The organism is Bradyrhizobium diazoefficiens, from assembly GCF_016616235.1.
GTDB lineage: Bacteria > Pseudomonadota > Alphaproteobacteria > Rhizobiales > Xanthobacteraceae > Bradyrhizobium > Bradyrhizobium diazoefficiens_H.
The window spans coordinates 5,352,603-5,465,885 of sequence record NZ_CP067100.1 but is presented as its reverse complement, the minus strand read 5'-3'; the positions used below and the strand labels follow the sequence as shown (position 1 = coordinate 5,465,885).

Below are 113,283 nucleotides of genomic sequence, written 5' to 3'. Positions count from 1 at the left end.
CCGTAGCTTCGGCGTGTTCCGCATAGACCTTGTCGCTGGAACAAAGGCAGGCAAGCTCCGCGCCTGAGGCCCGGAACGCGGCAGCCAGCTCGGCCGGATCGCTAAAGCCCTCGCTGTCCACCGCCTGGATCCCGCCGGCTTCGAAAAAGCTCCTCGCAAAGGTCGCGCGCGGCGTGAAATCGGCGGGCGTGCCGAGATTGGCCAAAAACACTTTTGGCCGCGCGCCGCGCGCCTTCAGTGCTGCATCGGATTTGTCGCGAAGCGCCTCGAATGGTTGCGCAAGCCGCATCGGGGGGAGCGGATCGAACTTGTATTTTTGCTCGCCGTAAGGCGCGAGCGCGACCGGCGTTGCCTGGAGCACCGCGGTCTCGCTCTCATGCAGGTTCGGAAACTCGCTGGCGCCGGTCAACACGTCGCAGCGCTTGGCGATGTTGGCCTCGCGCGCCTTTCGCGTCGCCGCGACCTTGCTCTGGAACAGGCCCTGCTGAAGCGCGGCAAAGGCGCCGCCGGCTTTCTCGCTCTCCTGGAACAGCGCCCAGGCCGCCTCGCACAGCTGCGCGGTCAGCGTCTCGATGCCGCCGGCGCCCGCTGCGGGATCGCTGACTTTGGCGAGATTGCTTTCGTCCAGCAGCAGGAGCTGCGTATTGCGCGCCACGCGCCGCGCGAACGGATCAGGCAGGCCCAGCGCCGTCGTATGCGGCAGCACGGTGATCGCGTTGGCGCCGGCGAGCCCCGCTGCGAATGTCGCGACGGTCGCGCGCAGCATGTTCACATAGGGGTCGCGCTGCGTCAGCATGCGCCAGGCGGTGTCGGCGGCGATGAACAGCGGTTTTGGCGTCAGCCCGCAGGCCGTCTCGATGCGCGTCCACAGCAGCCGCAGTGCGCGGAATTTGGCCATGGTCAGGAACTGGTCAGCATCGGCGGCAAGCCGCGCATAGACCATATCCCGCGCCTGCTCGAGCGGAATGCCGCCACCTTCGATCGCGCGCAAGTAGGCAACGCCGCAGGCGAGCGCGAAGGCGAGCTCCTGCACCTCGGAGCCACCGGCGTCGTGGATAACGCGTCCGTCGGCGGAGGCAAACGGCCCGCTGAAGCCGAGTGCGGCGAGACCCTTGATGCCGCCCGTGATAGCGGGAACGATCTCGTCCCAGCTATAAGGGCTGTGGCCCCACACCGCACAGGCGGCGAGCGGATCGAGGCCGAAGCGGATGTTGCAAGCCGCGGGATCGAGGCCCTTGCTCTTCACATATTCCGCGACATGGATCGCGGCCATCCGCGATTGCGGACCGATCTCGAGCTCGAGGCCAATGCCGGCATCGAGATGAATGTCCTTCAACACTGTTGCGATGGCATCGGCCGAAGGTTCCAGGCCGAAGCCGCGAGCGCCATTGGCGCCGGCGAACACCAGCACAAGCCCCGTCGCGCCGTTCTCGAGGTCGGTGAGCGCCTGCGCGTTCGCGAGCGCCGGATCGGGATGGTCGATCCGCTGCATGATTTGCCACGGCGCAGAAGCGGCCCGTCCCACCACGGGCGTAACGCCGCTGGCGCGCGGATAGAGCGGGTCGATCTTGATGCCGTCATAGGTCTTGCCGACCAGCTTCTCGAACGGCGCGCCGTTCAGCACGCCGTCGACCAGCTTGCGCCAGTCTTCGACGGTCGCCTTGGGAAAATCGGCCGCCAGCGGCAGATCGTCAGTCACGGAGGTCATGCAGCCAAGGGCTCCCAAAGTCTTCTCATTCGCAGGCGAAATTGCCACGGCGGGCGGTCCCTGCAAACGGTTGTTTTTGGTTAACCGGTATCCGGAAGCCGCTCAATGCCTTGCGTCGAGACGCTGGCAAGCCCGTCACGCACACGAATGCCGGAGATCACTCGGTCGGGCGCGATTTCGGCGAGCGGCACCAGCACGAAAGCGCGCTCGAACAGGCGCGGATGCGGCAGGGTCAGGTCGGGCTTGTGCAAGGAGACGTCGTCATAGGCGATCATGTCGAGATCGAGCGTGCGCGGGCCCCAGCGCCGCTGCTTGTCCCTGATACGGCCGAATTTCTGCTCGACCTTCTGCATGACGAACAAGAGCGCGTGCGGATCGAGATCGGTCTCGATCTCGACGCAGGCATTGATGAAGGGCGCCTGGTCCTCGTCGCCCCAAGGCGGCGTCGCATAGTCCGAGGAGCGCGCCACAATTGCGGCTTGCGCCATGCCGCAAATATTGGTGATCGCCTTTTTGAATGTCGCTCGGACATCGCCGACATTGCCGCCGAGGGCGATCAGCACGCTTGCCATCAGGGATGCCGCGAGCGGGTCAGCATGATGCCGACGTCGTCGAAGATCGCCGCGATCGGCGCATGCGGCTTGTGCACGGTGATCTTCACGGCGCGGATCCGCGGGAAGTGCGACAGGATGGCGTCGGCGACTGCGCCGGCCGCGCGCTCCAAAAGCTTGTAGTTGGTGTTCTTGAACGCCGCCGTCGTGGTCGCCACGACGTCGGCGTAGGACACGGTGTCGGCGAGGCGGTCGCTGCGCGAGGGCTCCGACAGGTCGGTGTAGAGTTCGAGATCGATGACGAAACGCTGGCCGACCTCGGTCTCGTGATCCATCACGCCATGGCGGGCATGGATCGACAGGCCGGTGACGAAGATCGTATCGGTCATGACGTGCTCCCTGGCGTGCTCTCTGGCTTGCTCTCGATTGCGTGCGCCACCCGCAGGGCCTGCAAGGTCGCGGCGACGTCATGGGTCCGGATGATTTTTGCGCCCTTCTGGGCTGCGATCAGATGCGCGGCGATCGAGCCGCCGAGCCGCCCCGATGGCTCCGACGGCGACACCGAGGCGATGAAGCGTTTGCGCGAGGCACCGACCAGGATCGGCAAGCCGAACATGTCGAGCTCGCGCAAGCGCGCCAGCGCGATCATGCTCTGCTCCGCGGTCTTGCCGAAGCCGATGCCGGGATCGAGCACGATTTTCTCGCGCGCGATGCCGGCTTTCGCGGCGATATCGAGCGAGCGCAGGAAGAATGCCTTCATGTCCACCACGATGTCGATGGCGGGATCGACGCTGTCGCGGTTGTGCATGACGATGACGGGGACGCCTTTCGCGGCGACCAGCGGCGCCATGTCGGCATCGCGTTGCAGGCCCCAGACGTCGTTGGCGATCGTGGCGCCCTGGTCGAGGGCGAAGGCCACCACCTCCGCCTTCATGCTGTCGATCGACACGGGCACGCCGAGCGCGACGACATCAGCCAGCACCGGCTTCAGCCGGGCCAGCTCGTCCTCGGCCGTGACGGCCTTCGCGCCCTTGTAGGGCCGGGTGGATTCGGCGCCGATATCGATGATGTCGGCGCCGTCGGCGATCATCGCCCGCGCCCGCTCCAGCGCCAGCTCGGGCGCGATGAACTCGCCGCCGTCGGAGAAGGAATCCGGGGTCACGTTGAGCACGCCCATCACCGCCGGGATCGGGCGTCCCAGCGGCGCTCGCAGCACGTCAGGCCCGGCCGAGCCGGCCGGCTGGACGGATGGGGAGGACGAGGCGTTCATGCGCGTGGCTTTGCGCGGTCGGGAAGGGGGAGTCAAGACGGGAGGGCCCATCCTCTCGCCGTCATTGCCCGCGACGGCGGGCAATCCAGTATTCCAGAGGCCGCTAAGGCTAGAACCGAAAAGCCGCGGCGTACTGGATACCCCTTCGGTTCACGAAACAAGTGCAACACCTGCTAAGGTGTTGTTGCGATGGGACGATGTTATGGCCAGCTCAGCCTTGAGGAGCGCGTTGAGATATACCGCCTGCATGCAGGCGGTATATCTCAAAACCAAATTGCGGCGGCCCTGGGCCGGTCGCCTTCCACGATCAATCGGGAACTTAGGCGCAATTCCAAGCGGACGAAGGCTTGGGCCGGCGGGTATGAGCCGGTCCGCGCCCAGCAATTGGCCGAGCGACGGAGGCGATGGGATTGTCGCTTCAAGCTGGCGCGCCAGTCAGACCTGCGAAGATGCGTCGGCAAAAGCCTTGCGATGGGACATTCGCCGGAGCAGATCGCCGGCCGACTGGCGCTGAAGCATGGTCGCGTCATCATTAGCCATGAGTCAATCTATCGTTTCATCTATCATCGGACGGCCCAGAAGGATTACTGGTATCGTCTGCTGCCCCGTCACAAGAAAATGCGAGGGCGCCGGCGACGGGGCGGCAGCTCCGCCAGCCTCATAAAACAGCGGCGCTCGATCACAGAACGGCCCATTGAGGTCGAAGGCCGCCAGGTGCCGGGCCATTGGGAGGCCGACTTCATGATGTTCTCCCGATCCGGTCAGGGGCTGATGGTTCTCCATGAACGACACAGCCGCTTCAACCTGGTTCACCGCCCCGTTGACCGAAAAGCTATTCCCACCGCTCGAGCCATCGCCCGCCAGCTCGGCAAACTGCCACCAGCGATGCGCCAAACCATCAGCTTCGACAATGGCAACGAGTTTGCCGAGCACCATCGGCTTCACGATATCCTCGGCGTTCAGACTTTCTTCTGTGATCCTCACAGCCCTTGGCAAAAAGGCGGCGTTGAAAACTCGATCGGCCGCTTGCGACGCTCGCTGCCTCGCAAGACGGATCTCGATCTCCTCACGGCTGCCGATCTCAGACGATATGTTCAGCGCCTCAACAACACCCCACGCAAATGCCTGGACTTCAAGACACCCGCCGAGGCATTCTCCGACCTTAGATCAACCGTTGCACTTCAAACGTGAATCCATCCCCCGCTTTCGCGGGGTATGACACCGAGAGCTAACGCGGCAATCCGCGTGTTGAGAGACGCTCGCCCTAATACGTAATCTTCGGCGGCAGCTTCTTGGCCTTGGCGATGATGTCGCCGACCGACTTCTCGGAAGGAAGAATGCGGACCAGCTTCTTCTTCGCGTTGGCGTCCCGCATGCTCTGGGCGAGCCTTGCCGGATTGCGATAGGCGAGCTCGCGCACGGTGGTGACGCCGGCGGCGCGGACCAGGCCGACCTTGGCCCGACCCATGCCAGGGATGCGCATATAATCGGACACATTGGCCCATTCCAGCAGGAGCTGTTCGCTGATGCCGGTCTTGGCGGAGAGCGCCTTGCGACCCTTCACGGTGCCGGCTGCCTCAAGCAGTGCATCGGTGGTGCGGATACCCTGTGCCTTCAACTTGTTGGCGGCAAAGACCGACAGGCCCTCAATCTCGGAGATCGGATATGTCATGATGCTCGATATGAAATGCGACGGCTTCAGGCGAACTGGCTGAGGCCCGGCGTCCCCGCGATGATCTTGCCCATCTGATCCGCTCCGATTTTGTCTCGGCCGAAGCGGAAAAGTTCACGGGCGATATTTTGAATTTCGGACATGCCAAGTCCGAGGCCCATCAGGCGGGTGCCGACGGCCATCAGGCCGCCGCCCATCAGCCGCGACAGTCCGCTGCCGCTGCTGGACGCCTCGATTGCGGCTTCCGCACCGGGAATCTGATCGATCAGGGCCTGCACGCTGTCGGAAGGGCCCTCGTTACGGAGGAAGCCCAGGATAATGCCGACGGTCTTTTCAGCGACAGCACCATCTACGCTGGCGTTTGTCGCCAGCCGCCCGATCAGCTCATCCATAAGCCCCGCCCCTCAGCGTCCACGTTCGAAAAACGATCTTGAGCCGGTGTGATGTGAATTACAAGCGATGAACGCGTGCGACGTTCCGATTCATTCTCGAAGGCGCAAAGAGTGTTGCAGCGTTGCAAGAGCGGAGATGGAAACAGCGAAAAATTGCCGCGGTGCGAACGCAAGATTCGTACTTTCGGCTGATGCCGCCGGTATATTTCCGACAATGTCGCATGCGCAGGTGCGTCGAATGGTTTCAATCGGCGCGCGAGATGCGGTAAGCTGCGAAACAGGTTCGCTCGGTTTCAATAGGCGAAACCCGGCAAGAGATCAGAGAAAATAATGACGGCACAGGACAGCAAGCTCGGCGACACCGACAAGATCTTCGTCGGCAAGGGAGACGAGCAGGCATGGCTGACGCTGGCGCTCGCCAATCGCCACGGCCTCGTCACCGGCGCAACCGGAACCGGCAAGACCGTTTCGCTGCAAGTCATGGCGGAAGGATTTGCGCGCGCCGGTGTTCCTGTGTTCGCGGCCGACATCAAGGGCGACCTCTCCGGCATCTCCGAGGTCGGCGAGCCCAAGGATTTCATCGTCAAGCGCGCCGCCGAGATGGGACTGACCTTTCAGCCCGATCAGTTCTCGACGGTGTTTTGGGACGTGTTCGGCGAGCAGGGCCATCCGGTGCGGGCGACCGTCACGGAAATGGGGCCCCTTTTGCTGGCGCGCATGCTGGATCTCAACGATGTGCAGGAAGGCGTCCTCAACGTCGCCTTCCGCGTTGCCGACGATGCTGGCCTGACCCTCATCGACATGAAGGATCTGCGCGCACTGCTCGACGCCATCGTGCCGGATGCTGGCAGGAAAAGCGCGGATGCCGAGGAAAGCCCGCTCGCGGACATCAAGAAGGCGGCTCAGGGCTTCGGCAACGTCACCAAGGCTACGGTCGGCACCATTCAGCGCCAGCTGCTGGTGCTGGAGAACCAGGGCGGCACCAAATTCTTCGGCGAGCCGGCGTTGACGCTGAAGGATTTCATGAAGACCGACCGCGACGGTCGCGGCGTGGTCAACATCCTCGTTGCCGACAAGCTGATGCAGAGCCCGCGGCTTTACGCGACGTTCCTGCTGTGGATGCTGTCGGAGCTGTTCGAGGAGCTGCCCGAGGCCGGCGACCTGCCGAAGCCCAAGCTGGTGTTCTTCTTCGACGAGGCGCATCTGCTCTTCAACGACGCGCCGAAGGCGCTGCTGGACAAGATCGAGCAGGTGGTGCGCCTGATCCGCTCCAAGGGCGTCGGCGTCTACTTCGTGACGCAGAATCCGATCGACGTGCCTGATCGCGTGCTCGGGCAATTGGGCAACCGGGTGCAGCACGCGCTACGCGCCTTCACGCCGCGTGACCAGAAGGCGGTCGCCGCCGCGGCCCAGACCTTCCGGCCCAACCCGAAGCTCGACACCGCCAAGGTGATCATGGAACTCGGCAAGGGCGAGGCGCTGGTGTCCTTCCTCGAAGGCAACGGCACGCCGGCCATGGTCGAGCGGGTGATGATCCGCCCGCCCTCGGCCCGCATCGGGCCGATCACGCCGGACGAGCGCAAGGCGATCATGGATGCGAGCCCGGTAAAGGGCAAATACGACACTGCGGTCGATGCCGAGTCCGCCTACGAGATGATCCAGAAGCGCATCGCCGGCACCGCGGCGACAGTGGATGGTCCGGCCGACGGAGGCGGCGGCATCCTCGGCCAGATCGGCGCGATCGTCGGCACCGTCTTCGGCACCAACGTCAGGCATGGCCGCCTGTCGACCGGCCAGGTCATCGCGCGCGACGTGACGCGATCGGTGACCAACCAGGTGATCGGGGGGATGGCCGCCAATATCGGCAAGTCGGTCGCCGGCCAGCTCGGCGGCTCGATCGGCCGCACGCTGGTCCGCGGTGCGCTCGGCGGGCTGCTGCGCCGGTAAGCAGAAACACTGCGGTTTGGAGCCCTAGAGCTTCCAACAGCGTCATGGCCCGGCTTGTCCGGCCATTCACGCGTTGCTTGCAGCTCAAACAACGCGGATGCCCGGGACAAGCCGGGTATGATGATGAAATCTCGTGAGTGTTCAACGGGAGGTCTAACACCACAATTTCAGGTGAGGGGGTTCTCCAAGCCCGTCCCGGTCTGCTAGGTCCTATCCTTTTGCCGGACTGGACCGCACCGTGATCTCAACCGACCCCTTACTCAAGCCTGATGCGCCGAGGCGCCTGTCGCTGCGTGCGCCGCTGGACCTGCTGTTTCTGTTCTGCTGCTTCATCCTGACGGCCGACGTCCTCGGTCCCGAGATCTTCGGCCACGGCAAGACCAAGGATTATCCGCTCTGGTACTGGGCCGGGCAGCAGGTGCTGCACGGCGGCCCGCTCTATCCCAGCGACATCCATCACCAGTTCGAATTCATCTATCCGCCGCTGTCCGCGATCTTGCTGGCGATCCCGAGCTGGTTCGGCAAGATCGCGCTTTACACCGTGCTGTCCATCCTGAACGCGGTGGCGTGGTGGTACACCGGGACCCTCTCCAACGCCATGACCGGATCGGGCCGCAAGGCCAGCCCCTGGCTGGAGGCGCTTCCGGTCGTCGCCACCGTGACCTTCACGTTCGACATGTTCGACCTCGGCCAGCCGAACCTCGTCCTGCTGGCGATGATGCTATGGGGCTTCTGGAACTTGCAGCATCAGCGTCCCTGGCTCGCCGGCTTCATGTTCGCGCTCGCCACTGCCATCAAGGTGTTTCCGATCGCGGTCCTGCCCTATCTGGTCTGGCGGCGGAAGTGGGCGGCCGTCATCGGCACGATCGCATTCACCGGTATCCTGCTCTATATCGTGCCGGCGCCGATCCGTGGCTTCGAGCGCAACGCGGCCGAGATTACGACCTGGTATCAGGGCATGGTCGGCTCCAGCTCGGAAAAGGGCTTTGGCCAGCGCGACGAGCAGAACTGGTCGTGGGTCAACCAGTCCATCATTGCGGTGACGCATCGGCTGGTCCGGCCGATCAACTACAATCAGGAGGATCCCAACAAGCCGCCGCGCACGATGAATATCATCGACGTCGATTACAGGACGGCGAACTGGATGGTGCTGGCGGTGTCGGCTCTGCTCGGGCTCGGCTTCCTCGCGGTGATGCCGCGGCAGTCGCAACGGACGGCGCGCTCGGATGCCGAGGAGCTCGGCATCCTGTTCTGCCTGATGACGGTGGCTTCGCCGTTGGCGCGGCAATATTACTTCATGTGGCTGTTCTTCCCGATGACGGTGCTGATGCATCGCGCCGCCTTCGACGCGCGGGCGAATGTGCGGCTGGGAACCTGGCTTGCACTGGCTGCCGCCGGCATCCTCATGCTGCTGGCGCTGCCGTGGTTTCCCAACGTCATCCAGGCCTGGGGCAACAACCTTCTCGCCACCGCCGTTCTCGCCGCTGCGCTCGCATGGCACATTCGCCATCCGCCGGTTGCGGCTGGCTCCGAGACTGCGGCAGCGCTAAAAGCCCCAGACATCTGAGCCCCGATGCCTTGAGACTCGAAAGCAGGGAACACGACCATGGCCAATGCGCAGCTTCAATCCGTGCTCGACCACATCGACAAGGATTTTGACAACAGCCTGGAGCGTCTGTTCGCGCTGTTGCGGATCAAGTCGATCTCGGCGGATCCGGCCTTTGTCGGCGACTGCAAGGCCGCGGCCGAGCATCTCGCCAGGGACATCGCAAGCCTTGGTGCCGCCGCCGAAGTGAGGCCGACCGCGGGCCATCCCGCCGTCGTCGGCAAGACCGCAGCGGGCGGGCGGCCGCATGTGATCTTCTACGGCCATTACGACGTGCAGCCGGTCGATCCGATCGACCTATGGCACCGCCCGCCGTTCGAGCCCGTGGTCACCGATCATGCCGATGGCCGCAAGATCATCGTCGCGCGCGGCGCCGAGGACGACAAGGGCCAGGTGATGACCTTCGTCGAGGCCTGCCGCGCCTGGAAGACGGTGACGGGCTCGCTGCCCATCGACGTCACCTTCCTGATCGAGGGCGAGGAGGAGGTCGGCTCGAAGAATTTCGTGCCGTTCGTCGAGGCCAACAAGGAGGAGTTCAAGGCCGACTACGTTCTGGTCTGCGATACCAGCATGTGGGATCCGGAAACGCCGGCGATCACGACGGCGCTGCGCGGCCTCCTCTATGAAGAGGTGAAGATCACGGCGGCCAATCGCGATCTGCATTCCGGCGTGTTCGGCGGCACGGCGATGAACCCGATCCGCCTGCTGACCAAAATCCTCGGCGGCCTGTTCGACGACGACAACCGCATCACCATTCCCGGCTTCTATGACGGCGTGAAGGATACGCCGCCGGAGATTTTGGCGCAGTGGAAGAAGCTCGACTTCACGCCGGACTCGTTCCTTAAGCCGGTCGGCCTGTCGATCCCCGCCGGCGAGAAGGGGCGGCTGATGGTCGAGCAGGCCTCCACGCGCCCCACCTGCGACGTCAACGGCATCTGGGGCGGCTATATCGGCGAAGGCTCCAAGACCGTGATCCCGTCGCATGCCTCGGCCAAGGTCTCGTTTCGCCTGGTCCAGGGTCAGGATCCCCAGAAGATCCGCAAGGCTTTTCGCGATTACGTGTCGGCCCGCATCCCGGGCGACTGCAAGGTCGAGTTCGGCGACCATTCCGCGGCGCCCGCGGTCGCGCTCGACTGGAACATGAAGCCGCTTGCCGCGGCGAGGCAAGCCCTGACCGAGGAATGGGGCAAGGAGACCGTGTTGATGGGCTCGGGCGCCTCGATCCCGATCGTCGCCGACTTCAAGCGCACGCTTGGCCTCGACTCGCTGCTGGTCGGCTTCGGCCTCGACGACGACAACATCCACTCGCCGAATGAGAAGTACGACCTGCGCAGCTTCCAGAAGGGCATCCGCTCCTGGGCCCGCATCCTCGCCGCGCTGGCGGAGGTGAAGGGCTGATCGCCAGACTCAGCGGATGAGGTCCTGCACGAGGCGCCGGAGCGCAGTGGACTTGAAGGGCTTGTCGATCGTGCGATGTGGGAATCTGTCCAGAAAGGCGGACGCTTCGGCGGAGAAGGCGCCGCCGGTCATGAAGACGACCTTGTCGGCGAGCTCGGGGGCGATCCGCAGCAGGGCTTCGTGAAATTCGATGCCCGTCATCTGCGGCATCATCACGTCCGAGAGGATCAGGTCGAAGCGATCGCCTCCTTCGAGGAGCTGAAGGGCCTGCTTGGCGGATTGGAAGGTGGTGACGTCGTGTTCGATCGACAAGATGCGTTCGACCGTCGCGCACAGCATCGGTTCGTCGTCGACGACGAGAACCCGGCCCCTGCGTTTGGCGCTCTGCGCCGCCACGGGAGCTTCGGCCTTGGGCAGCGGCGTCCCGGCATGCGGCAGCGACACGCTGAATGCCGTGCCGTGTCCGGGGCGGCTCTCGACGGAGATGTCGCCGCCGAGACTCGAGACGATACGGTGGCAGATGGCCAGGCCGAGGCCGGTGCCGACGCCCTCGGCCTTGGTGGTGAAGAACGGATCGAAGACGCGGGAGGCAACCTCCGGCGGCATGCCCGTGCCGGTATCGCTGATCTCGACCACCGCCCGATTGTTCTCGCCGCCGCGTATCGACAGCGTGATCCTGTTCTCGCTGGCGCGGCCCTCGGGGATGGCCTGGGCCGCGTTGACGAGCAGATTGAGGAAGACCTGGCCGAGCCGCGCCTCGTTTCCATGGACCGGAGGGAGCTTGTCGTATTGTCTGACGACACTCGCGCGATGTCGGATCTCGTTGGAGGCCATTCGCAGGGCCGATTCCAGCACGCGCTCGATATCGACCGGTCCGCGCTGCTCCTCGTTGGATGAACGCGAGAAGATCTTGAGATCGCGGGCGATATGGCTGACCCGTTCGGCTGCCTCGTGCGCATCGCGCAACGGTCCGATCAGCACATCGAGGGGCGGGGCGGCCGGCGCTTCCAGGTGTTGCAGGACAATCTCGAGATTGGCCAGGACGACCGCCAGCGGGTTGTTGATTTCGTGCGCAACGCTCGCCGAGAGCATGCCGACCGAAGCCATGCGTTCGGAAATCAGCAGCTGCTCGCGCATCTTCTTGCGCTCGGCGCGCACAGCAGCCTCGCGCAATTCGCGATCGATCGCCGGCAACAGGCGCGCCATCGCGCCTTTGGGCATGAAATCATTGGCGCCGGCGCGCATGGCCTCGACTGCGGTCTCTTCGCCGACCGTTCCCGAAACGATGATGAAGGGAAGGTCGAAGCCGCGCTGGCGCACCAGCGCCAATGCGGCCGGCGCGCTGAACCGCGGCATTGAATAGTCGGAGAGCACAATGTCCCAGTCCTCGCGGTCGAGCGCGGCATTCAGGGCCTCCGCCGTCTCGACCCGCTCCGAATTGAGTTCATATCCGCCGCGATTGAGCTCGCGCAGCAACAATATGGCGTCGCGCTCATTGTCTTCGACGATCAATGCCTTGAGCAGCTTTGTCACCGGAAGTTCCCGCGCTCAGGATGTTCCGCGCAGCGGCGGCATGGTGTTGAGAAGAAGCCAGTACAGCCCGAGCTGCCGCACGGCTTCGGTGAACGCGACGAAATCGACGGGCTTGCGCACATAGCTGTTGGTGCCGAGCCGATATCCTTCCAGGATGTCCCGCTCTTCCGTGGAAGAGGTCAGGATCACGACGGGCAAGAGCCGCGTGGTCTCGTTGGCGCGTATGCGGCGCAGCACTTCCAGTCCGTCGATTTTGGGAAGCTTGAGGTCGAGCAGCACCAATTGCGGCAAAGCCCCTGCGGGGGTGCCGTCCGATCCGAGCAGATAGTCGAGCGCCTCGGCCCCGTCACGCGCCACCACGACGGCGGCCTGGAAGTTGTGCTTCTGGAGGGCACGCCGGGTCAGGGCCTCATCCTTGGGGTTGTCCTCGACCAGCAGGATGCGCTTGTCATGGAACATCGCTGCCTCAGCCGCCATCTCAGGTGCTCCAAAGTGTAAAGAAGAAAGTTGCGCCGCGTCCGACTTCGCTCTCGGCCCAGATTCGTCCGCCATGGCGCTTCACGATCCGCTGCACCGTCGCCAGACCGATGCCGGTCCCTTCGAATTCGGCTGCTGAATGCAGCCGCTGGAACGCGCGGAACAGCTTGTCGGCATAAGCCATATCGAAGCCGGCGCCGTTGTCGCGCACAAAGTAGATGTATTGGCCGTTGTGCGTCAGGCAGCCTACTTCGATCCTCGCGGCCGCGCGGTCGCGCGTGAACTTCCAGGCGTTTCCGAGCAGGTTCTCCAGCAGACTCTGCAGCAGCCGCGCATCGCCGTGCGCGGTCAGGTCGTCGGCGATCACCGTCTCCACGACGCGGCCGGGGGCCGTTCGCTGGAGTTGCGCAAGGACGCCGCGCGCGAGCCCCGCAAGGTCGATCGCCTCGCGGCGCAGTTCGCTCCGCGTCACGCGCGACAGGCTGAGCAAGCCGTCGATCAGGGCGGCCATGTCCTGCGCCGCTTCGCGCACGTAACCCAGATGGCGTTTCCCGGCCTCATCGAGCGCTTCGGCGCAATCCTCCAGCACCGCTTGGCTGAAGCCGTCGATGCTGCGCAACGGCGCACGCAGATCGTGCGCCACCGAATAGCTGAACGCTTCGAGCTCGCGATTGGCCGCGTCGGTTGCGGCCTTGGCCTGAAGCAGGTCCGCGTTCGCGACGGAAAGCAGCCGATTGGCCTCGCGATAGCCGCGCATGGACATTTCAAAGGGCGAAAGGCTCTCGGCCAGGAATTCCGCGGCCCGGTCGAGCCGCAGCGATCCGGAGCGCGCCAATACCGCAAGTGCCTCATGATGAAGCGCGACGATGTCGAGCACGCTGACACCGCCCGCAAGCGCCTTGCGTCCGAGTTCGTGGGCGTGCAATCGGGCGGCTTCGCCGGCCTCGACCAGATAGCCGCCGAGACTTCCGGCATATTCCCTGCGAATCTCCTCTCGCGTCGGGGTCATGGAACATCCCCGATCACGCGGGCGACAAGGACGAGAGCGTCATCGGTGTCCTTGCCGTAGCTTCGCAGGATGTGGTCGGCGGCCCCTTGCGGGCGCCAACCGATCGGAGACTCCATGCTGAAGGCGCTGTCGATGCCGTCTGTCGCGAAGACAAGCGTATCGCCGGCAGCGAGCGGAAGCGTCGCCTGACGAAGCGACGGAATTTGATAGCCGACGACGCCGCCCCGGTGCGGCAGCGACTCGCGCGGCGGGACTGCGTTGGCGCGATACAACGTGCCGTCGACATTTCCGACGCCCAGCCAGGTCAGCTCCCGACCCCGCGCCTCGATGATCGCGACGCTCAGCACGACGCCGCGACTCTTCTGCAGCGCGGCGTGGCATCGCTCCATCAAGGTCGTGACGGGTTCGCCGAGATGGTCATGCAGGGTCGCCGCGGCCATGCGCGATGCGAGCGCCGCCTCCGGGCCGTGCCCGAGGCCGTCGATCGCGGCGATCAGCACGCCTCCCGAAAATGCTTCGACGAAATGCAGGTCGCCCGATTCCGGTTGGCCGCGCAACGCGCGGGACGCCACGCCCCATTCGACGGGGCCCGCGCGTGCGTTGGGATCGTGTGCCCCGGTCATGCCTTCCATTTCCGCATGATCACGGTCGTTCCTCGTCCGACCGCCGAGTCGATCTCGAAATCGTCCATCAGCCGCCTGGAGCCCGGCAGACCGAGGCCGAGGCTGTTGCCGGTGGAGTAGCCGTCGCGCATGGCGCGTTCGATGTCGGGGATGCCCGGTCCCTCGTCCCGGGCAACGACGAGCAGGCCACGCTTGCCATTCTTCTCGGTGATGCTGAGATCGATGTTCCCATGGCCGGCATATACCACGATGTTTCGCGCAATTTCCGAGATCGCCGTCGCGATGAGCGTCAGGTCGCTGCCCGTAAATCCGATCTGCTGCGCCAGCTCACGCCCCTTCTGCCGCGCCTCCACGATGTCGCCGTCATGTCTGATGGCAACGCGGGTGGCGTCAGCGGTCACCGGATGCTCCTCCGTCCGGCTGCGCGCGCATCAGCGCCAGGCCTTCATCGAGATCGAGCGCGGTTTCGATGCCGTCAAGGGTGAGCCCGAGCTGGACCATCGCAAATGCGACGTCGGGCTGGATGCCTACGATCACCGTATTGGCGCCGCGCAGCTTGGTCGCGTGAGCGATGCTCCTCAACGTTCGTGTCGCGAAGGAATCCATCACGTCAAGCGCACTGACGTCGATCGCGACGATGCGCGAACGGAAGTGACCGATCCTCTCGGCCAGCTCGTCCTTGAGCTGGATCAGATCCTGATCGGTCGGAGCGGCCTGAAGGCTTGCGATCAGGACATCGCCTTGCTTCAGGATGGGGATCGCCATGGCGCGTCCTCTATGCCGAAAGGCGTGGCCCCGTCGTCTCGTTCGTCCGAACGACCCGGTAGCCGAGCATCCGCTCTGCTTCCTCCAGTCCACTCTGAAGATCTCCGGTCGTGCTGATCTTGCCGAGGTCGACGCCGAGCGCGACCAGCGCCTGCGCAACGTCGGCGGACAGGCCGGTAACGATCACGGTGCTGCCCATCAGCCGAGCCGCGGCGATCGTCTGAATCAGGTGATTGGCGACCTTGGAATCGACCGCAGCGACGCCGGTGATGTCCATCACCACCATTCTGGCCCGGTTCGCGCGAATGCTTCGCAAAAGTCCATCCGTCAGTTGTTTCGCGCGCTGGGAGTCGATCATGCCGATGATCGGGAGAATCAGCAGCCCTTCGCGGATCTGGAGAACGGGCGTGGATAGCTCGCGGATCGCGTCCTGCTGAAGGTTGATGGTGCGCTCGCGTTCACTGATCAGCACATCCGTCATGATGCCAATGTCGAAGAATGCCACCTTCTTCAGCGATATGAAGCGCTGGAAGGCGTCGTTCGGATCCTTCACGCTTTTCATGATGTCGTTTCCGAGCGCCCGCAGCAAGTGGTGGAACGCGCCGAGAAACACGGGTGTCGATACGCCGTGCCGGCTGTAAAGCAGGGCCAGCGCGACCCGCTGCTCGACATAGTTGCGATCATATTGAGCGGCGGTCATTGCCGCGAGATGCTCGCGTTTGCGGCGCTTGGCCTCTTCCAGGACTTCGCGCTTGCCGAACAGGGCTGGTGCCTCGCCGAGATCATCGAGATGGCGGAAGAAGGCGTCGACGTAGCGGCTGGTGTGTTCCGCGACCATGTTCCGCAGCGTGACGATACGTGAGATGTCCTCGCCCGACAGGTCGACGATTCTCTTGCGGCGATCGACCTCGGCCTCGTTGAGCGGGATGGAAGATGATTGCAGCCTGGATTGTTGGTCCGACATCCGTCCTCCTGCCACAAATATACTGTTCCGGCTCAGTCGAAGCTGGTCGGCTATGTTTTGATGGAATTGTAGCGAACGCCATACATGCCGGTCGCGTCGATCCGGCGGAACTGAAGCTCAACTCGTTGCTGGCCGGTACGATTCGTACTATCGCACCGGTGGCAAAACCGTGTCAATGTAGCTTCGCCCGTGCAGCTCGATCGCAGAGATGAGACTTAAGGCAAAGTAAAACGAGACATACTAAAACGCCGCCCGGAATTGGGCGGCGTTCATTCCAAACGTGCAGAGGATGTTGAGGTTTACTCTACACGAAATCGGCAAAATTTCAAGAGCGATACCCCGGAAGCTCGCGGTCGAGCTTGCGCAGCAGCGGCGGCCACACGAGGTTGGTCGCGCGCAATTCGGCGCGGTCGCGGTTGGCGAGCAGCTCGGTGTTCTTCTCGATCGCGATCTCCTCGACCGGATAAACCGGCGTGCCCAGCGCGCGGGTGCGCACCTGCATCGAGCAGGCGCGCTCGAGGTGGTACATGCGCTCGAAGGCCGAGGCGACCGAGCGGCCGACGGTCAAGGTGCCGTGGTTGCGCAGCAGCATGTGGTTGTGGTCGCCGAGGTCCTTCTGGAGCCGCGGCCGCTCGTCGTGATCGAGCGCGATGCCCTCATAGTCGTGATAGGCGAGGTCGTGGGTGACGAGCTGCGCGGTCTGGTTCAGCGGCAAGAGACCTTCGGCGCTGCTCGACACCGCGGTGCCGTCGAGGGTGTGGAGATGCAGCACGCAGATCGCGTCCTCGCGCACTTCGTGGATCGCCGAATGGATGGTGAAGCCCGCCGGGTTGATGCTGTACTCGCTCTCGGAGAGCTGGTTGCCGTGCAGGTCGACCTTGACGAGGCTCGAGGCCGTGATCTCGTCGAACATCAGCCCATAGGGATTGATCAGGAAGTGATGGTCGGGGCCGGGCACGCGGGCGGAGATGTGGGTGTCGACCAGATCGTCCCAGCCGTAGAGCGCGACGAGGCGATAGCAGGCGGCGAGATTGACTCGTTGCTGCCACTCCGCCTCCGTCATGTTCGACGGCAGTTCCTTCAGGCGCGCTTCCGCTGGCGACATGGCGATCTCTCCGAACCTCGTTGTTGCGGGGAGGAGGGTAGTCGCGGCAGAGATCGGCCGCAAGGCGGGCCAAGCGCGGCTGTTAAGCGTAGCCTGCATGGAGCGGAGCGGAATGCGGGGAGTCGTGTGGCCCCGGATTTCGCTCCGCTCCATCCGGGAGGGGGTGCGGAGAAACTACTACGGCGCCGGGATCGAGAGCAGGCTGGAAATGCTGCGGCCGCGGATGTCGTAGACGCGGGCGAACACGACGTCGTCGCGCTTGATCTCGACCATCACGGGCGCGGTGAGGCCCTTGCAATAGAACTCGCCGAGCGTCATGGCGAAATCGGCCGCGTTGGAGTCCCAGCCGATGGTGAAATCAGGGCCGAGCGCGACCTGCGCCGGGCGCTGCGGGCCGCACACCGCGACCTTCCATTTGCGGCCCGCCGGCGGCACTTCCTGGCGCTCGACCAGTTGCTCGCGCAGCCCGTCGGAGGCCTGCTTCAGCGCGAGGCCCCAATAGTCCAGCATGAAGCGGTCGTCGGCGCCGCGCACGGTGCCGGCGATGTGGTTGAAGTGGGTGTATTGATAGGGATGCAGCCGGATCATCTCGGCGAGCGAGAGCGCGAGGCCGAAGCAGAAGGTCGCGAGCACGACCGGCTGCCAGGTGCGATGAGCAGCGCGCAGGCGCTCCATGGTCCAGGCGAGGGCGATGCCGCCCAGCACGGCCATCGGCGGGATCACGAACACGAAATGGCGGATGCCGTTGTACAGCGCCGGCCGCTTCACCATCGCGATCGCGAGCGGCAGCGTCGCTGCGAGCGTGAGCATCAACAGGATGGTCTTGCGGCGTGCCGGAACCCCGCGGCGCGGCAGCAGCGCGAAGGTGCCGACCACGGCGCCGATCATCAGCACCAGCATCACCTCGGGCAGCTGGAGCGCGAACAGCGTCGGCAGATAGGACCAGGGCATGTCGGGCACGGAGACGATCGCGCCGTCGAACATCTCTTTCCAGGGCTTCTCGAAGAAATGCGAGAAATAGGTCAGCGCCTCGAAGGGATTGCCGGGCTCCATGATCGACCACGGCCAGATCAGGCCCATCACGAGATAGCCGAACACGAGGCCGGGCAGCAGCACATAGACGACATGAGCGAAGCGGCGGACCGCCTCGCGCAGGCCTTCAGTGCGCAGTTCCTCGAGCAGCAGCGGCAGGAAGCCCAGCAAGGCATAGAGTAGCGCAAGTCCGCCGAGGACGCGACAGCCGAGCGAGAGGCCTGCACCTAAGCCGACGATCAGGATCGTGCGCGGCGAGGGATTCGGATATTCCTCGGCGAGGCGGACGAGGCCGAGCATCAGGATGATCATGGCCACCGCGAAGGGCGCATCCTTCGGGTTCATGAACATGTGGCCGTAGAAGATCGGGCACAGCGCGAGCAGCAGCAGCGCGGCAAGACCGGCAAGGGGCCCGCCGACGCGGCGGCCGAGCCGCCACGTCACCGCAAGTCCGATCACGCCGACGACCGCGCCGACCAAGCGTCGCGTCTCGAACAGCTCGAGCGGAATGACCTTGTGCAGCAGGGCTGCGACCATGTCGAAGCCGCCGCCATACATGTAGAGGTTGGCAAAGGAGAGTGCCGCGGTGTCCCGGAAACCGGAACCGTACATGCGCAGCAGCAGATCGGCATATTCAGCGTGGGTGTAGTCGTCCCAGCCGAGCCCGTAGTCGCGGAAGGTCAAGCCTGCAATGACGGCGACCGCGGCCAGCACCAGCATGGCGAGATCGTCGCAAGTCCGTTCGACCGAGCGCCGCAGAGGCGTGTCGATCGCCGAAGTCGTGATGGATGTCATGGCTATAGGTGACCTGGAATCCCCTCTCGGCCCTGCCGGTGCGCACGGGCCTCATCCCCGGACTCCCTATAGCGCAGTTCCATTACCAAGTAATTGGGCATTATGGCTAAATTCCTGATGCGATGCAGCAAAACCGGGAACTTGGAAGCAGTCCAGCTGTAGCGAATGCTAGCTGAAGGGAATGTGAATAAGTCCCTGATTTCCTTCCCTTTAGGAACGTGGCCCACAATTCGCCGTTGGCGTGGAACATCGTATGACGGTATCGTGGCGTAGAGTTAGAGGATGCCGCGTGTGGATGCGCGGCTTGGGGTGGGTTCGATGACCTTGGCATTGTTGATCGCGGGCATCGTCGCCGTCGTGGCGGGCCTCCTAGCGGTCGCTTTTGGCTTCACCGTCAGGGAGTTCAGCCTCGGCAGCACCCTCATAATCTCCGGCACCATTGGCGTCTGCTCCGGACTGTTACTGGTCGGCCTGCATGTCGTGCTGCTCGAGCTGAAGGGCATCGCCCGCCGGCTGGCCGGATCCACTGTGCCGTCCGAAGTTCGGGTCAGGCCGGTGCTGCCGGGTCTTGCGATGCCGGGCGCGCCTGCGCCCGAGCCGGCACTTGCTCCCGCAGCAAGGAGCGAGCCAGCGCCGCCGGCAGCAAGTCCGCCGCCCTGGCAGAGCGAAGCCGCCGCGCGCGAGCGTCCGCGAGTCGAGCCATCGCCGCCGGAACCGGAAGCGCCGCCCGCAGCTCCCGAAGTGCCGCGCCGGCGCAACCTGCTGTTCGCCTCGACCTCGCGCAAGGAGCGCGAGCGCGCGGAGGCGAAGGCCACCGAGGGCTCCCCATCGCTGCCGCTTGGCATGCCCCCCGAGGCGCAAGAGACACCGCCCGCGAGCTTCGACGACGCGTGGCCGAAGCCGGACCGGGCACGGCCAGGCGAGCCGCCGGCCGCCCCGCGCCGCCCGCCGCCGCGTTCGCCGTCGACCTTCGCCGAGGCTGCTCCGCCCCCGCCTGCACCGGAGCCGGAGCCGCCGGCCGAGCCGGCGCCCGTGACGGTGCTCAAATCCGGCGTCGTCGACGGCATGGCCTATTCGCTCTATTCGGACGGCTCGATCGAAGCGCAGATGCCGGAGGGCATGATGCGCTTTGCCTCGATCGACGAGCTGCGCGCGCACCTCGACCAGCGGGGCTGAACTCCGCCGCATCCAAGTAAAGCCGCGCCATTCTCGCCACGTCGTCAGTAATCAGCCCATGTTCGCCAGTCATCTCATTTGACCCGAATGTATTGTTGACACGGAATACTTTGGTGGCGTCTCTGCCAATAGATGCAAGATTGACGCGAGATTTAGGGGAAGGGCGAGCCCATGTCGGATGCCGGGGCCAAGAATTTCATCGAGCTGACCGCGAGCATCGTGTCGGCCTATGTCGGCAACAATCCGACGCCGGCTGCCGAGATTCCGAACTTGATCAGCCAGGTGCACGGCGCCCTGGTGCGGGTGTCGTCAGGCCGGGCTGAAGCTGTGCCGCTCGAGCCCGCGAAGCCTGCGGTGTCGCTGAAGAAGTCGATCGCGCCGGATTATCTGGTGTGCCTCGAAGACGGCAAGCGCTTCAAGTCGCTGAAGCGGCATCTGCGCACGCAGTACAATATGACCCCGGAGCAGTACCGCGAGAAATGGGGGCTGCCGGCCGACTATCCCATGGTCGCCCCGAACTACGCGGTGGCGCGCTCGCAACTGGCCAAGCAGATGGGCCTCGGACAGCAGCAGCGGAAGCGAAAGTAATCAGGGCCTCGGATCTCGTAGAGTGGGCAAAGCGCAGCGTGCCCACCTAAACGCGATTGAAGAAAGCTGGTGGGCACGGCGCAGGGGCGCCTTTGCTCACCCGAGAGCTTCTCAGGACGCTTCCGCGAGCGCCTCTTTCGCATCGCGCTTGATCCGCTCGACCATCGAGCGCAAGCCATTGGAGCGCTGCGGCGTCAGATGGTCGCGAAAGCCGAACTCGTTGAACACGGCGATCGCGTCGGTCGCAAGGATCTCCTGCGGCGTGCGGCCCGAATAGAGCGCGAGCACGATCGCAACCAGGCCGCGCACGATATGTGCGTCGCTGTCGCCCCGATATTTCAGGACCGGCGCGCCCTTGCTGCGATCGACCAGCTTCTGGAGCCAGACCTGGCTGACGCAGCCCTGTACCTTGTTCTCAGCGGAGTGCTCCGCCTCCGGCATCGGTTCCAGGGTGCGGCCGAGCTCGATGACGTACCGATAGCGGTCGTCCCACTCGTCCAGAAGCTCGAAATTGTCCCTGATTTCGTCGATCGTCGTCATGCTGGCCCACAGTTCCTGTTCAGGCCAATATAGGGACGTAAAGCCGCGAAATCGATAGGATCGAGGCCAATTGACATTGGATTATGTGAAACGGGTCGCCTGCTTCACTTGGCAGCGCACGACAATGTCGTCCCCAATTTCGAAACTCATCAGGTCTTCACCGACCTCCAGCGGCCCGGCATAGGTCTCTCTGGTCGCCGCGATCAGCTCTTCGATCGACGGCGGCCCGACGGTTTCGCTCGCCAACATGACGAGATGCGTGAAGGCTGCCAGCTTCGGCCTTGTACGGGCGAATACCTGGCCGGCTTGTTGCGGCGAAGTATGATGGTCCACGATCCGCCGGATGTGGAGATCCTTGAGCAGCTCCGGTCGTGCCATCGCCACTTCATGAACTAGCAGATCGGCCCCCGTGCCGTAGCGAACCACGTTCTCGTTGTATCGGGTGTCGCCGGAGACGACGGCCACCCGGCCCTGATATTCAATCCGGTAGCCGTAGGCGGGTTTGATGGCATCGCCGTGATCCACTGTAAACGCAATGATGCGAAGGTCGCCGCTTTGGTAGATCGGACCATCAACAGCAAATTCCTCCACCGTGATCGCCGCGTGTTCTCTGGCGAGCTTCTCGTCTTCGATCCGAATCTCGATATCGCGCGCATAGGCGGCTTCGAGATGCCGCATGAGGGCTTGGGTGCCAATCGGACCAATGACGTGGAAGGGCCGCTTGCGAGCTGCAAAATACGAGCCGAGCCAGCCGGTCAACCAGAGGTCGGGAATTCCGACCGTATGGTCGGAATGGAAGTGGGTCAGCAGCAGGGCGTCGATGCGACCCATGGGAACGCCGAGCTGGAACAATCGAATTGTCGCGCCACGGCCGGCATCAATGAGGATCGCTTGTTCGCCCGCTTCGATCAGCGTGCTGGGGCCGAAGCGCTCGGGTCGGGGGATTGGAACCCCGGTCCCGAGCAACGTGACGCGGAAAGGCGAGGTCATCATTGCGCCTTGATCCCGGCGTCGGCGACGACCGTCTTCCAATGCTGAACCTGTGATTTGACCAATTCGCCGAACGCCTCCGGCGAGCCGCCGACCGGCTCAGCACCAAGTTTGGCAAAAGCCTCGCGCACGGCCGGTTTCTGCAGCGCTCTGTTGATGGCCTCGTTGAGCTGCGCGACGGTGTCCTTCGCTGTGCCGCGCCGGACTGCGAAACCCACCCAGTCCTCCACCACAAGCGACGGAAAGCCGGCCTCGACGATCGTCGGAACATCTGGAAGCGCCGCTACACGCTTCGGACCGGTGACGGCAAGTGCACGCAGCTTGCCCGTCTTGATCAGATCGACGACCGGCAACATCGTCACGAACATGAATGCGTTCGTGCCATTGAGAAGATCGCCGATAGCCTGCGGGAATTGCGCATAAGGAACGTGTTGCGCCCGCGTGCCCGTCTGCAATTTGAACTGCTCGCCAATCAGGTGGGCGGGCGTGCCGAACCCGCCGGATGAAAAGGTCAGCTTGTCCGGCTGACTTTTGAGAAGCGCCACAAGTTCAGCGACCGAGGCGGCGGGCACCGATGGATTGACCACCAGCACATTGTAGGAAACCGTCGCCTTGATGACCGGTTCGAAATCGCTTTCAAAATCGTAGGAAATCGCCGGGACCAGTGCGGGCGCGGCAACGGCGGGGACCGACATGCTGAGCAAGTTGTGCCCGTCGGCTGGATGCGTGAGCACGTCGTTGGCGGCAATCGTCGTGATTCCGCCAGGCCGGTTCTCCACGATCGTGCGCCATTGCTCGCTCTCGGATAGCTCCTTCGCAATGATCCGGCTGATGATGTCGGGCGGCGTGCCTCCAGTGTTGGGAGCGACGAAGCGGATTGTGCCGGTGGGGAAAACGGCCTGTGCGTGGGCGGAGAATGCGGAAGTCGTCAACGCGATTATCAAGCCAAGTTGGCGGCCTATCTGGCCAATATTCTGCCGATACATGAAAGTTCTCCATGAAATCCGAGACACTCATCTTCAAAGACACGGCTGATGTGCGATCATCATCCGGCTCAATCGTTGCATCCGCCAGAACAATCGACGTGCATTCCGCATTGTGGAATGCTACGTTCCGGAATGCGGAACGCTGGGGCGAGCTGATTTGGCACGTGCGCAGATCATCAAGGGGCTGGAGCGCGGGCTGCGGGTGCTTCAGGCGCTGCAGATGCAGCCGGACTCTTCGCTGCACGAATTGCATGTGCTGACGGCCATTTCGAAGCCGAGCTTGCTGCGAATTCTTCATACGCTTACGCGCGCGGGTCTCGTGACAAGGCGGCTCGGCGATGGATGCTACAGGATCGGTGCTACACTTTCGCACGCGCCCTCCCGCCGGCAGCACGGAGATCGCATCGCCGAGGCCGCCGCGCCGGTGCTGGAGCGGCTATGTGCGCGGGTATCGTGGCCATCCGATCTGATGGTGCCCGCGGGCGATCACATGGAAATCAGGGAAACCAACCGGACGCGGAGTCCAATCCTGCTGCAGCAGGAACGGATAGGTCTGCCGATCAACTGGCTACGGTCAGCGGTGGGAAGAGCTTATCTGGCATACTGTCCGGTCAGCGAGCGTCAGCGCATCATTGAGCTTCTGGTTCGGTCGACCAAGCCGGAGGATCGACTGGCACGCGAGCCCGAGCGTCTGAACGCGATCCTGGCCGAGGTGCGAGCACGGGGCTATGCGACGCGGGACGCCGCGCATGTCGGCGGCTATTATGGTGGCCCGCCGCATGCGGATGGCCTGCTCTCAATTGCGGTTCCGTTGCGCGATGGCCGGCGGGTGGTCGGCGCAATCAATATGCTCTGGCTCCGTACGGCGTCTACGGTCGACGCATTCGCCGCGCGCTACTTGTCGGAGCTTCAAGCTGCGGCTGCGGAGATTGAAACTGCTCTGCACAAAACCCGACCCTGACCGGCAAAGGCTGCTGTTCGCGCAAGCGTTTTAGGGCCGACTTCGCGGTCCGATCCTGGCGACCCCGTGATTTTTCTGTTGCGCCAGCGCCGCGTCGCCTTGGAGGCGAAGTGGACTTCTGCGTGTCATCCCGGCTTATGATTGCACGGCCTAATTCGCCGCTTGTGGCCCGCGCCACTCCAGCGCGAGGTCGTCCTGGGTCAGGGTGTCGCGCGGCGCCTCGCTCGTCGCAGCATCGCCTTCGCCGGCAAGCGCGATCGAGCCGGTGTGGTCGGGCGCCTTCTTGTCGCTCTTGGCGTCGTTCTTGTCGGTCTTCTCGAGCTGCTCTTTCTTGTCGTTGATGATCTGGTAGATCTTCTTTGCGCCGTCCTGCGCGCGCTGGCCGATAATGGTCGCGGCCTGGCCGCCGACCTCGCAGGCCGCCGGCTGGCGCTTGCAGAACTGGGTCATATCGGAGACGGCCGCGGTCGCAGCCTGCACCGCATCGGCGGCGCCGATCTGCGGCAGCTTCTCCGATTCGGGCGTCTTGTCCCGCGGCAGCAGCACCAGCACCAGCCCGAGCCAGAATGTGATGCGGAGAAGAAAGCGCATCTTGTCGACCTGTCCGTTAGATCCCGCCGCGGCATCCCCGCAGAAAGCGTTCGGACCTAGCAACTCTCGATAAATCGCAAGTGATTGCTTCGAGCTTAATTCGCGGAAAATTTACGCAAAAATCTTCGCAAGGCCCGGTCTCGTCAATTTTCGATGGAATGCCGGCCCGCCGTGACCCTCATCCACCATTTCGAAACCATGAGCGGGAAGATGAAACCCTGTGTTCACCATTCCCGCTGAAGACGTCGTCAAATCGTCTAAAAAGCTCCGCGTTGACACGGTGCCCGGCCGTGCGCGGCGCTGCCTTAGCACTCGTTTAAGGTCGCTCTGACACGGTGGCTCAACGACAAGGAGGCGTTCCGGCGCGTCTTTTGACGAGTGAGCCGAAGCGCGAGACCCGTGACAGTTTTGAGTATCATCCGCGATTGTCTCGATGCGCTGCTGCATCCCTCCGCGCGTTACGATGCGCTGACGCGTGCGCGCCATCGTGCCTTCATGGCGCCGCGGCTCCTCGGCAGCCTGGCCGCCTTCGCCGCATTTCCGGTTTATCTCGTCCTGCGCGGCGCGCCGGGCGCGATCGAAGTCGCCGCCTTCGCCTGGCTGATCGCGCCGATCCTGCTGTCCTGGTTCCTGTCGCGCACCGGCCGCTACGAGGGCGCGCATATATTGTCCTCGCTGGCGCTCGCCGGCCTGATCATGGCGATCGCGCTCACCACCGGCGGCATCGAATCCTTCGCCGCGATCTGGCTGGTCGTGGTTCCCCTGGAGGCCGCACTGTCGGCCTCGCGCCGGGTCGCGGCTTTTGCTTGCCTGCTTGCGCTGTCCTGCGCGGGCCTCCTGATCCTCGTCAGCCAGCTCGGCTGGCTGCCGTCCGCTGACATCAGCGCCGCCGAACGCGGCGTGCTGATGGCGTTCGGCGTTGCCTCCGCGACGCTCTATGCCGCGGGTCTTGCGTTTGGCGCCGAGTCGCTCGCGCGCACCACCGTTACGCTGCTGTCGCGCGAGGAGGAGCGTTACCGTCTGCTCGCGCGCAACATGAGCGACGTGATCTCGCGGCATCAGCGCAACGGCGCGGTGCAGTTCATCTCGCCGGCGGTGGAAGCCATGCTCGGCATATCAGTCGCGCAGCTGCTCGGTCACGGCCTGTTCGACCGCGTCCATGTTGCCGATCGTCCGGCCTACCTCACTGCCTTGTCGGACGCCGCGCGCGGCGACGTGCGCAGCGTCGAGTTCCGGCTGCGGCGCGAGCCCGATGGCTGCGCGCGCGACCAAGGAAATTATCAGGTCGATTTCATCTGGGTCGAGATGCGCTGCCGGCCGCTCGATCAGGATATGAACCACGACGTCATGCGCGAGGCCGAAGTCGTCGGCGTGATGCGCGACGTCACCGATCGCAAGCTGTCCGAGCAGGCGCTCGATCAGGCCCGCAGCGCCGCCGAGGCGGCCGATGCCGCCAAGACGCGCTTCCTCGCCACCATGAGCCACGAGCTGCGCACCCCGCTCAACGCCATCATCGGCTTCTCCGAGATGATCGCGCAGGAGCAGACCCTGATGCTCGGCGCCGCCCAGCGCAAGGAATACGCAGAGCTCATCAACGCGTCCGGCCAGCATCTGCTGTCGGTCGTCAACGGCATTCTCGACATGTCCAAGATGGAATCGGGCAATTTCGAGATCGCGTCCGAGCCGTTCGCGCCGCGCGCCTCACTGATGCATTGCTGCAATTTGCTGGCGCTGAAGGCGCGGGAGAACGGCATCGACCTCATCACCGATGCGCCACAGGACCTGCCTGTCATGACGGGCGATCCGCGTGCCTTCAAGCAGATCGTGCTCAACCTCGTCGCCAACGCCATCAAGTTCACCGAGCGCGGCGGGCAGGTCTCCGTTTCCGCCACGGTGACCGGATCGCAGCTCACGCTGCGCATCAGCGACACCGGCGTCGGGATTGCGCCTGACGATCTCAAGCGCATCGGCGCGCCGTTCTTCCAGGCTGGCAAGACCTATCAGCGCCGCCATGAAGGCACCGGTCTCGGACTGTCGATCGTCAAGAGCCTCGTGGCGTTGCATCTTGGTGATTTGACGGTACAAAGCAGGTTGGGCGAGGGCACCGCCGTCACCGTCAAGCTGCCGCTCGTCTACACGCCGCCGCAAGCCAACCCTGCCGACAGAATGCCAGCTGAGAACAAGATCGCGACGCTGACGCCCGTGCTGCGCCAGGAAACCCCGGAACAACTTCACGACCAACCCGCTCTGGTGAAGAAAAGTGCCTAAGAAGTCTGTCAACGACGAAGCCGCTCCACGCCGCCGTGGCGCCAAAAGTGGGGCCAAGGCCGCGGTTGTCGATGTCGAGACCGAGCGCAACCTCGTGATGCGCGTGCTGCTGCACAGCCCGAAGGATACCCTGGCCGGTCTCGTCGCCGTCGCTGCGATCGGCGCGATCGTCGCCAATGCGCTGTTCCTCCAGACCGGCCGGCACCCGGCGCCGATGTTCGGCACCGTGATCAATCTTCCTGCGCCGGTGCCGCTGTCGAACCCATTGCCGCGTCCGCGCCCCGTCGGCGCCGATACCTCGCCGCTCGAGCCGAGGGCGACGGAGTTCCGCGTCGAGCCCAAACCTGCCGAGAGAGCTGCGGAGCGGGCCGCTGCGCCTGAAAAGCCGGTCGAAGCGACCGCATCGACGCCGCGCGCGGGCAGCGATCCCCTAACCAATCTGGTCAAGGCGACGGCGTCGACGCCGCCCTCCGTCGCCATCGCGCGTCCGCCGGCGCCGATCCCGGTGCAGAGCCCGGCCGCACGGCGCATCGCCGGCGTGCAGCGCGCGCTCTCCGAATACGGCTATGGCAATTTGAAGATCACGGGCGCGATGAGCGGCGAGACCCAGTCCGCGATCCAGAAGTTCGAGCGCGAGCACAAGATGCAGGTGACGGGCCAGGTCTCAGACCGTCTGTTGCGCGAGCTCGCCGCTGCGATTGGCCATCCGGTCGAATAGTCCGTCAGGCTCGCGCATCAACAATCTCCGGCTGTCCTCCCCACCCCTCGCAGCGGGGGAGCCATCGCAATTGACTTCAGGTTATTTTGTAGTTACAAAATAATCTTGTGAAGATCGTTTTGGATGAGCCAAAGCGCCGAGCCAATCTCGAAAAGCACGGGATGGATTTCGCCGATCTCAACGAGACTTTCTTCGACAATGCCTTGGTTTTGGCTGCCTATGGCAACCGCTGGCGTGCGATCGGCATCAATATTCGCGGCGTCATCTCAGTCATCTTTGCGGCCCGCGGAGTTGAGGGCGTAAGCATCGTCAGTATGCGCCCTGCCAGCAAGAAGGAAAGGAGGCTCTATGAGGAAAACCGTCGCTAAGAAGGGTTACACCGCGCGGGACATGCGTGCGGTGAGCGACAATCCGGAATGGACCAAACATGACTTCGCGAGGGCCAAGACTTTCGATGAGGTTTTCCCAGGCATGCGGAAGGGACGCGGTCCCAATAAAGCTCCGACAAAGCGACAGGTGACCTTGCGTCTGAGCCCTGTCGTGGTCGACCATTTCAAGGCGGAAGGTCCGGGTTGGCAAAGCAGGATCGATGAAGAATTGATCAAGGTGGTGAAGCGCAAGCGCATTTCCGGCTCAGGTTAGCTCATGCGCCTGAAATCCAACATCTGGGTCTCCGCCTATCTGCGCCGCTGCCAGACCGAGGGCGTGTTCGGCGCGGTGCGCCGTCGCGGTGCCGAGGAGGCAGGCGCCGTGTTCGTCAAGGTGTCGCTGCTCGACGGCAACGCAATGCTCTACGTGCCGGCGCCGCAGACCTCTTACGAGGATGGCCGCCCGGTCGATCGCTTCTTCGTGCCGGTGGCGCCGCAGCCGCTGCCGGAGCACACCGTCGAGGAACGGCTGACCAAGGAAATCCGCTTCGATCCCGATGCCTGGATCGTCGAGACCGAAGACCGCGCCGGGCGGCATTTTCTGGAATTGGCGAAGACGTAGCTGCTGTTACGACCGACCTTGCGAGGAGCGAAGCGACGAAGCAATCCAGAATCTTTCCGCGGAGGGACTCTGGATTGCTTCGCTGCGCTCGCAACGGCGATGTAGAAGCTTCAGCGCTCCGATCCGCCGGAGCCCGTCCGCACCGCAGGCGCGGAGCCGGGCTGCACGCCGGGCCGCGTCTGGCTCGCGCCGGTGCGCGCACGCTGGCGCTCGCTGTCGTGCAGCGCCGGCTGGTACTTTGCGCGGGTGACGGCGAGCGTCGAGCCGCGCCAGGCCGCCAGCATCACCAGCGCGGCACGGTCACTGAGCCGGTCGTAGAGCCGCGACAGCCGGTAGACCATGTCGACGGAGGTGCCGATCTCCGGCTTGAAGAACAGCAGGATGCGCTGGAAGTTCGGGCTCGGCATGTCGAGCGCGCGCGCGGCGACCGCGAGCGCTTCGCCGCCGGCATCGTCGACGATTTGCGCGGCGACGCGCGAGGGCAGGATCAGGCTGTCGCCGAGCTCATAGGTAAAGTTCTCGACATCGCCCGCGATCGCTGCCATCTCCAGGATCTGGATCGCGCGCTTGGCGCGCACGGTCGGGATCCGCGGCGCGGCCTTCAGCGGCGTCTGCGCCAGATTGTGCAGGATCAGCGCGCGCTCGGAGGCGCCGGCGCGGAAGAACATGTCGTGGATCTCGGCCGCGTCCTTCGGCTGCATCGCCATGTTCGCGGTCATGCGCTGCTCGGCCTCGGTCGGCGCGCGTGCCGGGGAAGGGGCTGGCGGCGGAGCCGGGATTTCGCGCGCGAGCGGAATCCGGCGGCCTTCGTGCGCGGCGACCAGCCCGAGCTTCTGGAGGATCGGCACCGGCGTTGCGGGATAGACCGCCAGCCGCGCCTTGACGGCGGCGCGCGTCGTATCGTCGACCTGGTCGATCAATCGCGTCGCAAGCTCGACGAATTGCCGCTGCTCGTCCTCGCTGTGGACGCGGGTCTGGACATAGAGGTCGGTCAGCACGCGCAGCAGCGTCGGGCGGACATCGACGCCTTCGCGACGGGACAGCGACATCAGCCCGTCGAATCCGGGAAACAGCGATTTGGTCATGGAGAGATACGCGACCTGGAAAAGATACTCGCCGCCAGCCTATCGCAGCTTCCTTTAAAGCCTCGTTAAGGAAAACGAGCCGTGAAGTTTCTCCTGTCATTTAGGCTGTTGTCGTGCCGCAACGGGACGTCGCGCCCCCGTCCGTGCGGTTACGGTCCAAAGACCATGTTTACATCCCGTTAACCATGAACTGATCTTAATGAATGCACGTTGCAGGGGCGCATTCGGTCGCGTGGCAATTGATAGAGAGCTGACATGGGGACCATCATCGAATTTCCGGCCGGTCGCCGGGTAGGCTCGTCGGGGGACGCCGCACCGCGCACGGACACGGGAACGATTGTGATTCTCCCCGTGATCCGCATCGAGCGCGAGGGTGACGAAACCGCCGGCGATCGCGGGCCGGAGCAGGGCACAGCGCCGGGGCGCCGTCGTCGCCGTCGCTAGGTCCGGCCTTTGCAATGCCGGACACCATCCGCCAGATCCGCACCGTCCTCTCCGCCATTCTGCTCGCAGCCGCAGGCGCAAGCCTCGCCGCCTGCAGCGGCGGCGATTTCGGCCGCACCCGCGCCGACATGCGCAGCGACGACATGCATCGCTGGCTCGGCGTCGAGGCCACCGGCAGCCTCGGCCTGAAGGCCTCGCAGTTCCAGCTCACTGACGAAGAGCGCCAGCTGCGCGACCTCGCCTATCCCATGATCGAGCCGCCATTGTCGCGTCCCGCATGGAAGAGCGTGTTCGGCGACTACAAGACGATACCCTCGCCCTGGCACCAGAAGATCGTGTTCGACCGCACCATGTACGGGCGCACGCTGATCGACGAGCCGCACCGTTCGCATTCCTCGCGCTATGCGCAGCTGATCGAGGACGTGCGCAACGACATCACCCGCTTCGAGCCGTTCTTCGCCTCCGCGATCCGCGTCATCGATCTCGACAAGAAGCGCGATGCCAGCATGGCGCGTGTCTCCGAGCTCTCGCCGAGGGAGAGGGAGGATGCGGTCGCGCGCATGCAGGAGAACTCGCTGATCATCCAGTGGGTGCAGCAGTGCCTGGAGCAGCGCGTCTCCTCCTATCGCTGGGCGCTGGAGCGCCTGGTGATCCAGGCGCCCGACCCCATGGCCGCAGACGCCGACCGCCTGATCGGCGAACTCGCCGCCCAGACCGCCAACCCGCCGGTCCAGGCGCAGCCGCCCTACGGCCGCGCGGTGATTTCGAAGGGCTGAGCGCGGATCGCCACGCGCCCGCGACGACATCCGGCTAGTGCGGCAGCATATGCGCGATCGCGAACAGCGTGCCTCGGCGGTTTTGAGAATTTTGGATTTGGCCGACGAGTTTCAGTGCAGATCCAACGCCGCCGCCCTTCGCGGAATAGATCGCGACATTGCGAAGCACGGCAACGCGCGCGGACGTCTCCGGCGTGCTGCTCATCGACGAAAGCACGGCGCGTGCGTCGCCGAGACGGTCGTTCGAGGCATACCAGACCCCGACGGCCGCCATCGCTGCATCCTTCGTCGCATCGGGCGTCAGGGATTTTGCAAGGGTAAGAGCTGCCTCGGGCTGCTTGGCGTCGAGCAGGGCCGCGACCACGCGTTGATAGCCCTGGCTGCGTTCATAGCTGACGCTCGCGTCGGATGCCGCCGCGTCGAGCGACGGTTTCATCTCCTGTAAGGCGGCGTTGACCGCATCGACCTTGCCGCGCAGCGCCAGCACCCTGACCGAGGCGAGACGAAATTGCATGTCGGCTGCGGGGCGGACGGAATAGCGGCGCGCAGCCTCCAAATTCTTGTCGGCCTGATCGAATGCGCCTTCAGCCAGCTTGGCCTCGTCTCGCTTGGCAAATGCCTGACCGACGGCAGCTTGCAGGTCGGCGGTGGTCGCCTCGGTGAGATATTTCTGGTCGGCGATCATCGTCAGCGCGCGGTCGGTCTTGCCGTTCTCGGCAAGCGCCCTGATGGTCGCGACGGTGATGTCGTTGCGAGTCCGCACCACCACTTTCGGATCGAGGGGTGGCTGCATGCGATCAGGCAGCCCCAGCGCCGCCTCGGGGTCACCGGCCTTGACGAGCTGCCGTACCAGCTCATTGATCGGGATTGTTTGCCGCGCGCTGGGAAGCGAGGCGACGAGATCGATCGCTTGCTGCTTCTGGTTGGCGGCGACCAGTCCGTGGATTGCGAGCATCGTGTAATAGATGCCGGTCAGCTCGGTCGTTGCTTTCGCCAGGCGTTCCGCCTCGGCGATGTCGGCGGCAGTAGCCCAGTCGGGATGCGCCAGCGCGCCGCCCGCGATCAGCACGTCGATCCGGTCCTTGCCCGTCAGCGGTCCATTGTCAGCGTGAAATGCTTCTTCGAGCAGGCAGTCCTGTGTGGGCTTGGTCTGACAGCTCGCCCAGTCGGCCCACGCCGTCGATCCAGAGCTGAACCAGCACGCAAACAGTGCGATCGTCCAAAGGCGGTTCGGAGCGAGCTTCACGATTCGCTCCTTGAGCTAGTTGACATCGCGGCTTTCTGCCACGGATCATCAGGCTGCGACAGTCTGCCTCACCTTGAGGTTGAAGCTTTAACTTCACTGTTGCCGAACTGCATCGGCAGCGGGAAGGCGCGTCGCGCTTACGCCAGCGTTGCGCGGCGGCGCCAAGTCAACGTCACGGCGCAGCCGCGAGAAGCGGAAATTGCAGTGGCTGGCGCCGCCGGCGAGCGTCCGCTCCAGACGGATGCCGCGCATTCCAAAAGTGAACTCTTTGTGAGGCGTGGTGGCCGCGCGCGGGTTGACAGCTCGTCCGGTCCGATTTCTATTTGGTGCCACGGGGACATGCGATCTCCCCGTGAGGCGACATGCCCAAGAATCGCGTCCTGATCACCAAGGGCGCAGCATGTCTTTTTCCGCCGCAAAGATCATCCCACAATCATCCCGACCTCTCGCTACGCCGCCGGTGCCGCCGTGGCCTGAGCGCAGGCTGCCTCGTTGCAGCGCGCCTTTTGTCCGGAGGCGGCGAAGGCTTCACTTGTCACAAGACTTCACCTGGGGCGGGGAGACGACCAGGAGAACGATCATGCGTACACTGCCAATTCTCCACACGGTCCTGCTTCTGACGCTCGCGGGTGGACTGTCGGACGCACGCGCGCTGACGCAAGACGAACTCATCGCCAGAATCCAGGCTGCCGGCTACACAGAGGTCAGCGACATCAAGTCGACCGCCGAGGGCACGACCGCAAGGGCCGTGAAGAACGGCAAGCAGGTTCGGCTCGTCGTCGACAGCGGCGGCCAGATCAAAGAGCAGAAGTGAGACCTTGAGGGCTGAAATTCACGTTCGAGGAGCAGATCAATGCGAAAGACAATCTCGGCGCTGATCGGCATCGGCGCCTGCTTCATCACGACCGCTCATGCGCAGGATGTCGACTGGCAGAAGGTCGACGAGACGCTGGGTCGCAAGCCCGCTGTCGCGGACGATGTCCATCGCTACGGCTTCCCGCGCACCGATCTCTCGGTGACCCTGGATGGGGTGGCGATCAAGCCGGCGCTGGCGCTGGGCGGCTGGGTTGCATTCAAACCCGTACATGGCGGCGCCATGGTGATGGGCGACCTCGTGCTGCTCGAGACCGAGATCAATCCGGTGATGGCGAAGATGATCGCAAGCGGTCTCGAGATCACTGCCGTGCACAATCATCTGCTGCGGGCGAGCCCGGCGACGTTCTACATGCATGTCGCCGGCCACGGCGACCCCGTCAAGCTGGCCTCGGCAATCCACGATGGTCTCGCCGAAAGCAAGACGCCGCTGACCGTCGCGGCGCCGGCGAGCCCGCCGCCCGCCGTCGATCTTGATACCGCAAAGCTCGATCAGATCATCGGGGCCAAGGGGCAGGCCAGCGGCGGCGTCTACCAGTTCAACGTGAAGCGTCGCGATCCGATCACGCAAGAGGGCATGCCGCTGACGCCGGTCGCTCCGATGGGCGTTGCGATCGGCATCAACTTCCAACCGACTGGAGGAGGGAAGGCCGCCATCACGGGCGACTTCGTGCTGACAGGAGACGAAGTGAACCCCGTCATTCTGGCGCTGCGAACGCACGGCATCGAGGTGACCGCATTGCACAGCCACATGCTGGACGAGCAGCCGCGGCTCTTCTTCATGCATTTCTGGGCCAACGATGACGCCGTCAAGCTGGCCGAGGGCTTGCGTGCCGCGCTCGACAAGACCGCAAGCACGAAGGGCTGAGCCAAGACTGGTTGGGCTTCAAGGGCGTGCGCCCCTTCGGCGACAAGCTGCGGAGACGTAAGGCGTCCAAGTAAATCGAGTTTGCCGTGCAAAGGCCGAAGGACGGCAAACTCTCTGTCGGTCGCGCCCTTTCAGTTTTAAGGCATCAGATGTGCGGACTTACTGCCGGGCCGCGCCACTGGGTCCCGGGATTTGTCCGCCGAACTTCGACGAGCCGGTGCCGCTGACGCTGGTCGGACCGCTCGCAGTCCCGTTCGGGTCGGTCCTGGCCGCAGTCCGGCCGGGACCGTGCATCATGTTCATCGAATGGAACCAGCCGTGATGGTGGTGGCGCCTGGCGCTGTGAGCCGAGGCATAGCCGGTCGAGCAGGCGAGCAGGATCGCTAAAGTAAGGGTTGCGGTTTTCATCGGTGTTTCCTCCAGCCGGACAAACTTCGCAGGCATGCAGACTGTTCCACGTCTGACGTGATCGCCGCGCGCGAGAATCTGCGCCGTCAGTTGTCCACACCCACGACACGCAGTATCGAACTGCGGATCCGACCCACTAGCCCTCGATAATTTGCCAACGCGTTTCCGCGCCGCTTTGGTGGCGGCATGAGCACCAAATCACGACAGGTCATCTGGGGCGGCCGGATCATGGGCGCGGAGATTTCCGCCAGGCATGCCCGCGAGGAAGCCCGGAAGGCGGTTCGCGAAGCTGATCGGGCTGAAGCCGAAGCGTGGTCGGTCCGCATGGAAGGTTATGGCGGCCCTTCGCAGCCGTCGCCAACCATCGCGCAATGTCTCAACGGCGGCTTGGCCTGGGTCGAGGTCGAGTGCAACCGGTGCAAGACGCGCGCGAGCCTGCCGCTCGATGCGATCCGGCGGCCGCGCGACACGCCGATCTGGAAGCTGGAGGCGTCGCTGAAGTGCCGGTCGTGCCGGAACGGGCGGTCCGCGCCGCCGGTCCACATGATCAGGCTGACCGAAATGCAGAGCATCACGCCGTACAAATGGGTGCATCCGACCGAAGAGCGATAGGACGCAAGTTGCAGGAATCCTAAAGCATGATCCGGAAAAGTGTGAAGCGGGTTTCCGAAAAGATCATGCTCAAACGACAACCTAAAGCGCGATGGCGATTCGTCCCAATCTCATCGCGCTTTAGGAGATGGCCGCCACCATGGTCGTGACGATGAGAGCGATCGTCATGAGCGCTCCCGCAACGTAGAGGATGGTTCTGATGCTGCCGCCTTTGGCGGCGTTGCCGCCACGCAAATACACCGCAACGTGGGTCAGGCGGATCGCGGTATAGACCCATAGGAGCGCTGCAAGCACGGCAGGCCTTACGCCCACCATCATCGCCAGCACAGCGGGGACGACGAACGGCGTCAACGCCTCGACCATGTTCATGTGGACGCGATCGATCCGGTAAAGCGGGTTGTCGTCATCCCCCGGCAGCACAGGTCCGGAGAGCGCGCCCGCCCGGCCTTTGGACGAGCCTGAATACACCGCAAGCACGATGGACATCAGGCAAAGGAGGAGCACTCCTGCAATGCTGAACGCGTAGGCGGCCATACGGACCTCCGTCATTGACGATCACGTCGCGTGGACAAGCGAGCGTCAGGCCTCGCGGGCCATGCGCTCGGCAAACCGCCGCAGATAGAGCGGCCAGCCCTGATCGCTCTCAACGGCTGCGTGCTCGCCTTCCCAGCCTTCGCCATGCCGTTCGAGGTAGCGGTGTTCCAGCTCCAGTCTGGTCCGGCCCGGCGTCTCGGCGATGAACCGCACCTCCCACTCGCTGGTCTTGTCGGGATCGGTCTCGATCTGCCAGCGCGGGCTGATGTCCCAGCTGAGAAGCACGCGATGGGGCGGTTCAAACGCCAGCACACGCGCCCAGCGGCATTCGCTGCCATCGATCCCTCGATCATAGACGTGTCCGCCCACCCGAGGCTCGAACACGGTCTCTACGATGGGAACGGCGAGCAGATTGTGCTCGCGCGGCTTGAAGCTGCCGAAGTCTTCGGTGAAGACCTTGAACGCACGCTCGATAGGCGCCTCGACAACGATAGACTGTTTGATCGGCGCAGCCGATATGCGTGCGTTCATTGCTCGTCCTCCGATGGTTTTTCGACGGCTTCCTTGTAGGCTGCCAGCGTGCGGCTCCAGAACCGGTCGAGCCACGCGCGCATCTGGCCGAGCCCTGCCGGATCGATGTGATAAACGTTGCTGGCCCCCTTCGGCTCGGCACGAACCAGGTGGGATTCGCGCAGCACCTTGAGATGCTGTGAGACCGCCGATTGGGAGACGGTGAGTTCTCGCGTGATCTCGACGACCGTGCGAGGCCGTGCGCCCACCAGCTCGAAGATCTGCCTGCGAGTCGGATCGCCCAGAGCGGCGAGTTGCGCGCTGTCCTTAGCCATCGCGACCCGCCCGTTTCAGGTCATGCCTGCGGCGATTGCCATCGAGCACCCAATGGATAAGATAATTAGTCATAGCTTATGATTAGTAGATACTAATTATCGTGTCAATTGTTGCCGAGCGCAAATTTTTCGATGGGGCGAAGGGGCCTGGCTTCAAGGCGAGGATCCCGCATGAAAAAACCCGCGACGGATTGCTCCGCGCGGGCGAACTTTCGATGGGACATTCTGCGCCGCAGAGCGATCGCGCAAAGCTCACTCGGCACAAGAGGGGCGTTGCTACCGGGCCTCGACCACTTCGCCGTCCTCCTTCACGAACCGGCCGACGGGATTGTCCAGGAGATCGACGACGGCTTCGGAGGGCCGGCACAAGCGGGTGCCCTTCGGGGTCACGACGATCGGGCGGTTGATGAGAATCGGATGCGCCATCATGAAGTCGAGCAGCTCATCGTCGGTCCATTTGGGGTCGTCTAGCCCGAGCTCCTTGTATGGCGTTCCCTTCTCGCGCAGCAACGCGCGGACCGATATTTCCATCGCTGCGATCAGCTGCTTGAGCGTCTCGCGAGAAGGCGGCATCTTGAGATACTCGATGACGACAGGCTCGACGCCACTTTGGCGGATCATCGCAAGCGTGTTGCGTGAAGTTCCGCAATCCGGATTGTGATAGATCGTGACACTCATGATTTAGCCTCCGCGATGGCGACGGGGCCGCGCACATCGGCGCGTCCCAGCAGCCAGTTCATCAACAGCATGCCGGCGACGGCTCCGCAAAGCTCCGCGAGAATGAACCCCGGAAGGTCGAGCGGCCGAATGCCGGAAAAAGTATTCGTCAGCGACCGCGCGATGGCGACGGCCGGATTTGCAAACGACGTCGATGCGGTGAACCAATAAGCCGCTGTGATGTAAAGACCGACCAGCCAGGGAACGGCTGCGCGCTGGAAGCGGATGCCGGCAAGAATCGTGGCGACCAGTCCGAAAGCGGCTACCGCTTCCGCAAACCATTGCGCTCCGCCGGTCCGAACCTTGATTGACAGGTCTATCAAGGGATGCGCGAACATCAGATGCGCCGCCATCGTTCCGATGACGCCGCCGGCGATCTGCGCGGCGATGTAAAGCGCGGCCTCATTCGCCGGCAACTCGCGCTTGCCGGTGAAGACCAGCGTCACCGCCGGATTGAAATGCGCGCCGGAGATCGGACCGAGTACCGTGATCAGGACCACCAGAATGGCGCCGGTCGGCAGGGTGTTGCAGAGGAGCGCGAGTGCGACATCCTTGGTCAGCGTCTCGGCCATGATGCCGGAACCGACGACCGTCGCGACGAGGACGGCTGTGCCGAGTGCCTCGGCTACGGCGCGGCGTGAGAGATCGAACGCGTCCATCAGCTTGCCTTCGGCGCTGAGGCGGTCGCTCGCAGAAGGCGACCGATCTCGCGCAGCCTGGCGCCGTCCTTGCGGAGGATCGACTCGGCGAGGATCGAGCGCGCCGAATTGCCGGTGCAGAGAAACAGGACATTGTAAATCTGGTCAGGCACGGCTTCGCTCCCTTCGTTTTGGAGAGCAACAGGCCTGGAGGCTCTCCACGACAGGTTCGCAGACTTCGGGTCTTCCACCACAGCAATCGCGCAGCAGGAAAACCGCAATGTCGCGGAATTCGGCGAGGTTGGCGCGGTAGACGACCGAACGGCTGCGCCGTTCGGAGGTCACGAGGCGCGCGCGCGTCAGGATCGACAGATGGGCCGAGAGCGTGTTCGGCGGGACCTCCAACTGACGCGCGAGATCGCCGGCCGCAAGGCCGCGCGGCTCGTGCCTCACCAGCGCCCGGAACGCTTCCAGGCGGGTCGATTGGGACAGGGCGGCGAGCGCGAGGACGGCTTCTTCAGTTTCCATATATCCAGATTTATGGAATTATTGGGAGCGCGTCAATCGGAGATTCGCCAGGCGGCAGGTTGGCCTCCGTTATTTCGAACATTCCAGAAATATCGTTGACTGCAGCCGCGACCTGGACGATAACCATCCCCCATGAAGATCGACGACGCAGCAGCACGCCTCGAAGCGCTGGGCAATCCCACCCGGTTGAAAATCTATCGCGCCCTGGTCCGGGCCGGACGGCCGGGCATGGCAGTCGGCCGCTTGCAGGAAAAGCTGAAAATACCCGCATCGACGCTGTCCCATCACATCAAGTCTCTGGTTTCGGTCGGGCTCGTCAGTCAGGTCCGCGAATCCACGACGCTCGTCTGTCACGCCAATTACGACACGATGCGGGGCCTCGTTGATTTCCTCGCGGCGGAGTGCTGCGCGGACGAAGTCGGGTGCAACGGCGCCAAGACGGCGGCTTGACTTTTTTGTGGCGATTTATTCGGTGGTTCTAGAAACATAGGAGAAGCCCGGTGGGCGGTGAAAAGAAGGTGGTTGCCATCGTCGGTGCAGGGCCCGTCGGCCTCGCTGCGGCCGCACATGTGCTTGAACGCGGGATGTCCCCTCTGGTGCTGGAGGCCGGTCCCGAAGCAGGCCATGCCGTCCGGCAGTGGCAGCACGTTCAGCTCTTCTCGCCATGGGAGTACAATATCGATAAGGCAGCGGCGCGACTGCTCGCGCCAACGGGTTGGAATTCACCGGACCCTCAGGCCTATCCGACCGGCGGGGAACTGCTCGACCGGTATCTGACGCCTCTTGCAACCAGAACGCTGCTGCGCGATGCGATCCGGACCTCCAGCCGCGTCTCGGCGATCAGCCGGGTCGGCTTCGACAAGGCTAAGACCAAGGGCAGAGAGCAGGCGCCTTTTGAAATCCGCTACCAGAACGGCAGGGGGCCTGAGGTCCTGCGCGCTGATGCCGTGATCGATACGTCAGGCACGTGGTTCTCTCCCAATCCGGCCGGCAGCAACGGCCTGCCGGCGATCGGCGAAGCGGAGCGCGCTGACCGCGTCGCCTATGGCATGCCCGACGTGCGGAGGGCTGATCGTTTCAGATATGCAGGAAAGACTGTTGCTGTGCTCGGCGCCGGCCATTCCGCGGTTGGCACGTTGATCGATCTCGCAAGCCTTGGCGATGAGGTGGCGGGAACGCAGGCCGTCTGGCTGTTGCGCGGCGCTGATCCGGCAAAAGCTTTCGGCGGGGGGCGCAACGACAAGCTTGCTGCACGCGGCGAGCTTGGGAGTGCCTTCGCGGCGCTCGTGACCTCCGGGAGGATCAGGGTTGAGACCGAATTTGGCGTCACGCATCTCTCCGAGTTCGAAGGCCGTCTGAAGGTTTCGGCCGGCGCCTGCTGCGGTGTCCGAAGCGTGGTCGTGGACGAACTGATTGTGTCGACGGGCTTCCGTCCCGACTTTTCGTTCCTGTCCGAGCTGCGCCTGCGGCTAGACCCAGCCATCGAGGCGCCGGTCGTGCTGGCGCCGCTCATCGATCCCAACGAGCACAGCTGCGGCACCGTGCGCCCGCATGGCGCACGCGAGCTGTCGCACGACGAGCCGGGCTTCTACTTGGCCGGTATGAAGTCGTACGGCCGCGCGCCGACCTTCCTGATGATGACGGGCTATGAACAGGTCCGCTCGATCGCAGCCGACATCGCCGGCGACAAGAAGGCCGCAGCGAGAGTCGAACTTGTGCTGCCGGAGACTGGCGTTTGCACGCGTGGTGGTGTCGAGTCCGCCGGGCCTGTATCGGGATGTTGCGGCGGGCCGGCGAAACAAGAGGCTTCGGCTTGCTGCGCCGCCGATGAACCAGCCAAGAAGGCCGACGCTTCGGGGTGCGGTTGTTCATGAACCAGGCTCCTCAGGGCCGGGCGACTGGCTGGCCTACATGTTTGCGGCGGCAAGCTTCGTCAGCTCCGGCGTCTCGGCCATTCTGCCTTCGATGCTGGTCGCGTTTGGAGCGACGCCAGCTCAGGCCTTGCTCGCAGGAACACTCGTCGGCCCGGCCCAGGTCGGCGCGCGTCTGCTCGAACCAGTTCCACCCGTTGTTGTCGGCAAGGCTCGCCATGCTCATGAATCCGATCGGCGTTGTTATCTTGATCGCAGGAGGTTCATTCTTTGCGCCGGTTTTCGCGGTCCTCTACGGAGCCGGCAATGGCATCATCACGATCGCGCGTGGCACGCTGCCACTGGCATTGTTCGGGCCGGTGGGTTTCGGCCAACGCGTGGGCATGATTTCACTGCCGTCGCGGCTGACGGGTGCAGCCGCGCCGCTACTGCCGGGGCTGATGGTAGAGCACATCAGGCGTGGAGCGCTCTGGATCAGCGCGCTCGCTTCGATCTCCGCTTTCTTCGCACTCCTTCTGCTTCATGCGGGTTCGCCATCACCAGCACCTGTCCAGATGGGAGGACAAGGTTCGTAACTTGAACAATCGGTCGCTCATTGCGGCGATGTGCATCGGGCAGATTGGCAACCTGCTGCCGCATGTGACGCTGTCTGCAAATCTGGCGCAGCACCTGATGCCGGCCTGGGGACTTTCCGCGGCTGAAGGCGGCCTGATGGCAAGTGGTTATGCGTTCGGCTACATGCTGGCAGTGCCCGTGCTGACGACGTTGACCGACCGGATCGATGCCCGGCTTGTCCTGCTCTGGGGCTCGATCGTCAGTGGGCTGGCGACCGCAGCGTTCGGCATCTTCGCCCAAGGGTTCTGGTCGGGCACCGCGATCTGGTCGCTTGCAGGAGTTGGATTCGCCGGCGCCTACATGCCCGGCCTGAAGGCGCTGACCGACCGGCTTCCCGCCGGCGACACATCGCGGGCCGTCACTCTCTACACGTCGAGCTTCTCGCTCGGTGTCGGCGTCTCGTTCCTGGTGGCCCAGATTGTCGCAGACCGCTGGGGGTGGCGGGCTGCTTTTCTCGTCACAGGCTTTGGTCCCGTGGCGATGGTGGTCGCGTGTCTCTTGATGAAAGGGCAGCAGCCTGCTCCGAAGGCGGGACGATTGTTGAACTTCACGCCAGTTTTCGCGAATCGTGAAGCGCTCGGCTACATCCTCGGCTACGGCGCCCACTGCTTCGAGCTCTACGGCATCCGCACCTGGCTGGTGGGGTTCTGGACGTTCGTCGTCGCTCATCAAGGTGCGCCCTCATGGTTGAGCCCCGTTGCGCTGAGTTTCTGCTTCGCGGTGATCTCGATGCCCGCAAGCATCCTCGGCAACGAAGCCGCGCTGAAATTCGGCCGGCATCGCGCGATCACGGTTGTGATGATCGCATCGGCCTGCGTTGCGCTCGTCATCGGGCTCAACTCCACGGCACCCGGGTGGATGCTCGCGCTGCTGCTGCTCGTCTATGGCCTGACGGTGCCGGCGGATTCAGGCGCGCTGACAGCGGGCATGTCGGCGGCCGCAACCTCCGAACATCGCGGCGCGACGCTTGCTCTGCACTCCACGGTGGGCTTTGGTCTGTCAGCACTCGGCGCGTGGGGGACCGGCGCCGCGCTCGACATGGCCGGCGGTCCGCAGAGTGCGACGGGCTGGCTGCTCGCATTCATCGTCCTCGCGGCCGGAATTGCGGTGGGACCGCTCGCGCTGCTCTGGTCCCGGATGGCCCAGCCCGGAAAGCGGCGATCCAGCATAATTTCAAACTGAGTGCTGCTCCGCGGCTAGAGACCTATTGCTTCGGCAGCAGCTTCACGCCCGGCGCCGGCTCCTTGTAGTCGGCCGACGACTTTCCTCCCTCGGGAATCTCGATCCAGCGGTTCACGCTGCTTTCGCACTCCTGCACCACCGGGAAATAGAGCATCGCGCTCGGCACCGGATCTTCCGGTCGAGCCTGGCTTCGGCGCTGGCGAGCGCCTTCTCGAGTTCGCTCGCCGTCGCTAGCGGAACGGCGGCTCTCGTCAAAGCGTCAGCCGCTTTCAGGGCGTCGCCGCTACAGAGCACGACGGCCCATTCGCCGCCCTTGCGCCGCAGGAACGCGCGACCGCCCATGTCGTCTTGTGTCCAGCTCCACGGTGGTCTCGTCGAAACGCAGGCTCGTCTTTGTTCGCCAGTCGAATCGTGTCGATGTTGCGTTGCTGGTTTTGCAGCACAAACGTCGGGTTAGCAGCCTGTGGATTGGTGAGAGTTGCTCTTTTGGTGACTTCGCCGGGTATCTCCGCGCGCCACCGGCCCGCGTTGATGTAGAAACGTGTCTCCGCATCCGGCGAAAACTGATAACCGAAATTCGCGTTGAGCCGTTCCGTCTCGGTTCTGCTGTGCTCGCGATAGCCATCCTCGCGCTGCGCCGAAGCCGTGATGAAGTAGTCGTCGGGACCATAGGCTCCGCCGGAGCTTGTCTGCGTCTTCACATAACCAAAGCTGTTGTTTCACGCTTTCGTATTCGCAGTTCGTTGAAGCGCCCCCGCTTCAGCGCCGGCCGCGCGACGCCTCGGCCCTACGGGCGCTTGCGTCCGCGGCGCTGCTGTCGGGATCGGGTAGGGAGATCTGATGCTCGGGTGAAGTAAGCATTTGCTTCTAGAGGACAGCAAACTCCTCCTTCTTTGTCAGCTTCTCGGCAAGCGCGCTACGCTCCGGCGACAATGTCCGGATAGTATTTCTGCCGGTGCTTCAGCAAATCTTCCAAGTCAATTTTTAAGGCGTCCTCCGCTGCTCCGTGAACTTTCTCCTCAACTCTTATAACGTCGCTTTCGAAAAGTACTTTCAGCGCATTCAGGCGCTCTCCGACAACGGCGGCAGGAAGCTGCGCGCCCGGAGCTCGTTTGTCGAAAGATGGATTTTGGCGCCTCAACGTCATCACCATGTGAAGCATATACGCGCAGAGTGCTTCGTTCGAAACGATGAACTGTGTAGCCACCCGGGTTCTGTTTTAGGAAAACCGGCTTGAACAGATTGCGGCCGTCAACGATGAGGGAGAAGTTATGTTTGGTGAGTTCTTCATTTTTCTCCCGGACCAAGCCACGCGGCAGCGCATCCTCGGCTAGGTAGGGGACCGGACAGGAAGCCGCCAACTCCCAGAGCAGGCGCCAATAATCTCCGAGCAATTGGAGCGACGCGGCCGAGTTGAGGACCTTGGTTACCGCGCGTTTCCAATCCAGTGGTACGTTCTTGTAATTAGGTAGTTTGAGCGAAATTTGGAATGCTTGCGTGAAGGTGGGCGTGACGTCGCTAGTCAAGATGCGAGTGCCCTGGGACATGGTTTCGTCCAGATCCCAAACGTCGTACGTGCCGATATCGATTATCTTGTCGGGCACACTTTCGCCGCCTTCCACCTCCGAAGTTGCGTCATGCAGGAGGCCAGAGTTCGCATCATCCCATTTAGACTTCGCACCATCGTAAAGATGCACCTTCGCGCGAAAGCCGGTGCCCGTTTTTGGTTGGCTTCGAACTTCGAACGAGCCACAGATTTGCGCTATGCCGAGCATGCCGATGCCCAGCCTACCAATCAGTGGGCGATCAAATTTAAGATGCCGGTGATCGATGCGCTTGGTGCTGTTGCCAATACCTCCCTTCATCATCCGTTCGAATTCTTCGCGACTAAATCCGTCGCCATTGTCTCGAACAGACAATTGAAAGAAGTTTGGATAGTTTGTGTTGATTTCGACGGTGGTCGCATTGGCGTCCCACGCGTTGCTGACAAGTTCACGCAATGCACTCGCGGGAGACCGGTACAGGCCGCGACTGAGATGCGCAAGGGCGCGCTCATGAACTTTGATCTTTGGCACTATCGCTTTGTCCGCTGCAAGATAAGCGCGTGTTCTTCAATCATCTTCGATTTAGTAGAAGGGCGACGCTTGCGCCAAACGAAAATCTCTTCCACCGAAAAGCCGACCTCGCTTGCAATCTTTCCAAGCAGATGGGCGGTCGATACATGTGCGCCCAAATAGGAGGCTTGGTCACCTACGACCATTGCGTAGTGGCCTCCGCGTGCGATCACCGGCGCGATATTCATCAAATGTCGTTTCATTCCACCGAAGTATTCCTTTACGACGGTCGGATATGAGCAATAGGGCGTGCAAGGCGCTCATTCGACAGCTCAAAGGATTGCGGGGATGAGAGGATATTCACAACCGTGTTCAGTTTCTGTTCTTGGGTGGCGCAGTTATTGCGCGGAAATCGCATATGGTAAGGCGCGAAGAGGGTGCTGAAGCCCGACTGCTGCGTTAACCAAGATCGCAATTTTGTCCTTTTAGAAATGCCGCTCTGTTTCAGAGCGATGTGAGCCGCTGCCGCCGTTTTGCATCGCTCTTGCGGGGGCGGTCCACATGGGCTCGACCTCGGCGCTTCGGGATGTTGACGATTCGATCCCCGGGGCGGCGAGTGCATCGCAAATTCAGCCCCGCCAACGATCCAAATCCAATTCCGGTACGGCTAGATCGGCGGCCTTCGTCATCGACGAAGACGATCTTGATGCTTTGATCCATCGAAACCCCTGCTCCGAATGAAAAAACCCGCGGCGGACTGCTCCGCGCGGGCGTTACGAACTTTTCGATAATGCCACTATGCCAGTGTTTTGCCCGACGTGTCAAAGCTATACAGCGCGGCGCTCTAGCACGGAGGCCTCGGGCCGGGAGGCGCTGCTTGGCGCAGCCTCAAATCGCCAATGATTTTAATGCCCCCTCTACTGTGCATGGGGTTGTTTTTCAGGAATCTTGTTCGGCCTCACGCGTTCAGCGCCGGCCGCGCGGCGCTTCCGCCTTGGCCGGCGGCTCGGTCTGCGGTCCACAACTCGCAGCCGCAAGCGTCGCCTGCGCCTGCGGCATCAGGCCGGGCTCGGCGGCGAGCGCCTTCATCACGATCAGGCCCGTCGTCGTTGGGGAATCGATGATCAGGCGGTCGGCGGCGGTGATCTCTTCGTCCTCGGGCAGCTCGTTGTGCTGCGGCTCGGTCATCAGGTCGAGCTCGATCACCTTCTTGCCGGCCGAGCGGTCGTTGATGGCGTAATAGGCGATCTCGTTGCGGGTGTAGAACGACACCGAGGTGTAGGCCTGGCTCACCGGCACGGTCAGCTTGATTGGACCATTCGACAGGTCGTAGCGGCAGATCGCGATCGCGAAGGCCGGGTCCATGAACGGCATCGGCGAGGTCTGCGGATCGGCGAGGGGAAGCTGGGTGACGCCGTTGAGCTTGGTCATCGGTGTCAGCCGCGAATAGGCGTCCTGCGTCGCGATCCGCGGCAGCGCCAGCACGCTGACGAGATGAACCACGAGGCCCAGCACCACGCCCGCGACGATGGTGAACAAGAGGCGGATCATGAGCAGCCCACCGTCCTGATTGTGGGCATCGGCGCATCGCGCTGGGTGCGGGTGGCGACCCCGACCGGGGTGTCGTAGAGGCGCAGCATCAGGGCGTAGCGCTCGATGCCGCCGGTCGGCAGCCAGTTGCCGGCGCGCGAGCGCGAGGCGATATGGATCTCGAACGAGCCGTCGGAGGCGCGCACGATCTCCTGGCTGGTGAAGCCGTAGCGCTGCAGCGAATTGGCGACGAGGTGGCCCTTGCGGTCGTACAGCGTCAGCGTCCAGAACCGCGCCGGCGGCGTCACGCCGGAGACCACGACGTCGCAGCGGCCGTCGAGCGCCTTCTTCTTGTCATCGGCGGTCGCGGTGAAGGCGACGCCGTCACCGGTACCGATCGGCAGCTCGCCGTTGCGCACGATGGTGGCGCGCGAATAGGGATCGACGTCGGCGGTGCCGGTGCGCGGGCGCGCGGTCCACGGGCCGATGGTCAGCGCGCCGATCTCGGTGCCGCGCGTCGTCGTCATCCAGGTCGCGCCGACGCCGACCACTGTCGCGAGAAGGAGCGCCGTCAATGTGGTCAGGATCAGCCGCACGGGACTATGTCAGTTCTTGCGCGGGGCGGAGGCATTTGCGTTCTCTTCCGCATAATTCTGCGGGAAGGCGAGCGCGCTCGTCGACGAGGACGGCGTGGCCGGCTTGCTGTCGTCGGCGGCCGATTTGTTCGCGGTCTTGGCGGCCTCGTCGAGCAGCTTCTCGACGCGCACCAGGATGTCGGCACCGCGCTTGGTCAGCACCGGCGGCGGACCGGGCCTGGTCTCCAGCACCTTCGGTGCCGCATTGGCCTGCGCGTTGGCGACCTGCTCGCGCGGCAGCTTCTGGCCCATGCCGACGCCGGGAATTTCGCGCACCTCGACGCCCTGATGCGCCGCCACCATGATGTCGTGCCAGGTCTGCGCCGGCAGCGAGCCGCCGGTCATGCGGTTGGTCGGCGAGTAGTCGTCATTGCCGTACCAGACCGCGCAGGTGAAGTTGCCGGTATAGCCGACGAACCAGGCGTCGCGATACGCATTGGTGGTGCCGGTCTTGCCCGCGGTCGGAATGCCGTCGAGCGCGGCGCGGCGCGCCGTGCCTTCGCTGACGACGTGGCTCATCATGCCCGCCATGTCGGCGGCGATGTTCGGCGGAATCGCCTGTTTCGGTTTCGGACCGTCGCGGTCCCAGCGCCAGACCAGATCACCGGCGCCGGTGCGCACCTCCAGCACCGCGTGCGGCGTCACCGCCTTGCCGCGGTTCGGGAAAGTCGCATACGCCACCGCATGCTCGAGCACGGTGACTTCGTCCGAGCCGATCGGCAGCGACGGCGTGTCGGGCAGGGGCGCCTTGAGGCCGAAGCGGCGCGCGACCTCGACGATCTTGGCGCGGCCGATCTTGGCCGGGTTCGGCGCCTTCGGCTGCTCCCGGCGGCCGATCTCGATCGACAGCTTCACCGGCACGACGTTGATCGAGCGCGTGATCGCCTGGGTCAGCGTCACCGAACCTGAATAGGAATGGCCATAGTTCTGCGGGCACCAATTGCCGATGCAGACCGGTCCGTCGACCACGACCGAGTTCGGCGTGAAGCCGTTCAGCAGCGCGGTGGTGTAGACGTAAGGCTTGAACGACGAGCCGGGCTGGCGATAGGCATCGGTGGCGCGGTTGAACTGGCTGGCGCCGTAGTCGCGGCCGCCGACCATGGCGCGGATGCCGCCGTCGAGATCGGCGACGACGGTCGCGGCCTGCGTCGCGTGATAGTCGCGGCCGAACTGGCGCAGCTGGTTCTCGATCGCGTCTTCGGCGGCCTTCTGAACGTTGGTATCGATCGCGAGCCGAACGACGAACACGCGCTCGGTGTAGGATTTCGGGAAGGTGTCGACCAGCTTGCGCATCTCGTCGAAGGCGTAGTCGAGATAGTAGTTCGGCGAGGCCTCGTCGCGCCGGTCGACGGCGAAGGCCGGGTTGCGGCGGGCGCCGAACACCTGGCCCTCGGTCATGAAGCCGGCATCGACGAGGTTGTCGAGCACGACGTTGGCGCGGGCACGCGCGGCGGGCAGGTTGATATGCGGCGCGTACTTCGTCGGCGCCTTGAACAGGCCGGCGAGCATGGCGGCTTCCGCCAGCGTCACGTCGCGCGCCGACTTGTTGAAGTAGAAGTGGGCTGCGCCGTCCACGCCAAAAGTGCCGCCGCCCATATAGGCGCGGTCCAGATACAGCTTGAGGATCTCGTTCTTGGTCAGGCGCCATTCCAGCCAGATCGCGAGGAAGGCCTCGTTGATCTTGCGCTCGATGGTGCGCTCGTTGCTCAGGAACAGGTTTTTCGCGAGCTGCTGGGTGATCGAGGAGCCGCCCTGGCGGACGCCGCCGGCCTGCGCGTTGGTGACGAGCGCGCGGGCGGTGCCGGCGATGTCGATGCCGAAATGGTCGTAGAAACGGCGGTCTTCGGTCGCGAGCGTCGCCTTGATCAGCACGTCAGGAAAATCTTCCAGCGGGATCGAATCGTTGTGCTTGATGCCGCGGCTGCCGATCGGGTTGCCGTAGCGGTCGAGGAACGTCACCGCGAGGTCGGACTTCTTCAGCCAGTCCTCGTCCGCAGTCTCGCGGAAGGCGGGGATGGCGAGCATGAGCAGCAGCACGAGGCCGCCGAGCCCGAGCGTCGCGGCCTCCGACAGCGGCTCGATGAAGACCCAGCGCTTCCACCGCCCGACATAGAAGCGGTCCATGAAGGTCGAGTAGCGCTCATAGAGCTCGCGAATGCCCTTGGCCGAGGAGAACAGCGAGGAGTCGATGCGCGCGTCGAGGTCCAGAAAGAAATTCCGGACTCGGCTCTTCCAATTGGATGGTGTGTTCTGGACCACCTAGAACCCTCGAGGCTCGGTTCGAAAGCGTTCAAGCACCCGGCCGGGGCGGCACCGAGACGTCTTGCGGGAGTGTTGCGGCAAACCCAAGGCGCCCGGCAAGCGTCCGAGGGGACTTGATGTTCCTTCTAGCCGAGCATGGCCTATAAACCAATGGTCAGGCTCGCTATTTTGAACAACGAGCCTAATTGACCCCGGTTCATTACGGGCCTTAAGCGGGCATTGCTTGCAGCTTCACTGCCGCACGCCCTAGATGGCATCAGCCGTAGCTCTTTCGAACGTTAGTTGAGGCGCATGACCGCAGCTCCCAAACGACCTTCCGGCCAGGAGGGATTCTTCTGGAAAACCAAGACTTTGGAAGAGATGTCGGAGGCCGAATGGGAGAGCCTGTGCGACGGCTGCGGCCGTTGCTGCCTGAACAAGCTCGAGGACGAGGACACCGGCCAGATCTATTTCACCCATGTCGGCTGCAAACTGCTCGATGCCGGAACCTGCGCCTGCAAGGACTACCCGAATCGGTCCGACAAGGTTCCCGACTGCGTCCGCCTGACGCCCGCCAACGTCCGCACCCTGAACTGGCTGCCGCCGAGCTGCGGCTACAAGCTCGTCGCCGAGGGGCGCGACCTCTATTGGTGGCATCCGCTGGTCTCCGGCGATCCCAACACCGTGCATGAGGCCGGCGTCTCCGTGCGCGGCCGGGTCGAGAGCAGTGAGGAGGACATCCCGGACGAGGAGCTCGAGGACCACATCGTGCAATGGCCCGCCGTGCTGCCGAAACGCGCGCGCCTGAAGCGACGCCCGAAGGATTGAAAGCGGCATCTGAAGAATTGCCCGTGCTTTCCCGGAAGGCGAGCGATCACGTCTTCGGGATGGCCCCCGCGCGGGATGCACCCATGCGCCGCGGTGCCTGCCTGGGAAGGATTTTGCTCTCTACATTGGCCGCATAGAACGAATCCTTCGCGGCGTTGCGCCGCCACACCACGTCCGATCGAGATGAACAAGTTCGACCGGCAGAGCAGTTCTGCCGACATCCAGGCGTTGCCCGACGATATCGCCGAAGAGCTGTCCCGCCTTCCGAGCGAGGTCATCAGCGTCGATGACGCGCCTCCGATCTCGCCGCCCGCGGCGCTGACCTCGGACGAGGTCCGCACCATCGTCATCAGCCTGATGCTGACGATGTTCCTGGCCGCGCTCGACCAGACCATCGTCGCGACCGCGCTGCCGACGATCGGGCGCCAGTTCCAGGACGTTTCGAACCTGTCCTGGGTTATCACCGCCTATCTGCTCGCCTCGACCGCGGTCGCGCCGGTGTTCGGCACGCTCAGCGACATCTACGGCCGCAGGGCCATGATCATCACCTCGCTGAGCCTGTTCGTCGCCGGCTCGATCCTGTGCGCGATCGCGCCGAACATGCCGATGCTGATCCTGGCGCGCGGCCTGCAGGGGCTCGGTGGCGGTGGCATCATGCCGGTGGTGCAGACGGTGATCTCCGACGTCGTGAGCCCGCGCGAGCGCGGCCAATACCAGGCCTATTTCTCCAGCGTCTGGATGGTCGGCGGCATTTTGGGCCCGGTGATCGGCGGCGTGTTCGCCGAGCATCTGCACTGGTCGATGATCTTCTGGATCAATCTGCCGCTGACGGCGGCGGCCCTCGCGCTGCTGTTGCCGAAGATGAAGAAGATCCCGGTGTTCCACCGCAAGCGCAACGTCGACTGGCTCGGCGGCGTGCTGCTGATGGCCTCCGCCGTCGTCTTCATGCTGGTCTTGACCTGGGGCGGCACCCGCTATCCGTGGCTCTCGCCGACCGTGCTGGCGATGGTGGGCGGCGCCGTCGCGCTCGTCGTCACCTTCGTATGGCACGCGCGGCGGGCGGACGAGCCGTTCCTGCCGCTGCCGCTGCTCGGCGGAAAGGTCGCGCCTTACGGCCTGACGGCCGGCGGCTGCGCGCTCGGCGCGATCACCGGCCTCACGGTCCAGCTTCCGCTCTATTACGAGTCCGTCTATCACCTCAGCGCCAGCGAGGCGGGCCTCGCGCTGATCCCGCTCGCGGCGGTCTCGACCTGCGGCGCCGCGATCGCCGGCCGCACCATGGCGCGCGCCAAGCATTACAAGCGCGTCGCCATCATCGGCACCTCCTGGGCCGCGCTGTGCGGCCTCGGCCTCACCTTCACGACCTTGCCGCTATGGGCCCTGCTGACGCTGATGGCCGCGTTCGCGCTCGGCCTCGGCACGACCTTCCCGGTCTGCGTGGTCTCGCTCCAGAATTCTGTGGCGCGTCCGCAAGTCGGCACCATCACCGGCGCGCTGAACTTCTTCCGCTCGCTGATGTCCTCGTTCACCGTCGCCGCCTTCGCCGCCATCCTGCTGATCGCGCTCGGCGCCGACGTTCCGCTCGCCGGCGAGCACCACGCCGCCGGCAGCGTTGTGATCCCCTCTGAGGACATGCGGCACGCGTTCCGCTACGTCTTTGGCGCCGCGACCGCGTTGATGGCCGGCGCTGCGCTCTGCCTGATCATGATGGAGGAGCGGCCGCTCGCCGGTCCAGCGTGACCAAGCATGTGGAGATGGCGGAGTAGGGAGCTAGCCGCCGCGATCGGCATAGGGGTCTTCGCCTGCACTACCTGCCGCGGCCCGCCGTGCTGTTGTCGCAAGATGGCTCTTGAGCCGTGCCAGCGCCTCGGCGGACCAATCATGGACATCGGTGACCGCGACCCAGGCGTCGACGTAATGCTCGGGCGCATAGACATGGCCAAAGCCCATCGGCGTATTGGTCGCGACCGCCATGTCGAGGGCAAGCTGTAGCATCGTCACGACCGGATACCATCGCAGCTCCGATGAGACGTCCGGCCCGCGCGGGTCCGTCATCCAGGCCGGCGCCTGATAGGCGTCGCGATAGGCGAAGAACGTGATCGCGTCGCTGGCATATTGCAGGTAGACGACGCGCATCGGACCCCACGGCGTATCCGGCGGCACCGTCGGTCCGTTCTGGTTCATGAAGCGCACGAAGCGGCCGTCGCGGAATTCCGGCAGCCACTCCGGCGAGCCGTCGTTGCGGTTCGCGGTGATCGAACGCCAGATGCGGCTCTCGAACGGCGCTCCGCTCCACAGCGCGCCGGCGATAGGATCGCCGACCGTCTCGAACAGCTCCGCGGATTTCTCCGAGTTCATGGCACCGAGGCTGAGCCCGTGCAGGTAAAGCTTCGGCCGCCGCTCCTTCGGCAGCGTCGTCCAGTAACCGTAGATCTCGGAGAACAAGGCGCGCGCAGCCTCCGCGCCATATTCGGGCTGAAACAGCAGCGATAGCGGACTGTTGAGATAGGAATATTGCATAGCGACGCTGGCGACATTGCCATGGTGCAGATATTCGACCGTGTCCATCGCCGCCGGATCGATCCAGCCGGTCCCGGTCGGCGTGATGATGACGAGAATGGCGCGGTCAAATCCGTGCTGCCGCTTGAGCTCGTCGAGCGCAAGCCGGGCGCGCGCTTGCGCCGTATCGGCGCCGCCGAGGCCGACATAGACCCGCACAGGCTGCTGCGCAGCCTCTCCCGTGATGGCGCTGATCTCGGCAGCCCGCGGACCCGAGGCGATGAAGCGGCGCCCCATGCGTCCTAGCTCTTTCCACTTCACCAGCGATGCCGCACCGCCTGTTCGATCAGGATCAGCCGGCTGCGGCCGCTCGGGCTCGAGCAGAACGTCGAGCTCGCGGAACGAGGAATCGAGCGCGTTGAACGCGGTGCGGATCAGGACATTGCTGGCGATCGACCAGAACAGCAGCACTGCAATCGCCACGCCGATGACATTGGCGACCTTTCGCGGAATGAAGCGCCTCGTGCGCGTGGCAAGGAATCGCGAGACGAGAACGAACAGCCGGGCCAGCGCCAGGAGCACGACGAACGTGATCAGGGCGACGGCGCAGACCTTGAACGGATGCGCGGTCTCGACCGGCGCCATCTTCATCGCGGCGCGGATCGAGTTCTGCCATTCGGCGGCTCGCCACAGGTAGATGATCACGACGATCAGGCAGCCGGCCGCCACCAGTGCATTGGCACGCGATCGCAGGCGCGCCGAGGGCCCGGGCAGCTCGAGATAGTGCCACAGCCGGCGCCAGAGATTGCCGGCGAGGTAGCCGATCGCAAAGCAGCCGCCGGCGAGGGCGCCTTGAGTGAGATAGCTGCGCGGCACCAAGGTCGGCGTCAGTGCGGCCGCGAAGAACAACGCACCCAGCATGAGACCGACGCCGGACAGCGAGTGCCATTGTCGCCGAATGAGCCGCGCCGGATTCATGAAAGCCCCTTCCGATCGCCGCTACCCTCTGTTCGCGTCCGGGAAGCTGCTCTTGCGCGGCAGCAGGATCGTGAATTCCGTGAACTGGCCCGGCTCCGTCGCGACCTCGATCGTGCCGCCATGCTGCTTCACCACGATGTCGTGGCTCATCGACAATCCGAGGCCGGTGCCTTCGCCGGCAGGCTTGGTGGTGAAGAACGGATTGAACATTTTTGCCTTCACCTCGTCCGGAATGCCGACGCCGTTGTCGCGGATGCGGATCTCGATGCGATCGCCGCGGTCGCGGGTGGTGGCGATCACCACCGGCTCGTAGCCGGCGGCGCCGTTGTCCGCCTTGCGCCGCGTCACGGCGTAAAAACCATTCGAGATCAGGTTCAGCAGCACCCGTGTGATCTCCTGCGGAAACACCTCGGCGGAGCCTGCCGCCGGATCGAGCTCGCGCTTCAGTGTCACATCGAACTGCGGCTTCTCGGCGCGCGCGCCGTGATAGGCGAGATCGAGACTCTCCTCGACCAGCGCGTTGATGTCGCTTTCGCGATGCTCGCCGCCGCCCTCGCGCGAATGCAGCAGCATGTTCTTGACGATGGAATCGGCGCGTCGTCCGTGCTGCACGACCTTTTTGAGATTGTCCTTCAAGAGTCCCGTCAGTTCGTCGATCTCGTTGCGGACATCGTCGGCGAGCGGGACCGGCGCCAGCACCTCGTTGAGCTCGTCGGTCAACTCGGCAGAGAGCGAAGCAAAATTGTTGACGAAGTTGAGCGGGTTCTTGATCTCGTGCGCGATGCCGGCGGTGAGCTGGCCGAGCGAGGCGAGCTTCTCGGTCTGGACCAGCCGGTCCTGCGCGGCGCGCAAGTCGTCGAGCGATTTGGCGAGCTCGCGCGTGCGGTCCTGCACTTCGTCGAAGAGACGTACATTCTCGATCGCGATGACGGCTTGGTCGGCGAAACTGGTAACGAGTTCGATCTGCTTTTCGCTAAACGGCCGGATCGCGCGGCGCGCGAGAACAATAGCGCCAACGGTGGCGCCTTCGCGCAGCAGGGGCACACCCAGGAAGCTGCGCGGATTGCCGCTCAATTCCTGGCCTTCAAAGAAGTAATCGGGGTCTTCGAGCACATCGGTGACATGGACCACCTTGTCGCCGAGCAAAGTCCTGCCGGTGATGGTGCGCCTATCTGGCCGGACTGGAAGGTCCCTTACATAGTCGACGAATTCGGCTGGAAAGCCGTATGAGCCCGCCCGGAAATAGGTGCTGCCGGATTTGCGGGTAATCGCCGCCATATCAGCTTCGCATAGTCGCGCCGCCGATTCGACGAGCGTATCGAGCACGGCCTGCAAGTCGAATGCCGAGCGGCTGATCACTTTGAGCACGTCGGCAGTCGCCGTCTGTTGTTGCAGCGACTCGGTCAAATTTTCGGTGCGCTGACGCAATTCGCTGAGCAGGCGCGCGTTCTCGATCGCGATCACGGCTTGCGCCGCGAACTGGTTCAGCAAGGTGATCTGCTTCTCCGAAAAGGAGCGGTTCTCCTGCCTGAAGATCATGACGTTGCCGACCACGCGCTCGTCCTGGAGCAACGGCACCGCGAGCAGACAGCGGGCGCCGCCGAGATCGACCAGGGCCCGACGGTTCGGCTCGCCGCTGCGATAGACGTCCGACTCCAGCAGGTCGACAATCTCGACGAACGGTTCGCCCTTCAAAAGACGCGCGGGCGCGGTGGCCGGACCATAGTTGAGGGGCGCCTTGCGCCGGAATTCATCATAGGCGGGGGGCAGGCCGTAAGTGGCGGCTGTGCGGAACTGCGTGCCGTCATAGGTATTGAGCACGCCGAAACTGGCGCCGCAGAGCTGCATTGCCTTGCTGAGCATCGCCTCGAACACCGGCGCGAGATCGCCGGCCGATCGGCTGATGACGCCGAGCACCTCCGACGTCGCAGTCTGCTGCTCGAGTGACTCTGCAAGCTCGTGCGTCCGCGCCTGCACCTCGTTGAACAGGCGCGTATTCTCGATCGCGATCACGGCCTGGTCGGCAAAGGTCTTGAGCAGGTTGATTGCTTTCTCCGGAAAAGGACCGGCTTCGGGGCGCGTCACGCCGATGGTGCCGATCGCAACGCCGTCGCGCAACATCGGGATCACGAGGATGCTGCGATAGCCTCGCGTGCGCGCCAGCTCCTTCATGGCTTCGGTGAGGTCGGGCTCGTTCTGCATGTCGCTGCGGAACGCATATTCGCCGCTGGTCGCCACCCGGCTGTGAATGCCCGATGCCGCAAGCGGCGCCGGGAAGGTGCTAAGCAGCTCGGCGTTGCCGGCCTCATTATCGGTGGTGAAGGCTGCCAGGTGCAGCATGCCATCGATGACGCGGGTGACGGTGGACGAATGCCCGCCGATCAGCGCCTTGGCGCTATCGGAGATGGCCTGGAACACCGGTGTGACGTCGGCCGGTGAGGCCGCAATGACCTTGAGGATGTCGGCAGTCGCGGTCTGCCGTTCCAGCGCTTCCCGCGTGGCGTTGAACAGGCTGACATTCTTGACCGCAATCACGGCCTGGTCGGCGAAAGTTTGCAGCAGCCGCACGTGATGCTCGGCAAACGCGCCGGTCGTCCGCCGCGTGGCGATGATGACGCCTTTGGCTTCGCCCTCGCTCATCAAGGGCGTGAACAGCATACTGCGATAGCCGCGGGCACGCGCGATGTCGCGTGCGGCCGGTTCGAGCTCGGTGTCGGGGAGTTGTGCGGCGGCACCGTGAGCCACGAGCCGGTAGGGCGGAAACTGCGCGAATGGCACAGGGAATGACGCCTGGAGGAGGCGGTCGCCGGCCGGGTCGGCCGGGGTGAATGCCGCAAGATGCGCCGCGCCATCGATATAGCGCAGCACGGCGGTGGAGAAGCCGCCGATCAGGCGGTTGGCATTGGCGGCGATGGCGTCGAACACCGGCTGCACGTCGGAGGGCGAAGCGGCCATCACTTTCAGAATGTCGGCCGTGGCGGTCTGACGTTCCAGCGCCTGCTGCGTCTCGTTGAACAGCCGCGCATTCTCGATCGCGATCACGGCCTGGTCGGCAAAAGTCTGGAGCAGCTGTACAAGGTCGGGCGCGAACGCGCCGGTCTCGGCGCGCGTCACGCTAATCATGCCGACTGCCGTGCCGCGGCTCATCAGCGGCATGAACAGCACGCTGCGGAAGCCGCGCAGCCGCGCGAGATCGCGATTCAGCTGCGGGACGTCGGCGGCTTCGCTGTCGGGAAACTGAATCGTCTCGCCGCCGCGCACCAGCTCGAAGGTCGGAAACTCCGTGATCTTCCGCGGGAACGAGGCCCTCAGTCCGGCGTCCGCCTCCGGGCTCGTCGGCGTACAGGCGACGAGATGCAGCTCGTCGCCGATGAACTGGAGCACGGTGGCGGAGAAGCCGCCGAGCAGGCGTTTTGAGCTGGACGCGATCGCCGCGAACACCGGCCGTGCATCGGAAGGGGAGGCCGCGATGATGCGCAGGATCTCGGCGCTGGCGCTCTGGCGGTCACGCGCCGTCGCAAGCTCGCTGCGCAGCCATGCGTTCTCGGCTGCGAGGTCATCGGCGACATCGTTGGAAGGGTTGGTCATTCGCAATCCGGACTGATGCCGCGGCGGGCGCGGCACCAGGGCGGATTATCACATCTCCTGCGGCCGGAGCCAGCGCCGCAGCGAGATCCGGCCCTTGCTCACGTCGCCGGCCGCGACACCTCGGTTTCCTTGGCCGTGATGAACTCCAGCAGCACCGGGGTGCCTTCCTGGGTCTTCTGGATGCCGCGCCTGATCGCCGGCACGATGTCCTCGGGCCTCGTCACCCGCTCGCCGTAGCCGCCGAAGGCGCGCGCCATTGCGGCATAGTCGCCGGAGATGTCGGTCGAACGATATTTCTCGGTCGAGACCGGCATCACCTTCAGCTCGATCGCCATCGAGAAATTGTTGAGCAGGATCGACATGATCGGGATGCGCTCGCGCACCGCGGTCTCGAAATCCATGCCCGTAAAGCCAATGGCTGCATCGCCCCAGACGTTGATGCAGAGCTTGTCGGGCTTGGCCAGCTTGGCGCCCATCGCCAGCCCAAGGCCGTAGCCGAGCTGGGTTGTCTTGCCCCAGCCGAGATAGGTGAGCGGTTCGACCGATTTCCAGAACGGCGAGAGCTGGTCGCGCGGGCTGCCGGCATCATGCGTGATGATGGTGTTGTTGATGTCGACGGTGTGCTGCAGGTCCCACAGCACGCGATAAGGGCTGAGCGGCGCGTCATTGCTGGTGAGCTTCGGCATCCATTTCGCCAGCCACTCCTTGTGCGAGGCCGCGATCTCGGCCGCGACAGTGGATGCATCGCGATCCGCGGTGACGGTCTTGCCGATCTCCTCGAGCAGCGCGTCGAGTACCAGCCCGGCATCGCCGACGAGGCCGATCCTGGCTTCCACGTCCTTGTTGAGATGATTGGGATCGAGCGTCGAATGGATGATGGTCTTTCCCTTCGGCATCGCGATGCCGAAACTGGTCTCGGTAAAGGAGCAGCCGATGCCGAAGATCACGTCGGCTTCGGCCAGGAATTTCGGCACTGCGCGGGGGACGGCGAGGCCACCCGATCCAAGCGAGAGCGGGTGTGTTTCCGGGAATGAGGATTTGCCGCCGAGACTGGTGGTGACGGGAATCGCGAGCCGCTCGGCGAGCCGCTTCAACTGCGGCCAGGCCTGGGCGTAATGCACGCCCTGGCCGGCGTAGATCACCGGCCGCTTGGCGTTGACTAGCAGGGCGGCTGCCTCTTTCACATGCACGGGATCGGCGCCGTAGCGGGTGCGCAGCACCGGCGTGTAGTTCAGCGGCTCCGGCACCTCCTCGTTCCACATGTCCGAGGGGATTTCGACGATCACAGGGCCGCCGCGGCCGTTCTTCAGTTTTGTAAATGCGCGGCGGAAGATGTTGGCGACCTCGGCCGCGAGGATGATCGGCTCGGAGGATTTCGCGAACGGCTTCATCGCCTCGCTGGAATTGAAGTTCGGCTCGATATGCGACAGCCGGCGCTGATAGCCCATCGGCAGCACCAGCACGGGCACGGATTCGCCAAAACACTGCGCGACGCCGCCCATCGCATTCTCCGCGCCGGGGCCATGCTGCATGCAGAACGCGCCGATGCTTCGGCCCGACGTCACCCGCGAGATCGCGTCCGCCATGTGGATGCCGACGCGCTCCTGCCGCACCATCACCGGGCGGATCTCGGCCTTCGCGGCATGCTCGATCAAATGGTTGACGGGATAGCCGCAGAGGATCTCGATGCCCTCGCGCTTCATGATTTCCGCGATCGCGGTGCCGAGCTTCATGGCGTCTCTCTCCCTGCGGAGGCCGGTTGATCCGGCCGATTGAGGAGAGAGGATCAGGAAATCGCAGAGGCGTAAAGCGCAGTTGGTCGCGCCCGCAGGTAGGTCAGCCATGCAGGGCGTGCGCGAGGGAATGTCCTCGTCATCGCTCATCTGCGGTCGCAAGTGCCGTCTCGATGTTGATCGAAGTGTCGCGCAAGGATCACGTCAAGGACATGGCCTTGTCGGGCGCGGCGGGACAGCCCTGTCGGGAATGAGGCGTTCGGTGGATTGCGTGCCGTAGCGTTCGATCCGGGCTACGGGATGGGGTTACACAAGCTTCCCTATTTGCAGTTCTTGCAAATCGTCAGCTTTCGTTTCAGCGCCTCATCGTCCTCATCGAGCCATTCCTGTCTCGCTCTTGTTCCTCGCTGCGCGCGGCCGCGCGGGCGACGCCACCTGAGCTGAGATGCCGTCGTATTCGGTGCCCACACTGAAACCATCGTAGTCGGCGGCGGGATTCGGCGACGGTGGCAAGCTGCCGATCGCAGGCGTCGAAGCCTCGCTGCTGGGCACCGTCACTGGGGACGGATCGCGCTTGGCCCGGGAATTCTTAGCGCTCGCTGGTGGCGGCGAGGCCTGGGGCAGGGAAGCTTGCGGCGGAGCAAGCGAAACCGGTGGCGCGGTCTGTCCCCGCGCGCTGTCCTGCGAGCAGACGCCGACCAGCATGAGGCTGAAAGCCAGGACGATCGTGCGTCTCATCCGCATCCTCAAACAACTTTGGTTCAACAATTGACGGCATGACCGTTCGCGCCGCGCCGTGCTCAAGAATATCAGCACCCAATGGCGGTCAAATTTGACGGAAATGGGGAGCCGGCTTCGCTCTATGCGTTCGCGGCCGCGGATGGAGCGCGTGCAGTGCGTCGTGTCAGGCCGATACGGCCGTTACTTCATTGCCGAGCTGACAGAGTTGAATTTGTTGTTCAGAAGCGCGCTGCCGGTGTTGTTGACGACGGTGACGATCGCGAGCGCAATGCCGGCGGCGATCAGACAATATTCGATCGCGGTGGCACCATTTTCATCGGCAAGAAATGACCTGAGCAAAGCCATCGTCAACTCCTGTTCTCCGTCCAACGTAAGCTGGCGCCGTCTTCGAAACGGTAAATTGATTCACTAACTTTTCGACCGGGGCGCTGTGCGCGCCAAAGCAAAGTACGCAGGCGGGATGGTCCGACTTGCGGCCTTATATGATGCCATTCGTTGATTTAAGGTTTCGTCACCGGGTTCCGGTGGATTTGACGGTCTCGCGCCGTTCAGGACGTGATCGAGCGCCCCGATTGAGCCTTGTCGGCGCGTTTCAGCACCGCTGCAAGGCGCCCGACCAGATAGCTCATGACCTGCGGCTGCGGCCGCGCGGAGCTGCCGCCGAGGCGCTCTTCCTCGGCCGTGTCGTTCACGAGACCGATGTAGTTCTTTCTGGCGTCCTGCTGCACGGCGTGCAACCCCCCGGGTTCGACCGACGGCGCGACCATGCCGTGCGTAACGGGAATCGAACGTTAATTTTGTCTTCCGTAGGATTACGTGTCGCCCGACTGGCGCGGAAAACGATGGTGCGGCTTAACGGATCGTTGAGGCTAATTGCGACCGGTGTCCGCGTTCAGCGCCCGCAACATCGCGATGCGGGCGAACATCATCCAGCCGCCGCCGGTCTCGGCCGCATGGATCAGGGTCTCGATCGCGGTCTGCCAGTGCGGCCCGTGCTGCGTGTCCTCGGGCAGGTGCATGACGTGATCGGCCGCCTCTTGCAGCGTCCGCAGCTTGCGTCCGCCGCGCAAGGTAATGGGATCGTCGAACGCCGCCGACCAGGGCATGTCAGGCCGGCCGATCGGCGAGGGGGGACATCACGGCGCGATGAGACGGTGTGCTGCCGCTAGCCGGCCTTCTTCGCGCGGGCCGGCGCGCGCACCGGCTTGTCGGCCTTCTTCGCAGGCTCCTTCGCCGTCTTCGCAGCGGTGTCCTTGCCGCTCTTGCCTGAGATCGGCAGCAGCATCTCGCGCTGGCCCTCGACGCGCTTCTTCGGCTTCTTGCCCTTGACGGCTTCCTTCACGGTTTCTTTGACAGTTTCCTTGGCGACCTTCGCGGCGGGCGCCACATCCTTCTCGTTCGCGATGCTCTTCTTCAGCGCGTCCATCAGGTTGATGACGTTGCCGCCGGTCTTGGGCGTCGTTTTCGCGGCGATCGGCATGCCGCTGCGCTTCTTGTTGATGAGGTCGATCAGCGCGGTCTCGTAATGGTCCTCGAACAGCTCGGGCTCGAACGCGCCGGACTTCTTCTCGACAATATGCTTGGCAAGGTCGAGCATGTCCTTGGTCAGCTTCACATCCTGAATGTCGTCGAAATATTCGGTCTCGCTGCGGACCTCGTAGGGGTAGCGCAGCAGCGTGCCCATCAGGCCGCTCTCGAGCGGTTCCAGCGCGATGATGTGTTCGCGGTTGGTCAGCACCACGCGGCCGATCGCGACCTTGTCCATGCTGCGGATGGTTTCGCGGATCACCGCATAGGCGTCATGCCCGACCTTGCCGTCCGGCACGAGATAATAGGGGCGGATCAGATAGCGGTTGTCGATGTCGGCCTTCGGCACGAACTCGTCGATCTCGATCGTGTGGGTGGAGTCGAGCGCGATCTCCTCGAGCTCGTCCTTGGTGACCTCGACATAGGTGTCGGTGTCGACCTTGTAGCCCTTGACGATGTCCTCGGAGGTCACCTCGTCACCGGTCTCGGCGTCGACCTTGAGGTACTTGATCCGATGTCCGGTCTTGCGATTGATCTGGTTGAACGAGACCTTCTCCGTATCCGAAGTGGCCGGATACAGCGCGACCGGGCAGGTCACGAGCGACAGACGCAGAAAACCCTTCCAATTGGCGCGGGGGGCCATGGGCTACTCCAAACGCAACGGGGACAGACTTATGAGAATACCATCGGGGAACACCGAATCATAGCAAGGCGCGACTCGGAATCTTGCAACTGCGTTAACCGGCCGCCAGTTGTGCGGTTGCTGCGTTGGTCGAGGGGAAAATCCGGAACATCAATTCGGATCGGGCGTTGGCTCCGCATACAGGGCCGCGACATGGTCGCCGCCCATCGGAGGCGACATCCAGAGATTGAGGACATCATGGCATCCACGCGAGAGCAGAACCGGATCGTCGAAACTCCGACCGAGGCGCGCCAGGGCGAGCCGGGGCCTTCGGTGGCGGCGCTGCTCGCCATCTCGACCGGGCTTGCGATCCTGATCCTCGCCGTCATCTGGTTCGTGTTCTTCCGGACCTGACGGGTCGATCGAGGAGACGGCTCGCACCTTTCGACTCACCGCGGAAAGCGCCACACTGCGCCCGCCATGTCGCCGGCCGGTCCGGTGGCGCGGCGGGCGCAGTCGCATCAATGGGCGGCGTCTATGACCAAGTCATATATGACTAAAAAGTAACGCAGGCAGTTCCCCGCGTTCATATTCAGTTCACGCCGGAATTGCTCATCTCTGGCGCAGTTGATGCGGCCTATGTCTGGAGAGAAGAGTGCGCCTGCTCGTTGTCGAGGACGACCCCGATCTCAATCGCCAGCTCACCAAGGCGCTGACCGACGCCGGCTACGTCGTCGACCGAGCCTTCGACGGTGAGGAGGGGCATTATCTCGGCGACAACGAGCCCTACGATGCCGTCGTGCTCGACATCGGCCTGCCGAAGAAGGACGGCATCTCGGTGCTGGAGGCCTGGCGCCGCAATGGCCGCACCATGCCGGTGCTCATCCTGACCGCACGCGACCGCTGGAGCGACAAGGTGCAGGGTTTCGATGCCGGCGCGGATGACTATGTCGCCAAGCCGTTCCATCTGGAGGAGGTGCTGGCGCGCATCCGCGCCCTGCTGCGCCGCTCCACCGGTCATGCCCAGAGCGAGCTGTCTTGCGGCCCCGTCACGCTCGACACCCGCACCGGGCGGGTCAGCGTCTCCGGCAATCCCATCAAGATGACCTCGCACGAATATCGGCTTCTGGCCTATTTGATGCACCATTCCGGCCGCGTGGTCTCGCGCACCGAGCTGGTCGAGCATCTCTACGACCAGGATTTCGACCGCGACTCCAACACGATCGAGGTCTTCGTCGGCCGTATCCGCAAGAAGCTCGACGTCGACATCATCCAAACCGTCCGCGGCCTCGGCTATCTCCTGACCCCGCCGCCCGCGCCGGGCGCTTGATGGCTTCTCAGGCTTGACGGGAGGCCGAACAGCGGCCTTGGTCCGGTTATGACGTCCGACCACCTGACATCCTGCGTCTCCCGGGATCGGCTCGATGCCCGCTAGCTCACTTGCCAACCGCCTGTTCCTGTCGGCAACGGCGTGGCTTGTCGTGATCCTGGCCATCACCGGCGTGGTGCTGTCGTCGGTCTACAAAAACGCCACCGAGCGTGCCTTCGACCGCCGGCTCAATCTATACCTGCGCACCCTCATCGCCGAGGTCGCAACCCCCGACGAGCCGCCGGACCGCCAGTTCCAGTCGCTCGGCGAGCCGCTGTTTGAGCTGCCGCTGTCCGGCTGGTACTGGCAGATCACGCGCACCGACACCGAGAAGCCGGAGGTGCGCTCCTCGCGCTCGCTCTGGGACAAGAAGCTGCCGAAGCTGGAGGAGCAGGGTGCCGAGCTCACTGCCGCCGGCATTCGCCTCGCCTATGTCGACGGGCCCGAGGGGCAGAATTTGCGCATGGTGGAGCGGCCGGTCGATCTCGGCGCCGACGGCAAATTCCTGGTCAGCGTCGCCGGCGACGACACCGAGATTTTCGACGAGACGCGGAGCTTCGACTACTATCTCGGCGGCACCTTCACCGCGCTCGGCATCGTGCTGCTGCTGACCACCGTGTTCCAGGTCCGCTTCGGCCTTGCGCCGCTCAAGCGTATCTCGGAATCGATCGCCGACATCCGCTCCGGGCGGGCGGAGCGGCTCGAGGGCGAATTCCCGGTCGAGATCGCCCCTCTGGCGCGCGAGACCAACGCGCTGATCGAAGCCAATCGCGAAATCGTCGAGCGCGCGCGCACCCATGTCGGCAATCTCGCCCATGCGATCAAGACGCCGCTCTCGGTCATTCTCAACGAGGCAGGCAGCCACGCCGCCGATCCGTTCGCGGCCAAGGTGAGGGAGCAGGCCGACGTGATGCGCGACCAGGTCGCCCATCATCTGGAGCGCGCCCGCATTGCGGCGCGGGTCTCGATCGTTGCGACCGTGACGGAGGTTGCGCCCGTCATCGAGGCGCTGCGGCGGACCATGGAGAAGATCCACCGCGACCGGGGCATCATGGTCGAGGCCAAGGCCGACCCGTCGGCGAAGTTTCGCGGCGAGCGGCAGGATCTGGAGGAGATGGTCGGCAACCTCGTCGACAATGCCTGCAAATGGGCGGCCTCGCGGGTCTTCATCGAAGTTCTGGTCGAGACGCCGAACCAGGCGGGCGCGGGCCCCCGCTTGCGGATCCTGGTCGATGACGACGGCCGCGGCCTCTCGGAGGCCGAGCGCGCCCAGGTCGCCCGGCGGGGTCAGCGGTTAGATGAGTCCAAGCCCGGCTCGGGCCTCGGCCTGTCGATCGTGACCGACCTTGCCGCGCTCTATGGCGGCAGCCTCTCCCTGAGCGGGGCCCCGATCGGTGGCCTGCGGGCCGAGCTGGTGCTTCCCGGAATATAATCCATTGTTCTCATGGGATTTTTTGGTCCAGTGGCGGCCGGTCCGCAAGCAAGCGGGGGCATTCGAGCCAACGTCCTCAACGGCTTCTTAAGGCGCAGCCTCCTATGATCGCGCTCGGACGCATCCCATGTCCGCCATTTTACCGTGCATTACCGGGCGCATGAGCCAGACATCGATCGAGCGGCTGAGGGAATATCTCGCGCAGCTCCCGCCGCAGTCGCAGGCGCTGCTGATGCGGGAGTTCGAGCGCGCCCTCGAGCGCGGCCAGGACACGGCGGTGGCAACCCTCGTGCTCGAGCAGCTGCGCAAGATCGTCCGCAAGAGCGAAGCCGACGAAGTTCCGCCGCCGCGCACCGACGACCTGTCGCGGCTGCTGTTCCAGGTGCTGGAGCCATTTCTGGTCGAGGCGGGCGCCCCGATCCGGGTCGGCCAGATCCGCCGCTCCTCGCTGCATCCGATCTGGCAATGGCTCGGCCGCGACGGCGCGCCGGACAAAGTCAACGAATTCGAGGCGGCGCTGGCGCGCATGCCGGCGGACGCCGGAGGGCAGGTCGAGGCGCTGGCGCAGAAGCTCCAGGCCGCGGCGGCCGATGCCATCTTCGAGCTGACGGGGCCGGGCGGCGGCGACAAGTCGCGCGCGCTCGCCCGCGTCGGCCCGCCCAACGTCATCGAGGACCTTTATGCGGTCGGCGCGGTGCTCCAGGTCCGGGAAGCCATCGCCACGCTGAACGAGAAGCTGCCGCGTTTCCTGCGCGCCTTCGGCGATTCCCAGATCGCCTCGGTGACGTCCGCGCTCAACATTCCCGTGCTCCAGACACCGCAGATGCTGCCCTTCGCGCTGTCGATGGTGGCGCAGCGGATGACGGCGCCCTGGCAGATCATCCGCCTCGCCATCAAGATGGCCGCGTCCGACGACGAGATCCGCGTCGCGGCGACGCCCTATGGTGTCGCGGTCACGATGGCCCTGCACGACCTGTCCTGCGTGGCCGCGATCCTGCGCACGGACATCAAGCGCGGCTACTTCGACAATGTCGCCGACAACCTCAAGGCGCTGCACGACGGCGTGCGCGGTCTGCGCACCGAGCTCGACCTGCGCAACGATTCCGCCTGGGGCAAGCAGCTGACCTCGATCCGGGCCGACATCTCCAATGCGCTGCAATCCGAGATCGACAGCGTTCCCGGCCGCGTCCGCCGCATCCTGCGCCAGCGGCCCGAGAAGGACATCCCGCCGGGGGCACGGATCGACAGCACCGAGGTCGAGGAGACCGTCGCGCTGATCGATTTCGTCGCGACCTGCCGCAACTATGCCAGCGAGCTTGCGATCAACGAGGTGACGCTGCGCACCTATTCCGACCTTCAGCAATATGTCGAGCGCTCGACCGAGCAGCTGGTGCAGTCGCTGCGTGCCGCCGATCACAAGGTCCGTACCTACCGGCAGCAGCAGGTGCAGGCGGCGATCCGCTTCTGCCAGGTGCTGTTCGGCGACGATTACGCCTCGCTGATGAGCCGCGCCGCGGAAAACGCGCTCACGGGCGAGCGCAAATCCTCGCGCGCCAGCTGATCCAAGCGCACATTTTCGTAAGTACAATTTATAGTTGACGATACCGGTGACGAGCCCTACGGTCACCGTGCAAGTTTTTGAAATTTCCATCTGTGGGCGCATGAAACCCGTTATCAGCTCCATCGAAATTGAGAACCGCGTCGTAGTTGCCAAATATCAAAGGCTGATGGTCGGCGCGAAGATCGTGCTGGTCGAGAAGGCAAGCGGTCGCCAATTGCCGGAGACCGTCACCAAGGTTGCATCTCCGGTTCCCGTCGGCGCGCTCCGCATCAGATTGCCCGACGCCATCGAGCCCGGAACATACTTCCTGAAGGCCTTCAATGGGCATGGCGAGCACGCCGCCCAGAGCGCGGACTTCGAGATCGGCTAAGCCGTTGGATTTCCACCGTTACGGACTGCGCGCGGTCGCGCCGAATTGACAATTGTCAATTGCCGCATCGTCCGGCCGTGGTGTAAAGCCAGCTATGGGCGCGGCTCGCGCGCTTCCGGAAGCTTGCCAGATGACGTTGTGGTTCGTGTTCGCGCTGATGACGGTCGCGGCGATTTTCGCCGTGCTCTGGCCGCTCGGCCGCGGCGCGCGTGCGCAAGATCAGGACAGCCAAAATCAGGGCAGTGAGGTCGCGGTCTACAAGGACCAGTTGACCGAGATCGAGCGTGATCTCGCCGCAGGGCTGATCGTAGCGCCCGAAGCGGAAGCCGCGCGCGTCGAGATCAGCCGCAGGCTCCTCACCGCTGCTGCCAGCGAGCCGGCATTGGAGCCGAAATCGAGCCTGAAATGGCGTCGTGCGGCGGCCGTGCTGGCGCTGGTCGGGCTGCCGCTGGTTGCGGTCGGCATCTACATGCCGCTTGGCTCGCCGCTGTTGCGCGACTTTCCGCTGGCACAGCGGGAGCGCGGGGCAGGCTCCGGCATGGCGCAGTCGCTCGAGAATCTGGTCGTGCAGGTGGAGCAACATCTGGAAAAGAATCCGACCGACGGCCGCGGCTGGAATGTGCTCGCCCCGGTGCTGGAGCGGCTCGGCCGCTTCGATGATGCCGTGCGCGCCTATCGCAACGCGATCACTTATAGTGGCGAGAGTGCGGAGCGCCGGTCGGACCTCGGTGAAGCGATCGCGGCCGTCGCCAGCGGCGTGGTGACCGCCGAGGCGAAGAGCGAGTTCGAGCGCGCCCATGCGCTGAACGCCGATGATCCCAAGGCGAATTATTTCCTCGGGCTTGCCGCCGAGCAGGACGGCCGCAAGGACGACGCGGCCAATATCTGGCGCGCTCTGCTGGCGAAAGCGCCGGCGGATGCGCCGTGGCGGCCTCTGGTGCAATCCGCGCTGGCGCGGGTCGGCGGCGGCGGCGCGACGATGCCGGCGCTGCCGGATGAGACGATCGCAGCGTCCAGGGATATGAACGAAGGTGATCGCAACGCGATGATCCGCGGCATGGTCGAACGTCTCGCTACGCGCCTCAAGCAGAACGGCGAGGACGTCGAGGGGTGGCTCCGCCTGGTGCGCGCCTATCTCGTCATGGGCGATCGCGACAAGGCGAGGGGCGCGTCGACCGACGCCCGCCAGGCGGTCGCCAATGACGGCGAGCGGCTGCGCCAGCTCAACGAAGGCCTCAGGACTCTCGGGCTCGACGGATGACGAGAGTGGAACGAGACGGACGGAGAACGGACACGCCATGACCCGCAAGCAGCGACGCATGACCATCATCGGCGGCTCGCTCGCCGTGCTCGCGCTCGCGGCCGCGCTGGTGCTCAACGCACTGCGCGACTCCATCGTGTTCTTCTCGACCCCGACCATGGTGGCCGAGAAGCACGTCCAGCCCGGCAAGCGGTTTCGCCTCGGCGGCCTGGTGCAGCCCGGCTCGCTCCAGCGCGGCGACAATCTCGCGGTGACCTTCGAGGTCGCCGACGGCAACGCAAAACTTCCGGTCGCCTATAAAGGCATCCTTCCCGACCTGTTCCGCGAAGGGCAGGGCGTCGTTGCCGAAGGCGCGCTCGACGCCAGCGGCGTGTTCAAGGCCGACACCGTGCTCGCCAAGCACGACGAGACCTACATGCCCAAGGACGTCGCCGATGCCCTGAAGAAGCAGGGCCACTGGAAGGACGATTACGGTCCGCAGGCCTCTGGTGGCGGCAAGCCTGCGGCCACGACGGCGCAGGGCAACCCGCAGGGAGCGGTGCGGTGATCGCGGAGTCAGGACATTACGCGCTGGTGCTGGCGCTTGGGCTCGCGCTGATCCAGTCCATCGTGCCGCTGATCGGCGCGCGCCTGCGCGATGCCGCGCTGATGAACGTGGCGCGCTCCACGGCGCTGGCGCAGCTGCTGTTCGTGGCCGCCTCGTTCATCGCGCTGGTGACGTTGCACGTGAACTCGGATTTCTCGGTCGCCAACGTCTACGAGAATTCCCACTCGATGAAGCCGCTGCTCTACAAGATCACCGGCGTGTGGGGAAACCATGAAGGCTCGATGCTGCTGTGGGTGTCGATCCTGGCATTGTTCGGCGGCCTGGTCGCAGCGTTCGGCAACAATTTGCCGCTGTCGCTGCGCGCGCATGTGCTGGCCGTGCAGGCCTGGATCGCCAGCGCGTTCTATCTCTTCATCCTGATGACCTCGAATCCGTTCCTGCGCATCGCGACCCCGCCGATCGAGGGACGCGATCTCAACCCGGTGCTGCAGGACATCGGCCTCGCGGTGCATCCGCCGATGCTCTATCTCGGCTATGTCGGCTTCTCGATCTCGTTCTCCTTTGCGATCGCCGCGCTGCTCGAGGGGCGGATCGATGCGGCCTGGGCGCGCTGGGTGCGGCCCTGGACGCTGGCGGCCTGGATCTTCCTGACCTTGGGCATCGCGATGGGCTCGTACTGGGCCTATTACGAGCTCGGCTGGGGCGGCTGGTGGTTCTGGGATCCGGTCGAGAACGCCTCGCTGATGCCGTGGCTCGCCGGCACCGCGCTGCTGCACTCGGCGCTGGTGATGGAGAAGCGCAACGCGCTGAAGGTCTGGACTATCCTGCTGTCGATTCTGACCTTCTCGCTGTCGCTGCTCGGCACCTTCCTGGTGCGCTCGGGCGTCATCACCTCGGTGCACGCTTTCGCCACCGATCCGACCCGCGGCGTGTTCATCCTGCTGATCCTTTGCCTATTCATCGGCGGCAGCCTGTCGCTGTTCGCGGGCCGCGCCACCTCGTTGAAGCAGGGCGGCCTGTTCGCGCCGATCTCGCGCGAGGGCGCGCTGGTGCTGAACAATCTGCTGCTGACCGTGGCCTGCGCGGTCGTGCTGTTTGGCACGCTCTATCCGCTGGCGATGGAAGTGCTGGCCGATTTCAAGATGTCGGTCGGCGCGCCGTTCTACAATCTGACGTTCGTGCCATTGTTCACGTTGCTGCTGCTCGCAGTCCCGTTCGGCCCAATGCTGGCGTGGAAGCGCGGCGATCTGCTCGGTGTCACCCAGCGCCTGCTCGCCGCGGGCGTCGCCGGCCTCGTCGCCGTCGCCGTCGCCTGGGGCTGGGCGAGCGGGGGCAGTACGCTGGCGCCGCTCGCGATCGGACTCGGCATCTTCGTCATCGCCGGCGCCGTCACGGACATTGTCGAGCGCACCGGCCTCGTGCGGCTGCCGTTCGCAACGGCCTTGCACCGGGCCCGCGGCCTGCCGCGCTCGGCCTGGGGGGCGGCATTCGCACATGCCGGCCTCGGCATCGCCCTGATCGGAATCGTCTGCGAGACCACCTGGAACAGCGAATACATCGCGACGATGAAGCAGAACGACGTCGCCCATGTCGCCGGCTACGACCTCAAGCTTGACGGCCTGTTTTCGCGCCAGGGGCCGAACTATCGCGAGATGATCGCCGAGTTCAGCGTCGGCCGCGACGGCGGGATGATCAGCGTCATGACGCCGTCGAAACGCAGCTTTACCACGCGTGGCTCTTCGACCACGGAGGCCGCGCTGCTGACGCGCGGCGCAAGTCAGCTCTACGTTTCGCTCGGCGATGCCACCGCGGAAGGTGCCATCGCCGTCCGCATCTATCACAAGCCGCTGGTGCTCCTGATCTGGTGGGGGCCGGTGCTGATGGCGTTCGGCGGCATGCTGTCGCTGTCCGACCGCCGCCTGCGGGTCGGTGCGCCAAAGCCGGCGCGGGCCAAGCAGCGCCTCCAGCCGGCGGAGTGATCTTGATGCGCCGGATGATGGCCGCGTTCGTCGCGTTGATGCTGTTGGCTTCGCCGGCGGCGCATGCCGTGCAGCCCGACGAGATCATGTCGGACCCGGTGAAGGAGGCCCGTGCGCGCGACTTGTCGCGCGAGCTGCGCTGCATGGTCTGCCAGAACCAGTCGATCGACGATTCCGACGCGCCGCTGGCGCGCGATTTGCGGCTGCTGGTCCGCGAACGCATCGCTGCGGGCGACAGCAATGCGCAGGTGCTCGATTTTCTCGTCGCGCGCTATGGCGAGTTCGTGCTGCTCAAGCCGCGCTTCGAGCGCCAGACCATGCTGCTCTGGCTGCTCGCGCCTCTGCTGCTGACCGGCGGCGGCCTCGCGCTGTGGCTGCAAATCCGCCGTCGCGCGCGAAGCGGTGCAGATGCGCCGGCACCGCCGCTCACGCCCGAGGAACAGGCGCGGCTTGCCGCCTTGATGTCCGACGACACCACCCCCTCGCGCTAGCTTCGCGAGGCGACGATCGCGCTTTGACGCCGGTTGCCGGAACTCGATTAAGTTCCTGTCCGACCACGACTTTCGGCCTGCGTTAAACCGCCGCATCCGGCCCGCCCCTTCATTACAAAAGTTTAACCCCGCCGCCAGCGCGCGGTAAGGCGGGAGTCCCCATCTTCAGGACCGTAAGGCGCTGCCATTCGGCGCCAAATGGATTTCAAGGCCCTGGAGATCTCTGCATGACCGACCGTATCGACCTCTCGAACCTTCCGTCCAACCGGCAGCCGCGCCGGTCGGTGTTTTCCGCGCGCAAGATCGCGCTGATGGCCTCGGTCGTCGCCGGCCTCGGGGCCGCCGTCTACGGCTTCAGCCCGTCGGTCTCGCCGGCCGACCTGTTCTCCAGCCCGGCGCATGCGCAGGTCAACAACGAAGTCAAGAAAGTCGAGCGTCCGATCGGCTTTGCCGACATCGTCGAGCGCGTGAAGCCGTCGGTGATCTCGGTGAAGGTCAACATCAAGGAAAAGACCGCAAGCAACGATGACGGCGACGATTCCTCGCCGTTCCAGCCGGGCTCGCCGATGGAGCGCTTCTTCCGCCGCTTCGGTGGTCCGGATGGTTTCCCGGGCCTCAAGGGCGGCCGTGGCCGCGTCGTGCAGGGCCAGGGCTCCGGCTTCTTCATCTCGGCCGACGGCTATGCCGTGACCAACAACCACGTCGTCGACGGCGCCGACAAGGTCGAGGTCACCACCGACGACGGCAAGACCTACACCGCCAAGGTGATCGGCACCGACCAGCGCACCGACCTTGCCTTGATCAAGGTCGAGGGCAGCTCGAATTTCCCGTTCGCCAAGCTTGCCGACGGCAAGCCGCGGATCGGCGACTGGGTGCTGGCGGTCGGCAATCCCTTCGGCCTCGGCGGCACCGTGACCGCCGGCATCGTCTCGGCCAGCGGCCGCGACATCGGCAACGGTCCCTATGACGATTTCATCCAGATCGACGCGCCCGTGAACAAGGGCAATTCGGGCGGTCCGGCTTTCAACACCGAAGGCGAGGTGATGGGCGTCAACACCGCGATCTATTCGCCCTCCGGCGGCAGCGTCGGCATCGCGTTCTCGATTCCGGCCAACACCGTGAAGAGCGTGGTGGCCCAGCTCAAGGACAAGGGCTCGGTCAGCCGCGGCTGGATCGGCGTGCAGATCCAGCCGGTGACATCCGACATCGCCGACAGCCTCGGCATGAAGAAGGCCGAAGGCGCGCTGGTGGCGGAGCCCCAGGCGAACGGTCCGGCCGCCAAGGCCGGCATCGAATCCGGCGACGTCATCACCGCAGTCAACGGCGAATCCGTCAAGGACGCCCGCGAGCTCGCCCGCACCATTGGCGGCATGGCGCCCGGAGCGACGGTGAAGCTCAACGTGCTGCACAAGGGCCAGGACAAGGTCATCAACCTCACCCTCGGCCAGCTCCCGAACACGGTCGAGGCCAAGGCCGACACCGACAATGACACCGGCAAGGGTGCAAGCAAGGGCACCGACGTGCCGAAGCTCGGCATGACCGTTGCCCCTGCCAACTCCGTGGCTGGCGCCGGCAAGGAAGGCGTCGTCGTCACCGAAGTCGATCCGAAGAGCGCCGCGGCCGAACGCGGCTTCAAGGAAGGTGACGTGATCCTCGAGGTCGGCGGCAAGACCGTGGCCACCGCCGGCGAAGTCCGCGACGCCATCAATGCGGCGCGGACCGACAACAAGAACAGCGTCCTGATGCGCGTGAAGAGCGGCGGCCAGTCGCGCTTCGTAGCCGTGCCCATCGCCAAAGGCTGAGGGCCAGGAGCCTGTGAGATGAGGGGTGTCGCCGGCATCAGTCGCCCCCGCCGCCGACGCTCCTCGGGGGAGCAGCGCAACGATTGCTTCCCCTGTCTACCTTCCGGTGGAATTACGCCCCCCTCCGTCGGAAGGCCTAGGGCGGTGAAGTCCCCCCAGCTTCACCGCCCGCCCTTTGTCGACCCAGGTTCTCGACTTAAGTTCTCGACCAAGTCTCTTTCGCTTGGCTTGCATGCGATTGCCGCTCGCGCCATGTTCATAGAAGGTTGACTCCCTTGACCGCCGCCGAACGCACGATGCGCCTCCTCATCATTGAAGACGACCGCGAATCCGCCGACTACCTCGTGAAGGCGTTTCGCGAAGTCGGTCACATCGCCGATCTCGCTGCCGACGGCGAGGAAGGCCTCGCCATGGCCGAGAACGGCGACTATGACGTGCTGGTGGTCGACCGCATGCTGCCCAAGCGCGACGGCCTGTCGCTGATCGGCGCGCTCCGCGACAAGGACAACACGACGCCCGTGCTGATTCTCTCCGCGCTCGGCCAGGTCGATGACCGCATCAAGGGCCTGCGCGCCGGCGGCGACGACTATCTGCCAAAACCCTATTCCTTCGCCGAGCTCTTGGCCCGCGTCGAGGTGCTGTCGCGCCGCCGCGGGGGACCTGCCGAGGACACGATCTATCGCGTCGGCGATCTCGAACTCGACCGGCTCTCCCATCGCGTCGCCCGCGGCAAGGACGAGCTGACGCTGCAGCCGCGTGAATTCCGCCTGCTCGAATACCTCATGAAGCATGCCGGCCAAGTCGTCACGCGCACCATGCTGCTGGAAAACGTCTGGGACTACCATTTCGATCCGCAGACCAACGTCATCGACGTGCACATCTCGCGGCTGCGCTCCAAGATCGACAAGGGTTTCGAGCGGCCGCTGCTGCACACGATCCGCGGCGCCGGGTACATGATCCGTGACGGCATTCGGTAAACTCGTCCGCACCACGGCGTTCCGGCTGACGCTGGTCTATCTGCTGCTGTTCGCGATGTTCGCGGCCTCGCTGCTCGGCTATTTCGCCTGGAACACGCGGCGGCTGATCACCGAGGAAATCACGCAGACGGTGAACTCCGAGACCTCGGAGATCAACGAGATCTACGGCCGCCGCGGCATGTTCGGCCTCGTGCGCACGATCGAGTATCGCGCGCTGCGGCCGGGCGCCAACCTCTACCTCGTGACCACACCGACCGGGCAGGCGATCGCCGGCAATGTCGGCTCGCTCGCGCCCGGCGTGATGGCGACGCGCGGCTGGTCGGAGACGGCCTATCGGCGGATCGAGGATGCCGACGACCGCGACCATCGCGCGCTGGTGCGCGTCACCGAGCTCGAAAACGGCTTCCGGCTGCTGATCGGCCGCGATCTCGCCGAGCGGCGGCGCCTGTTCAGCATCGTCGCCAAGGCGGCGCAATGGTCGGTCCTGATCGTGGTGGTGCTCGGCCTCGGCGGCGGCGTCTTCGTCGCCCGCCGTGTGCTTACCCGCATCGATGCCATGACCGGCACCGCCCAGCGCATCATGACCGGCGATCTCAGCGGGCGCTTGCCCGTCGGGCGCAGCGGCGACGAGCTCGATCGCCTCGCCGAAAATCTCAACGCCATGCTGGAGCGGATCGAAGCGCTGATGGCGGGGCTGAAAGAAGTCTCCGACAACATCGCCCACGACCTCAAGACGCCGCTGACGCGTATGCGCAACCGCGCCGAGGAGGCGCTGGCGAGATCGGGCTGCGAGGCCGACTACCGCGCCGCGCTGGAACGGACCATCGAGGAATCCGACGGCCTGATCCGCACCTTCAACGCGCTGCTGATGATCGCGCGCGCCGAGTCCGGGCAGGCGCGCGGCAACATGGATGATTTCGACGCGGCCGAAGTCGCGGGCGGTATCCACGAGCTCTACGAGCCGCTCGCCGAGGACGACGGCATGACGCTCAAGGTCAGGGCCGAGCCCACACCCGTTCACGCCAACCGCGAACTGATCAGCCAGGCGCTCGCCAACCTCGTCGAGAATGCGATCAAATATGGCAAGCCGGTCGCACAGACCGGCGGAACCGTGGTCAGCATGGACGCGCGGCAGATCACGATCGAGGCGAAGCGAGAGGGCGACCAAGTGCTGCTCAGCGTCATCGATCGCGGCCCCGGCATTCCCGAGGCCGACCGCAAGCACGTCGTCGAGCGATTCGTGCGGCTCGAGGCCAGCCGCACGCTGCCGGGGTCCGGCCTCGGCCTCAGCCTCGCCGCCGCGGTTGCGACGCTTCATGGCGGCGAATTGCGGCTGGGCGATGCCCAGCCCGGCCTCATCGCCACGCTGGTGCTGCCGGCGCGCGCGGGTGCAGGCGACAGGGTTGCTCCTCCAATGCAGGATGTGCCACAGAAGGTGGCATGAACCACTCCGCGCCGGGAAACGCGGACAAGCATGGAGCGAGTCTCGCCGCGCGCTTCGCGGAAGCTCCCCATATTGCCGCTTCCGCAACTGACGAACGACGTATCGAGAGCTGGCTGGCCGAGCTTGAGCCGGCACAATCGGCCCGTATCGAGGGCTTGCTGAGCCATCCCTTCGCGCGGAACATCCTGGCCGGCATCGCGGAATTCTCGCCCTATCTGTTCGATCTGGTGCGCACTGACGCGCCGCGTCTGATCCGCCTGCTCGAGTGCGATCCGGACGCGTATCTTCCCACGCTGATCGCAGAGGCGTGGGGCGCGGTGCTCGCGGCGGGCGACGAAGCCGAGGTGATGCGTCTGCTCCGCCGCATGAAGGCGGAGGCCGCGCTGCTGACTGCGCTGTGCGACATCGGGGGGGTCTGGCCGGTGATGCGGGTGACGGCGGCGCTGACCGATGTTGCGGTGTCCTCGGTGCAGGCGGCGCTCCAGTACCTGCTGCGGCAGGAAGCCGCACGTGGCAAGCTCTCGCCGCCCAATCCGGAGGCTCCCGAGGAAGGCTGCGGCCTGATCGTGCTCGCGATGGGCAAGATGGGCGCGGGCGAGCTGAACTATTCCAGCGACATCGATCTCATCGTGTTCTTCGACCCTGATGCCACAACGCTCGCGCCCGATATCGAGCCGCAGCCGTTCTTCGTCCGCGTGACGCAGGGCATGGCGCGCATCCTTCAACAGCGCACCTATGATGGCTATGTGTTCCGCGTCGATCTGCGCCTGCGTCCGGATCCGTCCTCGACGCAGGTGGCGATCTCGCGCGACGCCGCGCTGAACTACTACGAGCGGGAAGGGCGCACCTGGGAGCGCGCCGCAATGATCAAGGCGCGCGCCTGTGCCGGCGATGCCAAAGCAGGCGAAGCGCTGCTGGCCGAAATCGCGCCGTTCGTCTGGCGCAAGCATCTCGACTTTGCCGCGCTCGCCGACGTCCACGACATGAAGCGGCAGATGCAGACCTATCGCGGCCAGAGCGAGATCGCGGTCGAGGGGCACAATGTCAAGGTCGGCCGCGGCGGCATCCGCGAGATCGAGTTTTTCGCGCAGACGCAGCAGCTGATCGCGGGCGGCCGCCATCCCGAATTGCGGGTGCGGCCGACGCTCGCCGCGCTCGACATTCTCGCCTCCAGCAATTGGATCACCTTCGCCGCGCGCGACGAACTCACCGCCGCCTACGAGTTCCTGCGCCGCGTCGAGCATCGTCTTCAGATGATCGCCGACGAGCAGACCCACACGCTGCCCGAGGACAAGGACGCGGTCGAGCGCTTCGCCTGGTTCTTCGGCTATCCGGATCGTGAGGCCTTCGCGCGAGATCTGTTGCGCCAACTCAAGATCGTGCAAGGTCATTATGAAAAATTGTTCGAGGGCGACGATCCGACCGGCACGGCCAAGCTGCCCGCGCTCGACTACAGCGCGGGCCCCAACGATCCGCGCCTGCTGCAATATCTGACCACGCTCGGCTTCAAGAAGCCGGCCGCGCTCGCGCAGACCGTGCGCGATTGGATCACCGGCGACTATCGCGTGTTCCGGAACGACCAGACGCGCGGCGCCTTCCTCGATTTCGTGCCAGCCCTGATCGATGGTCTCGCCCGTGCCGAGGAGCCGGATCGCGCCGTCGTTGCGTTCGACCATTTCCTTGGGGCGCTCCAGCGCGGCGGGCGGCTGATCACGCTGCTCGGGCAGAACCGCGATCTGGTCGCGCTGGTGGCGCTGGTGCTGGGCGCCGCGCCGCGGCTCGGCGAGATGCTGGCGCGGCAGCCGCAGCTCATGGACGGACTGATCGATCCGCGCTTCTTCGGCGCCATGCCGGACAGGCAGGAATTGTCGGGGCGCCTGGCGGCGACCGTGCAGGACGCCGGTTCATACGAGGAATTCCTCGATCGCCTGCGCCTGTTCGGACAGGAGAGCCTGTTCCTGATCGGCACGCGCATCCTGTCCGGTACCGTCTCGGCGCAGCAGGCGAGCACCGCCTTCGCCGACGTCGCCGAAGGCATCGTCCACACCGTGCATGGTCTCGTCGCCGACCGCTTCGCCGCCCAGCACGGCCGCATTAGGGATCAGCAGACCGCGATCATCGCGATGGGCCGGCTCGGCAGCCGCGAAATGACGGCCTCGTCAGATCTCGACCTGATCCTGCTCTACGATTTCGACAGCGACGAGCCGGACTCGGACGGACCGAAGTCGCTGCAGGGTGCGCATTATTTCGCCCGTTTCACCCAGCGCCTGATCAGCGCGTTCACGACGCGCACCAATTACGGCGTGCTTTACGAGATCGACATGCGGCTGCGCCCGTCCGGGCGCGCCGGCCCCGTCGCCTCGAGCCTTACCTCCTTCGCCGATTATCAGGCCAACGAGGCCTGGACCTGGGAGCACATGGCGCTGACGCGCGCGCGCGTGGTGTCGGCTTCGAGCGAATTCCGGGAGCGGATCGAGCGCGTGATCCGCGACGTGCTGACGCGCCGCCGGGACAGGGTGATCATCGCCAACGACGTCGCCGACATGCGGCACGCGATCGCGCAGGAAAAGGGCGAGAGCGACCATTGGGATCTCAAATATGCCGCCGGCGGCATGATCGACATCGACTTCATCGCGCAATATCTCCAGCTCGTGCACGCCCACGACAAGCCCGGGATACTCGACGTCAGCACGATGCAGGTGCTGGAAAATGCATGCAGGCTCGGCGTGCTCTCACAATCGGAAACCGAGGTCCTGCGCGCCGCGGCGCGGCTCTACCACGATTTGACGCAGATCCTGCGGCTCTGCGTCAGCGATCGCTTCAACCCGGAAACCGCCGGCACCGACCTTCAACGCGTGATGGCGCGCGCCGGCGATGCGCCGGATTTCTCCGCGCTGGAGGCCCGCGTGAAGGAAACGCAGGGCGAGGTGCGGCGCGTGTTTACGGCGCTGCTGCAAGGGTCGTCGCCTGCTTCAGCGAGGTGAGGGCCTCACGGACGTCAGGCTCGAGGCCCGCGCCGCCGGCATCGAGATGGGCGAAGATCGCGCGCTTCATCCGGGGATCCCAGAACTTCTTGATGTGCTCGGCAATCCCCGGCACGGCCTTGTCGTGGCCCTGGCTGCGGAAGAACGTGCCGATCTGGTTGGCCATGTAGACGAGGCGGTCAGGCGACGACATCGATGATCTCCTGGGCACGAAGAGCCGTGACGCGGGCCTGGTGCGTGAACACTTCAAACCCGTCGCTGCGGGCAATCGCGATCAGCGTGATGCCGGCAGCAGTGGCGGTGCGGACCGCGAGCGCGGTCGGGGCGGAGACGGCAACCATCACCGGCGCGCCGATCGCGGCCGTCTTCTGCACCATCTCGACCGAGACGCGGCTCGTCAGCAGCACCATGCCGGCGCTTGCGTCCGTCCGGCTGCGCGCCAGGGCGCCAGCGAGCTTGTCGAGCGCGTTGTGACGGCCGACGTCCTCACGTAGGGCCGCAAGGCCGTTCGCCGGCGACCAGAACGCCGCGGCGTGGACCGCACGGGTCTGCATGTTGATCGCTTGCAGGGGCGCGATCGCCTGCATCGCGGCCATGATCTGCTGTGGCGTGAAGCTGGTCCCCCGTGGCACGACGGCGGCGGGGCGCACCGCTTCGGCAATGGAATCGATGCCGCAGATGCCGCAGCCGGTCGGGCCGGCGATATGGCGGCGGCGCTCGCTGATGCGCGCGGCCTCGTCCGAGGCGAGCCACATCCGCAGCTCGATGCCGTCGTCGAGCCGGACCACGTCGAGCGACTTGATGTCGTCGACCGATTTGATGATGCCTTCGTCAAGGCTGAAGCCGACGGCGAAATCCTCGAGGTTCTGCGGCGTGCCCATCATGACGGCGTAGGTGCCGCCATTGTAGGTCAGCGCCAGCGGCGTCTCCTCCGGGATCAGCCGTGCCCCCTCGGACGCGGCACCGTCGCGCCAGATCTCGCGGTCGATGGCCTGGACCGGCACGTGCATGCCGTTACTCCGCGGCCTCGGCGGGCGCGATGCGGCGGGAGTGCCGCGCCTGCGCGTCATAGGCCTTCTGCCAGTCGGACGGGCCGTTCGACGGGGACACCTGCACCGCCGTGACCTTGTATTCGGGGCAGTTGGTCGCCCAGTCCGAATAGTCCGTGGTGATGACGTTGGCCTGCGTATCGGGGTGGTGGAAGGTGGTGTAGACGACGCCCGGCGCGACGCGGTCGGTGATCTCCGCGCGCAGCGTGGTCTCGCCGGCGCGGCTCTTCAGCCGCACCCAGTCGCCGTCGCGCACGCCGCGCTGCTCGGCATCGTGTGGATGGATCTCGAGCCGGTCCTCGGCATGCCAGACCACGTTGTCGGTGCGCCGCGTCTGCGCGCCGACATTGTACTGGCTGAGGATGCGGCCCGTGGTCAGCAGCAGCGGATAGCGCGGGCCGGTGCGTTCGTCGGTCGCGACGTATTCTGTGACGACGAACTTGCCCTTGCCGCGCACGAAGCCGTCGATATGCATCACCGGCGTGCCCTCCGGCGCCTTCTCGTTGCAGGGCCACTGCACCGAGCCGAGCTCGTCGAGCTTGGCGTAGGAGACGCCGGCAAAGGTCGGGGTCAGCGCCGCGATCTCGTCCATGATCTCGGACGGGTGGCTGTAGTTCATCTCGAAGCCCATCGCCCGGGCGAGGCCGATGGTGACCTCCCAGTCGGCCATGCCGTTCTTCGGCGACATCACCTTGCGCACGCGCTGGATGCGGCGCTCGGCATTGGTGAAGGTGCCGTCCTTCTCGAGGAAGCTGGAGCCGGGCAGGAAGACGTGGGCGTAGTTGGCGGTCTCATTCAGGAACAGGTCGTGGACGATGACGCATTCCATCGCCGACAGCGCCGCCACCACGTGCTTGGTGTTGGGGTCGGACTGCAGGATGTCCTCGCCCTGCACGTAGAGGCCCATGAACGTGCCTTCGACCGCGGCGTCGAACATGTTGGGAATGCGCAGGCCCGGCTCCGGGTTGAGCTTGACGTTCCAGAGCGCCTCGAACTGGTCGCGCACGGCGTCGCCCGAGATGTGACGGTAACCGGGCAGTTCATGCGGGAACGAGCCCATGTCGCAGGAGCCCTGCACGTTGTTCTGGCCCCGCAGCGGGTTCACGCCGACGCCGGGGCGGCCGATATTGCCGGTTGCCATCGCAAGGTTCGCGATCGCGATCACCGTGGTCGAGCCCTGGCTATGCTCGGTGACGCCCAGGCCGTAATAGATTGCGCCATTGCCGCCGGTGGCGTAGATGCGGGCCGCCTCGCGCAGATCCTTCGGGTCGACGCCGGTGAGGATGGCGGTCGCTTCCGGGCTGTTGTTCGGCTGGGCGACGAAGGCGGCCCATTCCTCGAACTCGGCCCAGTCGCAGCGCTCGCGTACAAAGGCTTCGTTGACGAGGCCTTCGGTGACGATGACATGCGCGATCCCGGTCATCACCGCGACGTTGGTGCCGGGCATCAGCGGCAGGTGCAGCGCCTTCACATGCGGCGATTCCACCATCTCGGTGCGGCGCGGATCGATCACGATCAGTTTTGCACCCTGCCGCAGCCGCTTCTTCAGCCGCGAGGCGAACACCGGGTGGGCGGAGGCCGGGTTGGCACCGATGATCACGACGACGTCGGTGTCCTCGACCGAGTCGAAATCCTGCGTGCCCGCCGAGGTGCCGAAGGTGGTAGCGAGGCCATAGCCGGTCGGCGAGTGGCAGACGCGGGCGCAGGTGTCGACATTGTTGTTGCCGAAGCCGGCGCGGATCAGCTTCTGCACCAGATAGGTCTCTTCATTGGTGCAGCGGGACGAGGTGATGCCGCCGATGGCGTCGCGGCCGTACTTCTTCTGGATGCCGCGCATCCTGGCGGCGGCAAACGAGAACGCCTCGTCCCAGGGCACTTCGCGCCAGGGATCCTCGATCCGCTCGCGGATCATGGGTTTAAGAATGCGTTCCTTGTGGTTGGTGTAGCCCCAGGCGAAGCGCCCCTTGACGCAGGAATGGCCGCGATTGGCCTTGCCGTCCTTGTACGGCACCATGCGCACCACTTCCTCGCCGCGCATCTCGGCCTTGAAGGCGCAACCGACGCCGCAATAGGCGCAGGTGGTGACGACCGAGTGCTCGGGCTGACCGATCTCGATCACCGACTTTTCCGTCAGCGTCGCGGTCGGGCAGGCCTGCACGCAGGCGCCGCAGGAGACGCATTCGGAGCCCAGAAAACTCTCGCTCATGCCCGGCGAGATGCGGCTGCCGAAGCCGCGGCCGGAGATGGTCAGCGCGAAGGTGCCTTGCACCTCCTCGCAGGCGCGGACGCAGCGCGAGCAGACGATGCACTTGGACGGATCATAGGTGAAATAGGGATTGGACTCGTCCTTTGGCATCCAGGCGGGGTTCACCTCGCCATTCGATTTTGCAAAGACGTGATTCTCGCCCTCATAGCCGTAGCGCACCTCGCGCAGGCCCACCGCACCGGCCATGTCCTGCAATTCGCAATCGCCGTTGGCGCCGCAGGTGAGGCAGTCGAGCGGATGGTCGGAGATGTAGAGCTCCATCACGCCCTTGCGCAGCTGCTTCAGCCGTTCGCTCTGGGTGTGCACGACAAGGCCGTTCATGACAGGCGTGGTGCAGGACGCCGGCGTACCGGCGCGGCCCTCGATCTCGACGACGCAGAGCCGGCAGGAGCCGAAGGCGTCGACCATGTCGGTCGCGCACAGCTTCGGGATCTGGTGGCCTGCCTCCATCGCGGCGCGCATGATCGACGTGCCCTCCGGCACCATGACCTCTTTGCCGTCGATGGTCAGCGTCACCATCGTTTCCGATTTGGAAGCCGGCGTGCCGAAGTCGATTTCTTCGATCAGAGACATTGTCGTTCTCCTATTCCGCGGCTTGAAGCGTGGTCGGGATGGGTGCGAAATCCTCCCGGAAGTGCTTCAATGCGCTGAGCACCGGGTAGGGCGTGAAGCCGCCGAGCGCGCAGAGCGAGCCGAATTTCATGGTGTTGCAGAGGTCTTCGACCAGCGCGAGGTTTTCGGCCACGCGCTCGCCGCGCATGATCTTCTCGATGGTCTCGACGCCGCGGGTCGAGCCGATCCGGCACGGCGTGCACTTGCCGCAGGATTCGACGGCGCAGAATTCCATCGCAAACCGCGCTTGCCTGCGCATGTCGACGCTGTCGTCGAACACGACGATGCCGCCATGACCGATCAGGCCGTCGCGCGCCGCGAACGCCTCGTAATCGAACGGGGTGTCGAACAGCGCGCGGGGGAAATAGGCGCCGAGCGGGCCGCCGACCTGCACCGCGCGGACCGGGCGTCCCGTCAACGTGCCGCCGCCGATGTCGTCGACGAGCTCGCCGAGCGTCACGCCGAACGCGGTCTCGAACAGCCCGCCGTGGCGGATGTTGCCGGCGAGCTGGATCGGCATCGTGCCGCGCGAGCGGCCCATGCCGAAATCGGCATAGGCCTTGGCGCCTTCGGCGAGGATGAAGGGGATCGCCGCGAACGACAGCACGTTGTTGATGACGGTCGGCTTGCCGAACAGGCCGTGATGCGCCGGCAGCGGTGGTTTTGCGCGCACGAGGCCGCGGCGGCCTTCGAGGCTCTCCAGCAGCGCGGTCTCCTCGCCGCAGACATAGGCGCCGGCGCCGACGCGCACTTCCATGTCGAAGCTGCTGGTGGAGCCGCCGATCCTGTCGCCGAGATAGCCGCCGCGCCTGGCCGCCACGATGGCGGCGTTCATCGCCTCGACCGCATGCGGATATTCGCTGCGGATGTAGACGTAGCCTTTAGTGGCGCCAACGGTGATGCCGGCGATGGTCATGCCCTCGATGACGAGGAATGGATCGCCTTCCATGATCATGCGGTCGGCGAAGGTGCCGCTGTCGCCTTCGTCGGCGTTGCAGACGATGAACTTGCGGTCCGCTTTTGCCTGCGCGACGGTCTTCCACTTGATGCCGGTCGGAAAGCCCGCGCCGCCGCGGCCGCGCAGGCCGGACGCCGTGACGTCGTTCAAGGTCGCATCAGGTCCGAGCGAGAGTGCGCGCTCAAAACCCTTGTAGCCGCCATGGGCGCGGTAGTCGTCGAGCGAACGCGGATCGATCACGCCGCAGCGGGCGAAGGTGAGGCGGGTCTGGCGCTTCAGCCAGGGGATCTCGTCGGTCGCGCCGAGCCGCAGCAGATGCGGTGTGTTGCTGGCGAGCGCGTCAAGCAGGGAGGGTACGTCGGTCTCGGTGACCGGGCCGAAGGCGATCCGACCCTGCGGCGTTGCGACCTCGACCAGCGGCTCCAGCCAGTACATTCCGCGCGAGCCGGTCCTGACGATCTCGACGGCGACGCCGCGCTTGGCGGCGGCCTGTTCCAGCGCCAGCGCGACCTCATCGGCGCCGACGGCGATGGCACCCGCATCGCGCGAGACGAAGAGACGCATGCTCATCGCTGCGCCTCCGCAAGCAGTGCATCGAGACGCTTCTCATTGAGCCGGCCAATCAGGCGGCCGTCGAGCATCGCGGACGGCGCGGTCGCGCACAGGCCGAGGCAGTAGATCGGCTCCAACGTGACGCGATCATCGGGCGTCGTGTTGCCAAGAGAGACGCCAAGCTTCGACTCGGCACGCGCAGCCAGCGCATCGCCGCCCGCGGCCTGGCAGGCCTCGGCGCGGCACAGCTTCAGCACGTGCCGGCCAGCCGGCTTGTGGCGGAAATCATGGTAGAAGGTGAACACACCGTGCACCTCGGCGCGCGACAGATTGAGCGCCTGCGCCACCATGGGAATGGCGGCCTCCGGCACGTAGCCGAATGCCTCCTGCAGCGCGTGCAAGATGACGAGCGTCCCGCCTTCTTGCTTTGCATGTTCGGCGATGATCTCGGCGCCGTGCGTTTCGTCCCAAGGCTCGTAACAAGGCTCGTAGCAAGGCTCGTGAAGCGTTGTCATTCTTCGTTCTCAACCTGAGCGTTTCTCCCTCGCAAACTATTTGGAATCGTTCGAAGATCAATAAAGCTGTCTCATGCTGCGATTGCGAATTCAGATCGATCTGGAAGTGCAATCGATCGATACGGGAATGCAATTAATCGCGTTCCGCTTGCTGGTTTTTCCGTGTTGGTAACGACCTGCCGTGCTAGCTTGCATGCCACGACAGAATTCGAAGGGACGACCGGTTGATCGACAAGCTTGAACTGTTGCTGGCGCTGGCGAAGGAGCGGCATTTTGGTCGCGCGGCGGAAGCCTGCGGCGTGACGCAACCGACGATGTCGACGGGGCTGAAGCAGCTCGAGGAGATCCTCGGCGTGATGCTGGTCCAGCGCGGCTCGCGCTTCCAGGGGTTCACGCCCGAAGGCGAGCGCGCGCTCGACTGGGCGCGGCGGATCGTCGGCGATGCCCGGGCCATGCGCGACGAGATCAACGGGCTGAAGCACCAGCTCTCCGGCGAGATCCGCATCGCCGCGATCCCGACCGTGCTCGGCATGGTCGCCGCGCTGACGACGCCGTTCCGCGCCCGGCATCCCGAGGTGCGTTTCCGCATCCAGTCCACCACGTCATCGGAGGTGCTGGGGCTGCTCGAAAATCTCGAGGTCGATGCGGGGCTGACCTATATCGAGAACGAGCCGATCGGCAAGGTCCGCACCATTCCGCTCTACAATGAGAGCTATCGCCTGTTGACCGCGCCGGACGGAATGTTCGGCGACCGCGAGACGGTGACCTGGACCGAGGTCGGGCAGGTGCCGCTGTGCTTGCTCACGCCCGACATGCAGAACCGCCGCATCATCGATCGCGCGCTCCGCTCGGTCAGCGCGGAGGCGACGCCGACCTTGACCTCGAACTCGCTGCTGGTGCTGTTCACGCACGTCAAGACGGGACGCTGGGCGAGCGTGATGCCGGCCAAGCTCGCCGAGACGCTCGGTCTCTCCGACACGGTGCGTTCGATCCCGATCGTGGACCCCGAGGTCAATTACAGCATCGGCATGGTGATCCCGCAGCGCGATCCGATGACGCCGCTGATCGCGGCACTGGTCAACGTCGCGCGCGAGGTCGCGCCGTCGCTGCAGCTTTAGAGATCTGCTGCGCGACGAGATCAGGCTTGATTGCTGCAACGGAGGTGCGCTCCCTCGCCCGCTTGCGGGAGAGGGTTGGGGAGAGGGTGTTTCCGCGATGGGATTCCCCTAGAGGAGAAAGCCCTCACCCGCGCCTTCGGCGCGACCTCTCCCGCAAGCGGGAGAGGTGTCCGGGCCGCAGTATCGACCGAACGTCAAGCGATTTCGCTCCAGACCGAGCTCTAAGCCGCGGCTGATATCCCGGTCGCCACCTTGACGGCATCGCGCGGCAGCGTCACGCGGACGACGGTGCCGACGTCGATCTTCGAGCGCAGCCGCATCGAGCCGCCGTGGAGCTGCGCCAGCGAGCGGGCGATGGCGAGGCCAAGGCCCGAGCCGTGATAGGTCTTGGTGAGTTGGCTCTCGACCTGCTCGAACGGGCGGCCGAGCCGCGCCAGCGAATGCGGCGCGATGCCGATGCCGGTGTCGGCGATCATCAGCACGATCCTGTCGTCGAGCTGGCGGCTGCGCACCACGACGCGGCCGCCGTCGGGCGTGAACTTCACCGCATTGGACAAGAGGTTGACGATGATCTGCTTGGTGGCGCGGCGGTCGGCGACGACCGAGATGGACTTTGCGATCTCGGCATCCAATGTCAGGTTCTTGTCCTGGGCACGGCCGGTGACCACCCGCAAGGATTCGGCGAGCGTCTGCGACAGGTCGAGCTCTTCCATGTCGAGCTTCATGCGCCCGGCCTCGATCTTGGACATGTCGAGGATGTCGTTGATGACCTCGAGCAGATAATGGCCGCTGGTCAGGATGTCCTGGCAGTATTCCTGGTATTTTTCGCTGCCGAGGTCACCGAACATGCCGCTTCCCATGATCTCGGAGAAGCCGATGATCGCGTTCAGCGGCGTGCGCAGCTCGTGGCTCATGTTGGCGAGGAATTTCGATTTGGTCTGGTTGGCTTCCTCGGCGCGAGTCTTCTCGCGCTGGTACTTCTCGGCGAGGTCGGCGAGCTCGACGGCCTGGCGCTCCAGCGCGGCCTGCGAGCGCTTGAGGTCGATGACGGTGGCGCGCAGGCGCAGGTCGTTGTCGACCAGCTTCTGCTCGTGCTCCTTGATCCGGGTGATGTCGGTGCCGACCGAGACGTAGCCGCCGTCCTTGGTGCGGCGCTCGCTGATGTGCAGCCAGCTGCCGTCGTCGAGCTGCGCCTCGAAGGTGCGGGCGCCGGGGCCCTGGGCACCGGTCTCGTTGTGGCGGGTGCGCACCTCCGGCATGCGGCCGACCTCGAGCACGGTCTCGTAGGAGGTGCCGGGGATGACGGCGGTGTCGGGCAGCTTGTGCAGGCGCTGGAAGTGCGAGTTACAGAGCACGAGGCGGTCGCCGGCATCCCACAGCACGAAGGCTTCCGGAATCGTCTCGATCGCATCGCGCAGGCGCAAATCGGCTTCCACGGTCCGCTCGGCGAGGCTCTTCTGCTCGGTGATGTCGACGGCGATCCCGATCAGGTGCACGCTGGAATCGGTCGCCCCGCGCGTCTTCTCGCAGCGGACGCGGAGCCAGATCCAGTGGCCGTCGACATGCTGCATGCGGAAGGTCTGGTCGATGTGGTCGATCTTTTCCGAGATGAGCTGGTCGGCGATCTCGAACAGGTCGATGTCGTCGGACTTCACCAGCGCGTTGACCTCGCCGAAGGTGAGGAGCTCGTTGCGGCCGTCGAGGCCGAGCATCGAGAACATCGACTGCGACCAGAAGATCCGGCCGCGCGACAGGTCCCAGTCCCACAAGCCGCAGCGGCCGCGGTTGAGCGCGGTGTCGATGCGGCCGCGCACGGCGTCATTGATGAGGTCGCCCTCGCGGGCGCGGGTCGACTGCCAGTGGAAGGCGAAGCCGAGGATCAGGACGACGAAGCCTGTGGTCGCCGACAGCGTCACCGACAGCGCGGCATCCGAGCCCCAGATCGGCTCGTTGCGCTCCTGGATCACGGTGACGAGGCCCGGCAGCGACGCGATCTGGCGCGAGGTCGCCATTGCGGCGTTGCCGTTCGGCAGCGTCATGTCCGAGACGTTGTTGTCGCGCGGCGGCGCCGCGAGCAGCTGCGCGGTGGTGATCGCATCGAGCAGGCGGTCGTTGCCGGCGGGATCGCTATCGATGGGAATGCGGGCGAGGATGCGGCGGTCGATGCCGGCCGAGGTGACGATGACGTGGCGGCCTGTGGCGAGGCCCCAGGAGGGAATGAGATCGGGCAGCAGCGTCGGCAGGTTCTCGATGTTCTTCTGCCGCTCCTGCCGTGCAGAGGTCAGGCGGTCGCTGCGCTCGGCGAGCAGGTCGGCGAGCGCCGAGATATCGTGGCGGATCACCAGCCGCTTCTGACGCGTCTGGTCGACGACCTGCACGAACGCGCCGAGGCAGATCGTGATCAGGAAGGCGATGATGAGCGTCGGCACGGCGCGCCGCAGCGCCGGCTCCGCGATCAGGAGCCGATGATAGGCAGGTTTCGCGATCGATTGCGCCAATCCCTTGATCGAATCGGATTGGACGCACGCGTTCGCGGCGTCTGCGCGCGCCATGCCTTCGGCCCCCTGAAAACCTGCTTGCTACACAGTGCGGAAGCGGCCCCACGTCGCTTCCGAATCAAACCGATTTGAATCCAGTTTGCGCAGGCTGTCGAGAGTCAACGAAACGTTAACGCGAAATAATTCTTATCCAACGCGCAGTTTGCGCATCGCGCGTCCGCAAACTCACGGGGGCGAGGAGTCCGAAACGAGAACGTGTGACTCCCAGCCATCGACATCACGCGCGCGGCGGCTCGGCGTGGCTGATGATGCGCTTCACGCTCGGGAACGCGCGGCGCAGCGCACGCTCGATCGCGTCGACATGCTCGTGCACCTTGATCACGCTCATCGACGGCGCGGCACGGCAGTGGAAGTTGACGATCTCGCCGGCATCGGTGTTGCGGACGCGCACATTGTGGATGTCATGGATCTCGCCGCCGGCGGCATAGTCCGTGAGCGCGGCGGCGATGGTCTGCACCCGCTCCGGCGCGGCGTCGACGCCGAGCGGCAGCTCCGGCTCCAGCGGCTCGATATGGACGTCGACCTCGACGTCCTCGCCGAACTCCTCCTGGATGCTGCGTTCTAACCTGTTGGCGATGTCATGGGCGGCCTCGAGCTGCATCTCGGCATCGACCTCGAGATCGATGCCGACGATCAGCTTGGCGCCCGAATCCTGAATCTTGCCCAGGTCGTGCACCGTGACGTGGTGGATGGCGAGGCCCGAATTGTGCGCGATCACCATAATGCGGTCGCGCACGGTCTCATTGTCGCGGGCGACGGGGACCGGGGTGAAGGTGAGGTCGGCATCGCCGAACGCCTTGTCGACGGCGGCCTGCGCCGCGCGCTTGATCTCCTCGATCCGGTCGATCGGGTAGGTCCGCGGCACCTTGGCGATGGTGTCGATGAAGGTGGTCGCCCCGACCATGCGCACGCGCAGCCGCTCGACGTCGATCACGCCGGGCACACCGCGGATCGCGGCCGTGGCCTTCTCCTGCGCGCCTTCCGGGGCACGGTCGACCAGCGTCTGCACGGTCGAGCCGGCCATGCGCAGGCCGAGCAAAGCGATCATCACGGCGACCGCGGCGGCCGCCGCGGCATCGCCCCACCAGAAGCCGAGGGCGGCGAGGATCAGGCCCACGATCACGGCGAACGAGCCCATCACGTCGGAGGCGAAATGCAGCGCATCGGCGGCGAGCGCCTGGCTTCTGGTCTCCCGCGCCGCCCTGTGCAGCGCGCGGGCGCGCCAGAGATTGACGGCGATGTCGATCACCAACACGACGAAGGGCACCGCCGAGATGGTTGGCGGCGGGGTTCCCTCGCGTAAGCGGCCATAGGCCTCGACCAGAATGCCGCCGGCGAGCACGTAGAGCAGGGCAGTGACGCCGAGCGCGGAAATGCTTTCCAGCTTGCCGTGGCCGTAATGGTGCTCCTCGTCCGCCGGCTTGTCGGAGACCCGCACCACGGCCCAGGTGATGATGGTCGCGATGAGGTCGATCGAGGAGTGCAGCGCTTCGGAGATCAGCGCCAGCGAACCGATCGCGATCCCGACCGCGAATTTCGCCGCCGCCATGCCGCCGCTGGCGAAGATCGAGATCGCCGCGACCGATGTCTTGTTGTGCTGGGATGTCATGGCCGGGATGTAGCAGCCTAAGGCTGAACATCAAGCGACGATCCACAATTGTAGTCGCAAGTGAGTTGCAGGAGCGAAGCTGTTGCGAATGCTTCCGAATTGAATGGTGGCTTGCGCCACTCGTTCGGTCTCGTCGGGTGGGCAAAGCGCAGCGTGCCCACCAAGCGTCAGCGATCGGGGAAGAAGCGTGGGCACGGCGCTGCGCGCCTTTGCCACCCTACGAGACCGAGACCCGAGCGGCGGCTATGGCAGCGTCACCACGATCTTCCCGAGATGCCTGTTCGCCTCCATGTGCTCGAACGCCCTGTCGATGTCGTCGAACCCATAGACCTTGTCGATCGGCAGCTGGAGTTTTCGCGATTCCACCGCGCCCCAGATGTCGTTCCTGACCTCCTCGAAGATCTGACGGACCTCCTCGATGGTGCGGGTGCGGAAGGTGACGCCGATGTAGCTGATGCGGCGCGCCGCATGCAGGTCGAAGTTGAAGTCGGCATGGGTGCCGCCGAGCCGGCCGACATTGACGATGCGGCCCAAAACCTTGGTCGCGGCGAGGTTCTGGTTGGCCACCTTGCCGGAGACCTGGTCGACGATGAGGTCGACGCCTTCGCCGTTCGTCGCCTTCAGCACCTCCTCGACCCATTTGGGGTCGGAGGAGTCGACCGCGAGGTCGGCGCCGTATTCCCTCAGCCGGCCGCGGCGGTAGGCATCGGTCGAGGAGCCGATCACGATCCTGGCGCCCTTGAGCTTGGCAATCTGCATCGCCATCAGGCCGACGCCGGAGCTGGCGCCCTGGATCAGCACGGCCTGTCCCGGCTGCACGCCGCCGACGGTGACGACGGCGTTGTGCATGGTCGCGAGCGCGACGGGGAGGCTGGCGGCCTCCTCGAAATTCATGTTCGAGGGGGCGTGGAACAGGCGGCCGTGATCGGCGAGGGCATATTCGGCGAAAGCCGCGCTGCCCGAGCCCATGATGCGGTCGCCGATCTTGACGCCCTTGGCATCCGGTCCGAGCGCGGCGACTTCGCCGGCCCATTCCATCCCGAGCACGGTGCCGACGCCGCCGGCCGCGCCATGGGCGTGACCCCTACGCATGCCGGTGTCGGCGCGATTGAGGCCGCAGGCGCGCACGCGTACGAGCACCTGCGTGCCCTTAGGTGTTGGTTGAGGAACGTCGGAAATCCGAGCGCCCTCAGGGCCGTAGACGTAAGCCTTCATGCGTTGCCTCTGGTGTCGTGCACGTTGGTTGAGGTGCGGGCGGTGTCGCTTCGCCTCTCCCCGCAAGCGGGGCGAGGGGACATACTTTCGGCGCGGCGCGCGCGGTGTTCAATCACTTCAGCGATCATTCGGCAGCCTGCGCCGCCGGGCTCGCAATCATCCCCTCCAGCCGGCCGCGAATGATGGCTTCCGCTTCGCGGACGATGCGGGAGATCAATTCGGCGCAGCTCGGGATGTCGTGGATCAGGCCCTGCACCTGGCCGGCCGACCAGATGCCTTCGTCCGAATTGCCTGTCGCATAGACCATCTTGCCGCGGGCACCGGCGACGAGCTCGCGGATGTCCTCGAACCTGGCGCCTTCCTTCTCCATCGCGACGACCCTGGTCGAGATCTCGTTCCTGGCGACGCGCGAGGTATTGCGCATGGTACGGAAGATCAGCTCGGTCTCGCGCTCGTCATTGGCGACGATCTTCTCCTTGATGAGCTGGTGGATCGGGCTCTCCTTGGTGGCCATAAAGCGGGTGCCCATGTTGATGCCTTCCGCGCCCAGCGACAGCGCCGCGACGAGGCCGCGGCCGTCGGCAAAGCCGCCCGAGGCGATCATCGGGATCTTGACCTTGTTGGCAGCGGCCGGGATCAGGATCAGGCCGGGAGTGTCGTCCTCGCCGGGATGGCCGGCGCACTCGAAGCCGTCGATCGAGATCGCATCGACGCCCATCCGCTCGGCCGAGAGCGCGTGGCGGACGCTGGTGCATTTGTGCACGACCTTGACGCCGTGCTTCCTGAATTCGTCGACATGCTCCTGCGGCTTGTTGCCGGCGGTCTCCACCACCTTCATGCCGGCTTCGATGATCGCGGCGCGGTATTCGGCGTAAGGCGGGGGCTTGATCGCGGGCAGGATGGTGAGATTGACGCCGAACGGCTTGTCGGTGAGATCGCGGCAGCGCGCGATCTCCCTGGTGAGGTCCTCCGGTGTCGGCTGGGTCAGCGCCGTGATGAAGCCGAGCGCGCCGGCATTGGCCACAGCGGCGACCAGTTCGGCTCGTCCGACCCATTGCATGCCGCCCTGGACGATCGGGTGCTCGACGCCGACGAGCTGCGTGAACCGCGTTTGCAACATGATCTGTTTCCCCCGCCGGTAAGGCGCTCTGTTATCGGTTGATAATGGGAAGGATGCCGCCGGCGTCCGGAAAAGTCTATTGCGCGGGCGTGCGGTGAGGGCGGGGCCTCATGCGGAGGATGAGGGAGATTCCGCGGGGCGGCAATTGGGGTACGCGGCTGCACCTTTGGTGCAAGCTCTTTCCTCGCACTCCGCCGTCATACCCCGCGTAGGCGGGGGATGGATTCACGTTTGAAGTGCAACGGTTGATCTAAGGTCGGAGAATGCCTCGGCGGGTGTCTTGAAGTCCAGGCATTTGCGTGGGGTGTTGTTGAGGCGCTGAACATATCGTCTGAGATCGGCAGCCGTGAGGAGATCGAGATCCGTCTTGCGAGGCAGCGAGCGTCGCAAGCGGCCGATCGAGTTTTCAACGCCGCCTTTTTGCCAAGGGCTGTGAGGATCACAGAAGAAAGTCTGAACGCCGAGGATATCGTGAAGCCGATGGTGCTCGGCAAACTCGTTGCCATTGTCGAAGCTGATGGTTTGGCGCATCGCTGGTGGCAGTTTGCCGAGCTGGCGGGCGATGGCTCGAGCGGTGGGAATAGCTTTTCGGTCAACGGGGCGGTGAACCAGGTTGAAGCGGCTGTGTCGTTCATGGAGAACCATCAGCCCCTGACCGGATCGGGAGAACATCATGAAGTCGGCCTCCCAATGGCCCGGCACCTGGCGGCCTTCGACCTCAATGGGCCGTTCTGTGATCGAGCGCCGCTGTTTTATGAGGCTGGCGGAGCTGCCGCCCCGTCGCCGGCGCCCTCGCATTTTCTTGTGACGGGGCAGCAGACGATACCAGTAATCCTTCTGGGCCGTCCGATGATAGATGAAACGATAGATTGACTCATGGCTAATGATGACGCGACCATGCTTCAGCGCCAGTCGGCCGGCGATCTGCTCCGGCGAATGTCCCATCGCAAGGCTTTTGCCGACGCATCTTCGCAGGTCTGACTGGCGCGCCAGCTTGAAGCGACAATCCCATCGCCTCCGTCGCTCGGCCAATTGCTGGGCGCGGACCGGCTCATACCCGCCGGCCCAAGCCTTCGTCCGCTTGGAATTGCGCCTAAGTTCCCGATTGATCGTGGAAGGCGACCGGCCCAGGGCCGCCGCAATTTGGTTTTGAGATATACCGCCTGCATGCAGGCGGTATATCTCAACGCGCTCCTCAAGGCTGAGCTGGCCATAACATCGTCCCATCGCAACAACACCTTAGCAGGTGTTGCACTTGTTTCGTGAACCGAAGGGGTATCCAGTACGCCGCGGCTTCTCGGCTCTAGCCTGGCTGTCTCTGGAACACCGGATTGCCTGCTCCAGTGCGCAAGCGCGCACAAGGCGGGCAATGACACCGAGTATGGAGCGAACAGCTACTCCGCCGACAGCCGCACCGTTTGCCGGCCGCCGTTCATTTCCTTGAGGCGGTTGACGAAGTTTTCCGGGCGCTGCCAGCGATAGGGCACCTGCAGCCCCATGAACTCGGCGATGTCGCCGATGAAGCCGGTGCAGTTGGCGGTCTCGGCGTTCCAGACCGGCGAGCTCGCCTGCAGCTTCTTGATGTAGGCGAAGACGCGTTTGGCGTCGGCCTCGTTGAGGTACACACGGTAGCTCGCGGTCAGATATTCCGGATCGAGATCGCCGTAGCTCGCGCCGGTCTCGGACGGCACAAAGGTGAGGTGGCCGAGCACGTAGGCAAGCGTGTCGCCGGCGGGTGTGAGCCCTGCGACCTCGACGGCGCGCTCGCTGGTCTTGCCGTACCAGACGAAGGCATGGCCCCAGCTCGCCGCCGTGCGGGCACGGAAGTCGACGTAGTAGGGGCCTTTCTCGGCGCGCGCGACGGGGCGCCGCGATTGCGGCTGAGGTCGCGAGGCGGTGTCGGTCGTGGCAAGCGCATTGGCATCGGCAACGCGCTTGTTCGCTTCATGGGCCGAAGCCGGGGGCATCGTGCATGCGAGCATCGCCGCCAGGGCAAATCCTGCAAGGATGCAGGACCCCGATCGATCAGGTTTGTTCGTCACGCTGTGCCCCTCGACTGTCGGCCGCTTACGCCAGTTCTGCGCGAAATCCGCTGCGCGTCAGTAGCGCGCCGCGACCGGACCGGGCGCCTTGCCGATCGGGGCTTTTCCAACCGGGCTCTTGCCAATCGGCATCTTGCCGATCGGGGCCTGCTCGGCCGGATAGACCGGCACCGGCTGGCGGCGTGGCAGATCCGCAGCGTTTGCAGCCGTCACCAGAGCAAGCGTGGCACCCAGAACAAATACAATCTTCTTCACAGTCATACCCCTAGAAGGTTTGGTCCAAACACGGCGGTGCCGTGCCCCCCAGACACCCCTCACAAAAGGGCGGCCGAATGCGTCCAAGTTGCGGCGCGCGCGGGACATGTTGGCGGCATCTGTCGGGCGTACGGAGATTTGATGTGTCTGGATGTTTCGAGGTAGAGCGCAGCGAAACCCATTGGCCAGTTGCGCGAAGAGAGGGGATGGGTTTCGCTTTCGCTCTACCCATCCTACGCACTTCCGCAAGCAGCGCCGTCACCCGATCCGGTTCAGGCTGTTCCTGATGGTCGAGAAGACGCCGCCGATGTCCTTGCGCAAGGCATCAAGCGCGTTGAAATTGTCGAAGATGCGGGCGAGGCGGTCTTCGGCCTCGCGCTTGCTCTTGGTGAGTGCGTCGACGCGCGAGGCGAGGGTGACATCGCCGTTCGCCTCGATCTCGCCGACGGTTTTCGCGAGCAGATCGCGGGTGGTGCCGACTTCCGCAATCATCGCCTCGATGCCGAACACCGGGGCTTTGAGCGGGACGAGGTCGGCCTGCGATTTCGACAGTTCGGCCTTGAAGGCGCTGAGCGTCGCCAGCGTCTCCTGCAAGGCACTGATGCGCTGGCGCGACTGGAGGACGAAGTCGTTCAGTGCGTTCTGGCGGTCGGCAAGGCTCTTGCCGTCGGTGTCGGTCTCGACCTCGGCAAGCGAGCGCTCGAGCTGGGCCTGGCGCTGGCCGAGCTCCTCGAAGTCGAGCCGGATGGCTTTGAGGATGTTGAAACTGTCGTCGATGCGGGCGAGGCGCTGCTCGATGTCGATCTTGTTCTTCGACAATGTCTCCACACGGCTGCCCAGAGGTGCGCCGCCGCCGGTCTCCAGCTCGTCGATGCTTTTGGCGAGGCGGTCATGGCTGAGGCCGAGCTCGCCGATCAGGGCATCGACACCGGCGTCCGTCGAGCGCAGCGGCACCAGCTCGGCATGGGATTTCGCCAAATCTTCCGTCGGTCTCGAGGTCGTGCAGCGAGCGCTCGAGCTGATTCTGACGGTCGCGGATTTCGGTGAAGACCGGCTCGACCGCGCGGCGCTGATCGGCGACCTTGCCGACCATCTCGCGCAGCGCCTGCTGGCGGCGTCGGATCTCGGCGAGCTGGTCGTGCATGTCGGCGGATTCGTTGCGGCCCTGCTGGAGCAAAGCGCGCTGCTCGGTTTCAGCCAGCTTGTCATGCAGGGCGGAGACGGCCTCGCGGGGATCGCTCTCGATCAGGTGCTGGACGGTGGCGTCGAGATGGTTTTGCAGCGCATGGGCCACGACCGCGTCCTCGCGGGTCTTCCTGAGGCGGTCGCGCAGCGTGCCGAGGCGCCGGTCCTGGCGCGACAGCCGCCAAGCGGTTGCGCCGATCAGCGCCAGCGCGCCGATCAGGATCGTGCCGGTCGCGATGCGTTGCGGCATCGGCAGGCCCGCGAACCAGGCGGGCAGGTGGCCGACATCGTAACCGAACGCCTGCTGGGCGAGAAACGCGACGGCAGCCAGCAGGACGAACCAGGCAACCAGGAAAAACAGCCACATCGTGAATTCCTCACGCCGGCACACAATATCGCCATAGTTGCTATTGGAGAGCGGAACCGAGATCAAGGGGCGGACGGGGCTACCGGGTGGGTTCGGTAGCGCGATCCACGGCTGAATACGTCAGCCGATCGGTGGAGGGGGCGGTGCGGAGCTTGCCGGGTTTTCCCGAGGCCTGAGGGCGTGCCTCGTAGCCCGGAGGGAGCGAAGCGCAATCCGGGTTCTGCGAGCGTCGCGGCGGCCGCCCCGGATTTGCTTCGCTCGATCCGGGCTACGGTGCCGAGTCTGTGGCTACAACCGAAACTCGTTGGTCAAATCGCCGATGCCGTCGATCGCGACGGTCACAATATTCACCGGCTCCTTCATCACGCCGACGCCCACTGATGTCCCGACGGCGATGAGATCGCCGGGGAGCAGGGTCATGTCGTGGGAGATCCTGCTGACCAGCTCCTGCGCGCTGAAGATCATGTCCGAGATCGGGTAATTCTGCCGCTCGGCGCCGTTGAGGATGGTGCGGACCACAAGCTGGGCCGGATCGAGGCCGGTGGCAATGACGGGGCCGAACGGGCCGTAATCGTCGATGCCCTTGGCACGGGCCCATTGCGGGAAGGTGGGGTCGCGGGTCAGGATGTCGTTGGCGGTGATGTCGTTGACGCAGGTGTAGCCGAAGATGAAGTTGTCGGCTTCCGCGGGCGAGACGCGGGCGCAGGTCTTGCCGATGACGATGCCGAGCTCGCCCTCGTAGGTCGTCTTGCCATCATAATAAGAAGGCCGGCGGATCACGGCGCCGGGCGCGGCGATGGTGGTGGTGGCCTTGAGCAGATAGAGCGGCTCCGGCGGCTCGGGCTGGTTGAGCTTGGCCGCGAGCGCGTGGAAATTATTCCAGAGCGCGACGATCTTGCTGGGCGCGCAAGGCGCGAGCAACTCGACCTCGGACAGCGCGAGCGTCTTGCCGGTTGGCGTATTGCGCCCGAACATCTCGCCCTCATGCACGCTGATACCTGACGGCGTCAGGGTGCCGAAGCCGGTGGTGCCGGCATAGCGGAAGCGCAGCCACTGTTTCATCTCGCCAGCCATCACGCCACCGCCAGTGCGCGCGGATCGGATGGCGACGAGACGCCGTCATAGAGACCGGCGATGCGGGCGCGCTGGGTCACCATCGCCAGCACCGAGTCGAGTGCGGGCGTGGCGATGCCGGTGAGGCGGCCCATCTCCTGCACCACGGTGACGAGCGGGTCGATCTCCATCGGACGGCCGCGCTCGAGATCCTGCAGCATCGAGGTCTTGTGCGCGCCGACCTTGCGGGCGCCCTCGATGCGGCGCTCGACGTCGACGCGGAATTTGACGCCAAAGCTCTCGGCGATCGCCTGCGTCTCCATCATGATCGCGCGCGACAGCGCACGCGTGGACGGATCGGTGCAGATCACGTCGAGCGTCGCATGGGTCAGCGCGCTGATCGGGTTGAAGCAGACATTGCCCCACAGCTTGAGCCAGATCTCGTCGCGGATGCGGTCGAGCACCGGCGCCTTCAGCCCGGCGGCGACGAAGAGGTCGGCGAGGCGCTGCACGTCGCCAGTGATCTCCCCTGAGGGCTCGCCGAGCGGAAAATTGTTGCCGTAGACGTGGCGGATCACGCCGGGTGCCTCGATCTCGGTGGCGGGATACACGATGCAGCCGATGGCGCGCTCGGCTCCCAACTCGCGCCACTGCCGTCCGCCGGGATCGATGCTCTCCAGCGTCGCGTTCTCGTACTGACCGCCATGCTTGTAGAAATACCAATAGGGGATGCCGTTGACGGCGGTGACGATGCGGGTGTGCGGTCCGAGCAGCGGCTGCATCTTCTCGATCACGCCGGTGATCGAATGCGCCTTCAGCGTGATGATGATGTAATCCTGCACGCCGAGCTCGGCAGGATCGTCGGTGCAGCGCGGATGCACGGTGTGCTGCTCCTCGCCCGCGAGCAGCGTCAGGCCGCGCTCGCGCATCGCGGCAAGGTGCGCGCCGCGCGCGATGAGGCTGACGTCGGCGCCAGCGCGCGCCAGCTGAACCCCGAGATAGCCGCCGATTGCGCCGGCGCCGTAGATGCAGATCTTCATGAAATCCTCGCGGGAGACCGGAATTTGGGACGAAGGACCCGGTCCGGCGCGGATGGATCCGAGCCGGGGCCGGCAGTCGCAGGGGAGGGGTAGTCGCCCCAGGTTATTTTGTTGAGCTTGATCTTTTCGGAAAACCGCTACGCACTTTTCCGGATCAAGCTCTAGGCGGCTTGCGGCGTCTTGTTGGTCGCCTCGTCAACGGCCGCGGCGATGTCGCGCATGCTGATGACGGAGACGAGGCTGTAATCGTCGATCACGGGCAGATGGCGGATGTGATGACGGTTCATCAGGTGCCGCACGTGCTCGATCGTGTCCCTCGACGAGCAGGAGACCAGCTGCTGGACCGAGACGAGCTGCGAAACCTTGACGTTGATGGCGTTGGCGCCGTGCTCGGCAACAGCGCGCACCACGTCGCGCTCGGTGAACATGCCGACCGCGGTGTTGCCTTCCGAGCGGACGACGTCCTTGACCACCAGCGCGCTGATGTTGTTGGCGCGCATCAGCTTGGCGGCGATACCCACCGTTTCGTTCATTCGCACCGTGACAACGCGCGGCGTCTTCTTGCGCAGAATGTCTCCGACCAGCATTGCAACCTCCCTCGCGTGAATGACAGAGGAAGTGTGGTATACATAATGCCAATCGTCAAGCGTTGGATTTGGCTGATCCGAAAAATCTTGCGGCAGCAATACTGACGTTTATCGTGCGCCAAAAAAGAAAAGGGGCGCATCGCTGCGCCCCTTTCCGACCGTTATGTTGGCGTGTGGTCGCTACGCCGTCTCGGTCTTGGCACTGGCGGTTGCGGCGCTCGCGCTCTCGGCTTCCTTGCCGAGGATGAAGGAGCGGCGCAGCGGCTTGATCACGAACAGCGCCATCAGCGCTGCCGTCGCGTTCAGCGCCACCGCGACCACGAACACGGCCTTCCAGCCGTACGTTGCCGAGATCACGCTCGCGAGCGGCACCAGCAGCGAGGCGGTGCCCTTCGCGGTGTAGAGCATGCCGTTGTTGGTGGTCGCGTATTTCGCGCCGAAGGTGTCGCCGCAGGTCGCCGGAAACAGCGAGTAGATCTCGCCGAACACGCCGAAGTAAACCGCGGTCGCCAGCACGAACACGACCGGGATGTGACCATAGGCCGACAGCGTCAACAGCATCAGCGCCGCCGTGCCGAAGGCGATGAACATGGTGTGCTCGCGGCCGATGGTGTCAGAGACGAAGCCGAAGAACGGCCGGCCGAAGCCGTCGAAGATGCGGTCGAGCGAGATCGCAAACGTCAGGGCCGCCATCTGGAAGCCGGCGAGCGTGACCGGCGTGCTTGCGATCTTGAAGTCGTGCGCGATCGGCGCGATCTGCGCCGCGGTCATCAGGCCGCCGGAGGCGACCATGACGAAAACGAGATACATCACCCAGAAAATAGGGCTGCGCAGCACCTGCGGCGGCGTGAAGTCGATCTTGGTCTGCGGCAGATTGAGCTGCTTCTTCTTCGGCGGGATCGAGACCCGCGGCGGCTGGATGAAGAAGGCGAGCACGAACACGATCAGGCCCTGGCCGATGCCGAAGGTGAGGAAGGCGTGCTGGTAGCCGCTCGCTGCGATCATGGTTGCGATCGGCACCACGGTGATCGCGGCGCCGGCGCCGAAGCCGGCCGCGGTCGCGCCGGCGGCAAGGCCGCGTCGGTCGGGAAACCATTTCAGCGCGTTGCCGACGCAGGTGCCGTACACCGCACCCGCGCCCATGCCGCCGATCACCGCCGCCGTGTAGAGCAGGGGAAGGCTATCGGCGTAGGAGTTGAGCACCCAGGACAGCGCGATCATCACGCCGCCGAACATGATGACGATGCGCGGGCCGTATTTGTCGACGAACCAGGCCTCGATCGGCACCAGCCAGGTCTCGGTGACGACGAAGATGGTGAAGGCGAGCTGGATCGCAGCGCGGCCCCAATGGTGGGCCGCGTCGATCGGATCGACGAACAGCGTCCAGCCGTATTGCAGATTGGCGATCATCGCCATGCAGACGATGCCCATGACGAGTTGAAGCCAACGGAAACCGGTGCGAAGAGGCGCAGCTGTGACGGCGCCGTCCGTGCTGGAAATCATCTAGAACCTCCCAACGCGCCTGTCTGGTCGCGCATCAGATTGCCAAGATGACCTGATGTCGCAAATGTTGTGGCTTATCGTCGCAAGCGCAGCGCGCAGCTTGGTATACCATATTCCAGATTGCAAGCCCTATCTCACGCCGAGGATCAGGAAAATGCCCGGTTCCATTCGGATCGTCGGAATTAGACCGTTCGGACAAACGAAAACGCCCGGCCGTGAGGCCGGGCGTCATGCTCCAACGAACCGTGATGAAGCGCGTCAGGCGGTCGACTCCGCAACCACGACCTTGCGCCAGGGTTTGAGCACCGCGATCGCCAGCAGCGAAGCCAGGATGTTGGCGCCGGCCGCGATGATGAACACGTTGTCCCAATGGCCCGACGACTGCTGCATGTAGTTGCCGATCGGGACCAGCAGCGCGGCGGTGCCCTTTGCGGTGTAGAGCAGGCCGGCATTGGTGGTCGCGAACTTGGCGCCGAACGTGTCGGTGCAGGTCGAGGGGAACAGCGAGTAGATCTCGCCCCAGGCGAAGAACACGAAACCCGAGAGCAGCACGAACCAGATCGGATCGTGGCCCCAGAGGTAGAGCATCCAGATGCCGATGCCTTCCATGCCGAAGGCGATGAACATCGTATTCTCGCGGCCGATCATGTCGGAGATCCAGCCGAAGAACGGGCGTGTCAGGCCGTTCAGCACCCGGTCGATGGTCGCTGCGAACGTCACCGCGGTCATGGTCATGCCGATCAGCGTGACCGGGATGGCATCGACCTTCCAGTCCACCGCGATCGGCTTCAGGTTCGCCGTCACCATCAGGCCGCCGGCGCCGACGATCACGAACATGAAGTACATCAACCAGAAGATCGGCTGACGCAGCACCTCGGTCGGCTGGTAGTTGCGGCGAGTCTGCTGCAGCGTCGCGTTCTGCACGGCGGCAGGCACCTGTCCCGCTTTCGGTGCAATCAGGAAGAAGGCAAGGATGGCGACAATGATGCCCTGGCCCAGGCCGAAATAAAGGAACGTCGCCTGGAATCCGGTGTCCTTGATCATCGCCTGGATCGGCGCGACGGTCAGTGCCGAGCCTGCACCGAAGCCTGCGGCCGTGATGCCGGCAGCAAGACCGCGCTTGTCCGGAAACCATTTCAGCGCGTTGCCGACGCAGGTGCCGTAGACGCCGCCGGCGCCGATGCCGGCGATGATCATGCCGAGATAATAGCCGTTGAGCGTGGTGGCCTCTGCGTTGATCGCCCAGCCGAGGGCGCAGAGCACGCCGCCGACCAGCACGACCAAGCGTGGACCGTATTTGTCCACGAACCAGCCTTCGACCGGCACCAGCCAGGTCTCGAACAAGACAAAGAGCGTAAAGGCCCATTGGATCGAAGCGCGATCCCAGCCGAACTTTTTCTGGATGTCGGGGACGAAGAACGTCCAGCCGTACTGATAATTGGCGATCATCACCATCGCCGCTACACCGATCGCCAATTGCGCCCAGCGATACGTGTCGCTAACGCGCGCGGCTGTAGGGGCCGTTGCCTGCACCATGTCCGTCATAAAGCCTCCCGTGGCGCCTCTCATTTTTCTGCGAGCGCTGGAGCGGCATTCTTGTATTCATTATGCCAAGGTTCAAGCGCTGGTCCGGCCACCGTGCGCAAATGCCGCAGCTGTTTGTCCGGCTTCGGCAGTGACTCAGGGACAGCACAAGTAGAAATGGCCCCGTCCTGCGGGGCCATTCATCAAAAGTAGCATATGGATCGGTCTGAAACCGCGGCGCTGCGTGGCGGCGCGGGAAAATGCCGGCTTACAGGCCGAAACGCGGCAGGTCGCCGTTATGATTCGAGATCTCGGCGCTCGCCATCAGGAAGCGGTCAACCACGGCCATGAAGCGCGCGAACAGCGAGGCGGAGGGGGCGAGAGCGACGGAAGCAGTCTTGGACATCGGAAGTTCCTTTCTTGAGACAGTCAGCATCGCTGTCTCATTTCGAAAGGCAATCTATGTATACCAGATGCCAGTGTCCATGCGCGTGTTTGCATAGCAGCATGCAGCCTCTCGCATTGCAGCATAACACTGCGTTAAAGAGGCCGTTCCGGGCTTAAAATTGCAAAAGTGGCGGCCGAAGCGACGCATGGGCGCGGATTTGAGCGGAATCGCAGCCGATCTGGGCCTTGGCAGGGCTGGCCAAAGCCGTTAGTGCTCTGCCCCCTTCCAATCAACTGTCAGAGTGGTTCATGTCGAGCGCCTCGGCCGCCGTCTCGATCGGCATCGATTTTGGGACCAGCAACACGGTCGTCGCCCTTGCGGCGGACGACCGCCGGGTCGAGGCGATCCGCTTCGATCATGGCGGGCAGCGCCACAGCGTCTATGTCTCGGCGCTGTGCTTCTGGGAGGACCGGCCGGGCGCCGGCGCCCAGGCCGAGGGCGGGCCGTGGGCGATCGAGACGTTCCTCGAAGGCCGCCACGTCTACCGCTTCCTGCAGTCGTTCAAGACCTTTGCGGCCAGTTCGAGCTTCAACACCACGCAAGTGTTCCGGCAGCGCTTCAAGTTCGAGGACATTCTCGCGGCGTTCCTGCGCACCCTGGCGCGGCATGGCGGCGACAAGTTCGGCTTCGAAACGTCCAACATCACAGTCGGCCGCCCGGTGCGCTTTGCCGGCGGCAATCCGGACGAGGCGCTGGCGATGCAGCGCTACCGCGCCGCGTTCGAGCGCCTGGGGGCCGGCCACGCGCGCTATGTCTACGAGCCGGTCGGCGCCGCGTTCTCCTTTGCGCGCCGGCTGGAGCGCGATGCCACCGTGCTGGTTGCGGATTTCGGCGGCGGCACCAGCGATTTCTCGGTGATGCGCTTCTCGCGCTCCGGCGGCACGCTTCGCGCCGAGCCGCTCGGCCATGCCGGCATCGGCATCGCGGGCGACACCTTCGACTACCGCATCGTCGACCACGTCGTCTCGCCGCGGCTCGGCAAGGGCTCGAGCTTCCGCTCGTTCGACAAGGTGCTGCCGGTCCCGAGCGGTCACTACACCAACCTGGCGCGCTGGCATCAGCTCGCGATGATGAAGAGCAACGGCGATCTGCGCGAGCTCCGCGAGCTTGCGCGTACCGCGCTGAAGCCAGAGCTGCTCGAGGATTTCATCACCATCGTCGATCTCGACCTCGGCTTCTCGCTGTACTGCGCGGTCTCCGACGCCAAGGTCGCGCTCTCGGCGCAGGATCAGGTCGACTTCCGCTTCAGGGGCGGTGGGGTCGACATCGGCTCGACCATCACGCGGAAGAATTTCGAAGCCTGGATTGCCGACGATATCGCCCGGCTGGGCGCCACCGTCGACAAGGTGCTGACTGAGGCCCGCATCACCGCACGTGAGGTGGAAAAGGTGTTTTTGACCGGCGGCACGTCCTTCGTTCCCGCCGTTCGAAAACTGTTCGCCGACCGCTTTGGCAACGAGCGACTGATGTCAGGCGACCAGTTCGAGTCGATCGCCTACGGACTCGCGCTGATCGGACACAGTCCCGATCCGGATCGCTGGACGGCGAGCGGCGGTCGCGAGTCGAAGGCGGGTGCATAGAGCGGCGGTATGAGTGCCAAGGAGGAGGTGCGCCCCCTCTCCCGCGTGCGGGGGAGGGCTGGGGTGGGGGTGTCTCCGCAAAGGGATTATCGAGGATTGCAGAGAATGTCCCTGCGTGGTGAGAGCCCTCACCCGCCGCGCCCTGCGGGCGCGTCGGCCTCTCCCGCGAGCGGGAGAGGCGGAGCAAGCCCGCAGCCGCATCGATCCAATTTGATGCTACTTGGCTTTGCCCTTACTGATTGATCTCGGGCTCGACGAGCCGCGCCAGATTCCGCAGCGATTCCTGCCAGCCGAGATAACAGGCCTCCGGCGGGATCGCGTCGGGAATGCCGGCCTGCGTGATATCGACCTCGGTGCCGACAGATACTTTCTTCAGCATCACGGTCACCTCGATCACGCCGGGCAGATTGGGATCGTCGAACTTGTCGGTGTAGCGGAGCCGCTCGCCGGGCACGAGCTCGAGATATTCGCCGCCGAATGAGTGGCCGTTGCCCGTGGTGAAGTTGCGGAACGACATCTTGAATGTGCCGCCGACCTTGGGTTCGAGGTGGTGGACGGTGCAGGTGAAGCCGTTCGGCGGCAGCCACTTTGCCAGCGCGTCCGCCTCAAGAAAGGCGCGATAGACTTTCTGCGGGCTGGTGGCCAGGACGCGGTGCAGTTTTACGGTGCTGGGCATGTTCGTCATTCCTCGTGAATTGATGGGCCGACGTTGGCGTCTACGACCCATTCATGTTCAGATGACGAACGAGGTGCTGCCGATCCGACATGCCATCGCAGATTTAGGGCCATCGCAGATCAAAAGCCGCCGCAGCCGGCGGCTTTTGATGTCGCCTGGCCGATCTGCTGCTCATCGGGTCCAGTCTTCACCCGCGCACAGCGTTCCGATACAGCCCTGGACGTTGAGATGGCCCGACGGCAGCAAGGTCACCGTGCTCGCCGACGCCATCGGCATCTCCATCCAGAACCTCTCGGTCCTGAAGACGGGCAAGGCGAGGGCGATGCGCTTCTCCACCCCGGCTGCGATCTGCCGCGAGCTCGACTGTCAGCCCGGCGACATTCTCGAATATGTCGCGGGCGAGGAAAGCGACGGTGATACGGGCGAGGGGAGCTGAGCTCACGCTCTCGACGAGGTGGCGTCGCGGCCGGTGGCCGGATTTTCGGCACGCGCCCGAAGTGCCAGCGGACGCCAGCCACAATTCCGCTATCGTTGCCCGCTCAACTCCTGCGCGAAATCGGGGGGCTTCCGTTGCGTAAGACACTCTGGGCTTTCGCCATCGCGCTCTGTTGTCTTGGCTCATTTGCCAGGGCGGCCGGCATTCAGCTCCTCCAATCCGATCCGACCCTGTCGGGCGCGATCTGGTATCCTTGCGCAATCGAGCCGACGCATGTGGCGCTTGGCAGTCTTGGGGTGCCAACAGTCGACTGGTTGGAGGGAACGAAAGACTGTCCCGTCACGGGGAGCAAGTTACCACTGGTCGTTATCTCCCATGGCAATAGCGGCTACTTCGCGCTTCATCTCGACATCATCGAAGCACTGGTGAGCGCGGGTTTTGTCGTGGCGGCAATCAACCACCCCGGCAACAACACCAACGACATGTCAGGACGGGGGATGTCTGTCTGGGCGTCGCGCCCGGTGCAGATGGTTCGCCTGCTCGATTTCATGCTGAACGAATGGAAGGACAGGGCCGTGATCGACCGGGCCAGCGTCGGTCTCTTTGGCTTTTCGTTGGGCGGCTTTACCGGACTGGTTCTGGTCGGTGGTCAGCCCGATTTTCGCAGGTTGGCTTGCAAGCCAGAGGAGAAGTCGATGGTCTGCGAGCAGCTGCGCGCCGGCGATCTGCCTCCCGATCCGCCGCATGATGCTCGGATCAAGGCCGCGGTGATCGTGGACCCTGCGGTGAGTTTTGCATTCACGCGGGAAAATCTGGCGGGCATCAAAATTCCGCTGATGGTCTGGCGATCCGAATTGGGGGGCGGGGGCGTCAACGCGGCCGGTGTCGCATCCGTGACCAGCAGCCTGCCGGGTAAGCTCGACGTTCATGTCGTGCGGGCCGGCCATTACGCATTTCTGCCGCCCTGCACCCCGGAGCTCGCAGCATTAAGGCCGCAGGTTTGCACCGATCCCGAAGGCTTTGACCGGGCGGCCTTTCACCGCGAGTTCGACGCAGCAGTGGCGAAGTTTTTTCGCGACCAACTTGCTGGCGGAAATCACTGAGCATCGGAGTTCGGGGAGGCAAAGATGCGACGACTTGGCTGTGCGATCGCGCTACTTGTGCTTCTGCTTTCGCCGGCCGCGGCCGATCCCGTGCTGCCCGGTCTCGTTCGGCAGGATCGAATGCTACCGATCACGCTCGCCGATGGCAGCCAGGTCAAGCTCGAGACCATGATCGTGCGCCCAGATCGGCCCGGGCGCTTTCCGCTGGTCCTGCTGGTTCACGGTACAATTCGCGCGACTGGAGAAGCCCTTCGCTCCGCAATGGCGCGAGAAACGCCGGCCAGTCTCCTCAATCCGGCTGTCGCCTTTGCACAGCGTGGTTACGCCGTCGCGTCGATCATGCGCAGGGGATTTGGCCGTTCCGAAGGACGATTTGCCGAGACCCTTTCCGGATCTTGCGATGATCGGGACTATCTTGCTGTGGTGCGGATCGCGGCCGAGGATGTCACGGGCGCGCTCACCGCGCTCCGCGGCGAGCCTTGGGCAGACTCAGATCGTGTGCTGCTCTTCGGGCATTCGACCGGTGGCTTGGCGGTGACAGCCGTGGCATCGACTAATCCTGAAGGCGTCGTCGGCGTTCTGAATTTCGAAGGCGGTCACGGTTCGGCCGGACCGGATCGGGTTTGCAGCCCGGATCATCTCGTGGCCGACGCCGGCGTCTTTGGCAGCACTGCGCGAATTCCGGCACTGTGGGTCTATTCAGAGAACGACCATCATATGCCGTTGGCTTTGGGCCATCGCATGTTTGACGCCTACGTTGCCTCTGGTGCGCCGGCGCAGCTGCAGGTTCTGCCGCCCTATGGCGTCGAAGGGCATGCCATGGTGCCGATGGGCCCCGCCGGCTTTTGGTGGCCGGCCGTCGAGAGTTTCCTGAATCAGCTGCGTCTGCCGACGTCAGTGCTTGTCGAACTACCTCCGCCTGCACCCATCCCGGCGCCGATGCCGCTCAACGCTGCGTGCGCGGACTATTTCGATTCTTATGTAAAGGCGTGGACTGACGCGAAGGCGTATGCCTGGAATCGCGACGGTCATTGTTCTTCGGTCACTGCTGCACAGCGAACCGTCGGCGAGGCGAAGAACGAAGCGATGCGTCAATGCGTCGCCGCCTGGAAGGAATGCTCGCTCTATGCGGCCGGCCAGGCGCTGGCGCCGGACTGAACACTCAGCTGAACTTAGTGTCGAATTGAGCTCGCGAAGGCTCTTGCGCCTTGCGCTGGAATATCTGAGGTTCGGCCCCTCAAACCTGCAAATGGTCCGCGGGAGTCGCAGGCGCGATTAAATCCCGCTGAAGCCTTGCTATTCCCGGTAGTGTGGTATAGCTTAGAGTTGTTCGTTCAGCCGCTGTGCCTTGTTGAATGCGCCCGCGGGCTCCTTTTCCAGAGACATCGACGAATTGAATTGGTTCTGCGTGAGCGTCACGCGGAACGCGCGCTTGTGCGCTTTGGAGAAGAAGAATGACGACAGGTACTGTGAAGTGGTTCAACGGCCAGAAGGGCTTTGGATTCATTCAACCCGACGACGGCGGCAACGATGTGTTCGTTCACATCAGCGCGGTCGAGCGGGCTGGTCTTGCGGGTCTCGCCGAGGGCCAAAAGGTCAATTTCGAGGCCAAGACCGACAAGATGCGGGGCAAGGTCAGCGCTGAGAATCTCTCGCTGGCCTAAGCTCTCCAGTGCCGTTTCACGGATGTACTGAAACGGCCATGCGACCCGCTCGATCCCTGGATTGAGCGGGTTTTGTCTGTTGCAGCACAGGGTGAGGGATGAGCGCCAAGAAATCGGCAGAACCGACACCCGAAGGCATCGCGCGTTTGACCCGTCAGCGTCTCGCCGCTGAAGAAGGCGCGCGGGCGATGGCGGATGCCGAACGGCGATCCATCGAACTTCGCAAGAACATGGCAAGGCTTCGCGAACTGCGCGAGGCCAAGGAAGCGGCCGACGCGACGGTTCGGGCCTCGCAGCCGGCGCCCGCGCCGAAGAAGCGCGCGAGGAAGCTGCCGCGATAGTTCAAGAGCGCCGAGAACATCTGGAAAGGCCGGTCACATGCAGAAGAGTGCGGGTCGTGCCTAGGATCAAGCCGGACGGCGGCGGCACCATCACGTTCTTTCTCGCGCTCGGCGCCGGGCGACAGATGTGCCGGCTCGCGACCAATTTTCAGACCCAGAAGCAGGCCTTCAGCTATCTCCAGAAGTACCGGACGGAGTTCGAGCGCATCGCGCGGGCGCGTCTGGCGTCAGGCGAGCTCGAAGACGGGGTCGTCGTCCTCTCGATGCTCTAAGCATGATCCGGACCCGGAGGGCCGCGTGAGCGCAAACTGCGCAGCGGTTTTCCGAGAACATCTGCCCAAACAACCGGAAGCGCGAGGACGATTGGTCCAAATATCATCGCGATTTAGGCGGCGTACTCATAGATCGTCGCTGATGTCCGCTTCGTCCCGACATCGACCGCCTCTGTGCAAGCCTAGTAAATGTCGCGATGGGCCATTGCCGACGTCGAAGCCTCTGGCTTCGGACATGCTTGGAAGGCCACCTTGGCCGCGCATTCCGAATGAGGCTCGAACGGATTGTCACTATCTCGAAAGCGACTTCTGCCGCTCCCGTTCAAATCAAATGGCGCGGAACTGACGCTGAGTAAATCTGGTCCGCTCGGCCTGGATGAGCTCACCTCCGTCAGACGAGGCACAACCTCGCTAACGGGCCAGAAGGCGACACACACACTCAAGTCGATCGTAGCCCCTTCATAAGCTTTGGCAGCATCCTTCCTGGTATTGAGCCGGACGGAGCGGCCCACAATCCTCAGCGCCCATTCGCCTGTAGAATGGCGCGGCATCCGGGTCGGCTTCGATCACTAGACGATCGGCACCCTCGCTTGTTGCTTGGTTGATCGCCCAAAGGAATAGGCTTCTCCCGACACCGCTACGCAGCGTGGTCGGTTCAACAAACAGCTTCAGCAAATCTGCTTCGCTTCCGATTACCTTGATTTGCGCAACGCCAACGATCTTGCCATCCTCTTCTGCAACCGCAATCGAGCTCGTTCGCAAGTCATCTGATTCAATGGTGAGTTCTCTGCGACACGCTTCCATGAAGGCGTCGTCGTAGCCCCATACGGCTTTCGACCGGAAGCACAATGCCGAGAGTGCTGGCAGCTCTTCGACTGTTGGTGCCCTGAGAATACGCGGCAAGCAGCTGGCTCCGATGGTGTCAGCTTACATAGTACTTCGAGAAACGGATGTCTCTTATGGGTCACAAGCGCCGCTTTTCCCGTCGTATCGATCCCGCTTAGGTCTGAAATGGTCTAAAAGCCGACGGCGCTTGAAGAGCAAAATGGCCAGCCTCAGCAACTGAGGAGGCCAATATGGCTGAACTGGAAGGCGCTCCCACAGTTTTATCCAAGCGGACTCCCTGAAATAGGTAGGGCGATCGCATATGGATTTCAGGAGGATTGTCCGCGGGCTTGCTCCGCCTCTCCCGCTTGCGGGAGAGGCCGACGCGCCCCGGGCGATGCGAAGCATCGTCCCGCGCGCGGCGGGTGAGGGTTCTCGCCACGCAGGGACGTCCTCCGCAATCCATTGGAATTCCGACGCGGAGAGACCCCAACCCCAACCCTTCCCGCAAGCGGGAGAGGGAGCCCAGCGCCGATGCCGCCGCATCGTACGGGCCATATGATTGCCCTGCAGGAATAGGGAAGATCATTGGCGCGAAGCGATCGAGATTGGCCTGAATGCGGGCGAGCGCCGGGTGCGGGCGGGTCAGTAGATCATCGGCTTGTGCCGCCAAGCGGTGCAAAACTGAATACAAACGCAACAGTCAAAAAGGCGCATTGTTGCTCCAGAGCTGAAAGCCGTACCTTTCCAGACATCCAGCATTCGCGGTCGGACGCCAATCGAGCCTATCGCCTACGATGCTCGTCCAGCCAGTCTTTTACCAGATCATAGCCTGGCCTGATTGCGACCTCGCCCAGTTCGTCTATCGTCAATGGTGGGCGAAGAAGATCTTGCAACACCAACATGTCAGCATAGAAACGAAGAGGCCTATCAAGTCCGCGTATGCGGGTGCAAGCAACGCCGTCGATAAACTCGCGAAGCAGCGACATGCAATCCGCATGCTTGGCCTCTTTCGAGATTGGTCGATCGACGATTGCTCGCCATTGATTGACCAGCTCGGAGTATGCTCGGACTGTTCGCGCTACGGCCATAGCATCCCTCCAAACAACCGGTTTTTTTGATGGCCGGATCCCAACCACGCCGATTGCATAACCGTAAAACATCAACCTGTCGCATAGCAGAACTTCATAATTTTACGCATCCGCGAAATCTGTTTTGGGTCAAGATGCGAAGAACTCACTTTCAGCAAATGTGGTCCGCTCTGACGCAATGATCGGACCTCCATCAGACGCGGCCCCACGTCGCTGACGGGCCAACAGGCGACATCGCAGGTTGACGTAGCACGAAATAGGCCGCCAAGATGAGCTGGCCCGAATTGGACCTAGCATGCCTGTCGGAATTTTCGTTGTCGTCGCCGCACTGTGGCTGTGCTTGGTCGGCTATGCCCAGTATCAATGCGCACTCCCAAGCTGTCACGGCGATGGGACCATCGCTTGGTATCTACCGCTATTCACGTCGCCTATCGGCGGGTTTGCTGTGCTTGGCCTAATCCTCATGGCGGCTGTGCGGCTCTTTCGTCGATGAAACAGGGCCCTTTGCGCGCCCGTGCGAACGTCAGCAACGGGTTAGAAATCGGTCTTGTCATAGCTCGAATTGGACACAAGTACGGCTCCAATCGTCTAGAAGCGGACGCGCGAAGGGCTCCGGGCTGAAAAATGGCCAACCTCACTAGCTGAGGAGGTCAACATGACCGTCACCCCAAGCACCATCCCCGCCGTCTCGAAGCACGTTCCTTGGAATAAGGGGAAGATCGTCGGCGCAAAGCCGCCGCCGGCTCAACCACCAGCATAAGCCAGGCAACCCCGGGCCGCAGATGCGCGTCCAATCCGCGCTGGCTCGCCGAACGGCTTGCGTCACAAGCTGACGGTTGGCAGGCAGCGGCAAGGTCAGCTAAGGGCCACAAGCGGAAGTGAACGCAAAAGAGGCGGCCCTGAACACGCCCTTTGTTCCGGGGACCAACTCTGATTGGTCATCCAAGAACAGAACGCCATCGAGACACCTCCAGCAGCGGCGATCGAAAGCAGATGGCTTTGGGAAGAGAAGCCCGCCAGAGACGATCCAACAACGCCGGACGCTGTAACGAGAGGGAGCTGCCAGCGCCGCCCTTCCAGAGAGTAATCGACAACCGCACTTGGAAACGCAACCAAAACACTCAAGAACGGAAGCCCAACCAACCAACCAAAGGCACTCGTCGACCCAAACAGAAAGTCGAGCACGCCGCCCATAAGCAGCGGCCCGACTATGAGAAACGTAAAAATGCGTTTCATTACGTCACTGCCTCGCAAGAAAGGCGATCCGTTCGGAGCGTGGTGGCTCGTATAACCGGGTTGTGTTAACGCGGCACGAAGCCGAATCCGACAAACGTCTGCAACGGGTCACAAGCGGGCTTGCCGGCAATCGTCCTCCCTCGTCCGCTTGGGGTCGGAAAGCCGACCGCGGGGCGCTCAAGACGAAGGCAGTTAAGGGCCATTTCCGGAAATCGCCGAGCGGGCATGCAGTGGGCAGCGTGAGCTATTGCAGGTCCTTCAACCATAGAAGCGCGCCTGCGCCGACGATCCAACAGCAAGCGAAGGCCACAATCTCGGACAACCTGAGTGCCGCCACGACTGACCTAGAGTCCAAATCAGAAAGTCCGGATTCCCGTGCCCTCTTTCTAATACGTGAAGTGAATCGCAGGCCCGTCGCTACAGGCGGCAATCAGCGCGATCTTCAAATCGCGGTTCTCACCGGTGAATGTGATCGTGGCCAACATGACACTGTGATCCATCCCGTCAATATAAGCAACCGATGCAGTTTTGGCCGTTGTTGACCTGAAATTGGGTTACTGAATTCTAAGAACTTCAGACGGGGAGGAGGCGGGCCGTCCGGACCATCGAGTGTCCGCTCCGGGTCATTTCGACGGTTTCAGCGGAGATTGCCGGCTGGCTGACGTCCGCTTCTATCGCTGTAAGCGTCCGACCAGGGCTGCCCGGAAGCGTTGCGTCTGCAGCCCCTGCGGATCGATCTCGGCGGCCGTTTGCTTCGCCACCCTCAATCCCTCTTCGTCAACGGAGAGGGCTCGTCCGTCTCTGATGCCGAAGTCATAATGCGGCACCGGCATTCCCTTATCTGGGGTGACTTCGCTGGGCGGCCTCGCGCGCGAGCCGCTCCGCCTTCAGGCGTTCGCGATTTTCCTGCAGGGATTGCTGCGCCTTCGCATAGTCGGTCATCGGCTTCTTCGGTTCGACCGGCTTGAATGCCCTGTTGGCCTCCCGCAGAGCCCGGGACCCGTGATCTTTCATCGTCTTGACCTCGATTGGATGGATGGCGCGGTCTCGAAACGCGCCGGACCCGGCGTTTCCCGTTCGCGGACCGGCGGCGAAGGATTGTCGCTGCCGGATGGCGCCTTGCGATTCCACGGGCGCGCCGATGCAGGGAACAACGGGGGCGTATCCCGTCCGTTCCTTGGAGGCGACCTTAATTCGGCAATCGATCGTTCTGCCGGGGATCGCAGTGTCACCTTATCCGGCGCCAGCCAAAGAGGACGCGCAACCGCCGCCGCGGGTCCGGTGCCGTGTGAGACAGGACAACTCGCTTCTTTGGATGAGGACATAATACCCCTGTTTTGCCCGACGCGTCAACCGAATTTCGCCAAATTCGAAGTTCGTTTTGCGAACAAGAGGTTGGCTACTGTGCATGGGGTTGTTTTTCAGCTTTTTGGTTTGGACCCGCGACCGCACGGCTCTTTCCATGCAAAAAGGCCGCCCCGAGGGCGGCCCTTTCGTCTTGCTCGATGTGTGCCGCTTACTCGGCGGCCTGCTTCTGCGGCGGGTCGAGCGCGCCGGACTTGTGGATCTCGGCGACCTGGTGGTCGCTGAAGCCGAGCACCGAGCGCAGGATCTCGTCGGTGTGCTCGCCGAGCAGCGGGGAGCGCTGCACGTCGGCCGGTGAGTCCGACAGCTTGATCGGGTTGCCGACCGAGACGTACTTGCCGCGGGTGGGGTGGTCCACCTCGACCACGGTGCCGGTCGCGCGCAGCGACTGGTCTTCCGCGATCTCCTTCATCGACAGGATCGGGCCGCAGGGGATGTCGTCCTTGTTGAGGATCTCCATCGCCTCGAACTTTGTTTTGGTCATCGTCCACTGCTCGATGCGGGCGAAGATCTCGTTGAGGCGCGGCAGGCGGGCCACCGGCTTGGCGTAGTTCGGGTCGGTCTTCCAGGTCGGCTCGCCGATCACGTCGCAGATCTTCTCCCAGACCGGGGCCTGGGTGATGAAGTAGATGTAGGCGTTGGGATCGGTCTCCCAGCCCTTGCACTTCAGGATGCGGCCGGGCTGGCCGCCGCCCGAGTCGTTACCGGCGCGCGGCACGGCATCGCCGAACGGAATGCCTTCGCCGAACTGGCTGTACTCCTTGAGCGGCCCGTGGGCGAGGCGCTGCTGGTCGCGCAGCTTGACGCGGCAGAGGTTGAGCACGCCGTCCTGCATCGCGGCGGTGACGCGCTGGCCCTTGCCGGAGTGCGTGCGCTGATAGAGCGCGGTGACGATGCCGAGCGCCAGATGCAGGCCGGTGCCGGAATCGCCGATCTGCGCGCCGGTGACGAGCGGCAGGCCGTCGCGGAAGCCGGTGGTCGAGGCGGCGCCGCCGGTGCACTGCGCGACGTTCTCATAGACCTTGCAGTCTTCGTAGGGCCCGGGGCCAAAGCCCTTGATCGAGGCGACGATCATCTTCGGGTTGATCGCCTGGATCTTCTCCCAGGGGAAGCCCATGCGGTCGAGCACGCCGGGGCCGAAATTCTCGACCAGCACGTCGCACTTCTTGATCAGCTCGGTGAGGACTTCCTTGCCCTTGGGGTTCTTGGTGTCGAGCGTGATCGAGCGCTTGTTGTGGTTGAGCATGGTGAAATACAGGCTGTCCACGTTCGGGATGTCCTGCAGCTGGCCGCGGGTGATATCACCCACGCCCGGGCGTTCCACCTTGATCACGTCGGCGCCGAACCAGGCGAGCAGCTGCGTGCAGGTCGGTCCGGACTGGACGTGGGTGAAATCGAGAATGCGAACGCCCTCGAGCGCTTTGGTCATCGTGTTGCTCCGTACTCAGTGTCTGCCCCTGCCAACCGCAGGGAATTAGGGTTGAGGGGGGACTTACTTCTTCTTCTGCAGAACGCTCTGCGGATTGAGGTTGCCGATGCGGCCGCTCTCCGAGCCCGCGGCCGGATCGATCACCGCGTTGATCAGCGTCGGCTTGCCTGAAGCCATCGCCTCGTTGACGGCGCGCTTGAGCTCGTCCGGCGAGGTCGCATTCACGCCGACGCCGCCAAAGGCTTCCATCATCTTGTCGTAGCGCGCGCCCTTGACGAACACGGTCGTCGCCGGATCGGCGTTGACGCTGTTGACGTCGGTGCCGCGATAGATGCCGTCATTGTTGAAGATGATGACGCAGATCGGCAGGTTGTAGCGGCAGATGGTCTCGACCTCCATGCCGGAGAAGCCGAACGCCGAGTCGCCTTCCACCGCGAGCACGGGGTGGCCGGTCTCGAGCGCAGCCGCGATCGCCTGGCCCATGCCGATGCCCATCACGCCCCAGGTGCCGACGTCGAGACGCTTGCGCGGGCGGTACATGTCGATGACGCCGCGGGCGAGGTCGAGCGTGTTGGCGCCCTCGTTGACAAGGATCGCCT

General features: G+C 64.3%; 111 protein-coding genes and 3 pseudogenes (2 of these 114 running past the window's edge). 44 read left to right on the top strand and 70 right to left on the bottom strand.

Translation table 11 applies throughout. From position 1 onward, the window contains the following. The 4 genes from JJB99_RS26125 to folP form a co-directional block, all read right to left on the bottom strand. Positions 1-1,708, bottom strand: the 5' portion of a protein-coding gene (locus JJB99_RS26125) for a methylmalonyl-CoA mutase family protein (RefSeq protein WP_200495125.1). The gene continues 164 nt to the left of window position 1, outside the view; 1,708 of the gene's 1,872 nt are visible here — the first part of the coding sequence; the start codon lies at positions 1,706-1,708; its stop codon lies beyond the left edge, outside the window. 80 nt (positions 1,709-1,788) lie between these two features. After that, complete coding sequence (folK, locus tag JJB99_RS26120) at positions 1,789-2,280, bottom strand: 2-amino-4-hydroxy-6-hydroxymethyldihydropteridine diphosphokinase (RefSeq protein ID WP_200495124.1); 492 nt, start codon at positions 2,278-2,280, stop codon at positions 1,789-1,791. Then, on the bottom strand, positions 2,280-2,648 hold the full coding sequence (folB, locus tag JJB99_RS26115) for a dihydroneopterin aldolase (RefSeq protein ID WP_027533885.1): 369 nt from the start codon (positions 2,646-2,648) through the stop codon (positions 2,280-2,282). Before folB ends, folK begins: the two co-directional genes overlap by 1 nt. Next, entirely contained in the window at positions 2,645-3,529 is an 885-nt protein-coding gene (gene folP, locus JJB99_RS26110; protein WP_200495123.1) for a dihydropteroate synthase, read from the bottom strand. The genes folB and folP overlap by 4 nt, the downstream gene beginning before the upstream one ends. A gap of 189 nt (positions 3,530-3,718) precedes the next feature. Between folP and JJB99_RS26105 the strand changes: the two genes are divergently transcribed. Then, positions 3,719-4,720 carry an IS30 family transposase gene (locus tag JJB99_RS26105; RefSeq protein ID WP_200495045.1) on the top strand — a complete coding sequence of 334 codons (1,002 nt, stop codon included), beginning with the start codon at positions 3,719-3,721 and terminating at the stop codon, positions 4,718-4,720. A 73-nt stretch (positions 4,721-4,793) separates the two neighbouring features. Here the strand turns inward: JJB99_RS26105 and JJB99_RS26100 are convergent, their stop codons facing one another. Both JJB99_RS26100 and JJB99_RS26095 read right to left on the bottom strand, forming a co-directional pair. Beyond that, on the bottom strand, positions 4,794-5,201 hold the full coding sequence (locus JJB99_RS26100; protein ID WP_200495122.1) for a DUF4332 domain-containing protein: 408 nt from the start codon (positions 5,199-5,201) through the stop codon (positions 4,794-4,796). Between the two features lie 26 nt (positions 5,202-5,227). After that, positions 5,228-5,593, bottom strand: coding sequence for a DUF2267 domain-containing protein (locus tag JJB99_RS26095; RefSeq protein ID WP_200495121.1), 366 nt, complete (start codon positions 5,591-5,593; stop codon positions 5,228-5,230). Positions 5,594-5,923: 330 nt separating this feature from the next. Between JJB99_RS26095 and JJB99_RS26090 the strand changes: the two genes are divergently transcribed. The 3 genes from JJB99_RS26090 to JJB99_RS26080 all read left to right on the top strand — a co-directional run bounded on the left by JJB99_RS26090 (position 5,924) and on the right by JJB99_RS26080 (position 10,544). Beyond that, on the top strand, positions 5,924-7,540 hold the full coding sequence (locus JJB99_RS26090) for a helicase HerA-like domain-containing protein (protein WP_200495120.1): 1,617 nt from the start codon (positions 5,924-5,926) through the stop codon (positions 7,538-7,540). Between the two features lie 238 nt (positions 7,541-7,778). Next, positions 7,779-9,107 (top strand): glycosyltransferase family 87 protein, encoded by a 1,329-nt coding sequence (locus JJB99_RS26085; protein WP_200495119.1) that lies wholly within the window; start codon positions 7,779-7,781, stop codon positions 9,105-9,107. 39 nt (positions 9,108-9,146) lie between these two features. Continuing rightward, on the top strand, positions 9,147-10,544 hold the full coding sequence (locus tag JJB99_RS26080) for a M20/M25/M40 family metallo-hydrolase (protein WP_200495118.1): 1,398 nt from the start codon (positions 9,147-9,149) through the stop codon (positions 10,542-10,544). Positions 10,545-10,553: 9 nt separating this feature from the next. On the opposite strand, the gene JJB99_RS26075 is transcribed toward JJB99_RS26080, so the two are convergent. The 9 genes from JJB99_RS26075 to JJB99_RS26035 all read right to left on the bottom strand — a co-directional run bounded on the left by JJB99_RS26075 (position 10,554) and on the right by JJB99_RS26035 (position 18,847). Further along, entirely contained in the window at positions 10,554-12,077 is a 1,524-nt protein-coding gene (locus tag JJB99_RS26075; RefSeq protein WP_200495117.1) for a response regulator, read from the bottom strand. A 15-nt stretch (positions 12,078-12,092) separates the two neighbouring features. Next, complete coding sequence (locus JJB99_RS26070) at positions 12,093-12,554, bottom strand: response regulator (RefSeq protein WP_349628978.1); 462 nt, start codon at positions 12,552-12,554, stop codon at positions 12,093-12,095. A 1-nt stretch (position 12,555) separates the two neighbouring features. Then, positions 12,556-13,563, bottom strand: coding sequence for a sensor histidine kinase (locus tag JJB99_RS26065; RefSeq protein WP_200495116.1), 1,008 nt, complete (start codon positions 13,561-13,563; stop codon positions 12,556-12,558). Next, positions 13,560-14,195, bottom strand: coding sequence for a SpoIIE family protein phosphatase (locus JJB99_RS26060; RefSeq protein WP_200495115.1), 636 nt, complete (start codon positions 14,193-14,195; stop codon positions 13,560-13,562). Before JJB99_RS26060 ends, JJB99_RS26065 begins: the two co-directional genes overlap by 4 nt. After that, the gene (locus tag JJB99_RS26055) at positions 14,183-14,587 is read right to left on the bottom strand and encodes an anti-sigma regulatory factor (RefSeq protein WP_200495114.1); all 405 of its coding nucleotides are present in this window, start codon (positions 14,585-14,587) and stop codon (positions 14,183-14,185) included. The genes JJB99_RS26060 and JJB99_RS26055 overlap by 13 nt, the downstream gene beginning before the upstream one ends. Continuing rightward, positions 14,577-14,951 carry an STAS domain-containing protein gene (locus tag JJB99_RS26050; protein ID WP_200495113.1) on the bottom strand — a complete coding sequence of 125 codons (375 nt, stop codon included), beginning with the start codon at positions 14,949-14,951 and terminating at the stop codon, positions 14,577-14,579. Before JJB99_RS26050 ends, JJB99_RS26055 begins: the two co-directional genes overlap by 11 nt. A 10-nt stretch (positions 14,952-14,961) precedes the next feature. Then, positions 14,962-15,915: a protoglobin domain-containing protein gene (locus JJB99_RS26045; protein ID WP_200495112.1), complete on the bottom strand. Its 954-nt coding sequence runs from the start codon at positions 15,913-15,915 to the stop codon at positions 14,962-14,964. Positions 15,916-16,240: 325 nt separating this feature from the next. Then, positions 16,241-17,020, bottom strand: coding sequence for a class II aldolase/adducin family protein (locus tag JJB99_RS26040; protein ID WP_200495111.1), 780 nt, complete (start codon positions 17,018-17,020; stop codon positions 16,241-16,243). Between the two features lie 177 nt (positions 17,021-17,197). Further along, positions 17,198-18,847 (bottom strand): glycosyltransferase family 39 protein, encoded by a 1,650-nt coding sequence (locus JJB99_RS26035; RefSeq protein ID WP_200495110.1) that lies wholly within the window; start codon positions 18,845-18,847, stop codon positions 17,198-17,200. A 318-nt stretch (positions 18,848-19,165) separates the two neighbouring features. Here JJB99_RS26035 and JJB99_RS26030 point away from each other — a divergent pair, with 318 nt between their 5' ends. After that, complete coding sequence (locus JJB99_RS26030; RefSeq protein WP_200495109.1) at positions 19,166-20,023, top strand: DUF308 domain-containing protein; 858 nt, start codon at positions 19,166-19,168, stop codon at positions 20,021-20,023. A gap of 171 nt (positions 20,024-20,194) precedes the next feature. Next, positions 20,195-20,611 (top strand): MucR family transcriptional regulator, encoded by a 417-nt coding sequence (locus JJB99_RS26025; RefSeq protein WP_200495108.1) that lies wholly within the window; start codon positions 20,195-20,197, stop codon positions 20,609-20,611. A gap of 111 nt (positions 20,612-20,722) precedes the next feature. On the opposite strand, the gene JJB99_RS26020 is transcribed toward JJB99_RS26025, so the two are convergent. From JJB99_RS26020 to JJB99_RS26010, 3 genes are all read right to left on the bottom strand, one after another. After that, positions 20,723-21,151 carry a SufE family protein gene (locus tag JJB99_RS26020; RefSeq protein WP_200495107.1) on the bottom strand — a complete coding sequence of 143 codons (429 nt, stop codon included), beginning with the start codon at positions 21,149-21,151 and terminating at the stop codon, positions 20,723-20,725. Between the two features lie 81 nt (positions 21,152-21,232). Next, entirely contained in the window at positions 21,233-22,144 is a 912-nt protein-coding gene (locus tag JJB99_RS26015; RefSeq protein WP_200495106.1) for an MBL fold metallo-hydrolase, read from the bottom strand. Further along, on the bottom strand, positions 22,141-23,127 hold the full coding sequence (locus JJB99_RS26010) for a Bug family tripartite tricarboxylate transporter substrate binding protein (protein WP_200495105.1): 987 nt from the start codon (positions 23,125-23,127) through the stop codon (positions 22,141-22,143). Before JJB99_RS26010 ends, JJB99_RS26015 begins: the two co-directional genes overlap by 4 nt. A 157-nt stretch (positions 23,128-23,284) precedes the next feature. On the opposite strand from JJB99_RS26010, the gene JJB99_RS26005 reads away from it, so the two are divergent. Continuing rightward, positions 23,285-24,088 carry an IclR family transcriptional regulator domain-containing protein gene (locus tag JJB99_RS26005; protein ID WP_200495104.1) on the top strand — a complete coding sequence of 268 codons (804 nt, stop codon included), beginning with the start codon at positions 23,285-23,287 and terminating at the stop codon, positions 24,086-24,088. Between the two features lie 150 nt (positions 24,089-24,238). Here JJB99_RS26005 and JJB99_RS26000 read toward each other — a convergent pair whose 3' ends face one another. Beyond that, positions 24,239-24,679 (bottom strand): DUF5330 domain-containing protein, encoded by a 441-nt coding sequence (locus JJB99_RS26000; protein WP_200495103.1) that lies wholly within the window; start codon positions 24,677-24,679, stop codon positions 24,239-24,241. Between the two features lie 399 nt (positions 24,680-25,078). Here JJB99_RS26000 and JJB99_RS25995 point away from each other — a divergent pair, with 399 nt between their 5' ends. The 5 genes from JJB99_RS25995 to JJB99_RS25975 all read left to right on the top strand — a co-directional run bounded on the left by JJB99_RS25995 (position 25,079) and on the right by JJB99_RS25975 (position 28,655). Next, on the top strand, positions 25,079-26,947 hold the full coding sequence (locus JJB99_RS25995) for a PAS domain-containing sensor histidine kinase (RefSeq protein WP_200495102.1): 1,869 nt from the start codon (positions 25,079-25,081) through the stop codon (positions 26,945-26,947). After that, positions 26,940-27,665: a peptidoglycan-binding domain-containing protein gene (locus JJB99_RS25990; RefSeq protein WP_200495101.1), complete on the top strand. Its 726-nt coding sequence runs from the start codon at positions 26,940-26,942 to the stop codon at positions 27,663-27,665. Before JJB99_RS25995 ends, JJB99_RS25990 begins: the two co-directional genes overlap by 8 nt. Before the next feature lie 107 nt (positions 27,666-27,772). Beyond that, positions 27,773-28,033: a BrnT family toxin gene (locus tag JJB99_RS25985; RefSeq protein ID WP_200495100.1), complete on the top strand. Its 261-nt coding sequence runs from the start codon at positions 27,773-27,775 to the stop codon at positions 28,031-28,033. Then, complete coding sequence (locus tag JJB99_RS25980) at positions 28,014-28,307, top strand: BrnA antitoxin family protein (protein ID WP_200495099.1); 294 nt, start codon at positions 28,014-28,016, stop codon at positions 28,305-28,307. Before JJB99_RS25985 ends, JJB99_RS25980 begins: the two co-directional genes overlap by 20 nt. 3 nt (positions 28,308-28,310) lie before the next feature. Beyond that, entirely contained in the window at positions 28,311-28,655 is a 345-nt protein-coding gene (locus JJB99_RS25975; protein WP_200495098.1) for a DUF1491 family protein, read from the top strand. A 110-nt stretch (positions 28,656-28,765) separates the two neighbouring features. Here JJB99_RS25975 and JJB99_RS25970 read toward each other — a convergent pair whose 3' ends face one another. Then, on the bottom strand, positions 28,766-29,740 hold the full coding sequence (locus JJB99_RS25970) for a DUF2336 domain-containing protein (RefSeq protein WP_200495097.1): 975 nt from the start codon (positions 29,738-29,740) through the stop codon (positions 28,766-28,768). A gap of 255 nt (positions 29,741-29,995) precedes the next feature. Between JJB99_RS25970 and JJB99_RS25965 the strand changes: the two genes are divergently transcribed. Together JJB99_RS25965 and JJB99_RS25960 are read left to right on the top strand one after the other, a co-directional pair. Continuing rightward, complete coding sequence (locus JJB99_RS25965) at positions 29,996-30,184, top strand: hypothetical protein (protein ID WP_200495096.1); 189 nt, start codon at positions 29,996-29,998, stop codon at positions 30,182-30,184. Positions 30,185-30,198: 14 nt separating this feature from the next. After that, positions 30,199-30,960, top strand: coding sequence for a hypothetical protein (locus JJB99_RS25960; RefSeq protein WP_200495095.1), 762 nt, complete (start codon positions 30,199-30,201; stop codon positions 30,958-30,960). A gap of 34 nt (positions 30,961-30,994) precedes the next feature. On the opposite strand, the gene JJB99_RS25955 is transcribed toward JJB99_RS25960, so the two are convergent. Continuing rightward, positions 30,995-32,206 (bottom strand): hypothetical protein, encoded by a 1,212-nt coding sequence (locus JJB99_RS25955; RefSeq protein ID WP_200495094.1) that lies wholly within the window; start codon positions 32,204-32,206, stop codon positions 30,995-30,997. 580 nt (positions 32,207-32,786) lie between these two features. Here JJB99_RS25955 and JJB99_RS25950 point away from each other — a divergent pair. Both JJB99_RS25950 and JJB99_RS25945 read left to right on the top strand, forming a co-directional pair. Further along, positions 32,787-33,020, top strand: coding sequence for a hypothetical protein (locus JJB99_RS25950; RefSeq protein WP_200495093.1), 234 nt, complete (start codon positions 32,787-32,789; stop codon positions 33,018-33,020). A gap of 39 nt (positions 33,021-33,059) precedes the next feature. Next, entirely contained in the window at positions 33,060-33,947 is an 888-nt protein-coding gene (locus tag JJB99_RS25945; protein WP_200495092.1) for a DUF1259 domain-containing protein, read from the top strand. 159 nt (positions 33,948-34,106) lie between these two features. On the opposite strand, the gene JJB99_RS25940 is transcribed toward JJB99_RS25945, so the two are convergent. After that, positions 34,107-34,355, bottom strand: coding sequence for a hypothetical protein (locus JJB99_RS25940; RefSeq protein ID WP_200495091.1), 249 nt, complete (start codon positions 34,353-34,355; stop codon positions 34,107-34,109). A gap of 186 nt (positions 34,356-34,541) precedes the next feature. Here JJB99_RS25940 and JJB99_RS25935 point away from each other — a divergent pair, with 186 nt between their 5' ends. Beyond that, positions 34,542-34,967 carry a hypothetical protein gene (locus tag JJB99_RS25935; RefSeq protein ID WP_200495090.1) on the top strand — a complete coding sequence of 142 codons (426 nt, stop codon included), beginning with the start codon at positions 34,542-34,544 and terminating at the stop codon, positions 34,965-34,967. Positions 34,968-35,087: 120 nt separating this feature from the next. On the opposite strand, the gene JJB99_RS25930 is transcribed toward JJB99_RS25935, so the two are convergent. The 7 genes and pseudogenes from JJB99_RS25930 to JJB99_RS25900 form a co-directional block, all read right to left on the bottom strand. Then, positions 35,088-35,501, bottom strand: a complete 414-nt coding sequence (locus JJB99_RS25930) for an MAPEG family protein (RefSeq protein ID WP_200495089.1) — start codon at positions 35,499-35,501, stop codon at positions 35,088-35,090. A gap of 45 nt (positions 35,502-35,546) precedes the next feature. Beyond that, positions 35,547-36,032 (bottom strand): SRPBCC family protein, encoded by a 486-nt coding sequence (locus tag JJB99_RS25925; RefSeq protein WP_200495088.1) that lies wholly within the window; start codon positions 36,030-36,032, stop codon positions 35,547-35,549. Next, entirely contained in the window at positions 36,029-36,346 is a 318-nt protein-coding gene (locus JJB99_RS25920; RefSeq protein ID WP_200495087.1) for an ArsR/SmtB family transcription factor, read from the bottom strand. Before JJB99_RS25920 ends, JJB99_RS25925 begins: the two co-directional genes overlap by 4 nt. 276 nt (positions 36,347-36,622) lie before the next feature. Continuing rightward, on the bottom strand, positions 36,623-37,024 hold the full coding sequence (gene arsC / locus JJB99_RS25915; protein WP_200495086.1) for an arsenate reductase (glutaredoxin): 402 nt from the start codon (positions 37,022-37,024) through the stop codon (positions 36,623-36,625). Beyond that, on the bottom strand, positions 37,021-37,722 hold the full coding sequence (locus JJB99_RS25910; RefSeq protein ID WP_200495085.1) for an aquaporin: 702 nt from the start codon (positions 37,720-37,722) through the stop codon (positions 37,021-37,023). The genes arsC and JJB99_RS25910 overlap by 4 nt, the downstream gene beginning before the upstream one ends. 59 nt (positions 37,723-37,781) lie before the next feature. Further along, positions 37,782-37,874, bottom strand: a pseudogene (locus JJB99_RS25905) (arsenate reductase ArsC); the annotation flags it as partial. Further along, positions 37,867-38,229 (bottom strand): ArsR/SmtB family transcription factor, encoded by a 363-nt coding sequence (locus JJB99_RS25900; RefSeq protein ID WP_200495084.1) that lies wholly within the window; start codon positions 38,227-38,229, stop codon positions 37,867-37,869. The pseudogene JJB99_RS25905 and the gene JJB99_RS25900, both read right to left, overlap by 8 nt. Positions 38,230-38,361: 132 nt before the next feature. Between JJB99_RS25900 and JJB99_RS25895 the strand changes: the two genes are divergently transcribed. From JJB99_RS25895 to JJB99_RS25880, 4 genes are all read left to right on the top strand, one after another. Further along, on the top strand, positions 38,362-38,679 hold the full coding sequence (locus JJB99_RS25895) for an ArsR/SmtB family transcription factor (RefSeq protein ID WP_200495083.1): 318 nt from the start codon (positions 38,362-38,364) through the stop codon (positions 38,677-38,679). Positions 38,680-38,729: 50 nt separating this feature from the next. Next, the gene (locus JJB99_RS25890; protein WP_200495082.1) at positions 38,730-40,103 is read left to right on the top strand and encodes an NAD(P)-binding domain-containing protein; all 1,374 of its coding nucleotides are present in this window, start codon (positions 38,730-38,732) and stop codon (positions 40,101-40,103) included. Positions 40,104-40,318: 215 nt separating this feature from the next. Then, positions 40,319-40,675 (top strand): hypothetical protein, encoded by a 357-nt coding sequence (locus tag JJB99_RS25885; RefSeq protein ID WP_246774997.1) that lies wholly within the window; start codon positions 40,319-40,321, stop codon positions 40,673-40,675. Between the two features lie 28 nt (positions 40,676-40,703). Next, a complete protein-coding gene (locus tag JJB99_RS25880) occupies positions 40,704-41,897 on the top strand; it encodes an MFS transporter (protein WP_200500305.1) in 1,194 nt (397 codons plus the stop codon). 22 nt (positions 41,898-41,919) lie between these two features. Here JJB99_RS25880 and JJB99_RS25875 read toward each other — a convergent pair. The 8 genes and pseudogenes from JJB99_RS25875 to JJB99_RS25840 form a co-directional block, all read right to left on the bottom strand. Further along, positions 41,920-42,060: pseudogene (locus tag JJB99_RS25875) on the bottom strand (DUF1775 domain-containing protein); the annotation flags it as partial. Continuing rightward, on the bottom strand, positions 42,009-42,239 hold the full coding sequence (locus tag JJB99_RS25870) for a copper uptake system-associated protein (protein ID WP_200495080.1): 231 nt from the start codon (positions 42,237-42,239) through the stop codon (positions 42,009-42,011). The gene JJB99_RS25870 and the pseudogene JJB99_RS25875, both read right to left, overlap by 52 nt. Further along, entirely contained in the window at positions 42,167-42,598 is a 432-nt protein-coding gene (locus JJB99_RS25865; protein WP_246775364.1) for a hypothetical protein, read from the bottom strand. The genes JJB99_RS25870 and JJB99_RS25865 overlap by 73 nt, the downstream gene beginning before the upstream one ends. Positions 42,599-42,916: 318 nt before the next feature. Then, complete coding sequence (locus tag JJB99_RS25860) at positions 42,917-43,972, bottom strand: ATP-binding protein (RefSeq protein WP_200495079.1); 1,056 nt, start codon at positions 43,970-43,972, stop codon at positions 42,917-42,919. After that, positions 43,972-44,214 carry a hypothetical protein gene (locus tag JJB99_RS25855; RefSeq protein WP_200495078.1) on the bottom strand — a complete coding sequence of 81 codons (243 nt, stop codon included), beginning with the start codon at positions 44,212-44,214 and terminating at the stop codon, positions 43,972-43,974. The genes JJB99_RS25860 and JJB99_RS25855 overlap by 1 nt, the downstream gene beginning before the upstream one ends. Positions 44,215-44,917: 703 nt before the next feature. Continuing rightward, entirely contained in the window at positions 44,918-45,502 is a 585-nt protein-coding gene (locus tag JJB99_RS25850) for a DUF1254 domain-containing protein (protein ID WP_200495077.1), read from the bottom strand. Continuing rightward, entirely contained in the window at positions 45,499-46,077 is a 579-nt protein-coding gene (locus JJB99_RS25845) for a DUF1214 domain-containing protein (RefSeq protein WP_200495076.1), read from the bottom strand. Before JJB99_RS25845 ends, JJB99_RS25850 begins: the two co-directional genes overlap by 4 nt. Positions 46,078-46,086: 9 nt before the next feature. Further along, positions 46,087-48,375, bottom strand: coding sequence for a transglycosylase domain-containing protein (locus JJB99_RS25840; RefSeq protein WP_200495075.1), 2,289 nt, complete (start codon positions 48,373-48,375; stop codon positions 46,087-46,089). Between the two features lie 294 nt (positions 48,376-48,669). Between JJB99_RS25840 and JJB99_RS25835 the strand changes: the two genes are divergently transcribed. Beyond that, positions 48,670-49,185, top strand: coding sequence for a YcgN family cysteine cluster protein (locus tag JJB99_RS25835; protein ID WP_200495074.1), 516 nt, complete (start codon positions 48,670-48,672; stop codon positions 49,183-49,185). Positions 49,186-49,368: 183 nt separating this feature from the next. Beyond that, positions 49,369-50,951, top strand: a pseudogene (locus JJB99_RS25830) (MDR family MFS transporter). Positions 50,952-50,955: 4 nt separating this feature from the next. On the opposite strand, the gene JJB99_RS25825 reads toward JJB99_RS25830, so the two are convergent. The 8 genes from JJB99_RS25825 to JJB99_RS25790 all read right to left on the bottom strand — a co-directional run bounded on the left by JJB99_RS25825 (position 50,956) and on the right by JJB99_RS25790 (position 60,894). Continuing rightward, a complete protein-coding gene (locus tag JJB99_RS25825) occupies positions 50,956-52,662 on the bottom strand; it encodes an alpha/beta hydrolase (RefSeq protein ID WP_200495072.1) in 1,707 nt (568 codons plus the stop codon). A gap of 21 nt (positions 52,663-52,683) precedes the next feature. Further along, on the bottom strand, positions 52,684-56,250 hold the full coding sequence (locus JJB99_RS25820) for a GAF domain-containing sensor histidine kinase (protein WP_200495071.1): 3,567 nt from the start codon (positions 56,248-56,250) through the stop codon (positions 52,684-52,686). A gap of 98 nt (positions 56,251-56,348) precedes the next feature. Further along, positions 56,349-57,983 (bottom strand): thiamine pyrophosphate-requiring protein, encoded by a 1,635-nt coding sequence (locus tag JJB99_RS25815; protein WP_200495070.1) that lies wholly within the window; start codon positions 57,981-57,983, stop codon positions 56,349-56,351. Between the two features lie 372 nt (positions 57,984-58,355). Then, positions 58,356-58,721 carry a hypothetical protein gene (locus JJB99_RS25810; protein ID WP_246774996.1) on the bottom strand — a complete coding sequence of 122 codons (366 nt, stop codon included), beginning with the start codon at positions 58,719-58,721 and terminating at the stop codon, positions 58,356-58,358. A gap of 183 nt (positions 58,722-58,904) precedes the next feature. Beyond that, a complete protein-coding gene (locus JJB99_RS25805; RefSeq protein WP_200495069.1) occupies positions 58,905-59,069 on the bottom strand; it encodes a Flp family type IVb pilin in 165 nt (54 codons plus the stop codon). A gap of 203 nt (positions 59,070-59,272) precedes the next feature. Next, positions 59,273-59,491: a hypothetical protein gene (locus JJB99_RS25800; protein WP_200495068.1), complete on the bottom strand. Its 219-nt coding sequence runs from the start codon at positions 59,489-59,491 to the stop codon at positions 59,273-59,275. A 102-nt stretch (positions 59,492-59,593) separates the two neighbouring features. Next, a complete protein-coding gene (locus tag JJB99_RS25795) occupies positions 59,594-59,830 on the bottom strand; it encodes a hypothetical protein (RefSeq protein WP_200495067.1) in 237 nt (78 codons plus the stop codon). Positions 59,831-59,889: 59 nt separating this feature from the next. Continuing rightward, the gene (locus JJB99_RS25790) at positions 59,890-60,894 is read right to left on the bottom strand and encodes a Ku protein (RefSeq protein ID WP_200495066.1); all 1,005 of its coding nucleotides are present in this window, start codon (positions 60,892-60,894) and stop codon (positions 59,890-59,892) included. Positions 60,895-61,131: 237 nt separating this feature from the next. Between JJB99_RS25790 and JJB99_RS25785 the strand changes: the two genes are divergently transcribed. From JJB99_RS25785 to JJB99_RS25725, 13 genes are all read left to right on the top strand, one after another. Continuing rightward, positions 61,132-61,287, top strand: coding sequence for a hypothetical protein (locus tag JJB99_RS25785; protein ID WP_200495065.1), 156 nt, complete (start codon positions 61,132-61,134; stop codon positions 61,285-61,287). Positions 61,288-61,528: 241 nt separating this feature from the next. After that, the gene (locus tag JJB99_RS25780) at positions 61,529-62,203 is read left to right on the top strand and encodes a response regulator transcription factor (RefSeq protein ID WP_024339845.1); all 675 of its coding nucleotides are present in this window, start codon (positions 61,529-61,531) and stop codon (positions 62,201-62,203) included. Positions 62,204-62,297: 94 nt separating this feature from the next. Continuing rightward, positions 62,298-63,674, top strand: coding sequence for a sensor histidine kinase (locus tag JJB99_RS25775; protein ID WP_200495064.1), 1,377 nt, complete (start codon positions 62,298-62,300; stop codon positions 63,672-63,674). A 160-nt stretch (positions 63,675-63,834) separates the two neighbouring features. Beyond that, complete coding sequence (locus JJB99_RS25770) at positions 63,835-65,235, top strand: hypothetical protein (protein WP_200500304.1); 1,401 nt, start codon at positions 63,835-63,837, stop codon at positions 65,233-65,235. 100 nt (positions 65,236-65,335) lie between these two features. Continuing rightward, positions 65,336-65,605 (top strand): hypothetical protein, encoded by a 270-nt coding sequence (locus JJB99_RS25765; protein ID WP_200500303.1) that lies wholly within the window; start codon positions 65,336-65,338, stop codon positions 65,603-65,605. Between the two features lie 130 nt (positions 65,606-65,735). Next, positions 65,736-66,866 carry a c-type cytochrome biogenesis protein CcmI gene (gene ccmI, locus JJB99_RS25760; protein ID WP_200495063.1) on the top strand — a complete coding sequence of 377 codons (1,131 nt, stop codon included), beginning with the start codon at positions 65,736-65,738 and terminating at the stop codon, positions 66,864-66,866. A gap of 37 nt (positions 66,867-66,903) precedes the next feature. Beyond that, on the top strand, positions 66,904-67,413 hold the full coding sequence (ccmE, locus tag JJB99_RS25755) for a cytochrome c maturation protein CcmE (RefSeq protein WP_200495062.1): 510 nt from the start codon (positions 66,904-66,906) through the stop codon (positions 67,411-67,413). After that, the gene (locus JJB99_RS25750) at positions 67,410-69,392 is read left to right on the top strand and encodes a heme lyase CcmF/NrfE family subunit (protein WP_200495061.1); all 1,983 of its coding nucleotides are present in this window, start codon (positions 67,410-67,412) and stop codon (positions 69,390-69,392) included. The genes ccmE and JJB99_RS25750 overlap by 4 nt, the downstream gene beginning before the upstream one ends. 5 nt (positions 69,393-69,397) lie before the next feature. Next, positions 69,398-69,883: a cytochrome c-type biogenesis protein gene (locus JJB99_RS25745; protein WP_200495060.1), complete on the top strand. Its 486-nt coding sequence runs from the start codon at positions 69,398-69,400 to the stop codon at positions 69,881-69,883. Between the two features lie 227 nt (positions 69,884-70,110). Then, complete coding sequence (locus JJB99_RS25740; protein WP_200495059.1) at positions 70,111-71,685, top strand: Do family serine endopeptidase; 1,575 nt, start codon at positions 70,111-70,113, stop codon at positions 71,683-71,685. 296 nt (positions 71,686-71,981) lie between these two features. After that, entirely contained in the window at positions 71,982-72,662 is a 681-nt protein-coding gene (locus tag JJB99_RS25735; protein ID WP_200495058.1) for a response regulator transcription factor, read from the top strand. Then, positions 72,646-74,106: a sensor histidine kinase gene (locus JJB99_RS25730; protein ID WP_200495057.1), complete on the top strand. Its 1,461-nt coding sequence runs from the start codon at positions 72,646-72,648 to the stop codon at positions 74,104-74,106. Before JJB99_RS25735 ends, JJB99_RS25730 begins: the two co-directional genes overlap by 17 nt. Then, positions 74,103-77,090, top strand: a complete 2,988-nt coding sequence (locus tag JJB99_RS25725; protein ID WP_200495056.1) for a bifunctional [glutamine synthetase] adenylyltransferase/[glutamine synthetase]-adenylyl-L-tyrosine phosphorylase — start codon at positions 74,103-74,105, stop codon at positions 77,088-77,090. The genes JJB99_RS25730 and JJB99_RS25725 overlap by 4 nt, the downstream gene beginning before the upstream one ends. On the opposite strand, the gene JJB99_RS25720 is transcribed toward JJB99_RS25725, so the two are convergent. Genes JJB99_RS25720 through JJB99_RS25700 form a run of 5 tightly spaced genes read right to left on the bottom strand, consistent with a single transcriptional unit; the run spans position 77,047 to position 83,042 of the window. Continuing rightward, positions 77,047-77,283 carry a formate dehydrogenase subunit delta gene (locus tag JJB99_RS25720; protein ID WP_200495055.1) on the bottom strand — a complete coding sequence of 79 codons (237 nt, stop codon included), beginning with the start codon at positions 77,281-77,283 and terminating at the stop codon, positions 77,047-77,049. The genes JJB99_RS25725 and JJB99_RS25720 overlap by 44 nt on opposite strands. Then, positions 77,270-78,100, bottom strand: coding sequence for a formate dehydrogenase accessory sulfurtransferase FdhD (gene fdhD, locus JJB99_RS25715; RefSeq protein ID WP_200495054.1), 831 nt, complete (start codon positions 78,098-78,100; stop codon positions 77,270-77,272). Before fdhD ends, JJB99_RS25720 begins: the two co-directional genes overlap by 14 nt. Before the next feature lie 4 nt (positions 78,101-78,104). Beyond that, entirely contained in the window at positions 78,105-80,978 is a 2,874-nt protein-coding gene (gene fdhF / locus JJB99_RS25710) for a formate dehydrogenase subunit alpha (RefSeq protein WP_200495053.1), read from the bottom strand. 10 nt (positions 80,979-80,988) lie between these two features. Then, on the bottom strand, positions 80,989-82,545 hold the full coding sequence (locus tag JJB99_RS25705; protein ID WP_200495052.1) for a formate dehydrogenase beta subunit: 1,557 nt from the start codon (positions 82,543-82,545) through the stop codon (positions 80,989-80,991). Beyond that, positions 82,542-83,042, bottom strand: a complete 501-nt coding sequence (locus tag JJB99_RS25700) for a formate dehydrogenase subunit gamma (protein WP_200495051.1) — start codon at positions 83,040-83,042, stop codon at positions 82,542-82,544. The genes JJB99_RS25705 and JJB99_RS25700 overlap by 4 nt, the downstream gene beginning before the upstream one ends. Before the next feature lie 224 nt (positions 83,043-83,266). On the opposite strand from JJB99_RS25700, the gene JJB99_RS25695 reads away from it, so the two are divergent. Then, a complete protein-coding gene (locus JJB99_RS25695; RefSeq protein ID WP_200495050.1) occupies positions 83,267-84,160 on the top strand; it encodes a LysR family transcriptional regulator in 894 nt (297 codons plus the stop codon). Between the two features lie 221 nt (positions 84,161-84,381). Here JJB99_RS25695 and JJB99_RS25690 read toward each other — a convergent pair whose 3' ends face one another. The 15 genes from JJB99_RS25690 to JJB99_RS25625 form a co-directional block, all read right to left on the bottom strand. Beyond that, positions 84,382-86,712: a PAS domain-containing sensor histidine kinase gene (locus tag JJB99_RS25690; RefSeq protein ID WP_200495049.1), complete on the bottom strand. Its 2,331-nt coding sequence runs from the start codon at positions 86,710-86,712 to the stop codon at positions 84,382-84,384. A gap of 223 nt (positions 86,713-86,935) precedes the next feature. After that, the gene (locus JJB99_RS25685) at positions 86,936-88,327 is read right to left on the bottom strand and encodes a cation-efflux pump (protein WP_200495048.1); all 1,392 of its coding nucleotides are present in this window, start codon (positions 88,325-88,327) and stop codon (positions 86,936-86,938) included. 243 nt (positions 88,328-88,570) lie between these two features. Beyond that, positions 88,571-89,542 (bottom strand): zinc-binding dehydrogenase, encoded by a 972-nt coding sequence (locus JJB99_RS25680; protein ID WP_200495047.1) that lies wholly within the window; start codon positions 89,540-89,542, stop codon positions 88,571-88,573. 124 nt (positions 89,543-89,666) lie between these two features. Beyond that, on the bottom strand, positions 89,667-90,662 hold the full coding sequence (locus JJB99_RS25675; RefSeq protein ID WP_200495046.1) for an NAD(P)H-dependent flavin oxidoreductase: 996 nt from the start codon (positions 90,660-90,662) through the stop codon (positions 89,667-89,669). A gap of 225 nt (positions 90,663-90,887) precedes the next feature. After that, a complete protein-coding gene (locus JJB99_RS25670; RefSeq protein WP_200495045.1) occupies positions 90,888-91,889 on the bottom strand; it encodes an IS30 family transposase in 1,002 nt (333 codons plus the stop codon). Between the two features lie 167 nt (positions 91,890-92,056). Beyond that, positions 92,057-92,704: a hypothetical protein gene (locus JJB99_RS25665; protein WP_200495044.1), complete on the bottom strand. Its 648-nt coding sequence runs from the start codon at positions 92,702-92,704 to the stop codon at positions 92,057-92,059. Positions 92,705-92,761: 57 nt separating this feature from the next. Beyond that, on the bottom strand, positions 92,762-92,965 hold the full coding sequence (locus JJB99_RS25660; RefSeq protein ID WP_018647766.1) for a hypothetical protein: 204 nt from the start codon (positions 92,963-92,965) through the stop codon (positions 92,762-92,764). A 252-nt stretch (positions 92,966-93,217) separates the two neighbouring features. Next, complete coding sequence (locus tag JJB99_RS36355; RefSeq protein WP_246774995.1) at positions 93,218-93,937, bottom strand: hypothetical protein; 720 nt, start codon at positions 93,935-93,937, stop codon at positions 93,218-93,220. Then, positions 93,849-94,511, bottom strand: a complete 663-nt coding sequence (locus JJB99_RS36350) for a YybS family protein (RefSeq protein ID WP_246774994.1) — start codon at positions 94,509-94,511, stop codon at positions 93,849-93,851. The genes JJB99_RS36355 and JJB99_RS36350 overlap by 89 nt, the downstream gene beginning before the upstream one ends. Positions 94,512-94,799: 288 nt before the next feature. Then, on the bottom strand, positions 94,800-95,573 hold the full coding sequence (locus tag JJB99_RS25650; protein ID WP_246774993.1) for a fumarylacetoacetate hydrolase family protein: 774 nt from the start codon (positions 95,571-95,573) through the stop codon (positions 94,800-94,802). 11 nt (positions 95,574-95,584) lie between these two features. Continuing rightward, on the bottom strand, positions 95,585-96,604 hold the full coding sequence (locus JJB99_RS25645) for a 2-dehydropantoate 2-reductase (RefSeq protein WP_200495042.1): 1,020 nt from the start codon (positions 96,602-96,604) through the stop codon (positions 95,585-95,587). A gap of 161 nt (positions 96,605-96,765) precedes the next feature. After that, a complete protein-coding gene (locus JJB99_RS25640) occupies positions 96,766-97,191 on the bottom strand; it encodes a CBS domain-containing protein (protein WP_200495041.1) in 426 nt (141 codons plus the stop codon). 180 nt (positions 97,192-97,371) lie between these two features. Then, a complete protein-coding gene (gene oxlT, locus JJB99_RS25635) occupies positions 97,372-98,694 on the bottom strand; it encodes an oxalate/formate MFS antiporter (protein WP_200495040.1) in 1,323 nt (440 codons plus the stop codon). A 258-nt stretch (positions 98,695-98,952) separates the two neighbouring features. Further along, positions 98,953-100,239, bottom strand: a complete 1,287-nt coding sequence (gene oxlT / locus JJB99_RS25630) for an oxalate/formate MFS antiporter (protein ID WP_200495039.1) — start codon at positions 100,237-100,239, stop codon at positions 98,953-98,955. A 247-nt stretch (positions 100,240-100,486) separates the two neighbouring features. Continuing rightward, positions 100,487-100,624 (bottom strand): hypothetical protein, encoded by a 138-nt coding sequence (locus tag JJB99_RS25625; protein ID WP_177195879.1) that lies wholly within the window; start codon positions 100,622-100,624, stop codon positions 100,487-100,489. Positions 100,625-100,914: 290 nt separating this feature from the next. Here JJB99_RS25625 and JJB99_RS25620 point away from each other — a divergent pair, with 290 nt between their 5' ends. Further along, positions 100,915-102,246: an Hsp70 family protein gene (locus tag JJB99_RS25620; RefSeq protein ID WP_200495038.1), complete on the top strand. Its 1,332-nt coding sequence runs from the start codon at positions 100,915-100,917 to the stop codon at positions 102,244-102,246. A 232-nt stretch (positions 102,247-102,478) separates the two neighbouring features. Here the strand turns inward: JJB99_RS25620 and JJB99_RS25615 are convergent, their stop codons facing one another. Continuing rightward, on the bottom strand, positions 102,479-102,922 hold the full coding sequence (locus JJB99_RS25615) for an SRPBCC family protein (RefSeq protein WP_200495037.1): 444 nt from the start codon (positions 102,920-102,922) through the stop codon (positions 102,479-102,481). Here JJB99_RS25615 and JJB99_RS36970 point away from each other — a divergent pair. From JJB99_RS36970 to JJB99_RS25585, 6 genes are all read left to right on the top strand, one after another. After that, the gene (locus JJB99_RS36970) at positions 102,921-103,358 is read left to right on the top strand and encodes a helix-turn-helix domain-containing protein (protein ID WP_433995732.1); all 438 of its coding nucleotides are present in this window, start codon (positions 102,921-102,923) and stop codon (positions 103,356-103,358) included. The two genes, JJB99_RS25615 and JJB99_RS36970, sit on opposite strands and share 2 nt — an antisense overlap. Positions 103,359-103,492: 134 nt before the next feature. Next, on the top strand, positions 103,493-104,461 hold the full coding sequence (locus tag JJB99_RS25605; RefSeq protein WP_200495036.1) for an alpha/beta hydrolase family protein: 969 nt from the start codon (positions 103,493-103,495) through the stop codon (positions 104,459-104,461). A 24-nt stretch (positions 104,462-104,485) separates the two neighbouring features. Further along, complete coding sequence (locus tag JJB99_RS25600) at positions 104,486-105,619, top strand: alpha/beta hydrolase family protein (protein ID WP_200495035.1); 1,134 nt, start codon at positions 104,486-104,488, stop codon at positions 105,617-105,619. A gap of 296 nt (positions 105,620-105,915) precedes the next feature. Next, complete coding sequence (locus JJB99_RS25595; RefSeq protein WP_026201564.1) at positions 105,916-106,125, top strand: cold-shock protein; 210 nt, start codon at positions 105,916-105,918, stop codon at positions 106,123-106,125. Between the two features lie 98 nt (positions 106,126-106,223). Next, entirely contained in the window at positions 106,224-106,466 is a 243-nt protein-coding gene (locus tag JJB99_RS25590; protein ID WP_200495034.1) for a transcriptional regulator, read from the top strand. A 47-nt stretch (positions 106,467-106,513) separates the two neighbouring features. Further along, on the top strand, positions 106,514-106,738 hold the full coding sequence (locus tag JJB99_RS25585; protein ID WP_200495033.1) for a hypothetical protein: 225 nt from the start codon (positions 106,514-106,516) through the stop codon (positions 106,736-106,738). A gap of 459 nt (positions 106,739-107,197) precedes the next feature. Here the strand turns inward: JJB99_RS25585 and JJB99_RS25580 are convergent, their stop codons facing one another. The 4 genes from JJB99_RS25580 to oxc form a co-directional block, all read right to left on the bottom strand. Next, positions 107,198-107,641 carry a GNAT family N-acetyltransferase gene (locus tag JJB99_RS25580; RefSeq protein ID WP_200495032.1) on the bottom strand — a complete coding sequence of 148 codons (444 nt, stop codon included), beginning with the start codon at positions 107,639-107,641 and terminating at the stop codon, positions 107,198-107,200. Positions 107,642-110,727: 3,086 nt separating this feature from the next. Continuing rightward, on the bottom strand, positions 110,728-111,021 hold the full coding sequence (locus JJB99_RS25575) for a hypothetical protein (protein ID WP_200500459.1): 294 nt from the start codon (positions 111,019-111,021) through the stop codon (positions 110,728-110,730). Positions 111,022-111,406: 385 nt separating this feature from the next. Next, positions 111,407-112,684, bottom strand: a complete 1,278-nt coding sequence (frc, locus tag JJB99_RS25570; RefSeq protein ID WP_200495031.1) for a formyl-CoA transferase — start codon at positions 112,682-112,684, stop codon at positions 111,407-111,409. 63 nt (positions 112,685-112,747) lie between these two features. After that, positions 112,748-113,283: the 3' portion of an oxalyl-CoA decarboxylase gene (gene oxc / locus JJB99_RS25565; protein ID WP_200495030.1), read on the bottom strand. The gene runs 1,198 nt beyond the window's last position; only the last 536 of its 1,734 coding nucleotides appear in the window; the start codon falls outside the window, past its right edge; it ends in the stop codon at positions 112,748-112,750.

Bases quoted from the DNA above. Each gene is read 5' to 3' on its own strand.
- folK (WP_200495124.1), bottom strand. From the start codon at position 2,280: ATGGCAAGCGTGCTGATCGCCCTCGGCGGCAATGTCGGCGATGTCCGA.
- folB (WP_027533885.1), bottom strand. From the start codon at position 2,648: ATGACCGATACGATCTTCGTCACCGGCCTGTCGATCCATGCCCGCCAT.
- folP (WP_200495123.1), bottom strand. From the start codon at position 3,529: ATGAACGCCTCGTCCTCCCCATCCGTCCAGCCGGCCGGCTCGGCCGGG.
- JJB99_RS26105 (WP_200495045.1), top strand. From the start codon at position 3,719: ATGGGACGATGTTATGGCCAGCTCAGCCTTGAGGAGCGCGTTGAGATA.
- JJB99_RS26100 (WP_200495122.1), bottom strand. From the start codon at position 5,201: ATGACATATCCGATCTCCGAGATTGAGGGCCTGTCGGTCTTTGCCGCC.
- JJB99_RS26095 (WP_200495121.1), bottom strand. From the start codon at position 5,593: ATGGATGAGCTGATCGGGCGGCTGGCGACAAACGCCAGCGTAGATGGT.
- JJB99_RS26090 (WP_200495120.1), top strand. From the start codon at position 5,924: ATGACGGCACAGGACAGCAAGCTCGGCGACACCGACAAGATCTTCGTC.
- JJB99_RS26080 (WP_200495118.1), top strand. From the start codon at position 9,147: ATGGCCAATGCGCAGCTTCAATCCGTGCTCGACCACATCGACAAGGAT.
- JJB99_RS26070 (WP_349628978.1), bottom strand. From the start codon at position 12,554: ATGGCGGCTGAGGCAGCGATGTTCCATGACAAGCGCATCCTGCTGGTC.
- JJB99_RS26065 (WP_200495116.1), bottom strand. From the start codon at position 13,563: ATGACCCCGACGCGAGAGGAGATTCGCAGGGAATATGCCGGAAGTCTC.
- JJB99_RS26060 (WP_200495115.1), bottom strand. From the start codon at position 14,195: ATGGAAGGCATGACCGGGGCACACGATCCCAACGCACGCGCGGGCCCC.
- JJB99_RS26050 (WP_200495113.1), bottom strand. From the start codon at position 14,951: ATGGCGATCCCCATCCTGAAGCAAGGCGATGTCCTGATCGCAAGCCTT.
- JJB99_RS26045 (WP_200495112.1), bottom strand. From the start codon at position 15,915: ATGTCGGACCAACAATCCAGGCTGCAATCATCTTCCATCCCGCTCAAC.
- JJB99_RS26040 (WP_200495111.1), bottom strand. From the start codon at position 17,020: ATGTCGCCAGCGGAAGCGCGCCTGAAGGAACTGCCGTCGAACATGACG.
- JJB99_RS26035 (WP_200495110.1), bottom strand. From the start codon at position 18,847: ATGACATCCATCACGACTTCGGCGATCGACACGCCTCTGCGGCGCTCG.
- JJB99_RS26030 (WP_200495109.1), top strand. From the start codon at position 19,166: ATGACCTTGGCATTGTTGATCGCGGGCATCGTCGCCGTCGTGGCGGGC.
- JJB99_RS26025 (WP_200495108.1), top strand. From the start codon at position 20,195: ATGTCGGATGCCGGGGCCAAGAATTTCATCGAGCTGACCGCGAGCATC.
- JJB99_RS26020 (WP_200495107.1), bottom strand. From the start codon at position 21,151: ATGACGACGATCGACGAAATCAGGGACAATTTCGAGCTTCTGGACGAG.
- JJB99_RS26015 (WP_200495106.1), bottom strand. From the start codon at position 22,144: ATGATGACCTCGCCTTTCCGCGTCACGTTGCTCGGGACCGGGGTTCCA.
- JJB99_RS26010 (WP_200495105.1), bottom strand. From the start codon at position 23,127: ATGTATCGGCAGAATATTGGCCAGATAGGCCGCCAACTTGGCTTGATA.
- JJB99_RS26000 (WP_200495103.1), bottom strand. From the start codon at position 24,679: ATGCGCTTTCTTCTCCGCATCACATTCTGGCTCGGGCTGGTGCTGGTG.
- JJB99_RS25980 (WP_200495099.1), top strand. From the start codon at position 28,014: ATGAGGAAAACCGTCGCTAAGAAGGGTTACACCGCGCGGGACATGCGT.
- JJB99_RS25975 (WP_200495098.1), top strand. From the start codon at position 28,311: ATGCGCCTGAAATCCAACATCTGGGTCTCCGCCTATCTGCGCCGCTGC.
- JJB99_RS25970 (WP_200495097.1), bottom strand. From the start codon at position 29,740: ATGACCAAATCGCTGTTTCCCGGATTCGACGGGCTGATGTCGCTGTCC.
- JJB99_RS25965 (WP_200495096.1), top strand. From the start codon at position 29,996: ATGGGGACCATCATCGAATTTCCGGCCGGTCGCCGGGTAGGCTCGTCG.
- JJB99_RS25960 (WP_200495095.1), top strand. From the start codon at position 30,199: ATGCCGGACACCATCCGCCAGATCCGCACCGTCCTCTCCGCCATTCTG.
- JJB99_RS25950 (WP_200495093.1), top strand. From the start codon at position 32,787: ATGCGTACACTGCCAATTCTCCACACGGTCCTGCTTCTGACGCTCGCG.
- JJB99_RS25945 (WP_200495092.1), top strand. From the start codon at position 33,060: ATGCGAAAGACAATCTCGGCGCTGATCGGCATCGGCGCCTGCTTCATC.
- JJB99_RS25940 (WP_200495091.1), bottom strand. From the start codon at position 34,355: ATGAAAACCGCAACCCTTACTTTAGCGATCCTGCTCGCCTGCTCGACC.
- JJB99_RS25935 (WP_200495090.1), top strand. From the start codon at position 34,542: ATGAGCACCAAATCACGACAGGTCATCTGGGGCGGCCGGATCATGGGC.
- JJB99_RS25930 (WP_200495089.1), bottom strand. From the start codon at position 35,501: ATGGCCGCCTACGCGTTCAGCATTGCAGGAGTGCTCCTCCTTTGCCTG.
- JJB99_RS25925 (WP_200495088.1), bottom strand. From the start codon at position 36,032: ATGAACGCACGCATATCGGCTGCGCCGATCAAACAGTCTATCGTTGTC.
- JJB99_RS25920 (WP_200495087.1), bottom strand. From the start codon at position 36,346: ATGGCTAAGGACAGCGCGCAACTCGCCGCTCTGGGCGATCCGACTCGC.
- arsC (WP_200495086.1), bottom strand. From the start codon at position 37,024: ATGAGTGTCACGATCTATCACAATCCGGATTGCGGAACTTCACGCAAC.
- JJB99_RS25910 (WP_200495085.1), bottom strand. From the start codon at position 37,722: ATGGACGCGTTCGATCTCTCACGCCGCGCCGTAGCCGAGGCACTCGGC.
- JJB99_RS25900 (WP_200495084.1), bottom strand. From the start codon at position 38,229: ATGGAAACTGAAGAAGCCGTCCTCGCGCTCGCCGCCCTGTCCCAATCG.
- JJB99_RS25895 (WP_200495083.1), top strand. From the start codon at position 38,362: ATGAAGATCGACGACGCAGCAGCACGCCTCGAAGCGCTGGGCAATCCC.
- JJB99_RS25885 (WP_246774997.1), top strand. From the start codon at position 40,319: ATGCTCATGAATCCGATCGGCGTTGTTATCTTGATCGCAGGAGGTTCA.
- JJB99_RS25880 (WP_200500305.1), top strand. From the start codon at position 40,704: ATGTGCATCGGGCAGATTGGCAACCTGCTGCCGCATGTGACGCTGTCT.
- JJB99_RS25870 (WP_200495080.1), bottom strand. From the start codon at position 42,239: ATGGGCGGTCGCGCGTTCCTGCGGCGCAAGGGCGGCGAATGGGCCGTC.
- JJB99_RS25855 (WP_200495078.1), bottom strand. From the start codon at position 44,214: ATGAAACGACATTTGATGAATATCGCGCCGGTGATCGCACGCGGAGGC.
- JJB99_RS25850 (WP_200495077.1), bottom strand. From the start codon at position 45,502: ATGATCCGCCTCTTGTTCACCATCGTCGCGGGCGTGGTGCTGGGCCTC.
- JJB99_RS25835 (WP_200495074.1), top strand. From the start codon at position 48,670: ATGACCGCAGCTCCCAAACGACCTTCCGGCCAGGAGGGATTCTTCTGG.
- JJB99_RS25825 (WP_200495072.1), bottom strand. From the start codon at position 52,662: ATGAATCCGGCGCGGCTCATTCGGCGACAATGGCACTCGCTGTCCGGC.
- JJB99_RS25820 (WP_200495071.1), bottom strand. From the start codon at position 56,250: ATGACCAACCCTTCCAACGATGTCGCCGATGACCTCGCAGCCGAGAAC.
- JJB99_RS25815 (WP_200495070.1), bottom strand. From the start codon at position 57,983: ATGAAGCTCGGCACCGCGATCGCGGAAATCATGAAGCGCGAGGGCATC.
- JJB99_RS25810 (WP_246774996.1), bottom strand. From the start codon at position 58,721: ATGAGACGCACGATCGTCCTGGCTTTCAGCCTCATGCTGGTCGGCGTC.
- JJB99_RS25805 (WP_200495069.1), bottom strand. From the start codon at position 59,069: ATGGCTTTGCTCAGGTCATTTCTTGCCGATGAAAATGGTGCCACCGCG.
- JJB99_RS25800 (WP_200495068.1), bottom strand. From the start codon at position 59,491: ATGGTCGCGCCGTCGGTCGAACCCGGGGGGTTGCACGCCGTGCAGCAG.
- JJB99_RS25795 (WP_200495067.1), bottom strand. From the start codon at position 59,830: ATGCCCTGGTCGGCGGCGTTCGACGATCCCATTACCTTGCGCGGCGGA.
- JJB99_RS25790 (WP_200495066.1), bottom strand. From the start codon at position 60,894: ATGGCCCCCCGCGCCAATTGGAAGGGTTTTCTGCGTCTGTCGCTCGTG.
- JJB99_RS25785 (WP_200495065.1), top strand. From the start codon at position 61,132: ATGGCATCCACGCGAGAGCAGAACCGGATCGTCGAAACTCCGACCGAG.
- JJB99_RS25775 (WP_200495064.1), top strand. From the start codon at position 62,298: ATGCCCGCTAGCTCACTTGCCAACCGCCTGTTCCTGTCGGCAACGGCG.
- JJB99_RS25770 (WP_200500304.1), top strand. From the start codon at position 63,835: ATGAGCCAGACATCGATCGAGCGGCTGAGGGAATATCTCGCGCAGCTC.
- JJB99_RS25765 (WP_200500303.1), top strand. From the start codon at position 65,336: ATGAAACCCGTTATCAGCTCCATCGAAATTGAGAACCGCGTCGTAGTT.
- ccmI (WP_200495063.1), top strand. From the start codon at position 65,736: ATGACGTTGTGGTTCGTGTTCGCGCTGATGACGGTCGCGGCGATTTTC.
- ccmE (WP_200495062.1), top strand. From the start codon at position 66,904: ATGACCCGCAAGCAGCGACGCATGACCATCATCGGCGGCTCGCTCGCC.
- JJB99_RS25745 (WP_200495060.1), top strand. From the start codon at position 69,398: ATGCGCCGGATGATGGCCGCGTTCGTCGCGTTGATGCTGTTGGCTTCG.
- JJB99_RS25740 (WP_200495059.1), top strand. From the start codon at position 70,111: ATGACCGACCGTATCGACCTCTCGAACCTTCCGTCCAACCGGCAGCCG.
- JJB99_RS25735 (WP_200495058.1), top strand. From the start codon at position 71,982: ATGCGCCTCCTCATCATTGAAGACGACCGCGAATCCGCCGACTACCTC.
- JJB99_RS25725 (WP_200495056.1), top strand. From the start codon at position 74,103: ATGAACCACTCCGCGCCGGGAAACGCGGACAAGCATGGAGCGAGTCTC.
- JJB99_RS25720 (WP_200495055.1), bottom strand. From the start codon at position 77,283: ATGTCGTCGCCTGACCGCCTCGTCTACATGGCCAACCAGATCGGCACG.
- fdhD (WP_200495054.1), bottom strand. From the start codon at position 78,100: ATGCACGTGCCGGTCCAGGCCATCGACCGCGAGATCTGGCGCGACGGT.
- fdhF (WP_200495053.1), bottom strand. From the start codon at position 80,978: ATGTCTCTGATCGAAGAAATCGACTTCGGCACGCCGGCTTCCAAATCG.
- JJB99_RS25705 (WP_200495052.1), bottom strand. From the start codon at position 82,545: ATGAGCATGCGTCTCTTCGTCTCGCGCGATGCGGGTGCCATCGCCGTC.
- JJB99_RS25700 (WP_200495051.1), bottom strand. From the start codon at position 83,042: ATGACAACGCTTCACGAGCCTTGCTACGAGCCTTGTTACGAGCCTTGG.
- JJB99_RS25690 (WP_200495049.1), bottom strand. From the start codon at position 86,712: ATGGCGCGCGCAGACGCCGCGAACGCGTGCGTCCAATCCGATTCGATC.
- JJB99_RS25685 (WP_200495048.1), bottom strand. From the start codon at position 88,327: ATGACATCCCAGCACAACAAGACATCGGTCGCGGCGATCTCGATCTTC.
- JJB99_RS25680 (WP_200495047.1), bottom strand. From the start codon at position 89,542: ATGAAGGCTTACGTCTACGGCCCTGAGGGCGCTCGGATTTCCGACGTT.
- JJB99_RS25675 (WP_200495046.1), bottom strand. From the start codon at position 90,662: ATGTTGCAAACGCGGTTCACGCAGCTCGTCGGCGTCGAGCACCCGATC.
- JJB99_RS25670 (WP_200495045.1), bottom strand. From the start codon at position 91,889: ATGGGACGATGTTATGGCCAGCTCAGCCTTGAGGAGCGCGTTGAGATA.
- JJB99_RS25660 (WP_018647766.1), bottom strand. From the start codon at position 92,965: ATGACTGTGAAGAAGATTGTATTTGTTCTGGGTGCCACGCTTGCTCTG.
- JJB99_RS36350 (WP_246774994.1), bottom strand. From the start codon at position 94,511: ATGTGGCTGTTTTTCCTGGTTGCCTGGTTCGTCCTGCTGGCTGCCGTC.
- JJB99_RS25650 (WP_246774993.1), bottom strand. From the start codon at position 95,573: ATGAAACAGTGGCTGCGCTTCCGCTATGCCGGCACCACCGGCTTCGGC.
- JJB99_RS25645 (WP_200495042.1), bottom strand. From the start codon at position 96,604: ATGAAGATCTGCATCTACGGCGCCGGCGCAATCGGCGGCTATCTCGGG.
- JJB99_RS25640 (WP_200495041.1), bottom strand. From the start codon at position 97,191: ATGCTGGTCGGAGACATTCTGCGCAAGAAGACGCCGCGCGTTGTCACG.
- oxlT (WP_200495040.1), bottom strand. From the start codon at position 98,694: ATGATTTCCAGCACGGACGGCGCCGTCACAGCTGCGCCTCTTCGCACC.
- oxlT (WP_200495039.1), bottom strand. From the start codon at position 100,239: ATGACGGACATGGTGCAGGCAACGGCCCCTACAGCCGCGCGCGTTAGC.
- JJB99_RS25625 (WP_177195879.1), bottom strand. From the start codon at position 100,624: ATGTCCAAGACTGCTTCCGTCGCTCTCGCCCCCTCCGCCTCGCTGTTC.
- JJB99_RS25620 (WP_200495038.1), top strand. From the start codon at position 100,915: ATGTCGAGCGCCTCGGCCGCCGTCTCGATCGGCATCGATTTTGGGACC.
- JJB99_RS36970 (WP_433995732.1), top strand. From the start codon at position 102,921: ATGTTCGTCATTCCTCGTGAATTGATGGGCCGACGTTGGCGTCTACGA.
- JJB99_RS25615 (WP_200495037.1), bottom strand. From the start codon at position 102,922: ATGCCCAGCACCGTAAAACTGCACCGCGTCCTGGCCACCAGCCCGCAG.
- JJB99_RS25600 (WP_200495035.1), top strand. From the start codon at position 104,486: ATGCGACGACTTGGCTGTGCGATCGCGCTACTTGTGCTTCTGCTTTCG.
- JJB99_RS25595 (WP_026201564.1), top strand. From the start codon at position 105,916: ATGACGACAGGTACTGTGAAGTGGTTCAACGGCCAGAAGGGCTTTGGA.
- JJB99_RS25590 (WP_200495034.1), top strand. From the start codon at position 106,224: ATGAGCGCCAAGAAATCGGCAGAACCGACACCCGAAGGCATCGCGCGT.
- frc (WP_200495031.1), bottom strand. From the start codon at position 112,684: ATGACCAAAGCGCTCGAGGGCGTTCGCATTCTCGATTTCACCCACGTC.